The organism is Parabacteroides sp. KHUB-02 (assembly GCF_056640955.1).
The window spans coordinates 4,613,210-4,728,552 of the sequence record NZ_JBWQEV010000001.1 but is presented as its reverse complement, the minus strand read 5'-3'; the positions used below and the strand labels follow the sequence as shown (position 1 = coordinate 4,728,552).

The window sequence follows — 115,343 nt, the reverse complement described above, 5'->3', positions numbered from 1 at the left end:
CGGAAATATGTGGCGGCCAACAATTCGACATGGAATTCGAGTCTCGCATGGATGTAAGCGAGGAAGAATACATCGAGATGATCCGGCTAAAGACAGCCGTACTACTGGCCTGCGCCCTTAAAACAGGTGCCTTACTCGGAGGTGCCTCACAGAAAGACGCAGACCATTTATATGCGTTTGGTATTAATATTGGTCTAGCGTTTCAACTGCAAGATGATTTACTAGATGTATATGGTGACACCGCCACTTTCGGGAAAAACATTGGCGGCGATATCCTTTGCAACAAGAAAACATTCTTATTGATCAACGCTCTCAGACTGGCCAATAAAGAACAAGCGGAAGCTCTCCGTAGCTGGATGGATAAAAAAGAATTCGACCCGGCTCAAAAGATACAGGCATTCACCTCTATCTACAACGAATTGCAGCTAAAACAATTAACAGAAAATAAAATCCAAGCCTATTACGACGCATCCGTAGAGAACTTAAACGCTTTACAAGTCGCCCCCGAAAAATTAACGATCCTAAAAGAGGTTTGTGATCATTTAATGCATAGACAATCCTAATCCATGAGCTTAATAGACACACATTGCCATTTATATCTGGAGGATTTCGATCCGGAGCAAGACGAACTGGCTCAAAAAGCAAAAGACTCAGGTATCGACACCCTGCTTCTGCCAAACGTAGACCTGACGACGATTGACAGAATGCACGATTTATGCGATCGATACCCAGAGTTCGCTTTCCCTATGATGGGATTGCATCCGACCAGTGTGGATAGCAATTATATCGATATCCTAAAACAAACGGAATCCTATCTATCTAAACGTACTTATTGCGGTATCGGTGAAATCGGGATCGATCTATATTGGGATAAGACTTATTTGAAGGAGCAACAAATCGTTTTCGAGGAACAACTGCGTTGGAGCATCGATCTAAACCTGCCCGTAGCCATCCATACCCGTGACGCATATCCGGAAGTTCTGGAATGCATAGATAAAGTCGGAGCGGAAAGACTTAAGGGCGTATTTCATAGTTTTACCGGCACAACAGAAGAGCTGGAAGAAATAAAGAAACTGCCCACCTTCAAGATCGGGATAAACGGGGTTGTCACCTTTAAAAATTCAAAACTGTCCGAAGTCATCCGGCAAACAGATCTTGAAAAGATACTCTTGGAAACAGATGCCCCCTATCTTTCACCAGTCCCCTACAGAGGTAGACGGAATGAGCCTACTTACATATGGAAGACGGCCGAGAAAGTGGCGGAAACATTCGGCCTCACGCTAGAGGAAACCGTAAACGCTACTCGAAAAAACACATTAGAATTGTTTAAAAGCCTAAATAAACCCATATAGACACTTTTTTTCGAATGAAGTCAAAATTTATTTCGCGGATATTGTGTATATGTCAAGCAAAAACTATAGATTTGTGCACTGAAAAGATTGCATATGGGAATTTTTTCGTATTTTGCGGTCGTTTTAGAAGAAGCTAGGCGAATAATTGGAGAGATGCTCGAGTGGTTGAAGAGGCACGCCTGGAAAGCGTGTAAACCCCTAAAGGGTTTCGCGGGTTCGAATCCCGCTCTCTCCGCAGTGGAGAATACCATGAATTAATTAACAATAAAATAAAAACAAATAAGAGAATTATTAATCTTAAAAATTAAACACACAATGAAAAAGTTATTTGCAAAAGCATTCTTGGGTTTATGTGCCCTTGGAACTTCTACCGTAGCATTCGCACAGGATGCGGCTCCAGCAATTGAAGGAGGTATGTATCAAGCATTAAAGACAAAGTTTATCGAAGGTGGTGCCGACTTCATGAGTTTGGTCGCTATCGCTTTGATTTTCGGTTTGGCATTCTGCTTAGAGAGAATTATCTACTTAAACTTGGCTGAGACAAACTCCAGCAAACTGTTGAAAGGTATTGAGGATGCTTTAGACAAAGGTGATGTTGAAGGCGCTAAAGCTATCGCTCGCGACACAAGAGGCCCTATCGCTTCTATCGCTTACCAAGGATTGATGAGAATTGACCAAGGTATTGACGTTGTAGAGAAATCTATCGTTTCTTACGGTGGTGTTCAAGGCGGTCTTTTGGAAAAGAATATGTCTTGGATCACATTGTTTATCGCAATGGCTCCGTCTTTGGGATTCTTGGGTACTGTAGTAGGTATGATCATGGCGTTCGATAAAATCGAGCAAGTTGGTGATATCAGCCCGACGGTTGTAGCAGGTGGTATGAAAGTGGCCTTGATTACTACTGTAGGTGGTTTGATCGTAGCCTTGATTCTTCAGGTATTCTATAACTATTTGTTAAGCAAATTGGAGGCTATTTTGAACCAGATGGAAGATGCTTCTATCTCTTTGCTTGACTTGGTTATCAAATACAACGTCAAATTCAAAAAATAATAACGAATTATGGCAGTTACTAAAATAAGAAAAATATCCAGTTGGACTTTACTGATAAGTTCTATTATCAGTATCATTGTGCTGGGTATGTTTTATGCGGGTGGAGTCGTTGACCCTGCCGCAGAAATGAAAGAACCCATCTATACAGGGTTATTGATTAACTGGACTTCTGTATTGTTCTTCGTGACAATCATCAGTACAGTATTGTTTGCGGTTTGGCAATTCTTGACTTTGCTGAAGACTAACGCTAAATCAGCTATCATGTCTTTGGTAGTATTAGTTTGTTTCGTAGCCGTATTGTTCATCACCTATACAATGGGTGACGCGACTCCTTTAGCAGGCTTGAACGCAGACTCTCAAGTTTACAATACTCCGGGTTGGTTAAAGATCACAGACATGTGGATCATGTCTACAATCGTACTTTTGGTTCTGATCGTAGCATGTGTAGTTTGGGGTTCTGTAAAGAGAATCATGGGTAAATAATAGTAATAACGAACTGATAAAACAAGAAAGAAATGGGTAAGAAAAGAAAGACACCGGGTATCAATGGTTCTTCTTCGGCCGATATCGCTTTCATGTTGCTTATCTTCTTCCTTATTACTACATCAATGGATACAGATAAAGGTTTGGCAAGACGTTTGCCGCCCCCTGTACCTAAAGATCAGAAGAACGATACCGATGTTGACATCAAAAAGAGAAACTTGTTGGTTGTATTGATCAACAGTAATAACCAGATTCTCTGTGGTGATCAATTTGTCGATATCAAGCAATTGAAAGAAAGAATCAAAGAGTTCATTGATAATCCTTACAATGACGAACATAAGCCTGAACGTGTTGAGGCTGATGTTCCATTCTTCGGAAAGATGATGGTAACGAAGAACCACGTAATTTCTTTACAGAATGACCGTGGTACCGAATACCAAGCTTATATCGATGTGCAGAATGAAATCGCGGCTGCTTATAACGAATTGAGAAATAAGGTTTCTAAGGAAAAATTCGGGAAGAATTTCGCTGATTTGGACGAAGAACAACAAAAAGCTGTACAGCAGATTTATCCGCAAAAGATATCAGAAGCTGAACCTAAAAATTATGGAGGTAAAAAGTAATGGGAAAGTTTAGTAAAGCGGGCGGTCGTGAAATGCCCGAATTGAATACATCATCATTACCTGACTTGGTGTTCGCTTTCTTGTTCTTCATCATGATGGTAACATCTATGCGTGAGGTAACATTGAAAGTAGAGTTCCATGCTCCACAAGCTACAGAGCTTCAAAAATTGGAGAAGAAATCTTTGGTTACATTTATCTATGTAGGTAAGCCGACTAGAGATTTGAGAGCGAAGATGGGTTCTGAGACTCGTATCCAGTTGAATGACGCTTTTGCAGAGACTTCGGAAATTCAGGATTATATCGCACAAGAAAAGTCCAGTATGAAAGAAGAGGACCAGCCGTTTATGACAGTTTCTATTAAGGCTGATAAAGAGACCAAGATGGGAACGATCACCGATATCAAGCAGGCTCTTCGTGAGGCATACGCATTGAAGATTAGTTATTCCGCAGCACAACGTGTAGAGTAATAATTATTCAGATATAGCATTATAAAAAGGGGCGGGATTTATTTCCCGCCCCTTTTTTATTCCACTCCATAAACGTTTTGGTGAATAATGGTCTTAACTCGCTCAAAAGATTGCTCAAGATCAAGTTTCCCATGAGTCATCAAACGCATTTCTAAAAATGCCTCTCCCTTACGATAGGGAGGTTGGAAATATACATGGTGATCCAAGACAAACCCCAGACGTTCATAAAAACCGATTCTACGTTTACTCATCTCCTCTGTCGGCATCTCTACCTCTAAGACAACCGGATCTTCGTGGAGAGCTAAAAAACTTGTCATTGCTTTCGCTCCGATTCCTCCGTTACGAGCGGACTCGTCGATTGCGAAATGCTCCGCATAAACAAAGCCCTCAAATTGCCATCCCGTAATGAAACCCACATAAATACCATCCCGTAGCAAGGCATACATCTCGAAACGGCTATCTTCCTCCAAAAGCTTACGTACCAAAGAGAAATCACGACGCTCTTCCTCGGGGAAAGAACTAGTATATGTTTTCTCTACTAGATCCAATAAAGGATCGGCTATCTCCCGGACAGGCTTACTAATTATTACATGATCTTCGCTCATAAAAAAAATACTTAATAATTGAATAAAGAATGCTTACAAAATCAAAATAATCTACCATAATCTTTAGGTGATTATAAGATTATCATTATATTTGTATTAAATATGAAAGATATAATCTAACAGTAATACAAATATACTGAATATATGGCACATCATCAACTAGATGAACTGGACGAGAAGATACTTAAACTAATCATCGGCAATGCGCGTATGCCATTTTTGGAAGTAGCGAGGGAATGTAACGTATCCGGAGCGGCTATTCATCAACGCATACAAAAGCTGACTAATTTAGGGGTTATCAAAGGTTCAGAATTCATCGTGGATAACACAAAAGTTGGGTATGAAACTTGCGCATATATGGGGTTATTCCTAAAGTCTCCCGGACAATTTCCAAGCGTTACCGAAGCGCTGTTGCAGATACCGGAAGTCGTGGAATGCCATTATACAACGGGGCAATACGACCTGTTTATAAAAATATACGCAAAGAACAACCAGCATTTGCTAAGCATCATCCACAACAAGCTTCAACCATTGGGCTTGGCTCGCACCGAATCGCTTATATCCTTTAAGGAGGCATTCAAAAGGCAAATTCCTATTGATCTGGACGACGATTAAACAAAGGAAGCTATATAAGAAAAGGGTCCGTAATCCGGTTGAAACCGGTTACGAACCCTTTTTATCATGATCACTAAGCGCTATTAGAACTCAGCGTTATTCGGTGTACGCGGAAAAGGTATCACGTCACGGATATTTCCCATACCCGTAACGAACAACAAAAGACGCTCAAAGCCCAAACCGAAACCAGAGTGAGGCACCGTACCAAAACGGCGAGTATCTAAGTACCACCACATATCCTTCATCGGGATGCCCAATTCGTCAATACGACTCATTAGCTTATCATAGTCAGCCTCACGCTCGGAACCGCCGATGATCTCTCCGATCTTCGGGAATAATACGTCCATCGCACGTACCGTCTTTCCATCCTCGTTTTGCTTCATATAAAAAGCCTTGATCTCTTTCGGGTAATCCGTTAAAATTACAGGACGTTTGAAGTGATCCTCCACTAAGAAACGTTCGTGCTCGGAAGCCAAATCTACACCCCAATAAACAGGGAACTCAAATTTATGTCCTTTAGCGACAGCCTCTTCCAATATCTTGATTCCTTCAGTGTACGGCAAGCGAACGAATGAGTCTTTCAAGACCCCTTCCAGACGAGCGATCAATTCCTTATCGAACATATCGTTCAAGAACTTGATATCCTCCATACAGTTATCCAACGCCCATTGTACGCAATATTTAATGAACTCCTCGGCCAACTCCATATTGTCCGTGATATCATTAAAAGCGACTTCCGGCTCAATCATCCAGAATTCCGCCAAATGACGAGGCGTATTTGAGTTCTCCGCACGGAACGTAGGGCCAAACGTATAAATCTGTCCCAAGGCTGTAGCTGCCAACTCTCCCTCCAACTGTCCGGAAACCGTCAAGCTAGCCTGCTTGCCGAAGAAGTCGTCCTCATAAATGATAGAGCCGTTCTCATCCTTTTTCAAGTCGTACAAATTCTTGGTAGTAACTTGGAACATCTGTCCGGCACCCTCACAGTCGGAAGCCGTGATGATCGGCGTATGGAAATAGAAAAAGCCTCTATCATGGAAAAACTTATGGATAGCGTAAGCCATATTATGACGAATACGGAATACCGCTCCAAATGTATTCGTACGAGGACGCAAATGAGCGATCTCACGCAAAAACTCCATGGAGTGTCCTTTTTTCTGCAATGGATAAGTAGCAGGATCAGCCGTACCGAAGATCTCAATCTCGGTAGCCTGTATCTCTACATTTTGCCCCTTACCTTGGGATTGTGTCAAGATACCATTTACGCTGATACTAGCTCCCGTGGTAATCGGTTTCAAGAACTCATCACCCAATTTATCTACATCCACAACGATCTGAACATTATTAATTGTAGAACCGTCATTCAAGGCGATAAAATTCACCTGTTTGCTACCACGGCGGGTACGTACCCATCCTTTCACATTCACGGTAGTACCGAAAGCGTCGCTTTTCAGCACGTCTACAATTTTTGTTCGTTTAATTGTTTCCATCTGTATCGTTTTTTGTTATTCGAAAGCTCCCATCCTAAGAGCGTTCACTTCCCTTTCATTTAAGTAACGCCATTTACCGCGGCCTAAGTTCTTCTTAGTCAAACCGGCGAAATAAACACGATCCAATTTCGTCACATGATATCCCAACGATTCGAAAATACGGCGCACGATACGGTTACGGCCGGAATGGATCTCGATACCCACTTGGCTCTTATCGTCCTCGCTAGCATAGCTGATAGCGTCCGCATGGATCTCTCCATCCTCAAGCTCAAGGCCGTTGGCGATTTTCTCCATATCCTCGATAGCCACGTTCTTATCCAACCACACATGGTAGATCTTCTTCTTCTTGAAAGATGGGTGAGTCAATTTAGAAGCTAAATCACCATCGTTCGTCAATAACAAGACACCTGTCGTATTACGGTCCAAGCGGCCTACCGGATAAATACGTTCTTGGCAAGCGTTCTTCACCAAATCCATCACCGTCAAGCGCTCTTGGGGATCATCAGAAGTAGTTACGCAATTCTTCGGCTTGTTCAATACGATATACACCTTGCTCTCGATCTGAACCGGCTTCTCGTTAAATGTAACAACATCTTGACGAGTAATCTTAGTACCCAATTCCGTTACCACGACATCATTAACCTTAACAGCCCCTTTCTGGATAAACTCATCCGCCTCACGACGAGAGCAAACACCAGCGTTAGACAAGAATTTGTTCAAGCGGATCGGTTCGTTCGGGTCCGCCAAGACTTCCTTATACTTGATCTGTTTCGGACGCATGTTGTAACCCTGCTGTCTTTGGAACCCCCCTCCTCCACTGGGACGGCGATTATTATTGTAAGAAGGACGGCGATTATTTCCATATCCACCACCCCCTTGACGATTACCGCCATAAGAGTTATCGTTACCATACGAACGTCTGGGTGCGTAACCGTCCCCGCCGCTTGAACGTGAATCATTGTAATCAACCCGGGTATCACCTACTCTAGGTCTTCTTTTCTTCATACCATCCGCAGACATTCCCTCTCCGGAAGGACTAGCGGAATAAGCCTTTGCCGGTCCATCATAATTAGGACGAGACGGACGATTGTATTGCCCTCCTCCATTCCCATATGACGGGCGGTTATTTCCATAAGACGAGCGGCCGCTGTTGTAGCCACCTTCACGGTTGTTACCATAAGACGGGCGATTATTTCCATACCCACCTTCGCGATTGTTGCCATAAGATGGACGACTATTACCATAGCCCCCCTCACGGTTGTTGCCATACCCGCCTTCACGGTTATTATCGTAAGAACGCGGACGGCTCGAACGATCCCCGTATGAAGGACGGTTATTTTCTCCATAAGACCGATACGGTCTACGTTCATAGCTACCCTCAGGTTTATTATAACCCTGATTGTAAGGTCTTCTTTCACCTTCTTGGTCTGTGTTTTCCCGTCTGATACTTGGTATCACTTTTTTTGGACGCGGTTGAGATTCATCTCTTTCTTCTGTACTCATTTGTTATAAATTAAACAATGGTTAAAAACTTGGTAGCCTCACGGCTACCTGTATTATCACTAAATTCCTGTATAATTATGAGGCGTTATAGCCCTTAATTCATCTTTAATCCGGTCGCTAACATTCAAGGTTTCGATAAACTCCTTGATAGATTGCTCCGTAACAGTCTGGTTCGTACGTGTCAAAGCTTTTAATGCCTCGTAAGGCTTCGGATAACCCTCACGGCGTAAGACCGTCTGGATACCCTCGGCTACCACAGCCCAGCAATTATTCAAATCCCTACTTAGGGCGTTCTCGTTCAATAACAATTTACCCAAGCCTTTTGTTAAGCTCTTGAAGGCAATTTCTATATGTGCCAAAGGCACGCCTACGTTTCTCAACACGGTAGAATCCGTCAAGTCTCTTTGTAAACGAGATACCGGCAATTTCGTAGCCAAATGCTCTAAAATAGCGTTAGCGATCCCTAGATTACCCTCAGCGTTCTCGAAATCAATCGGGTTCACCTTATGTGGCATAGCAGACGAACCGATCTCACCCGCCTTGATCTTTTGCTTGAAATACTCCATGGAGATATATTGCCAGAAGTCACGATTCAAGTCGATCAAGATCGTATTGATACGCTTCAAGCCATCGAAGATCGCTGCCAGATTATCATAATTAGAGATCTGGGTAGTCCACTCCTCACGTTTCAAGCCTAACACCTCACTAACGAACTTATTACCGAATGCCCTCCAATCATAATCCGGATACGCTACATGATGTGCATTGAAGTTTCCTGTAGCGCCACCGAATTTAGCGGAGATAGGAACGGCCTTTAACAATGCCAACTGTTGCTCCAAACGGTAAACAAAGACCATCACCTCCTTACCCAAACGAGTCGGAGATGCCGGTTGCCCATGTGTCTTAGCCAACATCGGGATATCCATCCATTCCTCGGCGTATTTTTTCAAGGTGCCGATCACCTCTTCCAAACCCGGATAATACACCTCTTGCAAAGCATCCTTGATCGATAAAGGCACAGATGTGTTATTAATATCCTGAGAAGTCAATCCAAAATGAATAAACTCGTGGTATTTCTCCGCAAGGAAATGATTTGTTTTTTCCTTAATAAAGTACTCCACCGCTTTCACATCGTGGTTTGTCACGCTCTCGATCTCCTTCACTCGTAAAGCGTCCTCCTCCGTAAACTCCTGATAAATCTTCCGGAGCCCCTTTTTTACTTCCGCCGCATTTAACTCGCTCAATTGCGGAAGAAACTCAGATAGAGTAATAAAATACTCAATCTCAACTCGCACCCTATACTTGATAAGTGCGTATTCTGAAAAATAAGCCGCCAGATTCTCAGCCTTATTCCTGTATCGCCCATCCACGGGCGAAATAGCAGTCAGTGTCGATAATACCATATACATTATTAATATAGAGTCGCAAAGTTAAGTCTTTTCCATTGAATAATAAGGTAAGCAATCGTTATTTTTAACTAAATGCCCCGTTTTTAGGACCATCAGACACTTACGTAGCCACATCCAAACAAAATTCATATTCATCCACATTTTTTCGTCAAAAAGTTTGGTGGTAATAAAAAAAGCCGTATCTTTGCAGCGCTTTAGAGAGATAAAGCGAACGAAAAATAAGTTTAAAGGGCGTTTAGCTCAGCTGGTTCAGAGCATCTGCCTTACAAGCAGAGGGTCGGCGGTTCGAATCCGTCAACGCCCACCTTTAAATTTATTATTTCACCGAAAGGTTTTCGGGCGTTTAGCTCAGCTGGTTCAGAGCATCTGCCTTACAAGCAGAGGGTCGGCGGTTCGAATCCGTCAACGCCCACTTTTAATTTATTATTATACCGAAAGAACTTCGGGCGTTTAGCTCAGCTGGTTCAGAGCATCTGCCTTACAAGCAGAGGGTCGGCGGTTCGAATCCGTCAACGCCCACAGAAAATAAAGTCTGTTAATCATTAGATTAACAGACTTTTTTATTTATTCTCAACTGCACATTCACGCTTACTTCGGCTCACCCGATAAACCTGGGGGATTAAGCATACAGCTTTGTAAGTCTGAAAAGAAAGAATTTTATATCCGTTACTCCTCTTAAAGCAGCTCTAAACGCCTTAATTTTAGCATTAAAAGACTCTGCAAATGCATTAGTTGCCCTGTTTACAAAGAAGTTCAAGACTTCATCATAGTGCTCGTAAAGTGTGGCGGCAATAACATTGAAACTCTTAAAGCCAGAGTCGTCCACTTTGTTGTACCATCGTGCAAGCGAGAGTCTTGCTGCATCTTTGACGGTATTCTTGGAAAATATCATTCTTAGGGAATGTGTAAGCGAATAGGCTTCTTTAAGATCAGGATACGTTTCAAAGAGCACCTCAGCTCTTTGTCTCTGACTTTCCGTCCATTTGTCGGCAGATTTAAAAAGCAGATATCTGCTGCGAGCCAACAACTGCTTGTGGGTATCACCATTTGCAAGCACAATTGGAGTGTATGCTTCGCCCAGGCATTTGGCTTCTTCCCTGGCATCCGTGTCTGCTTGAATGGCATCCCATCTATGCGCGATACGCATCTCCTGCAAGGCATCACATGCAAGTTTCTGTATATGAAAGCGGTCTATGGTACGCATTGCATTCGGGAAACAGCGTCTGGCTATAAGTCGCATGGAATTCGACATATCCATTGTTATCTCCTTAACCAACAGTCTCTTGTCCTCGTCAATGCGCATAAGTGCTTCCGTGACAGCATCTGCCGCCACACCCTTTACAATAGCAATGATGGTACCTTTACCTCCACGTGAAGATCTGTTGCTTACTATAGTGTACAGCTCACCGTTGCTTGGAGCCGTTTCGTCAATGCAGATGCTTTCACCAATGTTCTCTGGAAAGACAAGCCAGTCTTCTGCATGTGAGAGTTCTGACCATTCACGATAGCCGCTGAGCACTTCCTTGTATTGCTTTTCAAACGTATCCCCGTTTATGTGATAATAGCGGTCAAGCGAACGGGAGGTCGTAGGAATCGTCTCCATACACTCCTTTTAAAAAAGCCGCAAACTCCTTGGAGTAGCGGGTTTCTTCAGCCTTCAGGTCGTAAGAGTCGGAGAAGTATCGGTTATTCTGCTTGTCATACCATTTGCGTCTTCTGACAATTAGGTCAACACCTTTATCGCGGATTGGAAAGTCACGTATAGTTACGGCTTCACAGAACCCTTTGGATTCAATCTCTGGGTTCTCTTTATATTCAGCCTTAACCGATTCATCAAGATAGATGCGGATAAGGGATGCCTCTTCTTCTACACGTACTACTTCAAAATTTGAAAGTATCTCTGATGGCAGAATCAACTGTGCCAATGCTAATAGTCCTTGATTGTTCATGGTACAAAGGTGCAAATTTTCTATAGAATTAAAGAATTTTCCCCCTGATTTATCGGGTGAGCCCTTACTTCTGCTTTCGAGACAGAGGAACAGCTATCAGACGATCTAACGAGAATTTTCCGGGTCCCGTTATATACATCAGGATAAAAACCACCAAATAAATGAATGCTAACTCTTTCAAAGAAAATGGGTCATTCCCATGGATGACGAAAAAAGCCATTCCCATGGTAAAAATCATGGGGATCATCGCAAGCCGATAAAGGGCCCCGAATATAAAACCGATGGAGCAAGCAAGCTCCCCAAATATCGCAAGGCCCAAAGATATTGAATGCCCTACACCTAACGGATCAGGAAATGAGGCCGACATACTATCGAAATTTGTCCACTTTTGCATCCCATGAGATAATAGTAATCCACCGAAAAGCAAACGAAGCGCCAACAATAGTAATGAAATAGCCGTTCCATCCGGCTTCATTGGAAAAAGAAATTTGTAAATTACTGACATACTCTTCTGTTTTTAATCTTATCATTCTGTCTTTCTGATTATAAAACAAAATCAAGTTAGGGTTAGTTCAGTAAATATCCGTTTATAATCGGGGCTAAACTAAAAAAGCCTCCTTGATTTTTCAATCAAAGAGACTTCCTTTCCTTCGTGACCCGGGTGGGACTCAAACCCACGACCTTCAGAACCGGAATCTGACGCTCTATTCACTAAGCTACCTTGTTATCAACACTTTAATTATCTCTATATAAGTTCAGAGGTCAACTATAGGTCAACATTGAACTATGATGCAAATTTACTAAATATTCCATTCATAACGAAATCAACCAATGTAAATTAGACTGTACAAGTAGAGATTAATATGTAGGATACTCTAATTCACACACTATGAAATGAGCTTATTATAAGTCCATAACGCAGCCACAGCGATGCCTAATAGTAGATGATAAACAAGAATTGGCAAGAGTAAACTTCCCCATCCCAAACCACATATCAATCCTACCACAACTATAATGATATATAGGAGTAGCATTGTAGCTGCTAACATAATACCTTGGCTTCCAGCTACGACATAATGAAACGGAGCATTAGGGGTTAGAGAATCTGTCTTGAGTGAATTGTTAGGTAATTCAGATCGTGTCATATGTAAATAGTATTAATTCGTAAGAAGTATATTCAAGTCTGGTTGTGAAATCTTGCATAGTGTATTAATCTTTGGTCTACATTACTGTAATAGTGAAGATGAGAGTATAAGAAACTGCATAAGAGTTCTCTCAAACACCATTCTTTAAAGAGGTATGAAATCCATTCATCCCATATATGAACTAATATTTAGTAATTCTGTACCTCATGCCATTTAGCCATTAACAGCCCACTTCACACCGGTTGGTTCAATTCTATGTCTTCAATCTAATCCTCTGTCAGACAGTCTGATTTAGCTTAATATCGTATGATATTTAGTTTGGTGGACTACTTTGAATTGACTAAATTTGTAGTAATTAATCAGTTAGTCAATTAGTATATCTGATTAGCTCTCAACCTAAGATGTTTGTGTGAGATTAATTAAGAAAGGCTGCAAAGAGTAATCAATGCCGCCTTTCTTAATTTTTATCTATCCTATCAACTATTTATATGTGTAGGTTAAAGTTTCAGCTTCTCCCTCACTATTTGCAATAGTTGTTCTAGTTACGTAACCATTATCATCTTGTGTATGTATGAAGTCGTAAGTTTTAGACCATCCCATTTCACAAACTTCTGTCTCTTTACAAGAACTGGGCAAATGTGTACATGGCTTACCTAATATTCCACAATAGAATGCTGCTTGATAGTCAAATAGAAGTTCAGACATTGCAAAGTCCATTATTCCAGATTTGTTCCTCACATTCCCATAAGATTGCGTGTATATGTTTCCAGATATATCACTTTCACTACCTTTAAGGATATTCCCATCTACGGAGTATGTGAATGAGTAAGCATTACTTCTCGTTTCAGAATTATATTTAATTATCTCGATCGCTTTGGTTAGATAACCATCTTTAGAGTATTCAAATGAAACCTCAACGAATTTGCCTTCACGATCTGGTATAGAGCATGATGTTGCATAGCCTTCTTTATTCAAAGTATAGGTTTGAATGCAGTCGTGTCCGTCTGCTTCTCCAGTAATGACAACCTTGTTCCTATTATATGCTATATTCTGATTGAAGTCATAATCTCCATCAGTATATTTCCAAATATAACTACTTAACTTATCATTAGAATAACCCAACGATATATCGTAATCATCTGATTTAATATGTACAATCCGTTTAGAACTTAAGACTTGTATTACGGCTTGAGCGCTAAACTGTCCATCCTCTGTTGTTGCTGTTATTGTAGCGTTTCCTTCTGAGATAGCTGTAGCTAAACCTTTATCATCGACTGTCGCTATTCTATCATCAGAAGACTCCCAAGTGATATTTTGGTTTGTTGCGTCAGTTGGAGATATGGATGCTACTAACTCATAAGTATCACCTATTTCAATTTCTCCTGTAGCAGTATTTAATGAGATGCCTGTAACCTTTATATCATCAGAGGCCAACTTGCCTGTCTCAATATTGATTTTAAAGGTATATTCCTTCTTAGTCCCATCATAGAATGTAACATCTACTTTGTACTTCCAAATATTAGTGGAGTTGTCAATTACAGTGTAATTCCTTTTTGCATCAGAAGGAACTTCAAAAGGAGGTACGATATTTGTACTCCAAATAGACTTAGCCTCCTTGTAATTGTATTTACTTATGGAATTACCACTAAATTTGAGTCCTTCCTCATAAGAAATCAATTCCGCATCAATGTATTTACCTTGTATGAGATCTGGTTCCTTTTTAGCGATATATAATGTATCGCCTTCACTAGAATAGCAACAATTGCCAATGAAGACTGACTCATCGTACCAATCAACAATATGAGTAGTCACCATGCTACCGTTTGCGCCTAATGGCGTACGTTTACATTTACCATTACTGGTAAAGATAGTTTGGGATAGACCACTTAATCCAAATGTAACAATATCTCCTGTTTTCGTCTTCTTATAATAATGTAAGGTGACAAGCTCTATCTTCATCTCTTTATATTCTCCATAACCAATATGAACTTGTTGTATGGTATCAGTCTCTTCAATGTCCAGCCATGTTGATTTTAGTTTCTTAGTAATAGTGTCAAACTCGCTGAACCAAAGATGTTTGTTCTTTATGCCAGTTAATAGCATGGAACCTTCTCCAGCTAAAGCAAACCTACACTTAATGTCAGAATAATCATCCATGTACTCTGCGAACTTCTTATCACTATCATTAAAAAGGGTCCCGTCAGATATTTGGTCTTGAGGTTCTCTATCTAAATCATCTTTACCACACGAGTATAACCCAGTACTCAATGCAACCAGTAGTAAGGTTGCTAATAATCTTAATGTCTTCATATTTAATATAGATTGATTATAATTCTACCTTAAACTGTTGCACTGCTCCATTAGAATATTTTATTTTCACGATAGTAGATGCACCTGTTATTTTACTATTGTAATCCCTGCTAAAGGTCAAACTTCCTCCAGTATAGATATAACCCTCGTTGTTATATCCTGTATGCACTGAACCATTGTTGTTAAAATGGATAGTAGTAACAGCATCATTAGAGACAGTCACAATCAACTTATAGGTGGATTTCTGTCCAGTCGTACTACTATAATGAACAGTGGCTTCATAATTTCCGTTCTCTATTTGATTGTAAGAAACAAATTGTTGTCCTCTTGTCTCTTGTGTGAAGAAACATAGAATGGCCAACATGAAAGTAATAATATAGCTTTTCATATTAATTGGTATTGCGCTCACCTATTCCCTCTGGTAAGTTATTAAATGTAAGAACATGAGGAACTACAACATTTTACTGTTGCCACGCCTGTTTAACTTTAACTAATTACTGATTCTTGAATGAATATAAATCTTCCCTCACTATTTGCAAGAAGGAGTATAGATCATTATCCCTACCTTGAATTGGTATGATAATGCTCATCGCTGCATCTGGCATCTTATCACCTTTACTTGATAAGGTTTGTAACCTATTTTCTACATCAAGGCATAATCCTGCTTTGTCTGGCTTAGGACACCTTTGCAATTTCACCATCAACTTCATAATGGCTCTACAATCACGGAGTAAGGAAATCCTGTCTACTAGTGTGAACAACCCCATAAGATTAAATTTAAAGCAGCTTACCTGTTCCCTTCAGTAAGCTATTAAACACAAAGAAGGCGTGGAAACTACTGGATATTACTATCATGGGGCACTCTTGTTTCCAAGAGTTTCTGGACTGCCTAACACAAATAATAAACAATAGCCCACGCCAGACTGTTATATAATCCACTGTGAAGTAGGTATATAGCACCGACGTGAGCGTTCTTGCCTATTATCCTTGTGTTATAGAATTGTCCAGATTCCATGATAGGATAATATATCAAACGCTCTTCGTAAATTTATGTCCTCCCTTAACGTCCTAACACTATAGGCATAAGAGATTGGGACAAAGTTACTAAATCGTTTGAATTGGCAAGAACTATTGTTCATTAAAAATCAGAGATAAGCCTAAAGTCATATATCTGGGACAGGTATGAAATCTTACTCTCCCCATATAAGAGTCAAATTCTCAACTTCCATACCCGCCTTGAATTTTCATCATCATGTCAACATATTGTTGGTGATTTACAATGGGCTATCTTCGACATAAGTTTTAAGACTTTAGATGTATATGGATTCTTGGAATTGGTGTAATTGACTATATAGTATAGGGCTGAAATGCCAAACTGTGAAGAATTGATTTTAGATGCTTCTCAACTTAATATTTTAGATGTACCATATATATAAGGTGTAGATGCTTACTTCTCCGTTTGAAATTTAGGGTAGAACAAACTTAGATTGGGGTATATAAAGCTAACCTTACTTTAAATTTGTCCTGCCTTTCAAAGTGATTTCACGACATTAACCCTACTCTGACAAGTAACCTCTTAACTTGGGTTATCTGGAATTGGCAACCCTTAGATGTTACGAAGCCTTGCTCATTCAACAAGTCAGTCATTTCAGAGAGTGACTTACCCTGCATTGACAGTGACCGTAGCAATGCGATTGCCCTCATATTATTGGGATTGTTTTCAGCTTTAGCCTTATTGGTACGGGAGCTATTGTAGATAGCTTGCTCAAACTTGTTCATCAAGTTATCAGACTTTCCTAACTTGATTCCTCTTGCTTTCTTAGCCTGTAATGATTGCTTGGTTCTCTGACTAATTAACCCCGCTTCGTATTCTGCGATGGATGATATAATATGTAGGATTAGCCTATTAGCTTGTGGAAAGTCGCAGAAGATAATCTCAACATCTGATTCCAGAAGTTTAGATGTAAATGCTACGTTCCTTGACAACCTATCCAGTTTAGCGACAATCAGAACAGAGTTAGTCTTCCTGCACATTGCCAAAGCTGCGAGAAGTTGAGGTCTGTTAGACTTCTTGCCGCTCTCCGTTTCAATGTATTCAGCAAGTATGGGTTTATTCTTTACATGGTTATGTATGATTTCTCTTTGGGCTTCCACACCTAAACCTGATAGCTGTTGCTTCATGGTGGATTGCCTTAAATATGCTATGTATGTCTTCATGATTTACATTTATTAATAGTGGGTTACAAACGCTGAATGTTCGTTCAGCTTATGTAAGTTGGACACCCAAATGAGGATGCCCAACTGAATTAGAACGGTCTATCTCCATATTGGTATGATAAGATGGAATGATAAACCCTGTCATAGAATGAAAATCCAGCACAGGCATGGAAGTAACTTTCATGTATCGCTGCATATTCACCATTTAGTCTGCTGGTTCTATCCAATAAACTGTCAAACTTATGCAGCCAGTATTTCAATGCTTGCAACCGCTTGATGTATTGGAGATTGTTCTCACAGGTGGATAGCTTTTCCTGTAATGATATAATGTGATTAATCGCATTATCAATGTCTTTGGTATTCATAAGATGTAATCTTTAAATAGTTAGTAGATATAAAGAAAGGACACCTAACTTAATAGATGCCCTTTCAATTAGTAAATTGTATGTAGTGGTACTACTTCTTGGAGTAATGGTGTCTCATTGAGAAGATGGAGACCTCTATCATATCGTCATGTACAGAGTAAATGAGACGGTGCTCTGAATTAATCCGTCTTGACCATTTACCTGCCAACTCATATTTAAGAGGTTCAGGTTTTCCAATCCCAGCATAAGGGTGTTCAGCTATATCATTCAATAAAGCTTTAATTTTATCTATGATAGCTGTATTGCCACTTCGTAAGAAGTATTGATAATCCTTACGTGCTTGGTCTGACAATATTATTCTGTACATGCTACCCGATTTAAGAAATCATCAATGCTTTCTCCTTCATTCTGGGCGATGGCATTACCATTCTTAATATCTTCCTCTCCTTTACGAATAGCGCCCATTGTGTCAGGTGACGACATGATATATTCTGTCTCCTTTAATGAATTGTATTCATCAAGGGAAATCATCACTACTCCGCTTCCCTTACCACGGTTGACGATTACAGTTTCACAATCATCAATTACAGAGTCAATATAACCTTTAAGATTTGCTCTTAAATCAGTATAATTAGCTGTTCTCATAAGTCCTCCTTTTATTTACTGCAAATATATGTACTTATTTACGTACTTGCAAGTTTAATTAGTTAATTATTAGACAAAAGGAAGGACACCTAAGTAAATAGATGCCCCTTCCTCTCTCAATCAATAAACCATCTATAAGCATCATCACCTTGCAGTGCTGATGTTATGCCTTGTGCAATATCAGTAGCGTTTAACGCTCTGTCCAAATAAGTATCAATATAGCTTGATTTGTTACTTCCTGTAAGTAAGTTGTAGAACCGCCACATCGATAATTCCCTGCCATATCCGTAGAAATTTTCATCATTCACATAAGCCCTTGCCACTTGGTTAATCTGACTATCCGTCATTAACATGGGTGGAAGTTTACGCTGGTTGATAGAAGGTAGACTTTGATATAATCGCATTTTACCCAATATCTGTGCGAATTGGTGCTGTGTAAGTGAATGATTACCAAATTCACGCATGAGTTGAAGGTGGCGACTTGGGTTGTACTGCTGGAACAACTCTAACGCTTCTTTGAATAGCTGGGTCGTATCACTAACCCTAATATCGTTCTTCAATCCGTCTGTGAACAGACAGAGGTTACAGCAAACAAGGTTCTTGAATCCAATTCCAATGCTGAACCTTTCCACTGTCTTACGTGAATATAGGTTCTCTCTGTTGAAGGCCCGCACACCTGTAACAGTAAGATTGAGCTTATTCCCTTCAACGATCTGCTGAATGGATGGAACTTCATAAGCGAATGCGCAACGCTCGTAGTAGATCGTACGATCACTATCCTGTAATTGGCTTGCTGGCTTATGAATGGCAGATGGTACTCTACCTTTAATAATATGGGACACACGAATGTCTGGTTGTTCAATCCGTTCACCGCTAAAGAAATTCTGGACTGCTTCACCTACTGTCTCAATGAATGCAGCGTGTGAAACAGTAAGCTCGTTATCCTTGCTGAAGACTGGAACAATGCAATCGTTCTTTAGGTGATTGATGGTTGCTTCCTGCGTGTTACTCTCAATGAAGTGTAGGACATTCTTGTGCTTGGACACTAGCAAAGTAGCTTCCTCCGCTGCTGATTGTAAACTCTGAAACCTTCTCTCTCTTGCCTCAAACGGCATGATCTGTAATGTACTCATAATGTAATTGAATTAAGTGATTATTGATTGATTGGCAAGTATGTGAATGAAGTCCTAAATGAAACGGATCGCTCAGTTTACAATTTAGGACTTCATTACTACTTGCTAAATGACTATAAGTGTTATATCATTAGGATATTTTACATATAGGGCTATTTAGTGTTACCTTTTACAGATTCGCTCAGTTGGAGATTGGGGAGTTGGTTGGTGAGTATAATTTTATTTGTGATTGATGGTGTACCCCCATGCCTGTCTGAATTTTGATTTTCCTTCTGGCAAGCATGGGGGGAGTAAATGAGGGGTGGGATCAACCGGGGAGAACATTAGGTATTATATGTTCCTCACAGTCCTTCCGTTTAAACAACTCCTCTTTAAACCGAACAAACTTGACCTTGGCCTCACCCTCCCGGTTACTACGCCTCGGATCGAAATATTCCTTGATGAGAGCTTCGGACAACTTGCACATTGCATCTTTCTTGCCGTCTCCATATCGGGAGTAGGTTATTCCGTAACAGTCCAACAGGTATCCAATCCTGTCAAGCACATTCTTTACGGGAATATATAAATCGTTACCTGTTTCTGACTCGAACTCTCTGATCATATCATGAAGAAACTCCGGGCTGAATCTTCGTTGTAGGGCTTCTTCCTCCTCGGTCTGTTTCAATAGTTTCTTGATCGCAGTCTTACCGTACTGTTGTTGTTCGATAACCTCCTTCCCTAACTTGAAGAAGGCGTTGATAAGCCATTCTTCCTCCACGCATTGTGCCCGGACGAACCGTATCGCCTCGGCATTGTCTTTTGTCGCTTCTAATGTGGATACAATAAGCTGGTATTTATCCTTCGCTTTAGCGGCTTTAATTCTGTAAATGTCATCTTCACCGACCGCTTCATCTTCGGGTTGGAAGTCCACATTGAAATATCCTGTATCTTCGTATGCCTGTCTAAGTGCATTGGGTGAGAGATAATATCCTTTCACCTGCTCGTCAAGTAATAGTTGCTCTATGGAGAACCTGTCAAATCCGTTCCGCTCGGAATTTAAGACCTCATTCAGCCGTAGCCGTTTTAATTCCTTATCATAATATGTGGGATCATCAGCTTTTATCCCTTCCTGCTGAATGGCTCGGTAACATTTGATTCTCGCCTCGATGTCTTTATATATTTCTTCTTCGGGTTTAACTTCAAGCTCGTTAGGAATTGAAGCTATAACCGTAAGAGAGTTATATCTCTTCCCGTTGGGGAACACATGCCTAAATCTGCCTTGACACTGGATGGCTTCGGTGAACGGATTGATTAGGGTGTGCTTCACATGATCGTAGTTCGACAGTATCAGCACATCGCAAAGTTCTTTCAGATTGATGTCTATTGACGGGAAGAACCTCGATGTAAACAGATTCACCCTTCTTAGAGGAAGTTCCAGCTTATCCGTACTATGTTCCAAGAAGCGGCTCTTTAGCTTGTCGGCACTGTCCTTTGAGCAGAAGACCTTGTAGTCGTCCTCTTTTATTATTCCGTCATGCAGCAATGATTCCACGATGCTACAGATTCCCTCTGTTGTCTTATAGAAGATGCACACATGGGGAGAACCGTTATCCAACAGCCTTTTTACTTCCTGCTTCACCCGACTGTAAAAGCTACGGGTTGTTATCAAAGTCATATCCTCCCGATAGTCATAGTCGGGCTTAATTTCTACCCACTTGAATTGGTGACGCAAGAACAGTGTTAAGGTGTACTTGCTCGGCTTTAACGGAGTGGCAGACACGACAGCCTTTCCCTCGAATTTGAAGAACTCCTTCATTGGGGCGGATATGCTTCTACGATAGCCTGTATCTTCTGTCAAGTGCTCGGATTCATCGAACAGGCAGAAGAACTCCTTATAAATATTCAAGCCCAAGTCCTTTGCCACCTTCAAGACTTTGCTCTGAAACCCTTCGGGGGTGGTTATGATCTTTTTGTACTTGATGTTGGGGTTCTTGAGGTAAGCGATCAGTTTCTTGACGGTCACTTCTTTGAACACCCCTTGAGCTTCATTAAAGGTCAGTACCTTGTTCTCCACCGAAGATTTGAACGGCTCAATCACGATAGAGTTTCTTGGACTTAACTTCGCGTTCAATTCCATGTAAGTAGCTCCCGTACCTGTCATTACCTTATTAATAATGGCATTGCTCGGCAGCATGGGGTAGCCTTGTCTTTTTAAGGCTTCTGACAGGTATTCGCCTTTGGAAATGTTCAGTTCGACAACCTCCAACCCTTTAAATCCATTCTGTTCACTCATGGCAAGACGGGATTAATGGGTAAGAAACTTGAGTAAAATCGCTTATATATGGTCGGTACGGATTTCGTACCTCTCCCGGAATTGGGGATGCAGACGCATATATTGTTATTAACTCTGCGAGCCGGATTACTCTTACCTTGCTGGTAAGTCCCGATAGGTAGCTCATGCCAATTGTCCGGGAAAACAGAAACTTCTTGTTCATTTAATCGAAGTTTGAATGTTTAACAATTGGATTGAAGACAAAAAAAGCTCCTGCGACTAAGTTATAGTTACAAATAGACACATTACATCCATGTATAAAGATGCAAGAGTAATATGTCTAACGTAAGTGCGGGAAGTATATCCCGGTAACTTAGTTGCAGAAGCCGCTACCTATGGTAGAATTATTGCTGTTAGGCTTCTTGTAGAAGGCCATCTTTCTTGGTATCGTTTTTGATACTGCACTGTCACGTAGGCCATGTGATGAACAGGAGATTATTCCTTGTTCTTAATCCTTTTCCCTTACCTCGTTTGTAAGATTGGGGCAAATGTATGAAGAATTTCGAGATAAGCAAGCTAATCCATGATAATTTAGAGCTAATTCCTCATCGCCTCGTCCATCTGTTCATTGTCGAAGCTATCCAGATAGATTTGAGTTACGCTTTCTGAACTATGCCCCATCAACTCACGAATGATTGAGGTAGGCACACCAGCCCTTTTCATTACGGTTGCTTAACTGTGGCGTGCGACATAGGTCGTAAGGCCAATTGGAATATCCAATGCCTTGCCAATCTCTTTCAAGCGTTCGTTCACCTTGGAGATTACCTTATGTACCCTGTTCGCTCTTTGCAATTCAGTCTTGTGAAAATTAGATAGAATAGGGAACAGGTAAGTATTGTCTTTGATACTGTATTTCTCGATCAGATCCACGGCCTGCGGTTGCAAGGGAGCTTTGATTAACTTACCGGTCTTATGTCTGGTGTAAATCAATCTGCCATCAACAATATTCTTCTTGCAACGAAAGCAATGTATTCTAATTTATCTTCTGTTAATTCCATTAATATAAACGTTAGGACAACAAAGATAGACAAGTTATCCCCACCTACATTACTGCAAGTGGGGATTTACCTTATCCATCAACCCAAAACATATTCTATCACTTTCAAATTAGCTTTATTTTCATTTACGAAGTCACGCTCGATGTAGATATCTGTAACCTTCATGCTTTCATCAAGATGATTCAACGCTGCATGCACAGTATATTTATCTATGCCTACCTTATTCAGGGCTATAGTAGCCCAAGAGTGACGGGCTGCATAAAATTCCAAATCTTCAACACCTAATTCCTTCCCCAATTCCTTCAACCCACAATTGATGGCTTTATTAAAAGTTGATTCATCCGCATAGTTTAAATAAAAATTGAATAGTCGTTTGCCAGTACAATCACTATATTTATTTACTATAGATCTAATAATTATAGGAATATCAACCATCATCTTAGCATCATCATCTCTACGTGCCTTTGTCTTCGTTCTATTGTAAACTATTGTATCTTCAATCCTTGTAGCAGCATTAAATAAGTCCACGGAATTCATTCCTATTAAACAAAATGAAAGCATAAAACAATCTTTCGCTAAATTATAACGGCAAATCGCCTCATTACCTTTAACCGTGTACCTATAGGGCAATTCCCATATCTTCTTTAATAAAACAGGGGTAATAGCTCTCTTACGTGTAACTTCTTGCTTTGGTACTTTAAAATTTTCAAAAGGAGAATTAGGTATGAGGATGATATTCCTGTCATAATCATTATAAAACCTCTTAGCCTCATTAAACAAATGCCTAACACTACTTATATAAAGAGAAGCTGATCTGTTAGAAGGTATTCGTTTACCAGAACAACGTAATACCTCGATTCTAGCCTCCCTCTCTTTATTTAAAAATTTAATGAATCCATTTAAGAAGGTTACAGTAATATCATTCACATTCAGATGTTCTTTATTGACATAACGAATTAGGGCATTCACAGCACTTTTGTAGTTCTTTACTCCTTTAACTTCTGTATTTGCAATCCACTCTCTAGCAAACTGAATAAAATCTACACTCCTATTCCTCTCACGTTCCTCGTCTAAACAATTAATAATTTCATCTAAAGTGTAACACTTCGATTCTATTTGAAAGTGAGCACACTTGTCCTGATAATAACGAACCAGATCATCAATCTCCCTTTTGATGGGAGTACCATCTTTAAAGGATAAGGACTTAGTAAGATCTTTAGCTGTTACGAACAGACTTGAAGACAGCCTTCTAACCTTTCTCTCATAAGTAAAACGAATCTTCACATTGTAACTTCCGTCATTTCTCTGTTTGTCCCTTTGGACTTCTGCCTTGATTGTCAACATTTTAATTCTACAATTTAGGGGTCAACAATAGGTCAACAACTAAGCTATATTAGTAGAATCTGCACAGAATTGGAGCCTTATCAAAGAGTCATAAAAAGAAAAAATCCTCAATAATCTAATGATTACCAAGGATTTGTTGTGACCCGGGTGGGACTCAAACCCACGACCTTCAGAACCGGAATCTGACGCTCTATTCAACTAAGCTACCGAGCCAAAGACTGCGCAAAAGTACATATAATATCTTATTTAAACAAGTACAGGATAGAAATATTTCACTTCTGATATTTTGCATATAAGTCTTTTGTATATTCTGCCATTTTGCAAATAAAAACGATCATATTCTTGTTATTTTGCCATTAATCATTATCTTTGCCGCACATATTTTACAAACACAAAGTACAACAAGTATATGAGCTATCTTATTAAACCCGCAGGGTATAAAGCCTTACTTAACTTATCCCAGACTGAAATGGGAATCAAGAAGATCAAGGACTTTTTCCAGCAAAACCTCTCATCCGAGCTACGCCTAAGACGCGTAACCGCACCGTTATTCGTACTTAAGGGCATGGGTATCAATGATGATCTCAACGGGACTGAGCGAGCCGTTACTTTTCCTATCAAGGATTTAAACGACTCTAAAGCAGAGATCGTACACTCACTCGCCAAATGGAAACGACTGACACTCGCCGATTATCACATTGAAGAAGGTTACGGTATTTACACCGACATGAACGCCATCCGCTCAGACGAGGAGCTAGGTAATTTACACTCTTTATACGTGGACCAATGGGACTGGGAACGTGTAATGAGCGAAAGCGAACGTAATATCGATTTCCTCAAGGAAATCGTCCGTCGCATATATGCCGCTATGGTCCGTACCGAATATTTAGTTTACGAGATGTTTCCTCAAATCCGCCCGACGCTCCCCCAACAGATTCATTTCATCCATTCCGAGGATTTGTTACAAAAATATCCTACCTTTACACCGAAAGAGCGGGAAGACGCTATCACCAAGGAATACGGGGCCGTATTCATTATCGGTATCGGATGCTCGCTAAGCAATGGAGAGAAGCATGACGGACGTGCTCCGGACTACGATGATTGGTCTACGATCGCCGAGAACGGACAAACCGGATTGAACGGGGATTTATTGGTTTGGGATGATGTACTAAACCGTTCTATGGAACTATCCTCTATGGGTATCCGCGTCAATAAGGAAGCCTTGCTACGCCAGTTGGATATTTGCAAAGCCGGGGAGAAAAAGGAACTATATTTCCACAAACGCCTCTTGAGCGGTGAACTTCCGCAAAGTATCGGCGGTGGTATCGGACAAAGCCGGTTGTGTATGTTCTATCTTCGTAAGGCCCATATCGGAGAGATACAGGCAAGTATCTGGCCGGAGGAGATGCGCAAGGAAGCACGTGCGGCTGGAATGATGCTTATTTAGTTAACAGCCAACTATTATATTATGGACGTAAAGATTGAAGAAAGCTGGAAAAAACGGTTAGCCGACGAGTTTGAAAAAGATTATTTCAAGCAATTGACCGATTTCGTTAAACAAGAATACCGCCAAGGTACTGTTTATCCTCCCGGTCCTTATATGTTCAACGCTTTTGAGCACTGCCCGTTCGATAAAGTGAAGGTCGTTATCCTCGGCCAAGATCCTTATCACGAGCCGGGACAGGCGCACGGACTTTGTTTCTCCGTGCAGGATGGGGTACCTTTCCCCCCTTCCCTCATCAATATATTCAAAGAAATACAAGATGATCTAGGGCATCCGGTTCCAACAACCGGCAATTTGATTCGTTGGGCAGATCAAGGCGTATTATTGCTAAATGCCACTCTCACAGTACGAGCGCATCAAGCCGGTTCCCATCAAAATAGAGGTTGGGAGACCTTTACCGATGCTGTTATTCATTGTCTGGCGGCTGAAAGAAGCCATATCGTTTACATATTATGGGGTTCCTACGCACAAAAGAAAGGTGCTTTCATCGATCCATCCCGTAATCTGGTTCTTAAATCAGCCCATCCGTCCCCTCTTTCCGCTTACCGGGGATTCTTCGGAAACAAGCATTTCAGCAAAGCCAATGATTATTTAATCGCAACTGGGCAAACTCCCATCGAATGGTAAGATCATTGAGAATTGAAAATTAGCTATACAATCCAATAATTTTCAATTCTCAATTTTCGGTTCTTAATACCACTGCTGTCCATCCCTATAATTACTTCTCTTATCATACTTCAAATCTTTCAATAAAGCAGAGCTTACAGCGATACTGAATGTATAGGATTTATAAGGACCGACCGGAACGAAACTAGCCGTCATTTGCCAGCAGTGCAAGTTACGAGTTACGTTACAAGTCATATAAGAGATCTTCTTAGCGTCAAAATCATAAGTAGCGTTAAAGTTAAAACGCCAGTTCTTTGTCGGCTGGATATTTCCGTTAAAGCTCAAAGAGTGAGTCAAGGCGTAATCATACTCCAGTTTAGAACGATTAAAATCACCATACCGCAAGCTCAAACCATAACTAAACGAGAGGCTCCAAGGAATCTTGGAAATTAAATAGCCATCGGCATCTGTCTCACCGGTCTCTTTCTTTTTGCCCAACAGACGGCCACCACTTTCCTTATTCTCGCCCTCTCCTTCTCCATCCGGGTTCAATCCATCCGGATCTGCATTCGGATCCGTGGAAGCCGATTGATTCCCGGATTTATCCGATGAGCTATCACCTCCTCCAAACAACTTCTTGAACGTATCATTATTAAATGTATAAGAAAAACTGGTGCTAGTCCCTCTCAAACGGCCAATACCCTTGCCTGCTTTCCAACGGGGAATATCGACACGATGCCCATTCTCATCGTACGTATAGGTATCGAACAGACCATTCAAGTTCAACGTATAACTCTTGGATAATTTCAAACGTAAACCGACACTCAAGTCACTCCACTTAAATGAATCCGCCGCCATATTATAACTCATGCCTAACGACAGCTTATCGATCAGACTAATTTTCTTGAATCCGGTAGAGTCCTTATCCGAACGCACCTTCATCTCGATATTGTTATTTACGTCAAAACTGATATTTCCTTGTTTTCCCGTTCCCGGAACGCCATACATATTATGAGCGAACGGAGAATACGTATATTCACGATCCTCACCATTCGCGTCTTGATATACATAAGTCTCATAAAAACCAAAACGAGAAGAAGCGAAGTCCGGCTGGGCGCTTACCGTAATAGACGGCTCGAAACGGTGACGGATCATCTCAACCTTATTACCCAAGAATGGCAACGGTTTATAAAAACCATACAAGGTAGTAGACGCAGAGATAGAAGCGTTAAAATCGTAAATACGATAAAAACCATACGTAGTGTCGCGGGCTACCAAAGCCTGTTTCTGCGTATCATATTCCTGTTCGATCTTGCTGGTGTACCAACGTTCCTTATAATTGAAAGAGGGAGAAATATTCAAGTACTTGAGCACGGAGAATGTAGCGCTTACCGGAATCGAGTGCTGCATAGCATTCTGCCAATCTTTGATCAAATTCGATTTGAATAATAAGTTTTCCTTTGTCGTGATACTATTACTGAACGTACCGGAATAACTCATGGAGATCTTCTCGTACCAACGCTCCTTCCCGACCGGATGTTTCCGCTTGAAAGGGAAGATACGACTCATCGTAACCGTCATGCTAGGCAAGGTCACGGCGATAGAAGAATCACGGGTCGTCTGGTTTATACTCATCGTACCGGAGATCGTGAACGGGTTATTCGGGAAACGTTTCGTTACGTTGATGGATGAACTCTTCGTATTCTGGTTCACATCGGCATATCCATTCGCATTCGGGTATAAACTGTTCTGATTATTACGGTCATACGAAGAGGTCGAGAAGTTTACGCTCGCCGAGAAAGACAGATAAGGATTCGCCTTAGGGTCTTGCGTATGCGTCCAGTTTACCTTGAAGTCCTTAGACAAATTATAGTCGGGTAATCCCTTATCTCCCAATTTCGTCACCAAATAAGAAGCATTAAAACTGCCCGAGAATTTATAACGTTTGCGGTAAGCCGACTTGGCCGACAATCCCCAAGATCCCTTGGTATAAATCTCTCCCAACAAAGCCAAGTCCATATAATCGCTCAAGGCGAAATAATATCCACCGTCACGCAAGAAGAAACCTCTGGTAGACTCGTCTCCGAAAGTCGGCATAATAATACCGGATGAATATGTACTCGAGAACGGGAAGAAACAGAAAGGTAACCCGATCGGATACAACGGCACGTCCTCCAAGACCAGATAGACCGGACCCGTTACGATATTCTTTTTCGGGCGCACCTTCGCTTTCGTCATCTGAATGTAAAAGTGAGGATGCTCATGCTCGTCGCAGGTCGTATACTTACCACCCACCATGTTCAAGATATCCCCTTCCATCTTTTTCGTTCGCCCGGCGGTAACATACCCTTCTCCCTGCTGGGTAATCACGTCCGTGATATATCCTTTCTTGGTACCGAAATTATACCGCATCGTCTTCGACTCATATTGCTGATCGCCCTCCTTAAACAACGGATAGCCAAACTCCTGCCCGATAGAATCGAGTCCAAACTTAGCGAACACGATGCTACTATCCATATTCATCTCAATCAATTCAGATTGCAGCTCGATATTCTGGTATTTGACATCGCCTTCCCCGTAAAGATATGCCCAGTTGCCAGCCGTCATCACGATAGAATCGGTCGCTTGATAACTGACCGGAGCATCTAGCCCGGTCTGCTTTTCTGGAATCGAATCTCCCGCTAACGTTGTACTATCCGTAGGAGCCACCAAGAGAGAATCAGTCTGCGCCAAGCTATCGGCAGGAGCGACAATCTCCTGCGCTTGCACGCCCAAGCCTCCCAAGAGGAAAACGAATAGAATGATTAGGACTCTATATATCAAAAACATTACTTCGTTCTTTGCAGTGTGTTACAGCGTGCAAATGTATAATAAATAAACGAGCCCTTATGCTTTTATTCCCCTAAAAAGAGTTTACACCAGTGTTCAAACTGCTCAACTGTCTCATTTCCATACTTGGATAAGCTCTGTTTTATCTTATCAGCCGGTTTCTCTTTCGTCAATTTAGTCTTGCTAAAGAATTTATCAGCGAAACAGATCAATTGTTCTTCCAATGACACAGGACGCATATCCCGATGTGGAACAGGCAGGTTCCGTTCCTCGATCATGGCAAGCGAAAGCCCCGTTCCCGTATGCCTCTCGCAAACTAAGGCGTGGCGAGGATACCCCTCTTTCCGCATTAAATCGGCTCCCAGATAGCCATGGCAGATATAATCGGCCTCCCCATGGCAATCGATATCCGGTGCGTTACACAAAAAGATCCCTATGTCATGCAACATCGCCGCTTCCTCAATAAAAGTCAGATCCAGATTCATCTCCGGATGCAAACGGGCCAATGCCAATGCCTTATCCGCCACGCTGCGGCTATGAGTCACCAAAATCCGGTAGGCATCCGAACTTTCCGGATAATATTTCTTTATTATATCAAGAGGTTTCATCCTATTTATTTTTTTGCGAGACAAAAATAAACAATCTCTCTCACATATACTACTTCTCATCACTGATACCCCTGAAACCAATTGCCCAGTTTCAAATCTTTTATATCCGCACCTGTTTCCCGTTCGCCTCTCAAATACTCAGAGAAGTAATCGACCATCCGCCAATAATAATACTCATTATAGTCATCAAAATGATGACGTTTTCCCGGTACGATCAACATATCAAAGCGTTTGCCTGCCTTGATCAACTCGTCCACGACAACAATGGTATTCGCCGGATACACATTATTATCGATATCGCCATGGATCAATAACAGATGGCCTTTCAAGTTCCTCGCCAATTCCTGATTGGTCGGGATGCGAATATCGAACGAGATATTTCCCATATCATCCGTGATCTCCTTTACCCCATGATGTTTCTCTCCCCACCACCGGTTATAAATGTTATTGTCATGATTGCCGGCACAAGATACTGCCACCTTAAAGAAATCCGGATAAAGCAGCATAGCCGCTGTAGACATGAAACCGCCACCGGAGTGTCCGTGTATGCCAACCCGGTTGATATCCATGAATTTATAACGAGCGCACAACTGCTCGATAGCTACTTTATGATCCGCCATCGGATAATCACGCAAATTTCCATATCCATAATTATGATACCACTTGGAGCGACTGGGATGCCCTCCCCTGTGTCCCATGCAAACCACGACAAATCCGGCTTGCGCCAAACGATCCGTACGAGGATTCATCGGGATGTAGCGAAAGAAAGTTCCCTCCTGTTGCGGTCCGGGGTATACATAGTTAATGACCGGATATACTTTCGTGGAATCAAAATCAAAAGGCTTATACATGACACCATACAAATCGGTCACCCCGTCGGCCGCCTTTACCGAAAAAGGCTCAGGGAATTTATAACCTGCCATGAATAATTGGGAGAAGTCACTCTCCTCCAAGGTCATCAATCGGTTACCTTGGTTATCATACAATGCCGTAGCCGGGATCGTATTGACACGGGAATAGTTATCCACGATATATCGCATGGATTTATCCATAGAGACCTAGTGGAAATAATCGCCCGGAGTAATCAGCTTTAAGCCCGAACCATCCAGACTCACCCGGTACAAATGCTCGTAATAAGGAGTCGTATCTCCCTTTTCCCGGGCATTCGCCTTGAAGTAAACGACACGATTCTTACTGTCCACGTCTACGATGGCGTCCACATACCAAGGTCCTTTGGTGATACGGTTTTTCAAATTTCCTTGCGCGTCATATAGATACAGATGCGCCCAACCATCCCGTTCGCTCCAATGGATCAATTCCTTACCATTATCGGTCATCGCTAGCGGGCGGGTTTCCATAGAGGTATTTAGACGTTCCTCAATGATCGCTTTTACCGAATCCTCCCCGATCGTATACGAACAGATATCCACCCGTTTCATATCCCGGCTGACACGGGTCAAATAGAAGGTCTGGTTATCTCCCAACCAGATCGAGTTCCGAGTGAGTCCCCTACGCTCCTTATCCGGTCTGGAGGCTAGATTGATTGTTTGATCTTTAAAACAATCCACCCGGATTTCTTTCCGCTTTCCGGCATTTTCCAAATCAAAGAGATATAAATGAACGATCGGAGAACCCGCCTCTCCCGGCATCTGATATTTATAGGTCTCAAGTGTAGGACGAGGTTTGGCGATCGAGTTAATCACCCATAAATCTTGCACCTCACGTTGATCCGACAAAGTCGCGACAAAATAACGACCATCGGGAGACCAGTCCCCCATTACATATTTCCGCTTATGGTCACATAAAGTATCGGTATTCAAGAAGGTCCGGGGCATACCAAAGCCAAAATCTTTTTCGCCATCCGTAGTCAAGGCGATCTCGGATATCGTCTTATCCTCCGGGTCCTTCACGGCCTTCTCATAATCCTCATAACTCATGACATACAGGTTCAAATCTTTCGCGAAGACAACCCGCTTTTTATCCGGCGATATATTCGCCCAACGGATTTTAGCAGGAATCTCGTCTTTCGTAATCCGAGTCAACCGGGAGGACGGATAATCATACGAGAAAAAATAGTTCCCGTTCGTACCCTTTATCGAGAAAGTAAACGTGCGATCATCTTCCTTTAAGCGTAAATCTTCGATAGGAAGTTGTTGTCCGGTAAAAGGCTCTCTCACGATCTCGCTTATCTGTGCCGCCAACTCATCCCGATCGAATAATAATCGTTTATTTCTCGAATCGGGGTCCACCAGATACCAGTTTGTCCCCTCACTCGTCTTATACTCGTACCAGAATTTGTCACTATTATTAAAATAATTGGGCGTAAGGGTATAAGAGAAAAATAGCTGTTCCGCATTCGACGGGGCGAAACGGCGTGCTTGCGTATATTCCGGTAGGACATCTTGCGCATAGGTTAAAGACGCCCATGATAAACTCAAGAAGGCTACCGCATAAAAAAGTGTTTTTACATTCATAGATTCTTAGTATTGTCTGTTATTCGCCTCAAAAGTATAAACTTTCCGCAAGATACCAAGCAGATAGCGATCATTAGTTATGTGTAAGATACTTCTTCTACAAGCTACTAGAAAGATAAATAACAACTTTATTAGTAACAACTTTATTACAAACCTAATATTGATTATCTTTGCGATAGAATAATAGTTGAAAAATCATGGAGAATAAGCCTTTTATATTCGGAGTCGCGACATCGGGCGATAATTTTACCGATCGCAAGAAAGAGACAGAGCGTCTATTGTTGAACTTTCAGCATGGTGTAAATACGGTACTGATTTCACCTCGTCGTTGGGGCAAGACTTCTTTAGTGCAGAAAGCATGTCACTTGGCGCAATCCGACAAATTGAAAGTCGTGTATCTTGACATATTCTCATGCCGTAGCGACAGGGATTTTTATGATGCGTTCGCTGCAGCCATTCTCAAACAAACTTCCTCAAAGTTAGATGAATGGCTGGAGAATACCAAGCTATTCCTCTCACGTATCAGCCCTAAAATATCCATAGGAACCGATCCCATGACAGATTTTTCCATATCACTTGAGATGAATCCTCAAAGTAATGATGTTGATGAGATATTACAACTTCCCGAAAAAATAGCGCAAAAGAAGGGATATAATATTGTCGTATGTATCGATGAATTTCAACAGATTGCCGAATTTAAGGATTCGAAGACATTCCAAAAGCGATTACGTTCCGTGTGGCAATTACAAAAGTCGGTGTCTTATTGCTTGTTCGGTAGCAAGAAGCATTTGATGAATGAACTATTTGAAAAAAAGAGTCTTCCCTTTTATAAATTCGGCGATGCTATTTATCTGCCAAAAATCGGGACTTGTGATTGGATCAATTATATATGTGGTCGTTTTGAGGCTACAGGTAAGCAGATTTCAAAAGAACTGGCTGAAAAGATATGCCAAAGGGTAGACAATCATTCATCCTATGTGCAGCAATTAGCATGGTTGGTATGGATTCATACAGATAAGGTCGCTACGGAGCAGAACTTTGAGGAGGCATATCAGGATATCATCGATCAAAACACTCCGCTATTCGAGAAACAGACCGAAAGTCTGACGACTTATCAAATGAATTTTTTACGCGCCATCCTAGATGGAGTACATAGCGAGTTTACCACGCAAGAGATTCTACAGAAATATAAACTTGGCTCATCGGCAAATGTCAGTATCGTAAAGAGGGCATTAGTTAAAAAAGAGTTGATTGAAATAGAGAAACGCAAGGTCATCATTCCAGATCCGGTGATGAAAGTGTGGCTAAAAAAGGAATTGGGAGGCGTTTAAGACAACGCCCCCTAGCCTTCTGATATGAAAAAGGCTAGGGGGGCATTTTCTATTCATCATTCATAGGTTCTATTAACTGCCAACCTGAAACAATTATCCATGATTCGTAATTCCTATCGTAATTTTAGAGAGCAATTTTTATATTTTCACTTCCGATACGTATAAAGTAAATGCCTTTATTTGGCAACTCTATCTTTTCTTCATTATTTTGAACCTCAGAACGGAATATCAAACGACCGCTTGTCTCATAAACATGAATTAAAGAGCCAACTTTAAATCCTTGTAGGATTAATTGATTCGAACCTATACTGTAAATATATCTATCTGCATTTACAGAGTCTATAGAGGTTACATCCTTTTTCTTAAACTTAACTGAGATGGAAGTATTTTCCAACAGATACGGTATTACAAATCCATTGTTGTCATTTAGCGACTCCGTAATATTTTCACCATTTAAGTAAACAGATTCGATAGAATACCCTTCCGAAGGACTGACAAAAAACTCAATACGAGAAGCCGAATCAAATGTCCCATAATAAGAAGAATTAAAATCTTGCCAATATTCATCCTTATTGACTCTGAACTTCATACTTCCCCCCTCTGAAAGAAAGATCTCCACAGGGTAAGTACTCGCTTGGCCTATAGGTTCTATAACAGAGAATTTTCCCCAGACAGGATGATTTTTATAGAAAGGTAAATAGTCCGCAGGTACAGCTAATTTCGTTAACTGATAATTCAAATCAGAGAAGCTATTGTTAAAAACTTCTGGTGTTTTGCTTACCGGGATATACAAATAATACAAAGAATTACAATCGCTAAAAGCATTTTCCGCTATATACTCTATATTTTCGCTCATATATACATAAGCCAAGGATGTGCAGCCTTCAAATATTCCTACAGGAATTTGCTTGACATTCTGAGGCAAAGTAATAGAAGTCAATTTAGAACAACCTTCAAAGCTAGGGAGTTCATTCAAATTCATATATGCCTTAAAATTGAAAGATTCATTTTGGCAACCCTTCAAAGCATTTTTCCCAATATATGATAATTGAGGATTTTCAAAGTAATAGCCATTATCATTTACCTCATGTACATTTTCAAAGGCATAATCGCCTATTCTCTCCAAACTACCATCCAAATAGAATGTTAGATTCTTACAATTTCTAAATGCAGACTCTTTTATTTCTATCACATTTTGAGAACTCATTTGTTTCAAATTTGAACAATTTTCGAATGTCCCCTTTTCTATCACCTTTATATCGTCACAATAATACATATCTGTCAAATATTTACAGTCCTTAAAAGCTTCCTCTCCTATTGATTTTAATTGCATACCAATACCAGTAGATGTAAATTCATTTAGAACAGATCCATAAAAAGCCTGAGCTCCTACCGACTCAATAGAAGCAGGAATAGCTATAGAACGAATTGTCTTATTATTATAAAAAGCTTTTTTGGGAATCTCATTTGCTGGATAATCTATATATTTATTTACAGTTGCAGTAATATCCAAATCCGATAATGATTCCATTTGATTCATAACCACAAAATCTCGCTGGTCAATATTTCCTTGCAGATGAAGATTTGTTACTAACTTTATATCTTCTTCAGACAAATAAGAAGACAAAGTCCCCGGTTCTTTCACATCTAAAGTCAGACTTCTTTCTTCTTCCAACTTTAATATGACAGTCAGTTCTTTATCCTTATCCATATCCATACTTATTATTTTCGCATAATAGATAGCATGTTCCGGATCTGCCTCATATACAGATTCTCCATCTAATAGCACCTTCAAGATTGAATAAAATTTATTTGAATAAATTGTTAATGGGAAACCTTTTCTTGCCGCTACTTGTATATTTTTTTGGACAGGCAATTCATCCCATTCAAGATATATTTTTTCTATATTTTGAATATCTGTTAATGACAATATATACTGCTTTGATTTCCACTTAAAATTTAACTTTGTATCAGATTCTATAGATTCTATTTTCAAAAATCCATTATTAATTTTGCTTGTAATATTTTTCTCATTCAAGAGAACCTCATCTATTTCAGAGTACTTACTATCCAAAATTTGAATAATAGTTGAACTTCCATCTTCCATATATGAATAATAATTAGACAGAACTATTTCATTGTCAATCTTTATCAATCCGGCTCCCCCTTCTATTTGAAAACTAAAAAATGGTATCTGCTCGAACTCTACATCTAATCTCAAATCAGATGTAGAAGAAAGAAGAGTGTAGCGATTATTCTTAATTTGTTCTGTTATATCTTGGTAAGAGACTTCCATAACTTGATAATATAATATTGCTTTCTTTAAGCGATACCCTTCGGCTGGAAGAAATATAAACTCTGTAGAAGATGCAGAAATTGGGATACCTTGACCATGTGAAGCCTCAACACCATTAACCTTTACAGTTCCAGCACGATCTTTATAAAAAATTGTAAGGAAATAGCTTGTTGGTACATCTTTCTCAAAAGCAACAGAGACCTCTAAATTTTCAGATATTGAATAAAAAAACAACTGATTTTCCTTCACTTCATTTGTTTTATCTACACTACCTACCATTATTTGCTTCAAATGATAGCCCTTATCTGGCACAACAGATAATTGGACGTCTGCAGGAACAGTAACAGTCGTGATGGTACCATTATCTACAAAGTTATTATTTACTTTTATCTTACCACCTTCATTATAAGAGACCTTTACAGTATAGTTTATAGAAGCATCTTTCTCAAATAGTATAGAAATCTCCTGATTTTTTGATATGGAAGTAATCGTTAACTGGTTATTCCTCACTTCACTCGTTTTGTCTACACCTCCAACTGTCACACTCTTCAAATGATAACCTGAATTAGGGACTATGGATAATTGAACATTCGTAGAAGCGGTCACGGTAGTACTCGTACCATTATCGACTTTGTTATTGTTTACTTTTACCGTTCCACCTTCATTATATGAAACTTTCACTATATAACTAACTGGAGCATCTTTCTCAAACAGTATAGAAATCTCCTGATTTTTTGATATGGAAGTAATCGTTAACTGGTTGTTACTCACTTCACTCGTTTTGTCTACACCTCCAACTGTCACACTCTTCAAATGATAACCTGAATTAGGGACTATGGATAATTGAACATTCGTAGAAGCGGTCACGGTAGTACTCGTACCATTATCGACTTTGTTATTGTTTACTTTTACTGTTCCTCCTTCATTATATGAAACTTTCACTGTATAACTAACTGGAGCATCTTTCTCAAACAGTATAGAAATCTCCTGATTTTTTGATATGGAAGAGATTGTCAACTGATTGCTAATCACTTCACTTGTTTTGTCTATCCGCCCAATTGTCACAGACTTTAAATGATAACCTTGATTAGGGACAATAGATAATCGAACATCCGTAGAAGCAGTTACACTCGTACTAGAGCCATCTGCAATCAAACGATTGTTCACTTTCACAACACCACCCTCATCATAAAAAACTTTTACTATATACTTAGCAATTGTTTCTTTTTCAAAAGTAACAGAAAATTTCGTATCAGACATTATAGGTGTTGATGGAAGTTTATAAACATCATTCTCTACTTTCTTTGTAATATCAACATCCCCTAACTTGACACTTTTTATTTTATATCCTTCCGATGGCATTATATAGATCAAATACTCACTATCTTCTGTCACCTCTATATATTCACCATTTTTTTGCTTATTACCGTTTTTAAAATTTACCTTTATTGCTCCTTCTCCTTCATTATAATCCCAATATAACTTATGCCATTTATTAAACCAAAATTGTATAGTCGTATTAGAACATATATTACTAATAGTTGATTCATAATTCAAATATCCAGCTGGTATTGAATGAGTTTTATCTGATTCAGAATTTTTAATTCTATATTTTTTAAACGCATATCCATCCTTAAGTGTTACGTTAAACTTTATACTACCCCCGTAATCAATAAATTGTTCTCCCTTTGGAGTTATTACACCTCCTTCGTTTTCCACACTCAAAGTCACCTTTACACTTTTTGCTACCGAAGATGGTTCAAAAAAAACTTCTATCAAATAGTTTTTATCATTCGTTACTCTATAAGAAGTAATTGCCCCTTGACTTTCTCCGTTTATCTTTACATCAGCCACGCAGTATCCCTTTTTGGGAGTAAAAGTAAACAAGCTACCACTTGTATCGCTGTCAATAATATATCCAGGTGGTAATTTTTCTCCTATTTCGCAACTAACAGTTCCTTTGGAATAATCATAAGGTAAGACTTTTGCCCAAAAGAGTATATTTTGTGTTATTTTAACTTGAAAAGTAATTGTTTCACCTTCATATTTATCATTTCCCTCCTGCCTTACCGTAATTGTTGATGTTTCCTTATAGCTCTTTTGCTCAAGTTTTTCACCATCATAAGTAACTTCAATCTGATGTTTATATATATCTCCATCTTTTGTTACTTGCACACTTTTTACAGTATAAAGAGATTCATCCTCGCTAATAAAGGTAATAGGAGCAGAAGATTTTGTTTGAATAAGATCAAAACAAATCACTGTAAATTTATGAGAATATGTACCAGTTGATTCGAATCTCATAAATCCATTATACTCTTTATAGATAGTAAAATCAACTACTGGAAAAATCTTATGCAAAGTTTTTAATTCAGGAGAAATCCCCATTACCTTGCTAGGCATACTTAAACATAGCATTAGAATGAAGAAAGCTACATTACACAATCGACTCATAGAAATTAATCTCTGTCTCCCTGTTCCCCTCCGTTCGACATCGCTTTTATAAGGTTACAATAAAAAGAAGAGGCGTGGAAACTGTTTAATGCCTTATCTGTCATAGAGGTATCGCCAAACACCCACGGAACAAATAATAAACAACAGTCCCACGCCCTTATGTATAACATCTCTCCTATACAGGAAGAATATGTATATACCAAAGACGTGAGCGCTTTCTGTTGCTATTATACTTGTTCCGCTTTGAAAATTGGCGATTTTCTATGACAAGAATAATATCTTAAAAACGCTCTTCGTTAAATATGTCCTTCCGTTCGAAGCCTCTCTTGGCCGCTAAGTCTCGCTTAGCCACTACTTGGAATTACCGCAAAGATAACTCTTAATTATTTGTGAGCAAAGTTTATGACATGTAAAAATTGCATAAACGAAAGCCCCCGCCCAACAGCTTCCCCTTGCTGCCGGACTGGGGCTTTTTACTTACCTTCCCAAACGATTAGATCTCATCCGGGCTTTCGGAATCACCTCCCCCTTCGGAGGTTGTTTTGGAATCGTTCGTACTGTCCGTTACATCGAATTCGAATTCCATCGATTTCATCATCGTACGCAACTCCGCGCTGGGAAGGAAACGTAGTTTCACGTGGTGGATAGAATCCACATTCGCCTCTTTCTCATCTAAACTGCTCTTCGCATTAAAGGAAGGGACGAAGGTACCGAAACCCGTCACTTGCACGGAATGGCCTTGCCGGATGAATGTCGTCATGGACTTCACCAATCCATAAACTACGGATTGAACCATTCCTAAATTAATACCTGAGACCGCAGCGACTTGATCGCAAAGGGCCTCGAAACCTACCACTGTAGCGGCTCACCCGATAAATCAGGGGGAAAATTCTTTAATTCTATAGAAAATTTGCACCTTTGTACCATGAACAATCAAGGACTATTAGCATTGGCACAGTTGATTCTGCCATCAGAGATACTTTCAAATTTTGAAGTAGTACGTGTAGAAGAAGAGGCATCCCTTATCCGCATCTATCTTGATGAATCGGTTAAGGCTGAATATAAAGAGAACCCAGAGATTGAATCCAAAGGGTTCTGTGAAGCCGTAACTATACGTGACTTTCCAATCCGCGATAAAGGTGTTGACCTAATTGTCAGAAGACGCAAATGGTATGACAAGCAGAATAACCGATACTTCTCCGACTCTTACGACCTGAAGGCTGAAGAAACCCGCTACTCCAAGGAGTTTGCGGCTTTTTTAAAAGGAGTGTATGGAGACGATTCCTACGACCTCCCGTTCGCTTGACCGCTATTATCACATAAACGGGGATACGTTTGAAAAGCAATACAAGGAAGTGCTCAGCGGCTATCGTGAATGGTCAGAACTCTCACATGCAGAAGACTGGCTTGTCTTTCCAGAGAACATTGGTGAAAGCATCTGCATTGACGAAACGGCTCCAAGCAACGGTGAGCTGTACACTATAGTAAGCAACAGATCTTCACGTGGAGGTAAAGGTACCATCATTGCTATTGTAAAGGGTGTGGCGGCAGATGCTGTCACGGAAGCACTTATGCGCATTGACGAGGACAAGAGACTGTTGGTTAAGGAGATAACAATGGATATGTCGAATTCCATGCGACTTATAGCCAGACGCTGTTTCCCGAATGCAATGCGTACCATAGACCGCTTTCATATACAGAAACTTGCATGTGATGCCTTGCAGGAGATGCGTATCGCGCATAGATGGGATGCCATTCAAGCAGACACGGATGCCAGGGAAGAAGCCAAATGCCTGGGCGAAGCATACACTCCAATTGTGCTTGCAAATGGTGATACCCACAAGCAGTTGTTGGCTCGCAGCAGATATCTGCTTTTTAAATCTGCCGACAAATGGACGGAAAGTCAGAGACAAAGAGCTGAGGTGCTCTTTGAAACGTATCCTGATCTTAAAGAAGCCTATTCGCTTACACATTCCCTAAGAATGATATTTTCCAAGAATACCGTCAAAGATGCAGCAAGACTCTCGCTTGCACGATGGTACAACAAAGTGGACGACTCTGGCTTTAAGAGTTTCAATGTTATTGCCGCCACACTTTACGAGCACTATGATGAAGTCTTGAACTTCTTTGTAAACAGGGCAACTAATGCATTTGCAGAGTCTTTTAATGCTAAAATTAAGGCGTTTAGAGCTGCTTTAAGAGGAGTAACGGATATAAAATTCTTTCTTTTCAGACTTACAAAGCTGTATGCTTAATCCCCCAGGTTTATCGGGTGAGCCACTGTAGCCCGATCAGGGACTATCACATACTTTTCGGTCTTCGTCTTGTCAAAGCCGAATGCCTTTTTGATTCGTCTTACTCGTAAAGCCATATTTTTTCGCTTTTTTGAGTTCAACAAAACAAGAATGAATACACACACTTGTTTACTCCCCTCATTCTTGCCAAAGAAAGAATAAACCTACCCAGCCCAAACGATATAAAGAGAAACATACCTCTCATAGGTCGCTTGCGGGCAGCGGCTAAATAAATATTGATCTTGCGGGAGAGAAAAGTTTTCATTAAGGCTAGCTTAATCATCGAATTTAAAACCACCCCGGGGAAAGGGCTGAAAAATGACACCTCTATTTATTATAACGTATCATCGACTTTAAACCTCCATCACTAAGAAAATGATGCCTCTTTATTTATAACGCATCATCAAGCGTAAGAATCGCTACTCCCATTACGACACAAAAGTACAATTATTTTTCATCTCTACAAACATTTTCCTATATTTTTTTCAATAAATAAATCATTTTATCTCTTCCACCCCTCTTTACCGAGAAATCCGGAAACTACTTAGTAAGTAGACCTCCATCTGCTTATTAAGTAGACCAGACCTCTACTTAGTAAGTAAACAGGGGGTCTGCTTACTAAGTAGTTTTCATCCTACTCATAGAGTAGATCCCGGACTATTCCGCAAGAGATTTCGGCTTATAAAGCGACAAGCCCTGTTTTGCGGATACGAAAGAAAAAGTTTATCTTTGCCCATATACAAAATAAGACGACTATGAGCAGGGATATTCGTTGGTTGCAACGTTTCGATAATTTCGCCAAAGCATGTGCCCGTTTATTGGAAATAACGGATACGATGGAATATGACGTTTTATCGGAACTAGAGAAAGAGGGGCTTATTCAACGTTTCGAATATACGTTTGAGTTGGCTTGGAAGGTATTGCAAGATTATATGCAATATCTGGGGTTCCAATTCCAGACAGGCCCGAACACGACCCTTCAGTTGGCTTTTGAGAATGGATTGATAAAGGATCATGATCGATGGCGAAAGATGGCGAAAGCCCGAATCCTAACCTCGCATACATACAACGAGGACGAGGCGGATGAGATCGCAAAAGGGATTTACGCAGACTACGCTCCCTTGTTAAGGGAACTAAGGGATTTGCTGATTATTCGTAAGAACGAGACGGAGAACAAAGATCTATTTTAATAGTTTATTATGTTTGGATTAAGCGATAACGTGGTTGAAGAGTTGCGTGAGGTATTTCGCAGGTATGGCAACATACGGCGTGTACTTATCTTTGGCTCGCGAGCCAAAGGCACAAGTCATGCAGGCTCAGACATCGACCTTGCCATGGATGGAGAAGATATCACCTTTAGCCAACAGCTCGACATAAACAACCGTATCGATGATTTGGGTTTACTTTACAAAGTCGACTTGCTTAATTATCAGAAACAAAAAGGGACTCCTATCGGGGAACATATCGACCGAGTAGGTAAAGTTTTCTATTCAAGATAGCCCCGCATTCATTTCTCACAAACACATAGGCTGACTATATGAGAATTGGGTATTTTACCTACTATTGGTTCGTTAGCAACTTGATGGTTTACCGCATCGATAGCATCCAATTCTGCTATAATTCTACCAAACAAGTTTATTGACCGCTAGACTCTAATTCTTTCTCGATTTCCTCAATCGTAGGCAAACTGCCACGGAAGTCTTTCGGCAAGGCTTGCCCCAATTCGTAGTCTGATATGCCGATTGGTTTCTGAATATCACGCAAGGCATATTCAGCCTTGATACGGTCTTTGCTCTTGCAAAGCAACAATCCAATCGTTCGGTTATCTCCCTCTCGGCAAAGAATGTCATCCACAGCAGAACAGTAGAAATTCAGTTTACCGATATATTCTGGTATGAACTCCGTGTCTTTCAATTCGATTACCAAATATCGGTGCAGAAACGCATTGTACATCAGTATGTCAATGTAGTAATCATCGCCCGACACCTCTATGTGATATTGCCTACCCATAAAGGCAAAACCGGCCCCCATTTCTACAAGAAACTTTTCTACATGCTCCACTAAACCGATCTCCACATCACGCTCATTGTATTGATCGGTGAAAGTCAGCATATCGAATATATATGGGTCTTTGAGCATGGATTTCACATCGTTTGCTTCCGGTGCAGGGAGAGTTTCAGTGAAGTTGTTCGCCAATGCTCCATGTTTGCCATAATCATCAAGCCTGATGGCTTCTTGCAGATAACGTTTTGACCAATGGGATGTGATACTCTGCACCATGTACCAGTAACGGGCACGAATATCCTTGACTTGTTGCATAATAATCAGGTTGTGCGTCCAATCCAAATGTTTGATAGGAAGAGTAAAATTGTACTTTTCCAATTGCGCAACCGGTGGTTGCGCAATTGGAGCAACAGCCCCTTTTATCATCGTAAGTTCTTGATTATATTCATTGAAGAACTGCATCATGCACTGCATGTTACGGACAGAAAAACCTTTTATCTCAGAATAATCGTTCTTCAAATCCACAGCCAACCGTCGCAAGGTCTTCTTGCCCCAACCGTCAGTGTCTTGACTTCTCTGTAACATTTCGCCAACGTCCCAATACATCCGGAGCATTTCTTCGTTGGCGACATAAATTACTCGTTGCTGGGCAATCAGTACCCGTTGTTTGATTTTGCGAAGCAATGCTGCATAACCACGAAAGTTATCCATCATGTTATCAGATACTTGTATATCTGCATCCTTAGCCATATTTCTCTTCAATTTATTTGCAAAGTTACTCTTTTTGTTCGGTTGTGTGTCAATTTCTTACGATTATTGCTGATTACATCCACCCAATTGTTATCTCCGTAGATTTCGGCTTATAAAGCGACAAGCCCTGTTTTGCGGATACGGAAGAAAAAGTTTATCTTTGTCCATACACAAAATAAGACGACTTCTCACAAACATTTCGTACTTTCGCGATCAGTACACAGTGATATATTATATAATGTAATGAAACAGATCTTTATATTTCTAGTCATACTTTTTAGCCTGACGCCAACGGTTTATTCACAAAACGCCCCGTTAAAGCTAGGTGCCGAGCGGATGGATGTCGTCACTCGTTTACTGAAGGGCAAGCGGGTAGGATTAGTGGTCAACCAGACTTCCATCTTGGAAAAGCGGCAGATTCATTTATTAGATGCGCTAGTAGCGGAAGGCGTAGACGTTAAGAAGGTGTTCGCTCCGGAACATGGATTCCGGGGAACCGGTGATGCCGGAGAGGAGATAAAAGACAGCCGAGACTTGAAAACAGGCATCCCCATCATCTCTATTTATGGGAAAAACAAGAAACCGTCCGCCGAGCAACTGGGCGACCTCGACGTGATTGTTTTCGATATACAAGATGTAGGTGCCCGTTTCTATACCTATATCAGCACGATGCATTACGTGATGGAAGCCTGCGCCGAAAACAACAAAGAGTTTATCGTGTTGGACCGCCCGAACCCGAATGACTTCGTAGACGGGCCGATCCGCCAGAAAGGATTCGAGTCTTTCGTCGGTGTCGATCCGCTCCCGATCTTGCACGGTTTGACCGTAGGGGAATTGGCATGGATGATCAATAAGGAAGGCTGGCTGAAAAGTGCGCCCGATACCTGCCGGTTAAAGATCGTAAAGATGGAGAATTGGAAACACGGAGATCCCTATTGGTTGCCGGTCAAGCCCTCTCCGAACCTCCCGAATGACCAGTCTATCCGCCTGTATCCGTCGCTTTGCTTTTTTGAGGCTACGAACGTTAGCGTGGGAAGAGGAACCTATTATCCGTTTCAAGTACTAGGTTTCCCGGACCCTAAATACGGGGATTTCACTTTTACCCCGACCTCCTTGCCCGGATTCGATACCAATCCCTTGCAAAAGGATAAAGTATGTTACGGCATCGATCTGCGGGAATATCCGTTCGAAGGAGGATTAACCTTGCGATTCTTCCTCGACTTCTACAATAAAGCGGGAAAGGATCAAGCCTTTTTCTTCTCCCGTCCGAACTGGTTCGATTTATTGGCAGGCACGAAGCAGCTCCGCTACCAGATCGTAAGGGGCTTATCCGAGAAAGAGATCCGGGAAAGTTGGAAACCCGAGCTGGATCAATACAAGGCCATGCGTAAAAAGTATTTACTTTATCCGGACTATCCTACTCAAAATAAAAAATAAGAACGAATGAATTATTGGGAATCGCATACCCAAGTCGCCGTACGTTTCCGCCGATTCGACCGGAAACGTTACGCCGCGTTCCGGAGTATGCACAAAGTCATTAACATTGGAGTCGTAACAGCAAGCACGTTACTATTCGCCCTGCCCGACACGGCGCAAGCCCAAAAGGTAATCGAGCCTAACCGGACCGGCGAGGAAGCTTCCGTAGAGCTGGAAGAGGTAGAAGTTACTGCCTCCCGTGCGCCTATCGCACGGAACCAAGCGACCAAGATCGTGACAGTCATTCCCGCCCGTGAGATCGCGGCGGCGCCTGTCACCAGTATCCAAGATCTTTTAGAATATGCCGCGGGAATAGACGTCCGGCAACGAGGAGAAGGAGGCACCCAAGCCGATATCTCCATCCGGGGAGGGACGTTCGACCAAATAGCGGTTCTCTTAAACGGGGTCAACCTCTCCAACCCACAAACCGGCCATTATAGTTTTGACCTCCCGGTGAATCTCTCGGACATAGAGCGCATCGAGGTGGTATCCGGCCCTTCTTCCCGTATATTCGGGGCCAGCGCTTTCGCTGGAGCGATCAATATCATCACGAAAACAGGAAAAGAGAACAGGATCTCGACCGACAATTACGCCGGAATGCATAAGCTCTGGAAACTGGAGGCTGCCATCAATCATGCGACCACTCATTTCGGACAGCGCCTTTCCGCAGGGTATGCCTCGTCCGGAGGGTATATAGACAATACGGACTTCAAACAATTAAATCTTTTTTGGCAATCGGAACTTAAAAGCGAGGAGGCCGATTTCCAATTCCAAGCCGGATACAACGACAAAGGTTATGGAGCGAATAGCTTCTACTCCGCTTCCTATCCCAACCAATACGACAAGACTCGCTGCTTCTTCCTCTCCGCCGGAGGAGAAACACATGGCAAAATCAAGTTCACCCCCAAGGTATACTGGACCCGACATTTCGACCGGTACGAGTTGTTCCGTAGCGATCCCGCCGATTGGTATACCGGGCATAATTACCATGAGACGGAAGTATTCGGAGCCAACCTCAACGCCACGACACAGTGGAAACTAGGAAGAACCAGTATGGGCGTGGAATTCCGAAACGAGGGAGTAAAGAGTAATGTATTAGGCAAGCCGATGAAGGAACCGCAGGATGTTCCTTTCGAGAAAGAGGGGCAATATCTAAAAAGCGATAACCGAAGTAACATCAGCTACTTTCTTGAGCATAACGTATTATTACGCCGCTTCACGTTGTCAGTCGGGGTCTTGGCAAACTATAATTCGGCCTTAAACGAAGGGATTCATTTCTATCCGGGAATAGATGCCAGTTACCGTATCGGGGACAATGTCCGTCTGTATGGGAGCTGGAACCGGGCATTGCGCATGCCGACTTTCACCGATCTTTATTATGAGGGTAAGACGAATAAAGGAAATCCAGACCTAAAACCGGAGGAAAGCGAGGCATTCGAGGTCGGACTGAAATACAACACTTACTTCCTCCGGGCTCATATAGCCGGCTTTTACCGAAAAGGTAAGAACATGATCGATTGGGTGAAAGAGAAACCGGAAGATATCTGGGAAAGCCAAAATCTGACAAAAGTCGATAACCTTGGTTTCGAGACTAACCTGAGTTTATTACCGAGGGAACTGGGCAACGAACGGTTCTTTATCCGGAAAATAGAACTGGGATATGCGTTTATCCATCAAGACAAGGATAGTGAGGGGTATATATCGAATTATGCGTTAGATTATCTGAAGCACAAGTTCACGGCTCAATTAAGCCATTCTATCTGGAAAGGTTTTTCGGCCACTTGGTATGTCCGTTGGCAAGACCGGGCAGGTAGTTATACTAAATACGAGAATCTTAAGCCGGCTTATGAGGAACCTTACGCTCCTTATTGCTTAGTAGATATGAAAGTAAATTGGGAATATCAGCGGTTAAATCTATATGCGGAGTTAAATAATCTGCTCAATTCCACTTATTATGATCTGGGAAATATCCCCCAACCGGGTATTTGGTTTAAGGCAGGATTCCGTTATAGTTTCAAATATTAATACCCAGTTGTAGAGACGGGGCGTGCCCCGTCTCTACAACTGGGTGATTTTATTTTTGCTTTTTGATCACCAACAACTTATCATTATTGGTCCCGAACAAAGCGATTTCCGTAACAGGAGCCGCCTCACCCTGTGCCTCAAAGCGCACCACCTTATTAAGCGCTTCCAGCAACTCACGTTCGCCGCTCATATCCGGGCAAGCCATTCGGGTAGTCGCTACCTGTGGGAACTTAATGATATTTCTATAAGCATCATTATATTCGATCTTCCCCATCAACCGATTGCAACCGGCATTTCCCGAAAGCCCTTGACGAGCCACGTCGAACACCAAAACCTGATGAGTCTCCTCGGGATTCAACGTCTTACCGTTCATCTCCACGACACCCCATTCACCATCCAGATCCGAGAAAGAAGCTACCACCGCTTTCTTGGATTTACAGCCGGCGAACAAACCGACGCCTACCAAAAGCAGGCAAATATAAAAAAGACCTTTTCGCATTAATTTCTCTCCAATACTAATAATACATTACCATCTTGGTCTACCAGCAACATCTCATTCTCATCTTTTCCGCCCTTCACGGAACGAACCTGATCCATCGATTGAAGCACGCTCGTCTCCAAATCCATATTCGGACACGCCATCATAGTCGTAGCGCCCGGAGCGATCGTAATAGAAGATACATCTTCCGGATCTAACGTGATCGTCGTATTGAATAAATTACAGCCTGTATTTCCATGTAATTTCTTCTCAGCCATATTGAAGTCCATCTGCGGCAGGCCTTCTTCCAAGACTTTCTCACCTTTCACTTCTACCACATTCCATTTACCTTCCAACTTCTTCACATCTGTCTTGACATCTGAACAAGAAAACATCATCCCAACGAAAGCGGGAAGCAAAAACGCATAAAACAATACCTTTTTCATCTTCATCATAATCTTTTATAAAATATCTATTGTAATTAGTAAGACGCAAATAGAAGGCGAAATGTTCCCAAGAACACCCTGTTTTAGCTTATATTAACAGGATTCTTGATTAACATCCTCTTTTTCCACTTCTGCGTTCGCCACCGCAAGCAGAGTACCGCACCCCGGGAACACTCGTCCAAAGCAAAAGCGAACCACATCCCCGCTAAGCCTAATCCGAACACGATACCGAACATATACCCGCAGAACACGGCAAAGAACCACATACAGAATAACTCGATAATTACCGGGACCACGACGTCGCCTACCGAACGCAAGCAGAATAAGAACAGCAGTACCGTGGCCCGCCCTTGCTCCAAGAGTACATCTACCAGCAAGGCTCCCATCGCAATCGTTATGATTGCTTGATTCTCAGTAAATATCCCCAATAAAGGACGTCCCAACAGATAAACCCCGGTACTAGCGACCAGCGTAATCAGCAACGACCTCCTCCAAGCATACCAACTCAATAAATAAGCGGCTTGCTTCTTCCTCGCGCCCACCAAATTGCCGGTACAAATAGAAGTAGCTTGCGCGATCGACAAAGAAAAGATATAGCCGATTATCACGATATTCATCACATAAACACGAGCTGTCAAGTACTCATTACCCAGCATATTGATAAAGTAGACAATCGTCACCTGCGAGGCATCATACGAGATTTGTTCCGCTGCCGAAGGTAAGCCGATCTTCAACACATCTTTCAACTTCTGAAACGGGAACGGACGGAAATAAGCCAAAGGGATACGAGGCACCAACCGCTTGAACAGCATGATAAACAAAAGTGTCATCGCCACTCCCCGGCAAACAGAGGTAGAGATAGCCGCTCCTTGTACACCGAGGGCAGGGAAACCGAAATGGCCAAATATCAATGCATAATTTCCAAACACATTCAATACATTGATCAGCAAGGTCACCTGCATCGCATAATTCGGCTTGTTCGCCGCACGGAGCACCGCCGATATCGTAAAACTAACCGCTTGGAAGAAGCCGAACCCTCCGACAATGTGCATATAAGTCTCAGCGTCCGGCATCAGATCCGGACGGATATCCATCAGGACCAACATCTCCCTACCGAACAAGAAAAGCATCAAGCTGATCAAGCAACCTACGCCGGCGTTAAACAACAAGGAGGTTCCTAACACCTGAATAAAACTCTTATTATCTTTCGCCCCGAAATAAAGGGCGCACATGACGGAAGTTCCGGTCGTGGTAATATTGAACAGCAGGAATACCATGTTCAGCAATTGATTAACCACACCTACCGCTGCCACCGCATTATCGGAATGATGGCTCAACATAAGCGTATCCACCACGCCTAAAGTCAACATCAGCAAGGTTTCCAGAAAGATAGGCCCTGTTAATTTAAATAATTTGCCTCTCAGCCCTCTCGGGGCACGGAATAGTCTATACATGTCCATTGATCTGCTTTCTACCTAAACACCTTTTTACGAGTCCGCGAAGGTACAAAGCTTTACGCTAAATAGGTTTCGCTATTTCTATTATTTTCCGTAAGTTTGTATCCGGTTGAATAATTTTTGATGAACAAACGAAGACAAATGGACAAGAAACTACCTATATGTATCGTATTAGTCATGTTGATGAGTTGTTTCTCCTGCAAACAGCCCCAACAGCCCACGGAAGACGCAGACATGGATACGCAGTGGGTGGATAGCTCACAGCATCTGTATCAATACGGCATCTGTATCGATTCCTTGGACGTAAAAGAGTATTTGATGAAAAACGGGGATAATCCCGCCTCCATCTTCTCCGGGCTGGGCTTCACGGCCTTGAAAGCAGACAGTATCAGCAGGGCATCCACCCATGTCCTCGATCCGACGAAACTGCGAGCCGGCATGCATTATTACACATTTTCCACGGTAGATTCCTTGGAGACGATCCGATATATCGCCTTCGCCAAGTCGCTGACCGATTATGCCGTAATCGACTTGACCGGAGATACGATCAACGCCTATGAATTTAATAAGCCGATCACCCTTAAGAAAAAATATACGGAAGGAGTATTAAACTCTTCCCTATGGAACGTGATCAAGGCCAACGGAGGTGATCCGTATCTGGCGATCAAGATATCGGACGTGTACGCTTGGCAAATCGATTTCTTCGATATCAAGGATGGAGACTCCTTCAAGGTTCTATACAATGAGGCTTACATCGACGATACCACCGCCTTGAGCATCGCCTCTATCGAAGGGGCTATCTTTACGCATCAAGGCAAGGATTTCGTGGCGATTCCTTTCACCCAAGACAGTATCTTCGAATACTTCGATGAGGAAGGGAACAGCCTTCGCAAGGCGTTCCTGAAAGCACCGCTGGACTTTTTCCGGATCACATCCCGTTTTACGAACGCCCGTTTCCACCCGATCCTCAAACGATACCGGGCGCATCATGGGGTTGATTACGCGGCACCGGCCGGTACACCGGTACGCAGCATCGGAGCTGGTACGGTTATCGCCAAGGGATATCAAAACGGCGGGGGCAATTTCCTGAAAGTGAAACATAACTCCGTATACACCACGACTTATATGCACTTAAGCCGCTTCGCCAAAGGAATCCAAGTAGGCAGCCATGTGCAACAAGGCCAAGAGATCGCTTATGTAGGCTCCACCGGACTCTCTACCGGGCCGCACCTAGACTTCCGTGTCCATAAGAACGGGCAACCTATCGATCCGCTAAAAATGGAAGCTCCCCCTTCTGAACCGGTGAAACCGGCCTATAGGGATAGTTTCGCTTTGGTCAAGCAGCAAATCTTGGCGGAAATAGATAGCTTTCATGTAGCCACAGTTAGTAAAGCATCTGTTATATATGAGAAAGATAGTATCAACCATTTAAATAACTAGCGTATGAAATTCTTGGGGAATATAATATGGTTACTCTTCGGAGGGATTATAACAAGTGTAGAATATCTGATATCCAGCCTAATACTAATGATAACGATCATTGGTATACCTTTTGGCCTCCAGACCTTAAAATTAGCGATACTGGCTTTATGGCCTTTTGGCAGCCGTGTCGTAGACGAGGGCAATTCCGGAGGATGCTTGTCACTTATCATGAACATTATCTGGATATTCGTCGGAGGCTTTTGGATTTGCCTTACGCATCTAGGATTCGGCCTTTTGCTATGTATCACGATCATCGGCATCCCTTTCGGCATGCAACATTTTAAGATGGCAGCTTTAGCCTTGGCTCCTTTTGGAAAGAGCATCCAATAAGAAAGCATCTAACTTTTCCGTAGAAGGCAGACGTCCGGCAAGAATTTAAGATAGGATAAGGTATTATACCTATTTCTTTCTATACCTATACGTTCTCGCTCCTTGTTTTATTTTCTAATTCACGTCATGGTCTGTACAGACCACAACGTGAACTATACAAACCACGCCGTGAACTCTACAGACCACGGCGTGATCTGTAGAATTATACTAGATATTCAAATGAATTCATCCGATATCTTTCAAGTATTCATAAGGAAGGAGGGAAGTATAAATAGCGTTCATATACATCTCCCTCATAGGGCCTAGGGGCGTTATAGCTCGATCTGGGAAACCGAGACCGGAGTATTCATGAAGATAGAGGCCGCCTCAGAAAACTTCTCTGCCGACTCCGTGGTAAGAAAACGGCAACTTCCTCCCTTCGTGAGTTTACGATCCATCTCCGGGTGACGCCCTAAATAATCTCGCAAACTCTCCGCTACATGCTCGCCTTGCGAGAATAGAGTGATGCCGGAAGGAAGAAAAGCACGGATCTTATCCATCAAAAGGGGATAGTGAGTACATCCCAAGATAAGCGTATCGATTTGCGGATCTACGGATAATAGATGGTCGATATGCTTTTTCACGAAATAATCCGCTCCCGGGGAATTAAACTCATTATTCTCCACCAAAGGGACCCACATGGGGCAAGCCTCGCCTGTCACTTGGATATGTGGGTACATCCTGCCAATCTCGATCGTATAAGAATTGGACGTAATCGTACCGCTCGTACCTACGATACCGATATGTTTGGTACGGCTGATCGTATCCACTAACTCAACTGTAGGACGGATGACTCCCAATACACGACGATTGGGGTCCCATGTAGGCAAGTCTTTTTGTTGGATCGTACGAAGCGCTTTCGCCGATGCCGTATTACAAGCCAAGATCACCAATTGGCAACCCGACTCAAACAAGCGCGATACCGCCTGACGGGTAAATTGATAAACGACCTCGAACGAACGGGTTCCATAAGGAGAACGTGCGTTATCGCCCAGATAAACGTAATCATAACCGGGCATCAACTGATGAATCTTATCGAAAATCGTAAGTCCGCCATAACCTGAATCAAAAAGACCGATCGGACCGGGAGTTTGTGGAAACATATCGGAAACCTTTCTTTTATAAAGTACAAAGGGTGCAATCCTTTCGGAAAACACCCCTCTTTTATGCTATAGAATAAATTTTCTCGCTAATTACAAACCGAGTTTCGTACGAACAAACGGAGTCGCGTCAACCGCGTTAGTACCCGTATAAAGCAAAGCCGCCGGATCGATGATATACGTATATCCCTTCTCCTCGCCTACCTTCTGGATAGCCTCGTGCAACTTCTGTTGGATCGGTTGCAACAATTCCTGTTGTTTCTTTTGTACGTCTTGCTGAGCTACCTGCACGAAGTTATCCATACGTTCTTGGATATCTTGAATCTCTTGCATTCTTCTCAACTTGATATTTTCTGTCAATGAATCTTGCTGCGCTACGAAGTCTGAATATTTCTTTTGGTATTCATCCTGCATTTGCTTCAATTCAACTCTATATTTCTCATTCAAGTCTGCCATTTGTTTTTCCATACCAGATACCTCCGGCATAGCCATAAACACCTCTTGAGTTTTTACAAACGCAATTTTAACTTCCTGAGCGATAGCTCCCAACGGGAGAATCATCAACAATAAAACAATAAGTTTCTTCATTTTTACTATATAATTACTTTGTTATTAATCAAGCTTTCACACTTTTCATGCATAAAGCGCACAAATGTAAGCATTTATTTTGAATATCCTAACTTAATCAGCACTTCATTACTGATATCGATCTTCGGAGAAGCGAAAATAATGCTCATAGCTGAAGCTCGATCCCAAACAATTTGATATCCCTTGTCTTCCGAGATTTCTTTCACCGCATTATACACCTCGTCTTGAATCGGTTTCATCAAACTCTCGCGTTTCTTATATAACTCACCCTCAGGACCGAAATATTTACGTTTCAGATCTTGCGCCTCTTGCTCTTTCTTCACGATCTCTTCCTCACGTTTCGTTTTCATCTCGGCGGAGAGGAATACCAGATCGCTCTGATAATTCTTATACATATTCTGAGCTTCTTGCTGAATCGCTTCCACCTCATTTTGCCATTTCTTGGAAACTTGGCTCAACTGCTCATTGGTCATTTCGTAAGCCGGAATATTCTTCAATATATATTCCATGTCGATTAAAGCGAACTTCTGTGCCATGCCGGCAAAAGAACAAAGCAACATCAGACAGCTCAATGTGATAATCTTTTTCATACTCTCTTTATTTATAGTTCTACTTTATGACTGCAAATATAACAGAGGGTTTACTTACAGCCTACCAATATTCGTTAAAAGTATTTATTTAAATGTAGAGACGGGGCGTGCCCCGTCTCCACATACGGAACACGCCCCGTCTCTACATACGAAGCTATACCCGATCTATATTTTAGAATTCCTGTCCGATGATAAAGTGCAGGTTACTACCGCTACGTTTACCATTAGATCCATAATTCGGCTCGTCGAAACCATAAGCCCAGTCGAGTCCCATCAAACCGATCATCGGCAAGAATATACGGACACCGACACCGGCGGAGCGTTTCAAGTTAAACGGATTAAAATTCTTCAAATCAGTCCAAGCGTTACCAGCCTCCACAAATACCAATCCGTAGATCGTAGAGGAAGGCTCCAGCAAGAACGGATATCTCAACTCCATAGCCAAACGAGAATAAGCGTATCCATAAGAGTTGTAACCACCATTACCGGCGATACTACCATTCTCATAACCTCTCAAACCGATCGTTTCCTGAGCATAGGTACTGGAGTAACCACTCATACCGTCACCACCCATATAGAAGGTCTCGAACGGAGACTTCTTATTTTTATTATAAGTACCTAAGAAGCCATACTCAACACGGGTCATCAATACCGGCGTACGTTTCACGGTCAACGGAGCCAACGGAGAGAAGATCTTCGCTTTGAACTTCCATTTATGATACTCGATGAATTTATATTTATCCGGGTCTGAGCTTGACATCGCTCCATAATCCTTATTATCAAACAAAGAATAAGGAGGCGTAGCCGCTACGGACAGCATAAATTGTGAACCCTTACGAGTATACAACGGGTTATCGATAGAGTTACGTTGCAACATCAACTCCAAGTTGATATTATGGCAATTTCCGTTATTAACCAAGAAATAATCCCAATCATGCATCATATACAGCTGATAGTTCAACGTCGCCATGAACTGGAAGTAGTCATCCGGCCAATTCAAGCGTTTACCATAACCAGCCGCTAAACCGAACATCATGATAGACTTATCCGGGTCGTAAGCATACTCATAACTATTATTGTAACCATAGTTGCCGTAATAGTTGCTACCATAGCCATAACCGCCCCCATAATAACCGGGATAACCATAGCCATAGCCCGGATAGCCATAACCATAACCGGAATTGGTCAAGTAATTGCTACTGATATCGGTTTGCTTTGAGAAATAAGCGCTGACAGACAATGTATTCGGTCGTTTACCGCCGAACCAAGGATCCATAAAGGAGATGCTGTAAGCCTGATAATAACGCCCGTTCGTCTGGCCGCTCAAGGTCAATGTCTGTCCCTCACCTTGCGGGATGATGCCCTTATAGGTTTTCGGGTTCAAGAAGTTCTTCATAGAGAAGTTCGTAAACTTCAAACTTAACTTACCGATCACACCCGTCTGTCCCCAACCTGCGGAGAACTCGATCTGGTCATTCGCCTTGGAAACCAAGTTATACTCGATATCCACGGTTCCATTCTCAGGATCAGGCAGCGGCACCGGATTCATGTTTTCCGGGTCGAAGTGTCCCATCTGAGCCAACTCACGAACGGAACGCATCAAGTCGTCACGGCTGAATAACATACCCGGCTTGGTACGCAACTCACGGCGAACGATGTCCTCATACAAACGGTCATTACCATTAATGATAATACGGTTGATCGTCGCCTGCGGACCCTCTTGGATACGGATCTCCAACGAGATCGAGTCATTCGCTACATCCACCTCTACCGGATCGGCGTTGAAGAACAAATAACCGTTATTAAAATAGACATTCGAAACGGCATCCTCATCCGTACTCAAACGTTCGTTCAATTTCTTTTGATTATACACCTCGCCTGGCTTCATACCCAACACGGCCATCAAATAGTCCGTAGAATATTGCGTATTACCCACGAAGCGAATATCTTTCAAATAGTATTTCTCACCTTCATCCACTTTCAAGAAGATATCTACCTTCTTCTCGTTAAAGTTCGCTACGCTATCGGACAACAATACGGCGTCGCGATAACCATGCTCGTTATATTTAGCGATTATATTTTTCTTATCGTTCTCATATTCCTCAGTCGTGAACTTCTTCGTGCTGAACATCTCCATGATACTGGTTTTCCAGTCGTTCGGCAAGCTGAACTTCTCGTTCGTCTTCTTCATCGCCTTCTTCAACTCCCGGGCAGTCAGTTTTTCGTTACCCTCAAAATAGATACGATGGATCTTGGTCTTTTCATTCTTATCGATATTGATATCCACGATCACCTCGCCTTCATTCGCGGGATCGTCCTTTTGCTCGATCTCGACATCCACGTTCTTAAAGCCTTTGCCATCGAAGAACTTCTGGATCACGATCTTGGCACGGTCCATGACGTTCGGTGTCACCTGGAAACCTTTCTTCAAGCCCAGCTTCGCCTCCAAGTCCTCACGCTCGCCTTTCTTGATACCGTGGTAATTGACTTGCGAGATACGCGGACGTTGCTTCAGCTGGATCTCCAGCCAAATCTGGTCGCCCTCGATCTTCGTCGCCAAGATCTTTACATCCGAAAACAAGCCATGTTTCCAAAAACGCTTCACTGCTGTAGTGATCTCCTCTCCCGGTACGGTAATCTCATCGCCTACCGACAAGCCCGAGAAGCCGATCAACACAAAATCATCATAATTCTTGATACCCGTAATCTTTATATCCGCGATCTTGTATTTCTTCGCGGCCAACGAGTACGAAATGACCGGCACTTCTGCCGGCGCCTCAACTTGGGTAGTGTCTATTTCTTGGGCAAACGCACCGCAAGCGAAACCCAAGCAAATAAAAAACAGCACTATTCTTTTGTACATATAACAGCTATTGTTTATAAGATTAATTGCTCACTTGTCTTACCGAAACGACGCTCACGTTGCTGGTAATACAATATAGCCTCATACAACTCTTCTTCTCTGAAATCCGGCCAAAACACATCCGTAAAGAAGAATTCAGCATATGACAACTGCCATAGCAAGAAGTTACTGATGCGTTTCTCTCCTCCGGTCCGTATCAAAAGATCGGGATCGGGGATATTTTTGGTCGTCAAGTGGTCCGAGACCATAGCCTCGGTTATATCATTGGGGTTTATTTTCTGCTCCAAGACCTCTTGGGCGAGTTGCCTAGCCGCTCTGGTGATCTCCCACCGGGAAGAATAACTAAGCGCCAGAACAAGTGTGGTTCCCGTATTCGCCGAAGTCGTATCGATACATTCTTGCAATGTATTATAAGCATCCTCACGCAAACGGGAAAGATCGCCTATGGCGGTAAGGCGAACGTTTTTCTTCATCATGTCCGGAGTCTCCCGGTGAATGGCAGAGACCAGCAAGCTCATCAGCGCTTGGACCTCTTCTTCCGGACGATTCCAGTTCTCGGTAGAGAAAGTGTACAACGTCAGATATTTCAATCCGAGTTGAGTGACCGCATCCATAATCTTACGGACCGAAACAACGCCTTCCTGATGCCCGAAGCTACGGTCTTTCCCCTTCGCCTTGGCCCAACGTCCGTTCCCGTCCATAATAATTGCCACGTGCCGTGGCAAGCGATTCTTGTCTATTTTCTCAATCAACGACATTTTTTATCTTACTAATATTCACTTATATTTTTCGCATTGTTACAAGTACGGCACCTCGGGCCGAAATCCCATGTAACAGACAACAACAAGAAAGAGTACCAATCTTTATTCTTAAGAGCGCTACCCTTAACACCATACGGATCGTCCAACATGTCCTTTCCCTCTAGGCCATCGCCAAATAACTTACGAAACGAGAACTCGCACCCTAAATTAAGGCGGTTCTTGATCTTATATTTCATGCCCACGCCTAAAGGAATATTCGGGCTGGCGAAAGTCTTCCCGCCACCCGGAGCCACCGTCAGCCCAATGCCCACCAAGACATAAGGAGAGAAACGCTTCGCCCCCGCATAGTCGAACTTATCGCTATACGGGAAAAAGTTGAACTCCGCCTGTCCCCCCAACTCCATGATACTACGGTTGAAAGAGGTTTGGGCATTATTCGGAAAAACGTTCTCCATACCTTCGGTCTTACCGGAAACCTGTCCCCACATCAAGTTGGCTTTCAAGGCCCAACGAAAGTTGATGTTATACCGGAACACGGCTCCCACCGCCGGATTCATTCCTTTAAATATCGTATTCTTGTTGGCGTCGCCCATATAAAAGGCGCCACCAGCCATACCACCGATCTCGTACTTATATTCCTGCGCCCAAAGCGTAGGGACCGTACCCGCTAATAGGATGATTATGAGAAGCCGCTGAAAAAAAGTTGAAGTCATAAGCCTTGCTGTTATATATACCACACTTCTTTTTCTAACGCTAAAAGCCTCATAAAATTATACATCTCCTATCGAACTTTTCTATTCCTTCGGGATCAAACGATTGATACGGCCTCTCCAAAGTTGGTTCAAGTCATTGGAACCAGTGCTGGTCTTTCCTCCGAAAATGTTCACGAAATTCTCTTTATCTACAATAATTGAGGAAAAGCCTCTCGCCGCATAGTCGGTCGGTAACACCACCATCGAGTCGATCAACGACCAAGAAATACCATAATCTATCGATTGATACATATCTTTCAATGCCTTATTCGAAGCGTCGATACCTCCGATCAAGAAAAACTTATCGTCATAATTCGTGATCATCGCTCCCTCACGCTTCGTGAAGTTTACGTCACCGGAAGCCATCAACGCCCAAGAGATACCATCCATGGTCGCCCAAGTCGTATTAACCACTTGGTTGTCCACGGTACGTCCGCTGGCGGTCATCAAGTACTCATGATACATTGCGGCATATTGGAGATTGCTAAATCCGGTAACAGGGAATCCGCTAGGCACCGCATCTCCGGCGATCCACTCCATGGATTCGTTCATCGCATAGAACGCTAGCTTTCCTTCCTGATCCACGATCGTAGCTAAGGCGGAAGGCTGTTTCGTGCCCTGCTTCACGCTACCCAAAACGTATTTCACGGAAGGGGCGTTCTCTACAGCGCTCCAAGTCAAGCCATCCTCGGATCTATATAAAGTGCCATTTGTAGCCGGCACATATAAAGCATTGTTATACTCAGTAATCTGGGAGATCAAAAGCCCATCGGAAGGCAGACCGGTCAAGGATAATGACTGCCAGCCCTTAGGCGCGCTTACCGGAGCGTAATATAATTGGTAAGGTTTACCGGACTCGGCGGGTTTCACATACATAAAGTAATTCTCCGATCCATTATAATCGTAGGTTACCACCTTCTGATCCTTCACGGTAATGCCAATCATAGGATTCGCGTACATACTCCAAACCATAGAGTCCGGAACCACTTGATGGATATTCACCTGCGCCATATAGACTTTTGTCGTGACTTGGTCATACGCATGAACCACGAACTTTACCGGAGCGGAGAAATCGATGGAATCCGACAAACTACTTAAATAATAAGTGGAATCGGGATAAGCCTCGGGACTAGCCTCCACGCCACCTATCACTGAAGAATTAGCGAACCCAATCTTACAAACCACTTTCTCGATCTTCGTACCAAAAGGTAAAGAGTCTATATTAAAAATCCGTCCCGTTAGCTGGTCTATCGTAAACTTCACAGTATCCAACCCCGACACAGAATCATGACTTAATGAAAAAGTATGTATCTGGCAATTCTTAATAGCTTCTACACCAACGATTTCATCTGACTTCAAACAAGAAGACAGCACTAACGCAAAACAACCTGTTATAAATAGTACTAATTTATTTTTCATCAAAAACATAAGTTTGTCGCATATAAAGGCACAAAAGTAGAAACATTTTTTGCTTTCACCCTAATACCTGCTAATATTTATAATATTTTAGTTGATTATATGAGCCTTAAAATTCATAGTTATGATTTTTCGAACTCATCGTTATGATTTAAAATTTCATAGTTATGATTTTTAATGCTCATAACAGAACGTCTAGAGATGCCGCTAACAGCCTCCTTTCCAAGCATCGGCGCATGCACCCCTTGATACAGGCAAACCGGGGCCGTTTCCACCCTCGCCTCGTCCCATACATCCGCTTCCACGAAAGAATTAATCAACTGGGCCCCACCTTCCACCAATAAGGAATCCAACTTCCGGGCAGCGAGATGATCTAGCACTTGCCGGATCACCGGACCCTCGAAATCTATCCGGATATACTCCACGTTCTCTCGGTTTTCCACTTCCTTCTCCGTAAATATTAATGTACGTGAGGAACCATTCAGCAACCGATAAGAATCGGGAATAACGAGCCGGCGATCCAATACGACCCTAACCGGAGAATTACCGGACCAATGGCGCACGTTCAATGAAGGATTGTCCAATAAAGCGGTCCGTGTACCGACCATGATAGCCGCCACCTCCGAGCGAAGTTTATGCACCAAGCGGGAAGTCTCCGGAGAAGACAAAACCGTGACCGGCTCCGACACGTCCGTACGTAAACGATCGATAAACCCATCCTCGCTCTGCGCCCATTTCAAGATAATATAAGGACGGCCTTTCGCTTGTAGCGTCATAAACGCCTTGTTCAACGCACGGGCTTCTTCCTCCATCACGCCTGTGACCACCTCGACACCGGCCTCACGCAACATCCGCACGCCTCGCCCCGACACCTCGGGAAAAGGATCCAAGCAACCGACCACCACCCGTGGAATCCCTTTCCGGATAATCAACTCGGCGCAAGGAGGCGTCTTCCCATAATGAGAGCAAGGCTCCAGACTCACATAAATCGTACTGTCTTTCAACAAAGACTCGTCTCTCACGGAAGCGATAGCATTCACCTCGGCATGCGCCTCCCCACATTTCCTGTGAAATCCCTCACCGATAATACGGCCCTTATGCACAACCACCGCGCCAACCATCGGATTCGGACTGACATTTCCCCTCCCTCCTTTAGCCAACTCGATGCAACGAGCCATGTATTTCTCTTCAACCTCTATCATAATCTTTGCATATAAACGGTTTTTACACTACTTTCGCGATAAAACAAGAGTAAGATATGACTGAGACCATCGCCTACATCCGAAATTCCCTCAAAGATATTTATCCTCCCGGCGAAGCCCAAGCGCTCGTCCGGCTCATCATGGAACGTGTTTGCGGTCTTTCTACCCATCAACTCCTGTTAGGCAAAGGTAAAGAATTATCTGATACGGAGAAATTTAAAATCAAGGAGATTGTAGAAGGACTGCGTTTATACAAGCCCATACAATACTTATTAGGCATAGCGGATTTTTACGGGATGGAGTTTAAGGTGACGCCGGACGTATTGATTCCCCGCCCGGAAACCGCCGAGTTGGTCGAGCAGATCATCACGGACTACCGAGGCCAAGCCCCTCGTATATTAGATATCGGCACGGGAAGCGGCTGTATCGCTATTTCCTTGGCGAAACATCTTCCGGAGGCAGAGGTAGCGGCGGTGGATATATCACCCGAAGCGCTCGCCGTGGCCGAGGAGAACGCCCGTATGAATCAAGTTTCCGTATCCTTCCATGAATTGGATATCCTTTCCGAAGGTTATTCCAGTTTCATGCAAGAGAAACAAAATTTTCACGTACGTGAAACTAGATTTTCATGTACGAGAAACAAAATTTTCACGTACGTGAAACTAAAATCCCATACGGAGGAAACCGAAGCGTCTCTTATAGGAAACTTAAACTGCATCGTCAGTAATCCCCCTTATATAACGTATAGAGAGAAAGCGACCATGGAAGCGAACGTTCTGGAGAACGAGCCTCATCTAGCCTTGTTCGTTCCCGACGACGATCCGCTTCTCTTTTACCGGGCCATCGCCCGCTTCGGACAAAGGCATTTGGTGGAAGGCGGGCATCTTTACTTCGAGATCAACGCCCTTTGCGGAAAAGAGACCGTAGCGATGCTACGTCAAGAGAATTACACCGAAGTCGAATTAATACAAGATTTATACGGAAAAGACCGTATCGTAAAAGCAAAAATATGAAAGAGATAACCGAACCCGAGATGTTGCACCGGGCAGCCGCCTATTGCTCCGCCGCCGAACGCTGCATACAAGACGTACAGAAAAAGATCGATGCCGCCGGACTTCCTCCCGACGCCTCCGAGCGTATCATCGCCCGCTTGCTGAAAGAGCGGTTTATCGACGAATCCCGTTACACCCGTTTCTTCGTGAACGATAAGCTACGATTCAATAAATGGGGACGGGTAAAAATAGGCTACGAGCTTTATAAGAAAAACATCCCCTCCCCGATCCGGGAAGAATCGCTCGCCGCCATTGACGAGGGAGAATACCGCTCCATCTTACTCGATTTACTAAAAAGCAAAAAGAAATCGACAAAAGGAAAAGACGAGCGGGACCTATTCAACAAGTTACTCCGTTTCGCCGCCGGACGAGGTTTCGAAAGCCGGATCACGTTGGATTGCCTAAGCCAATTATTCAAAGGAACAGACTGCGAGGATTATGCCGACGACATGGAATAATCTGCTCAACCTGTTTTTCCCAAACTTATGTAAAATATGTAAACGACCACTCGTCGAGGGAGAAGAACAAATTTGCCTGAAATGCCTATGCGACCTGCCGCACACGGGATATCATCAACAGGTGAACAACCCCGTCGAGCAACTTTTTATCGGAAAGAACCGGATCGAATACGCCACCGCTTATCTACGATACGAGAAAGGCGGAAAAGTACAAAGCCTGATACACTCGCTCAAATACCATGATAATAAAGAGCTGGGCTATCTACTCGGACGGCAGATAGCGAGAGAGCTCCAAGCGGATCACAGCCCGATATGTACCGTAGACCTCCTTATCCCCGTTCCCCTGCATCCCCGCAAAAAACGGCAAAGAGGTTACAACCAGTCCGAATGGATCGCCTCCGGCATCCGTTCCATATGGGATATCCCCATCGATACGCAAAGTCTGGCCCGCACCACCCACACAAGCACCCAAACTCGTAAGGCCATTTACGACCGCTGGTTAAATGTATGTTCTATTTTTAATGTCATTCATCCGGAAAGCTTAAAAAACAAACATATCCTGCTCATAGACGACGTGATCACAACCGGAGCCACGATTTCCGCTTGCGCAAAGGCTTTATCAGGGATTCCGGGCATACGCATCAGCATTTTAGCCCTATCTGTCGCATAAATATTAATAAAAAATTAACGTACGATATTCAAGGTAATGTCATTCAGTTTATCTATTTTTGCAAACTGATATAAATATAGGATTGTATGAAAACACTGGAAAGTTTAGTAGCAGAAAAATTATTAAAGATTAAAGCCGTAAAGTTGCAACCGGCCAATCCGTTTACTTGGGCATCCGGCTGGAAATCTCCGATCTACAATGACAACCGAAAGACTCTTTCTTATCCGGTCGTTCGTAGCTTCATTAAATTGGAGTTGGCTCGTGTGATTAGTGAAAAATTCGAGAACGTAGATGCCATTGCCGGTGTTGCTACAGGCGCGATCGCTCAAGGTGCTTTAGTAGCCGATTTATTAGGATTGCCATTCGTATACATCCGCTCTACGCCAAAGGATCATGGATTGGAAAACCTTATCGAGGGAGAATTGAAACCGGGTTCTAAAGTAGTGATCATCGAGGATTTGGTATCTACCGGAGGTAGTAGCTTGAAAGCCGTACAAGCCGTACGTAACTTTGGTTGCGATGTTGCGGGTATGGTAGCTATCTTTACCTATGGATTCCCTGTAGCGGAAGCCGCTTTCAAAGACGCTAAAGTAACATTGACTACATTGAGTAACTACGACGCTGTCTTGGAAGAAGCTGTCCGTACGCATTACATCGATGAGTCTGAGATTGCGGTTCTTCAGGAATGGCGTAAAGATCCGGCTAGCTGGGACCCAAAATAAGTAATAAACAAAAAAACACTCAATGACTGAAGAATTTGTGAGTGAGGTCAAACAGATCCCACACAATGATGAACGTATCTTCACGATGCTGTCCGATCTTTCCAACTTGGAACGTATCAAGGATCGCATCCCGCAAGATAAAATAAAAAATTTTGAGTTCGACAGCGATACCTGTAGTTTCGCTGTCGATCCCGTTGGTAAGATTACCTTCCAGATCGTAGAAAGAGAGCCGAATAAATTAATCAAGTTCACGACGACCAACTCTCCTGTTCCCCTTTTCTTGTGGATACAATTGAAACAGGTGGCCGAGGACGACACACGGTTAAAAATCACGGTTCGTGCCGATCTGAATCCGTTCTTGAAACCAATGGTATCGAAACCTTTGCAAGAGGCTGTCGATAAAATCTCGACCGTTATCGCCTCCTTGCCTTATTAATTCCTTTTTCATTATGGCTCAGAAACTTTGGGAAAAAAATGTACAGGTAGATCATGAAGTAGATATCTTCACGGTAGGTAAGGACCGTGAGATGGATCTTTACCTCGCTAAATATGACGTATTAGGCTCTATGGCGCATATCACGATGCTGGAAAGTATCGGTTTGTTGACCAAAGAGGAACTAAACGTCTTATTAGCAGAATTACGGAATATATACGCCGTAGCGGATCGTGGAGAATTCATCATCGAGGAAGGCATCGAGGATGTGCACTCGCAGGTGGAACTCATGCTTACACGCCGTTTGGGCGATATGGGCAAGAAGATCCATAGCGGGCGTTCCCGCAATGATCAGGTTCTATTGGATCTGAAACTTTTCACCCGTTCGCAAATACAAGAATTGGTTGAGTTGGTTTCCGGCTTGTTCGACGTTTTGATCTCCCAGAGTAACCGGTACAAGGATGTACTGCTTCCCGGATATACGCATCTACAGGTAGCTATGCCCTCTTCGTTCGGACTTTGGTTCGGCGCTTACGCGGAGAGCTTGGTAGATGATTTGCAACTTATGCAAGCCGCATACCGTATTTGCAACCGTAACCCGCTGGGTTCCGCCGCCGGATATGGTTCATCCTTCCCGCTAAACCGCCAGATGACTACGGATTTATTAGGTTTCGACTCGCTGGACTACAACGTGGTATACGCCCAGATGGGACGTGGCAAGATGGAACGCACCGTAGCTTTCGCTATGGCGGGTATCGCCGCTACGCTCTCCAAGTTAGCGTTCGACGCTTGTATGTTCAATAGCCAGAACTTTGGCTTCATCAAACTGCCGGATCAGTTCACGACCGGCTCCAGTATCATGCCGCATAAGAAGAATCCGGATGTATTTGAGTTGACACGTGCCAAATGCAATAAGCTTCAAGGCTTGCCTCAGCAAATCATCTTGATCAGCAATAATCTTCCTTCCGGTTACTTCCGGGATCTCCAGATCATCAAGGAAGTCTTCCTACCGGCTTTCGACGAGCTGAAGGATTGCTTACGCATGGTAACTCATATGATGCGTGAGGTGAAAGTGAACGAGCATATATTGGACGATGATAAATATTCTCTATTGTTTAGCGTGGAAGAAGTGAACCGCCGTGTCTTGGCCGGAATGCCTTTCCGTGACGCTTATAAGCAAGTAGGTTTGGATATCGAGGCCGGTAAATTCGTTCCTTCGAAGAGCGTTAACCATACACACGAAGGCAGTATCGGTAATCTATGTAACGAACCAATCGCCACCATGATGCGTAGCGTGATAGGTTCTTTCTCTTTCGAACGGATGAACGAGGCTGAAAAGAAATTGGTCCATGGATAAGATAAGACGGATATTTCCACTTTTGATCTTGTTTACGCTATTATCTTGCGCAGATACGATAGAGACTCGCATTCCCTATCGTATCGTTAGTCTAGAATTGGACCTCACTTATCAAGATAAGGCGTTAAATACAATACAAGCTTACAAGATCTACACGCAAGCAAATATAGATCAAGATCGTGAGCAAACAGGTTTTGGAGGCGTATTGGTCTATCATGGATTGTCCAGTAACGGAACTGGAGCATTCTTCGCGTTCGATGCCGCTTGTCCTCATGAGGCATCCGCTAATGTCATCGTAGATGTGGACGAATCTGCCGTATACGCCATTTGTCCGAAATGCGGTAGTAAATTTGAACTTTTAAACGGTATCGGCAATCCGGTGGAAGGACCTTGCGCTGAGGAGAAACAAGCCCTCAAACAATATGTCGTCGATACAAACGGTAATAAAATTTACATCCATAATTAAATTTTTCACCGGAAATGTTTGGTAGTATAAATATTTGTACTACCTTTGCACTCGCAAAAGAGAAACAAACAATGCGGAAGTAGCTCAGTTGGTAGAGCATAACCTTGCCAAGGTTAGGGTCGCGGGTTCGAGTCCCGTCTTCCGCTCAACTCTTAGAGAAGAGGTGGATGCTCGAATGGTGGAATCGGTAGACACGAAGGACTTAAAATCCTTTGGCCATTGCGGCTGTGCGGGTTCAAGTCCCGCTTCGAGTACGATCTAATTTAATTGCGGAAGTAGCTCAGTTGGTAGAGCATAACCTTGCCAAGGTTAGGGTCGCGGGTTCGAGTCCCGTCTTCCGCTCGCTTCCAAAAGGCCTCGCTGTTCGAAAGAATAGCGGGGCTTTTTATTTCTAAAATATAATCGTATCTTTATCTTCAATTAAAGTGAGGGTTATGGAATTACGTACTGCGAATGTTACCCGATATATCATGCCTCTGCGGGAAGGCGGATCATTGCCTGCTTTAGCGGAGGCAGACGATGAGTTTAAATATGTCGTTAAGTTCCGGGGAGCCGGACATGGGACAAAAGCCTTGATAGCCGAGTTGATCGGAGGTGAGATCGCTCGTTGCTTGGGTTTCCATGTACCGGAATTGGTCTTCCTGAATCTTGACGAGGCTTTCGGGCGGTCGGAAGGTGACGAGGAGATACAAGACTTACTACAAGCAAGTCTAGGGCTCAATCTGGGATTACATTTTTTATCCGGAGCCTTGACTTTCGATCCGGTAGTCAATCGTGTAGATCCTAAACTCGCCTCACAAGTCGTATGGCTCGATGCTCTTTTGACAAATATAGACCGCACGGTCCGGAATACGAATATGTTGATATGGAATAAAGAACTTTGGCTCATCGATCATGGAGCTTCCTTATTTTTCCATTTCTCATGGGTAAATTGGCAAAAACATGCGATCGGCCCTTTCATCCATATCAAGGATCATGTATTATTGCCACAAGCGACGCTGCTGGAGGAAGTAAACAAAGATTTCAAACGTATCTTAACTGAAGAGAAAATTCGTGAGATCGTAGGTCTAGTACCTGACGATTGGTTGCATTGGAACGATAGTCCCGGTACGCCTCAAGAGATACGTGATGTATATATCCGGTTTTTAATTGACCGAATCGCCCATTCTGACACGTTTATAAATGAAGCTCGACATGCAAGACAAACACTTATATGAATATGCCGTAATCCGTATCGTACCGAAAATCGAACGGGAGGAGTTTATCAATGTAGGCCTTATCATGTTCTGTAAACGGCCTAAATTCATCAAGGCTCGCTATCATGTAAACGAGGAGAAACTTCGTCTGTTCACATCAGATATAGATAAGGAATCTTTGTGTACGAATCTCCACGTTTTCGATAAGATATGTTCCGGCGCAAAGGATGGAGGTCCTATAGCCAGCCTAGATATTCCGGAGCGCTTTCGTTGGCTTACCGCCATAAGAAGTGCCTCTATCCAAACCTCGCGTCCACATCCCGGTTTTTCCAACGATCTAGAACAGACATTTGAGAGATTATTTCAAGAATTAGTCTTATAGATAATAAACATAAATCTCCGTATCACGATAAAAGAAAAAAGACGGATCGTCCAAACAACCCGTCTTTCCTTATAGAACTAATAGATATTATACTTATCCTCTTAAGTCCGCATCCATAGCGGCGGCAGCCTTACGACCGTCTCCCATCGCCAGAATCACGGTAGCTCCACCACGAACGATGTCACCACCGGCATACACATCGCCTAAAGCGGAGCGCATACTGTCTTCCTCCACTACGATCGTACCCTTCTTGCTCACCTCCAAGCCTCCAAAGGCACGGGGTATTAATGGATTCGGAGATACACCGACGCTAACGATCACCTCATCCACATCGATTGTTTCGATAGCTCCCTCGATAGGTACCGGACGACGGCGACCAGAGGCATCCGCCTCACCTAGCTCCATCTTCTGCAAGCGCATCTGCTTAACACGACCTCTTTCATCTCCTATATATTCAATCGGATTATGAAGCGTCAAGAACTCCACACCTTCTTCCTTCGCATGTTTCACCTCTTCCAAACGAGCGGGCATCTCCTCCTCGCTACGACGGTAGACAATCATAGCACGCTCAGCGCCCAGACGGCGAGCAGTACGGACAGAGTCCATAGCGGTATTGCCACCTCCGATCACGGCCACCTTCTTCCCTTGTAGCACCGGCGTATCACTTTCCGGATTCGCCGCATCCATTAAGTTTACACGGGTCAAATACTCGTTGGACGACATCACGCCCACAAAGTTCTCACCCGGAATGTTCATAAAGTTAGGCAGACCGGCGCCACTTGCCACGAACACGCCCTTAAAGCCATCCGCATGCAAATCATCATAACTGATCGTCTTACCCACGATACAATCTTTCTCAAACTGTACGCCCATCTTACGAAGGCCATCAATCTCCACGTCCACGATCTTATTCGGTAGGCGGAACTCCGGGATACCATATTTCAATACACCACCGATCTCATGCAATGCCTCGAACACAGTCACATCATATCCACGCTTCGCCATATCTCCGGCAAAAGACAATCCGGCAGGACCGGAACCTACCACGGCAATCTTGATACCGTTCTTCTCCGCAATCTCCGGAACCGAGATATTACCGCTCTCACGTTCGTAATCAGCGGCGAAACGTTCCAAGTAGCCAATGGCAACCGCTTCCTTACCCATTTTCAAATGGATACACTTGCTCTCACATTGTTTCTCCTGCGGACATACACGACCGCAAACAGCGGGCAGGGCACTTGTCTCCTTCAAAGTCTTAGCTGCCTCCAAGAATTCCCCACGCTCGATATTCTTGATAAAAGTAGGTATATTGATATTTACCGGACATCCCTGCATACAAGTAGGATTCGGACAATCCAAACAGCGCTCGGCCTCTTGCATGGCCTGTTCTTTTGTCAAGCCTAAGTTAACTTCCTCCAAACGGGTACGACTCCGGTATTCCGGGTCCAACTCGTTCATCTTCACACGGGGGATATCCGCACGTTCTTTATTTTTCTTGCTTTTGCGAAGTGCCTCCCGCCAAGGTTCGGCACGACGAGCAGCGATTAATTCTTCTGTTGTCATGATTCAATTACGTGGTTTCGTTATTTCTTCTCTATATCCTTATAAGCGCCGAGACGCATGATCATCTCATCAAAATCCACTTGATGAGCATCGAACTCCGGTCCGTCCACACAAACGAACTTGGTCTTCCCGCCTACCGTGATACGGCAAGCTCCGCACATACCCGTTCCGTCCACCATGATCGTATTCAAGGAAGCTACGGTAGGAATCTCGTATTTCTTTGTAAGAGCGGAAACGAATTTCATCATAATAGCCGGACCGATCGTAACGCATAAATCCACCCTCTCCCGGTTGATCACGCTCTCCACGCCATTCGTCACCAAGCCTTTCATACCATACGATCCGTCATCGGTCATGATAATTACCTCATCCGAGTTTTGGCGCATCTGCTCCTCAAGGATCACCAAGTCCTTGGTACGGGCCGCCAATACGACGATCACACGGTTTCCCGCCTTATGGAAAGCCTCCACGATCGGCAACAACGGAGCGACACCTACGCCACCACCGGCACAAACAACCGTTCCAACCTTCTCGATATGAGTAGCCTGCCCTAACGGACCCACCACATCCGTGATATAGTCACCCTCGTTCAATTCACAGATCTTACGGGATGAGCCGCCTACCGCTTGGATCACCAAGGTGATGGTACCTTTCTCGGTATCCGCCCCGGCAATGGTAAGAGGTATACGTTCGCCTTTTTCGCCAACCTTCACGATCACGAAGTGACCGGCCTTGCGGGAGCGGGCGATCAAAGGAGCCTCGACTTCCAGCTTCACCACGTTGGCTGAGAAATGTTCTTTACTTACAATCTTATTCATTATAATCGCTACTGTTGATAGTTTGTCTTGTTTTGCTGGCAAAAATAAGATAAAAAAGTGAATATAGCCCTATTTTCCTTAACAAAAGGCTTTATTCAAACAAACCTTCATCACGCACTAACATCAAAATAGCGGAATGAGGAACAATCAAGAACTTCTCGTCATTAAAATTGATTTCGTAAGCGGCATTCTGCAAATAGACTGCCAAATCACCTTCACGGGCTTGAAGCGGCAAGTATTGCACCTCCTCCCCTTTCTTTTTCTCCCAGACCTCATGCTCCTCAGATTGAGAAGGCAACGGATATCCGGGCCCCGTCTTTATGATATAACCCGCTTGTATCTTCTCCCCTTGTTGAACCGAGGGAGGCAGATACAATCCGGTCTTAGTCTGGCTCTGTGGATTCTTAGGCTTAATCAATACTTTATCGCCTATCATCAGAAATTTATCGATGTCTTTTTGATCTATGGATAGTTGCATGATTATAAGATGTTAAATTTTTATTTCGCGAACTTACGGAAAGTTTACCAAAAATAAAAGCGAGCCTTCTTGATGAAAGCCCGCTCTTATCTATAATGAACATTTATCTACATTAAATAGAACGTCCCTTGAACACATTCGACTCGCTCGAAGGATAGAGATTTCCCGTAAAGGATATACGGTTGCTATTAAAGTTAGGCGATACCGTGGCAGTACATTTATTCGTACCTTTCGCCATACGGAACGTAACCCTAGCGGATACCGCTACACCCTGCACATTCATCTCGTACATAACGTTTCCTTTTTTGTCAGTCTTCATCTGTACACCGGAAGTTGTTCCATCAACCGTTATACCTCCTATTCCGTTAGGACCGGCCGCCGGAGTATTAAACGCTAACTGAATGGTAGCCTTCTCACCCTTCACCGAAACGAAGTTCGTGTTCGGAGTAACATAAACAAAACTACCGCGCTTAAACTCTATACGATCCGCTTCCAATACGAAATCCTTATTCTTCAAAGCTTGCACCGCTTGTTCAAACAATGCGTTAGCCTCGGCTTCCTCCGCAGCTTTCTTCGCTGCCTTCTCTGCTTTCTTTGCTTCTTTCTCGGCCTGCTTCGCAGCTTTCTCTGCTGACTTGTCCTGCTGTGCCATCATCGACCCTGCACCAAATAATAAAACGGCGAGCAATAATACAATCTTCTTCATATTAACTCATTTTTAAAGGTTTGTCTATAAAAGTACTTTTATACATACAATAAAAATACAATTAACATCGACATAAGTTCATCTTTAACCCTTATTTTTCACGTTTTTAACATGATACCATAAAAAGCCCCATGCGGTTACCGCCGCGATGAAATCGGAGAAAGGTTGCGCTAGCCAAACGCCATCCAATCCCCAGATCGGAGGAAATAGCAGGATAGCCGGTATCAGGAATAAAACCTGCCGACTTAGACTCAGAAACATCGCTTTCCATGCGACACCGATACTTTGAAAAAACTGGCTGATCGTAATCTGGGAACCGACAACGAAAAAGACCAGCATCGTCAGACGTAATCCATTATCCGTAATCGACACCAATTCGGCATCCGTCGAGAATACGCTAACGATCAGTCTCGGGAATAATAAACTGACGATACATCCTACCCCTGTAATCAAGGTCGATACTATAATAGACAACCGCAAGGTAGCCAATACCCGGTCATGATGCCCAGCGCCATGATTAAACCCGACAATCGGTTGCATCCCTTGGGCGATACCGATAATCAACATAACCAGCAGCATGGCGATACTGGAAATAATACCGCTGGCTCCAATCGCCAAATCGCCTCCATTCTCTTTCAACGCATGGTTCATGATCACCACAACCACACTGCCCGCCAGCTGCATGGAAAATGGAGACATGCCGATCGTAAATATATTCCAAATAATGGAACCTTTCAACCGGAAATATTTCGTATGGAAACGTACGATACTATCCTTGCTGATAAAATGACTCATCACGAAAGCGGCACCGGCAGCCATGGAGATCACCGTAGCGATAGCGGCACCCTGTATCCCCATATCCAGCCAGAAGATAAAGATCGGGTCTAGGATCACGTTCAATACGGCACCGATCATCATCGTGAACATCGCCTTTTTCGGATATCCGGAAGCACGCATCACGGCATTAAAGCTAAAACTTAATGTAGCCAGCAAATTACCCGGGATAGCGATATATAAATAGTCTTTCGCATAAGGTATCGTCTGCTCGCTTCCTCCGAACCACGTTAACAAATCATCCAAGAAAATCATACTGGGGATAATCGTCAAGGCTCCGATAATGAATGTCAAAGTGAAAGCGTTTCCTAATACGTTATCTGCCAGATCATTCACCTTACGGCCTAGATGAATGGAGACCCTTGTAGCGGCTCCCGCGCCGATCAACATTCCAAATGCCTGCATAAAGAGTAGTATCGGGAAAGTCAAAGTCAATCCGGAGATAGCTAGCGCACCCACTCCTTGTCCGATAAATATACGATCTACGATATTATAAAGAGCATTAACCATGGTCCCGATAACGGCGGGAATCGCGTAATGTACCAACAAACGGCCTATATTCTCATTTTCCAGCCGCCATGTAATTTCATTTGTCATAACAAACTCGTTTCTTATAAGATTTGAATCCATGAGACCATCTCCGCCATACTTGTCGCAATCTTTACATCCCCATTGGGTAATTGGATACGCAGGCGATCCGGTGCCTCACAATAAACATTTATAGAATCCTTATTCACCGGGGAGGGTTTAAATCCATTCCGGATCAAGGCATTCCCCACCCAATAAGAAACCATGAAATCTCCCTCTACCCCGATCGGAACAGTAGGCGCTACCGTATTCAATTTTCCGGTATTCGGATCAAACACTATTCCTTCCTTACTGAAGAATGTCTCAAACGACCCTCCCATAATCAAGTCCTCCGGCGTTCCACATGCCATCGGACGTTTTTTCTCTTGCAGCCACAGGCAATCCCCCAGCTGGATCGCTAAATCCAGATCATGCGTTGATAAGAGAATCGCCTTTTGTTGTTCCACTGCCAACTTATGCAAGAGAACCATGGTCTCAATCCGGCTTGTCACATCCAGAAAGGCGGTCGGTTCATCCAGCAAGATTATCGGGCATTGCTGAGCCAAAGCTTTAGCGATCATGGCCTTCTGCCGTTCGCCATCGCTTAATTCCGACACATAATTGCGTGCTTTATGGGCAATCCCGGCAGCAGCCAACGACTCTTCGATAATCCTCCGGTCGTCCTGCCTCAACTGGCCGAAGAATCCCGTGTAAGGATGTCTTCCTAAAGAGACCAACTCGTAAACCGTTATTCCGCCGGCATTCGTTTTCTCCGTGAGAACAACACCTACCATCCGGGAAAAATCACCTTGCGAGTAAGAGACCAACGGCTTTCCTTTCAATTCGATCTCGCCCCCTAGAGAGGGCTGGAAACCGCACAGCGTACGCAATAAGGTAGACTTTCCCGCACCATTCAACCCGAGAAGGCAAGTCACCTCGCCCGGATATAAATTCAAGTCGAGGGCATCATGCACCAACTTTAGGTGTCCACCTTTCAAAACATATCCAATACTCAGATTTTTTGTCCTTATAACTGGAATCCTTTCCATAACCACTAATTAAAATATTGAATATTCTTCCGGTTTACGATTACATAGATAATAACCGGCGCACCCAGCATAGGTGTCACCGCATTCAAGGGTAAAATCGTGTTGCTTCCCGGTACGACCATCAATAAATTACAAAGCAAGGCGATACAGGAGCCCGTCAACATCGTTATCGGCACCAATATCTTATGATTGGAAGAACCAAGCATCAGCCGTGAGATATGCGGAACCGCTAATCCGATAAAAGAGATCGGTCCGCAGAAAGCGGTAGTCGTAGCGGTCAATATCCCCGTACATAAAAGGATGGCTATTCGTGCCCGCTTGATCCGTATACCCAGATTAGCGGCATACATCTCTCCCAGCAACAAGGCATTCAGAGGCTTTATCAGCAAGACAGCCAACAGCAACCCGATCAATGCGCAAGTCCCGAAGAAAGGCAATTGTTCCAAGGATACCCCCGAGAAATTGCCCAGTCCCCACATCACGAAAGCATGTACCCTATCTGTCGAGGAATAATAGTTCAGTATAGAGATAACCGACGAGGCCAGATAGCCGATCATTATACCGATAATCAAGAGCATGACATTGTTCTTCACCTTCGCAGAGAAATAGATAATCAATCCCAAGATCACGCAAGCCCCTACGAACGCAGCAAGAATCACCGCCATATATCCGCTGACCGGCCAATCCGTAAACTGCCCCAGCGTACCTCCAAAATACAACATGATAGCGGCCACTCCCAGATTAGCCCCATCACTGATACCTAATATAGAGGGTCCGGCCAACGGATTCCGGAATAAGGTTTGCAACAACAGCCCACTCGTAGCCAGTGAAGCCCCCGCCAACAGTGCGGTTATCGCCTGTGGTAAACGAGATTGCAACACGATATTCTGCCATGCGATCTTATCAGATCCCTTCCCCAGTAAAATATCCATCACGTGATCCAAAGGAATCGGTACGGCCCCATACGCCAGCCCTCCCACAAAGAGCACCAAAAGAACCACCCCCAACAACGGATAAAAAAGCAGCGCTTGTTTGTTCATGGCGCGAAGGTATACAAAAAAGCGGAGTTATGTTATACTTCTCCCTACCTCCCGGAGAAAAACAGAATATCGCTCACGTACGCAATTATTAGGAATACACATTCTTAAACGATCGCCTCGAGTACCACACATCGTAAGCAAACCGTAATAATAAAGTAGACTACGGAAATTATCTATATCCGTTACCCGTTCGGCAGGAAAGGATGTATGTAAGTCCACCAAGATCTCTCCCTTTGCCGCGATTTCCTCGATGATACCCATACGATTTTCCTCCTGTACGAAGTCACGATCAATACGTGCCAGCATCTTCAGCTTACTATAGTCCGTTCGGATATTCTTATCGGCCATTTCTACCGGGGAACAATGAAAATCAACTTGCCAACGTAAATAATACAAAGTCATATCACAGTTAAAAATCCGATCGTCACCCAAGCTCTCTCTTGCGAAACAGTAATTATCATACCAAGGCTTCATTTCCGTAATCATAGCCTCAGCATCCCCTTTGAGCATATCGTTTTGCTGATAATAACGGAACATCTCACGAACATCCGTTTCATCAAAACCCATCATGGCATTAAAACGAGGATCTACCGAGATATTCCAGTCTATATTATATCCACTCGACAAATCATCCAGCGTCACAGGGCTTACCCCCATCATGAATATACGGTCAAACATTCCCTTGAATTGTTTGAAATACTCCCGGTAGAAACCACTGGCATGAGTCAAATCATGAAACATTCGCTGCCCATGCTCACTCAATATCACATTGGTAAAGTTGTCGTACTCATCTATAATGAGATACAGGGGATATCCCTTTTCCTTCGCTTTTACCTCTATGTAAGCCAGCTTAGACTTGGCGCTTTCTATATGCTCGACGGTCTCCTTAAAATCAGCGTCATAATAAGCTGCGTACACATGTGCGAACTGATTAATGATTAAGCCGCAATAATCATTGAAACTTGTCATCAGGTCCGCTCCCGGCATCGAACAGCCCGCTTTAGAGAAATCGAAATAAAGTACCTGATACTTATTCCTTTCACCGGTTGGATGCGTACCAATCCAGAGATCTCCAAAATATGCATCAAAATCATCCTGACGCAATATATCATAATACGTACGCATCATGCTAAGGAATACGCTCTTGCCAAACCGTCTCGGACGGATCAAGAAAAGATAGCTAGGCATCTTCTCGATAAGCGGAAGGTACATCGTTTTATCCACGAAATAGAAATTACCATTCCTTATTCGATTGAAATCTGATATTCCGTAAGGGATTCCTTTCACTTGACTCATACTGAAAATATTTTGTTGTTTGGCAAAGTTAAGGCATTTTATGGAACAAGCATTATAATATAATGAAAGATGATACATCTTATCGCTGCAACATGATACATCTTGTTATTGTAAGATGATACATCTTATAGGGAAAAGACGCATCATCTTTCATGGGGATAAATTTGGTAGGGTCCCATACGCCAGTCCCTCTGCAAAAAGCCTCAAAAGCCCCCCTAATAATCGATAAAAAAGCAACGTCTGTTTGGGGCAGTAGAACCTCAGTGGGGATAGGCGTATGAGTTAGCTATACCCACCCTTTTGATCAAGGAGAATTTCATCCGTATCGGCACAAGCGATAAGCACTAGTGCCTAGGACCTGCACAAGTAGTCCTTACGGCCCACGCCGGTAGTCGCGCATAAAAAAGGTTGTGCCAGTGTTTTGGCACAACCTTCTGCTCTTGTCTCTTTTATTTTCCAATGGATCTTCGGATTCATAGAATCCAAATACATCAGATTATACAAAACGAGCTAGACAAAGTATAAGCATACCTCATCTAGCTCCGAAAAATCCTTATTTGAACGCAGGATAACCCGGGTTCTGAGTCAATTTATCGTTAGATTGATAAGCATCTTGAGATATAGGGAACAATTTCAAATAAGCATCTGTCTTTCTCACACAATTTGAAGCAGCCCACATACCTTTGTCATAGACCCCGAAACGGATATCATCCTGACGGTTGTGCATCTCCCAAGACAATTCGAGTCGACGCTCAAGAAGGATATCATCCAGCGTAACAGTAGCGTAATTGTGATTGGAATCACCAAACGCACGTTCACGGACTTGATTAACCAAGCTTGTGGCCTCAGACGCACTACCACCACTACGAAGCAATGCCTCTGCTTTCATTAAAAGAACATCCGCATAACGGAACACATGGAAGTCATTACCCATAGCGTCTGTCAAAGTCGTTGAGTACGGCCATTTTTGGCAACGTGCGCCATCGTGCTGATTTACCGCTCCCCAAGTTGTTCCATCATATTCCGTACCAGCCAACATAGTAACATCGATCGTATGGTTCAACAAGAAACCATGGTCTGTCTCAATAGGCTCACCGGTCGAGGCATTATACATCTGGCCGATCAAGAATGTAGCTTCCTTACGAGGATCGTCATCAGAGAACAATTTAACATATTCCGGCTGCGCACAAACACCATTCCAAGCAGAAACACCGTTAGAAAGAGCCAACTGATCTTTGTAGTGCAACGTACGGTTCATCAATTGCCAACGATTATCCTTATCCGTATCCGTCTCTGAGAACGGAGCGGCCAAGATCGCCTCACGAGAACTCTCGTTCGTCAAGGAGAAGTTTGCCTTAAAGTCCGGCTCTAATATATAACCCATCGCCATCACCTTGTCGCAACACTCTGCGGCCATCTGGTAAGCATTGTTACAACTTACACCCCAAGCTTCCGCATTCAAATATAATTTAGCCAACAACGTATAAGCTGCACCTTTCGTAAACTTAGCATAACCATTTTCACGACCCGGACAAGTTTCCGCAATCTCTGTCACTTCTTTAATCAACCAATCAAACACGGCCTGGCGAGGTTGGCAAGCCGGAAGTTCCTTATCCGCATAATCAGTAACCAATGGAATATTGCCCCAATCGTCCATCATCTTGTAAATCCAAAAAGCACGGATACCTCGGATTTCAGATGTATATAGAGACATCTGTTCGTCCGATAAGAAATCAGAAGATTCCACTACCTTCAAGTTGGCATTACAAGTACCGATAGCCTCAGAAGCCGTAGACCATGCCCCCTTGATCACAGAAGTCTGCGAAGTCCATGTGTGCATGTAGATCTCACGATACTGACCACCATCATACCAGTCACCACCCTTACGGGTAGGAGTAACAGCATCTGATCCCGACATCACATCCAGCGCAATAAAATTTCCATCCGCAGGATAATTCTTCAATGTCTTATACACGGTCCCTACCAACACACTGATCTCCGAATCAGTATAACCGAATGAATCCGCAGGGACATTATCGTATACCGTTTCATCCAAGTTCGTACACGCTGGCATAGAAAAAAGGAGAGCCGTGCCAGTCAAGAACGATATTATATTTCTTTTTTTCATAACGAATGCATTTAAAATTAGAATGATAAGTTAACACCAAATGTAAATGAACGAGCCTTCGGCATATAGTTACGCGGTTCGATACCCGGTGACAGACCAGCATCCGTATCGCTAGCCTCGCCACGGAAGAGCTCCACTTCCGGATCCAAACCGGAATAGCTTGTGATTACGAACAAGTTCTGAGCAGCTACATAAATACGGGCTTTGTCTAGCCAATCAATCTTCTTCGTATTGAATGTATAACCAATAGACATATTATCCAAACGGGCGAAAGAGGCATTCTCCAAATAATATGAGCTTACACGTGAATTCTCTCTCAGTAACATCAAGTCATCACCTTTCATAGCGTTAGCTCCGGCTACATAGGTATTATTACCATAAGCGGCACGCGGGTTGTTCAACAACTTGCCACCGATCTGCCCACGTAAGAAGAAGCTGGCATCCCAATTCTTCCAAGTGAAGGTATTGTTCCATCCAAATGTCAAATCCGGCTGGGAATCACCTACGTATGTACGGTCATCGTCCGAGATTTGTCCATCCTTATTGACATCTTCCATAATAAACTTACCGTTTTCATCAATGCCGTTACATTTCAACATAAAGAACTGACCGACCGGATAGCCTTCCTCTACCACATGAGAAGTCACGCCGGAAGCACCGCGGATCCACGGATCACCTACATAAACACGGCTTGTTGAAAACAGGTCGTTAGACAACTTCGTGATCTCATTCTTATTGTGAGACAAATTAATAGAAGTATTCCAGTTAAAGCTCTTGTTTCGGATCACGTCTAAGTTCAACATGACCTCGATACCCTTATTGCTCATATCACCAACGTTGGCAGCGATCTTTTTATACACATACGTTGGAGTCGGTACAGCATAGTCATAAAGCATATCGGAAGTCTTCTTACTATAATATTCTACCGTACCGCCCAAACGACCGTTAAATAACTGGAAGTCTACACCGATATTAAACATAGCAGTTGATTCCCACTTCAAATCCGGGTTCGGGTTCTGCGTGATACGGAAAGAGGTAGATGTACCACCACCGTTGTAATAAGTACCATACGGCTGATACAACTCCAAGCTCTTATAAGGCTTCAAACCATCTTGATTACCTGTCACACCATAACCAGCACGCAACTTTAAGTCGTTCAACCAACTGATATCCTGCATAAAGGCCTCTTGAGAAATACCCCAAGCAGCAGATACAGACGGGAACCATCCCCATTTATGATTAGCACCGAACTTAGAAGAACCATCACGACGCATCGTAGCGGTGATCATATATCGCTCATCGTAGCTATAGTGCGCACGAGCAAAGAAAGAGATCAATTTATAGTCATTCTTGCTGGAAGTCACATTACCGATCTTCAAATCGTTACCAGCTTGGATAGAGTTGGCACCCATAGATGCTACAGAGAACTGTGTTGCCAAAGATTCTTGCGACTGATAACCGTTGGTTTCCCAAGAATAACCCAGCAAAGCGTTCAGTTTATGTTTTTCCTCCGCACCGAAAGACTTGTTATAGTCGGCCGTCCATTCCATCAACTCACGATCCCATACGAAGTTGCGTCTCTTGGCATAGCCATTCGAGCTATCACCCAAAGAGTTTCCGGCACCACCACCTAACGCATTGTCGGGGCTTTCCCATTGGCTATAATCGCTAGTATAACGACTCTTATATAAGTTCGCCTTTACGTTCAGGCCCTCAATTACTTCAAACTGCACATCGCCTTGTCCATAGAAATAATTATTTTTGAATAATTTGTAGTTTTCATCTTGGGCTTTCACCATGTTACCTTGGTTATAAGCGTTGTCGTTACCCGTAAAATAAGAGCCATCCTCATTGTAAATCGGAACGACCGGAACATTATTGTAAGCAGCGATGAAATAGTCGGCAAACGTAGCTTGCATATCTGTCAAGGTAGCAGCTCCCGTCAAACCAATACGCAAACGATCATTGATAGCTCGTTGCTGGAATTGGAAGCGGAAACTGTGACGCTTCATCCAGTTATCGCGAGCGATACCCTTACGGTCTAAGTAAGTATAAGACGCACGATAGTTACTTTTGGAAGAACCTCCAGACAATGACAAGGCATGATTCTGAGAAATACCCGTACGTAATAAAGCACCGAACCAGTCAGTATCAGCGTTATATTTGTCATATTGCGAGATGTCACTACCCAATTGTTTGTTCACATCACGCCATTCGGAAGCATTCAGCATATCCGGTTTGTTAGCAACCTTATCCATTGTCACATAACCATCATAATTAATCTGAGTCTTAGCTCCCGAACCTCTCTTGGTCGTAATCAAGATAACACCACCTGCGGCACGAGAACCATAGATAGCAGCAGAAGAGGCATCCTTCAATACGGAAATAGACTCGATATCTGAAGGAGAAACCGTAGACATATCACCACCGGGAACACCATCGATAACGATCATAGGACCTTGATCGTTTTGCAAGGTAGAAGTACCACGCAAACGAATCTGAGAGCTACGAGTCACATCACCAGAGCCAGAAGTAATCTGCAAACCAGCCACTTTACCTTGTAGCAAATCTGAAGCATCACGATTAACACCCTTGTTGAAGTTTTCCTCGGAGACATTGGCTACAGATCCGGTAATCTCCTTACGAGTCTGCGTACCATAACCGATCGCAACAACCTCACCCAAATTTACTACGGATGGAGCTAATTTAACGTCCACTTTGTTACGTCCTTTAACACCTTCTTCCAAAGTGTTATAACCAATAAAAGAAAATTGAAGAACGGCTTTTTTCAAGTCGTTAAGCGTTAGAGTGTAATTACCGTCAATATCGGTAATCGTACCATTGGTAGTACCCTTTTCTACAATGTTCGCACCGATGATGGGCTCACCTTGTTCATCTAGAACTTTTCCTTTAACAGCGCCAGATTGGGCAAATGCCGCTGTCATGCAAAAAGACATTAACACTGAAAGTATCACTACCTTACAGCGTCTGAAAGAATCAAATGTTTTCTTTCGTTGCATAATTACTTAATTTTTAGGTTAACAATCATTGAATTCACAAACACAATTGAGAATTTTCGAGGCAAATATAATAACTTTTTTAAATTAAACCATGATAATGTAAAAAAACATTACATAAAACCATCCATACTTTGTTTTGATGATTGATTTATTTCACTCTATTGTGTAATACTCATATGGTACCTGATATACCTAGATGCTACCATGCTTGATTTCTTATTACGGAAAAATATTGAATATGTTTGATATTAACAGAGTATACGTAGCATGATTCTAAACCATGGTACTAGATGAACTTGGTGAACCCATCATCGGTGCGAACATCGTAGAAAAGGGAACTACCAATGGTACTATCACTGACATGGACGGTAACTACAGCCTTACCGTAAATGATTTAAAAAAGGCTGTTCTTCAAGCATCCTTTATTGGTTATAACACGATCGAAGAGAGTGTTAAAGGACGTAGCACGGTAGAGATCAAGCTATCTCCATCCGTAGTAAACTTGGGCGAGGTCGTAGCGATCGGTTATGGTACACAAACCCGTAAAGAAATTACAGGATCCGTAGCCAACATCACAGAAAAAGACTTTAACCAAGGTGTCACAAGAGAAGCATCCGATCTGTTGCAAGGAAAGGTAGCAGGTTTGAATATCGCTTCAGGTTCCGGTGATGTATCTTCAAGCCCACAAATTCGTTTGCGCGGTACTTCCACCTTGCAAAATGACCAAGGTCCGATGATCGTGATCGATGGAATTCCCGGAGGAGATATGTCAACGGTAGCTCCTTCTGATATCGAGTCTATCTCAGTATTGAAAGATGCCTCTTCCGCCGCAATCTACGGTTCTCGTTCCGCAGGAGGTGTAATCTTGATCACGACAAAAAGAGGATCTGGCTCAAAAACACAGGTAAACTACGATGGCTATGTCGCTCTTTCCTCATTGGCAAACAAGCCTGATTTATTAACAGCCGACAAGTGGCGTTCTTATGCCGCTTCCGTAGGACAGTCTGAACAAGCAAAGCAATTCGACCAATATGGAGCGAGCACAGACTGGTTCGATGAGATTTCTCGCACAGGCTTTTCTCAAAACCATTCATTGTCTTTGTCCGGTGGTTCCTCCAAAAGCAACTACCGTGCATCTGTGAACTATCTGAAAAATTCAGGTGTCATTCGCGACAACGAAATGGAACGCTTCAATTTCCGCTTCCAGTTCCAACAACGCGCAATCAACGACCGTCTTCGTATTGGCTTGACAGGTGCAGCCACTATTTTAGATTATAATCCTACTTACGGATACAATTTTGTACTTGCGTACAATATGTTACCGGTATTCCCTGTCAAGATGTCGGACGGAAGTTGGTATGAGAACGTGGGCTACGATTTAGGTAACCCAGTCCATAACATCGAGGCAAACACACGCGAGAATAAAACAAACAGCTACTACGGAGTAGGCGATTTGCAATTCACCATCATCGATGGATTGGATATCAAAGCAAGCTTATATAAGAGCCGTAGATTAAACGAGTACTCACAATACTATGACTCTACTACCGATGCAGGTCGTGATGATGGTGGATATGCCTATAAAAGAAGCCAGACATATGACAAGGACATGATGGAGTGGACTTTGAACTATGACAAAACATTCAACGATGTCCACAAAGTAAATGGTTTGCTAGGTTATTCTTGGGAAGAGAACATGTTCTCTGAATTTACAGCGGCTAACCGAAACTTCACGACGGATATGCTTGGAGCTAATAAGTTGCAGGCCGGTCAAGACTTGCGTCCGGACGATGTAACTTCACAAAAGAATGAGTATCGCCTAATCTCTATGTTCGCCCGTGCTCATTATAGTTACGCAGAACGCTATATGATTACAGCGACCGTACGCCGCGATGGATCCTCTAAGTTCGGAACCAATCACAAATGGGGCATTTTCCCGTCCGTATCCGCCGCTTGGGGTATCTCCCAAGAAGCGTTCATGCAAGATATTGATTGGATCAATGACTTGAAATTACGTGCCGGTTGGGGTGTGACAGGTAATCAAGATGGCTTGAAACCTTATAAGACTTTGGAGCTTTATGGTGCCAGTGACAAATATTATGATTCTGGTAGCTGGTTGACAGGTTATAAAATCGACCAAAACGCCAACCCCGATTTGAAATGGGAGCAGACTTCTATGCTTAACATCGGTTTGGATTTTCAATTATTCAATGGCCGTCTGGGTGGTACAGTTGAATGGTATGACAAACGGACGAAAGACATGCTTTATACTTACACAGTCCCTTCACCTCCATACCTATACCGTGAGATGATGGCAAATGTGGGTGATATGAAAAATACAGGTATCGAGGTATTATTGAACCTCGACGCTATACGTACAAAAGACTTCTCTTGGAATACGACCTTGAATATGTCTCACAACAAAAATGAAGTTACAAGTTTATCAAACGATAATTTTACCACGACTCGTATCTATGCTGGAGACGCATGGATACGCGGTAGTTCCGGAGGTACTACTCATGTTGTAGAGGAAGGCCGTCCTATCGGTCAATTCTACGGATGGAGATGCGATGGCATTGACGCTGACGGTAAATATATATTATATGATAAAACGGGGGACGGGCAAATCTCAGAGGATGACCGCGACTATATCGGCGACGCACAGCCCGACTTGATCTTCGGCTGGACGAACTCTTTCCGTTATAAGGCAATTGACTTTTCATTCTTCTTCCGTGGAAGTATCGGCAATGACGTATTGAATCACGTACGTATGGCATACGCACAACCGGGTTACTTGATCGGATCTAACGCTTTGGATGACCCATTGACTTATCAATTGAAAGAAGTTCCAAAGTATTGCTCTCTATATATCGAAAATGCTTCTTTCGTAAGATTAGACAATGTCACTTTAGGATATACGTTCAATACGAAAAAACTGAATTGGCTAGACAAGGCTCGTATTTATGTGACCGGTCAGAACTTGTTCGTGATCACAGGTTACAAGGGCTTAGATCCTGAGACAAATATGGGTAGAAACGACGGTTTGGCACCGGGTGTTGAGGATCGCGAGTTCTACCCGAAAGCCAGAACATTCACGTTTGGCGTAAACCTTACTTTCTAATATTTAAATTAAAAAAGAATGAAAAGTACAATTATATCAAAATGGTTACTAGGAGCGGCACTAGTTTGCGGCACTCCTGCCTGTACAGACTTGGATGAGACTGTATACGACACTATACCTTCCGACAAATTCGGAGAGACTCAAGCGCAAATAAACTCGATCATCGCTCCAGTTTACAGCGAACTTAAAGGTATATGGCCTGGTGATTTCTTCTGCCTAATGGAAGAATCTTCCGATATGGCGATCTCTCCAACTAGAATTGGTGGAGATTGGTGGGACGGTGGTTATCACATGGAAATGCAACGCCGTAATTGGACAGTCATGAACAATCTCATCAACAACAGCTGGAATGAATGTATGGATGGTATAGCCACTTGTAATATGGTGTATCATTTAGTTGAGTTGAACACGGCTATGAGCGATGAACTAAAACAAAAAACGTTCAGTGAAATCCGTGGTGTTCGTGCATTCTGGGTATACTTATTGATTGACCTTTTCGGAAATGCTCCTTTAGCAACCGACTTTGGAACAACAGAGACTCCTGGCATAACTTCGCGTGCAGATCTTTTCAAATTCGTTTTATCCGAATTGAGCGAGATTAAGGATAATCTTCCCGCTGAAACAACCGCTGCCACCTACGGCAAATTCACACAGGGAGCGGCTTATACACTGCTGGCAAAAATGTATTTGAACGCACAGGAATGGATTGGCCAATCCATGTGGAACGAGGCTGCCGAAGCCTGCGAGAAAGTCATGTCGCTAGGTTATATCCTTGAGCCGGACTGGAAGACAAACTTTGGAGTAAACAACCAAGTTTCCGCAGAAGCTATTTTCGCAATACCTTTTAGTAAGACTATTGGAGGTAATTACATTCATAACCGTACGTTGCATTACAAAGATCCTATTGCTTTAGGTTTCACGAAGGGAACTTGGAATGGTATGTCCGCTCAACCGGATTATGTGAAAGAATTTGATGCGAAAGATCCCCGTTATGAAGGTTCTTTCTTGATTGGCCCGATGATTGATCCTGCAACAGGAAAAGTATTAGTTACCGATCACGGAAGAGACTTGATCCATACCATTGATTTCAATATGATGAGTGTCGAGAAATACGATGGTATTTGGGGCGAAGTTCAACAAGAGGAAGGTGCTCGTTGTAACAAATGGACATTTGAGGCCGGTATGAATAATACTGATATGGAAAACGATTACCATATCTTCCGTTTAGCAGATGTATACTTGATGAAAGCCGAGGCTTTGGTACGTATGGGTAAAGACATTCCCGAAGCAACACGATTGGTCAACGCAATACGTGAGCGTGCATATGGAGACTCCAATCACAACTATGAAACTGTTGATCTTGATAAAATTTATCAAGAACGCAAGTACGAGTTGGCATGGGAAATGGTTAGCCGTCAAGACATGATCCGTTTTGGCAAATTTAGCGCACCAGGTTACTTACGTCCGGAAACCACTCCCGAATACCGTAAGTTGTTCCCGATTCCATACAAAGCCTGGCAAAGTAACGATAAATTAGTTCAGAACCCGGGATATCCCGCTTTCTAGCACGATCTTTTCCAAGGGCTAGATGAGACTCTAGGGTTTCTTCTAGCCCTATTTGTAATTTATCTTTAAATAAATGATTTCATCTCTCCATCCTCTCCTTCTCCTTTATCAACCCATTCCGATAGGCGTAAAGCAATTTCCCTAGATCCTTGATCTGGCTTTGAAGATCCGCACCCTTATCCGTATCTTTCACCATCTGGCGATGGGAGCTTAATTCTACCACGATCGTAGTGGATTTGATATCCAAGCCTTCCTCGATCGCTTTCGCCCGGGATTCGAAGGGTTCGTGTTGCACAAGCTGGAAACCACGGGAGTGATATACTAATGTATAGCCCGCGATACCGGTTTCCAAATGATACGGACGGGAGAAACCGCCATCGATTACCAACATCTTGCCATTCGCCTTAATGGGATTCTCACCTTGATTGGAACGGACAGGGACATGTCCGTTGATGATATGCCGATGCATACCGGTCACCCCAAACTCATCCAATATCTTATCACAAATTTCCTCTTGCTCTCGTAACGTATAATAAGCGCCTTTTTCCTCCTTATGAGTCTCGGCCTCTTCGATAAAGGCACGCTCGAAAGTAGCCATCTTGCTTTTATCGAATAACGGGGAGTCCTTGCCGCCCCAAAGATACCAGATATAATCATGCGCATATTCCACTTCTTCCTGTTCCCCGGTCTTGAAATAAGCCGTACGGATCAGTTGGTCTACACGGTCCAACAAAGCACGGCCCTTATAATCCTGCCCCAAGATACGTACTGACTTAAATGTACCATCCGGATTCATCGGGATAGAGGCATGAAACAGTAAATTGGAATTACAAACCTGATACATTCCCCCATGCCGGAAGAAACAACGCATATGCTTTTTCATCTTCTCGCTGCTCTCAAAAGAATGCAATATCTTTCGGATCAAATCCTCTTCCTCAATAGAAAGACGATACGGATCTTTCGGGTCTAAAGTAGGCCAGTTAGTATCTTTAAGCGTATAATCCTTTCCATCGATATGAACCACTCCCCGCTTCAGATCGATATGGTGCAACAACATCCGGTCATCCATCTCAAACTCCGGACGACGGCGGATGATCTCACCCTCCAGCTTGAACTGGATGATGGTGATCGCCTTGTGCATCTGGGCGATCAAACGGGTGGTCTTCTCATCCATTGCATTATCGGCGAACTTTGTTTTCGGCATGAATAACGCGCAAGGATCATCCCCATACGCCTCCATCGCGAAAGTGGCCAACGGCAAAAGATTGATACCATATCCATCTTCTAAGGTAGCCATATTACCAAAGCGTAAACACATACGAATCACGTTGGCGATACTTACCAAATTACCGGAAGCGGCTCCCATCCACAAGATATCATGATTACCCCATTGAACATCGAAATTATGGTAATCGCAAAGGATATCCATGATCAGATGAGCGCCCGGACCCCGATCGTAAATATCGCCGATGATATGTAACAGGTCGATTGTCAACCGTTGGATCAAGTTACACATAGCGATAATGAAATCGTCCGCACGTCCCGTGGAGATGATCGTACAAATAATCTGATCCACATAAGCGGATTTATTCGGCTCTACGGAAGACTCGTGCAATAACTCCTGAATAATATAGGAGAACTCCTTGGGTAAAGCCTTACGTACTTTCGAACGGGTGTATTTGGAGGACACGTTCCGGCAAACACGTACCAATTGATTCAAGGTAACTTGATACCAATCTTCCAGATCTTGCTCTTGGCTCTTGATCAGTTCCAGCTTATCCTCCGGATAATAAATCAAGGAACAAAGCTCCTTCTTCTCGGATTCCCGGAGCGTATTACTGAAAATCTCGTTCACCTTGCGCTTTACGGCACCGGAAGCGTTTCTCAGCACATGGCTAAAGGCTTGATCCTCGCCATGCAAATCACTCAAGAAGTGCTCCGTACCCTTCGGTAGGTTCAAGATCGCCTCCAGATTAATGATCTCCGTACTGGCATCCGCAATCGTCGGGAAACTCCGTGCCAACAATTGCAAATACCGTAAATCGTTTTGTACAGATTCGGCTATAATATCTTTTGTCATCTTATCTCTTATTTATACGCGAATATAAATAGATCCGGTCATTTAAACCGAACCTGCTCCGGTTTATTTTTCTCGGCTACTTGCTGGATCTCATAGGGGCTGACCTCTACGGCACCTTTCGTCAATTCCGGAATATTGTAGGAATACAACTGATAGTCATACTTATCCGGATCTTCTTGAGGCAATAAGAACGGTTTCGAAGGCTTACCGTCTTTCCCTATATGACAAATATAAGGTAAAGTATATAAACCGTTATCCCGGCGGCTACTAAATACGACCCAATCACTATTACTACTCCAAGAATGATAGCTATCTGTATCCGGGCTATTCAACGCAGACATATCCATCGCTGTCCGATTCTCCAAATCCATCATCCGGATCTCCGCATCCGGGTGCCAAATAGGGAACTGCCCATAAGCGGTTTCCGTGTACATCAGGAAACGTCCATCGGGAGAGATACGGGGAAATGTATAGCTCAAGCTATCCGCATGTACCAACGTATCGATCGGGAAGCTGATCTCGCCACGATCCGGATCAAACGCAACACGACAGAGATTATAACGTACCTTATCATAATTCTCCGGCATCTTCTGGGCCGGGGCCGTACAGAAATAAAGCCATTTACCATCCGGAGAGAACGCAGGGAAAGTCTCGAATGCATCTTTTGTGATCAATGAGGCTTTCGAAAGGATTTCTTTGTTTTTCACGTCATACACCACCACATCGGACTCCAAGTCGAACACTTCCATCTTTTTCTCTTTCACGGAATGGAAAAACTGTTTGATATCATTTACCGATGTGGTGATATAGCACCCGGAAGGATGCCAGAAAGGATACGTCATATTACTGATCGTCTCCTTCGTTTTCGTATTCAATTTACTGATTTTCTTGTCTTGGACAATATAAGTTCCCCCATTCGCCGCACGCATATGGAACATCATCTGCCCCGGATCTCCCATACAAAAAGAATGGCAGTTCATACAATTATAGCCAGTCATATCGTTACGGATAATCGGCTGTTCGTCAAACGACTCCAAATTCCGCTGATAAATACCCACAATATGCCATTTCTCGTATCCCGGCTCTATCAAACGGTATACTAAATGAGAGTCGATCGCTTGATCACTGATATAGACAGAGAATGGTGCCCATTTAGTCCATTCGTCTCCCTCTTTCGTCGCGATCGTTACAAAAAAGGCCTTACCCTTATTCGCACGGGTAAGCCGTTCCCAATCCTTGGACTTAAAACAGATCGTATTCGTTCCGTAATACTCAAACACCCCTTGCTCGCTACCCTCGATCTTCGCATAGCATTTTTCAGCGGGCACGTCAATACGGAAATTCAATGGGGCTATATTATAAGGTATAGTAACCCCTTGGTAATCCGGGAACATCGGCGGGGGAGACATGCGTTCGTTCTCGGCTACAACAAAGCCACCCGGATGTACCGCCCAAAAACCCAAGTATAGTACAATAACCAGAACTTGCAATAGTAAATATCCGATCACAAAGTTTCGGACGATCTTTCGTTTCCTCGTATTATCCATCATAATTATTGTCGTTTAGGAGTCGGGGTAAATTGAGCGTAATAATAATAGGTATCGCCAAACTGCGCTTTCAAGGCGGCAGGAGGCATGCCTCGAGCCACTTTCATAAATTGCAGAAAGCGGTTTTGTACCTCCGGACTGATCGGATAGCTTTTGAACGCCTCCGGGTCTTTCTGCACGGCAGCGAAAAACAGGCATATAGCCTCCTGATAGAGAACGGGAAATGACTCGCCTCGCTCTTTCATCAATTCCATATAATGCATAAATGTCATCAAGTCTTTATAAACCAACAAGTATCCCATTCCATACTCAAAAGCCGGACGATTATCGGCATGATCGTCGATCAAGAAAGCCAGCGCATTGGGAAATGTCAAGGTCAAGTCTAAGGGATTATCCGTTACCGGAAGTACCGCCCGCTTCGCCTTTATCCAATCGGTAGAGGCACAAACCACGGAGTCGAGCAACGGGCGCTGCGCTTTTGCCCAATCCCTGTAGTGGGGAGTCGATTCAAGGATCTTAATATATTTCTCGGCGGCACGGTATTCGCCGGTTACCAGATAAGTCTCCACCAAACGCTTCATCAAACGAGGCTGCACGCAACGTTGCGAACTTAATACACCCACAAAGGCGAAACGTTGCGCTGCGTTTACCTGCCCTACTTGCCAAGCTACCTCGCTCGCCTCGATCAATCCCATCCGGCTTTTCGGATCGTGCGGGATAAAGCCCTCCACCCCGATCTGAGGGAAACGCATCAAATCGTCAGAAAATCGTCCCGTATGTGATAAAGCCAGATTCAAATAAATCAGGGCATCCATATCCCGGACCGAATGCGCACGAGCATGTGAGACGATCTCTTGCCATTCTCCCTGCCGTGCATAGTAATCGTACCGATAGGCCTGCTCCATCGGGTCTTTCTTATAGAGAATCCCATAAGTCATCGCTATCAGAAGGAAAGCGTAAGAAACGATTCGCTTCCAAGATTCCTTACAGATAAAAACCCGGTTCCTTACATAATAAAGAATTAAAACGATCAAAGGATATGAAAGCCCGATATATCCTAAAGAATTAGGTATCGGATATTCGGGATGGCATAGATGTTTGCTGAAGAACGCTTCTCGCATCGGAAGAATATAAACCGTACGCATGGCGATCAACGGTAGCAAACCTCCCCAAGCGATAGCGATAATGGCTACTCCAAAACGAGCCTTATCCTCTTTAGCACAACACTCATAAACCGCAATCAATAAGGCCAACAATAAATTAGCGGGTGCCGCAAAAAAATAAGAGCCCCCCAAAAACAAGAAGCCAAAGAGATAACGAAGCCAATCAATCTTGATTGAAGTATACAAATACGCAAGAACCTGCACGAAAGCGAGCATCGTCAACAAGGCGATTGACTCTTGCGGATAGATCCAAATTAAAAAAGAGGGAAGAATAGCCGCCAACATAGAGGCACGCACCCCACAAGCTTTTAAGTAAAGGAAAAAACAACCGGAGATCAGTCCTAATAATAAAGCGATCACTACCGAAGCTCCATAAGGATGGATAAACGCAAGCGATAAGAACTCAGTCACATATTCATTCAATCCACCCGGTTCGACCAATCGGTCTTGGAAATAACTACCGGTAGTCTGAAACATCATATACTGCTCCAGAAAACGATACCAATACCGAAAATTCAACTCTATGAATAGGATACTTCCTATAATAAAAAGGAATAGTATAATAGTATTATTGTTAACAAATAGTCTATTCTTCATTCTCCAACTGTTTTTCAGATCGTAAAGATAGAAAGTATATAGAAGATGGCAAAAGAAAAGGTTTAATTATTATATTGAACACGGAATACACGAAACACACGGACTGATACTATATACCTCAGTGTATCGCTGTGTGTTCCGTGTTCAATCCTGTACTTACATCTGCTGCTCGCCGCCGCCAGAGCCGCCGCTCTTCACATCATCGTTATTGATACCGCGTTTTACTTTCTTGATAGCATCTTTCAAGGTACCGAAACGATAGGATACGCTAACTTGTAACATGCGCATCGTACGGTAATTGGTCTCACGGCGGAAGAACGTATCGTCTGAAGAAGTGTTTTCCATCTTCATTCGTTTCCAGAACGGGTTCTGGAAAGACAACTGAACCGAAAGCTTTTTCTTCAAGAAATCCTTATTTACGGAGATTCCCGTAAAATAGAATGGAGAACGTTTACCCTGCAACTGAATCCAAGGAGAGAAATATCCTCCATGCAAGTTCAAGCGAAAATCCATCGGGAAATTAAACTGCGTACCGGCGAATATACGACCGCTGAAACCACTGTTCGCCATATCATTCATATCGCTCTTCAAATCCGTATAATCCACACCTCCATTCATATAAATACGGAACAAAGGAACCGGGTTCCAATTTGCGTATACGAACAAGCCCGTAGATTGTTTCTTTCCTATATTACCATAAGTAGTCTGGAAAATACCCGGGTTCTTCGGATCGATAAAGGTATATTGCTCGATCGAATTATTCACGAACGTATAAGTAGCGCTCGCATTAATGCTGAATTTCTGGGCGAACATACTATAGTTCAAGTTAATATTATTACTTTTCTCAGAGTCCAGATTCGGGTTACCGAAGGATATATTCTGCGGATCCGCATTGTTTACATAAGGATTCAAATACCAGATACCCGGACGCTGGATACGCATATTATATCCCAAGCGAAGCTGTTGCGCCATGCTCAGTTGATAAGAGATCGTAGCGTTTGGCACCACGTCGAAATAATGGGTGTCAAAATTCATATCGGGAGCCATCTCGTATTTCACATCCAAAGAAGTTCCTTCCGCACGGACACCCGCTTTCACGCCAAACTTATCAAACTTCATCGAATAGCCCAGATAAGCGGAATAGATATGTTGGGTATGACGGAAATGGCTATCCTTGGAAGTAACATCTTCCCATATATTCAGCGAATCGTTGAAAGCGGTACGATCTGTATTACTCCGGCTCTGGCGGAATATGTATTTCGCGCCAACCTCCAAGGTCTGGTCCTTCCATGTAGGAGTCGTATAATCCACCTGTCCGGTGTGCTCATTCGTAGAAGCCTTATTGATATTATTTTGCGGATAGCCGAGCCAAGGATTGTAATTCACGACATTCTCTAATTCCGTATAATCCTTACTATCATTCGGAGAATGGCTGAAACGGTAAGAGACCGTCAGCAACTCATCTTTCTTATGGGTAGAGTGCTGGTAATCCACGTTCACGTCCGTAGAACCAAATGTCTCTGTCGTTTCCGAGTTACGGTTATAACTGTAGACCGGATTATGATTGATATCCTGCATATTCACGTTATACTCCGAGAAACTTTTCATCTCGCCACGGAATAAGTTCGCGCCAACGGTCAATAGATTCAAAGAGTCGATCTCATAACTTCCCTCCAAATAACCGAATTGGAACGGTCCACGGCTCTTTCTACGTCCATTTTGTGTCAAGAAGTGTTCCCCGTCATTTTGCAAATCTTCCCGTACGGAGTTAGCGTCATTCCATGGGTCCCGCTCCCGATTATAGTTATAGTTGGCGGTAAGTCCTAATTTTCCGGCTTTTAGAGATACATAACCACCACCGCCTACACGCCCCAACGAACTACCGTTCACACGAACCGTACCAGTATATCCTTGTAAAGCATTTTTCGTTGTAATGATATTAATAATACCACCGATACCCTCGGCATCATATTTAGCGCCCGGGTCTGTGATCACCTCTATGTTTTTCACGGAATTGGCCGGCATACTCTTTAATACCTCAGCAGGATTATTACTCAACAGGTTAGAGGGTTTACCATTCATGTAAATCTTGAAGTTCGTGGAACCTTTCAATTGGATTTGGTCATCTCCATCCACGGTTACCATCGGCACTTTGCGCAACATATCCAACGTATTGTTGGTCTGTGCCTCGGGGTCATCTTCCAAGCTATAGGTAAGTTTATCAATCTCAGCCTTCACCAAAGGTTTCTGCGCCGTAACCGTCACTTCCCCCAGCCGCTGGTTATCCTCCTGCATATATAACTTACCCAAATCCAAGTTCCTCTGTTTATCCGAGATCGTAAATATTTTCTCAGCAGGAGTTTTTCCTATAGATTGCATAGAGATGATATATTTGCCGGCGCTACTCAATGGCGCCTGAAACTTACCATCCACATCACACGCTAAAAGCTTGACCGGTTTCTCGGGGGTCTTCGCAAAAGCAATTCTCAACGTCGCATAGGGTACGGACTCGTTACTCAGCGAGTCTAACACCTGTCCCTTAATTGAATAGGAACCGGTTTTATCAGCCTGCGCATACAGAGGAAGCGCAAGGAACAGTACCCAAAATAAGGTAAATAATTTCTCTTTCATACGTTCATCTATCACTATAAAAATAATACATTTTACTGCAAATTACACTATTTACGATTTCATCGTACAAATAAAGTCATTAATAATGTTCATATTTCCTTTTTCTTCTAAAGAAGTCTGAAAAAAGAGTATTTTTTCATATATAGACGGACATCAAGTAAAACAGGTTGCACAATAATCCTAGGAATCTTTGAGAAAACGAATATATTGTTATTTTTGCATTCGTAATTCTTTAAAATACAATGTCATGAGAACTATCTTTTGTGTATTAGCCACTTTGATGTTGGGTTTGACGAGTCTGCAAGCCCAAAGTTTAAAAGCCATTAAGTTGAACGCTCCCGACAAGACCCGAGGCGCTTCGGTGATGAAAGCCTTGGCAGATCGTCATTCCGAGCGTGAGTTCGCCAACAAGAAACTCAGCCAACAAGATCTTTCCGATTTGATGTGGGCCGCCATTGGGATCAATCGCAAGGACGGGAAACGTACCGCCGCCTCTGCCTTGGACAAACAAGACGTGGATGTTTACGTATTGATGGAAGAGGGTGCTTATCTGTATGATCCGAAAGCCCATCAACTGAACCCGGTAGCGGAAGGTGACCACCGTCCACTGATCGGAGGAAAGCAAACCTCCGTGAACTCAGCTCCCGCTTGTCTATTGATGGTTTCTGATGTTTCCAAATTCGGCAATGTAGGTACACCGCAATTACGAGAGCGTTTTGGAGCGTTAGATGCCGGGCTAGTCTCTCAGAATATCGCCTTGTTCTGTTCCGGATGCGGCTTGGTAACAGTTCCCCGAGGTAGCATGGAGGCTGATGCTTTGAAAAAAGTGTTGAAGCTATCCGACTCCCAAATCCCGATGATTAATCATCCCGTGGGTTACGCTAAATAACAGGGGTACCCCCATCGCCTCACGGCAGTAGTCCCATAAACCAACACCACTACTGCCGTAGGCTTACGCCACTACTCCTTATGGGGCATGCTAGTAGTCACATTAAAAACACACGCTCCAAGCGAAGATCAAAGCCAGCAACGCAAAGATCACCACCAAAATCGTATTCCCCCAGCGAATCAGGAAAGAGGGTAAACGCTCGATAAATCCCTCTATATTAGCGATACGGGCTGCCAATAACAAGCGAGATCTATCAATCTCACCGTCATCCACGGCGATATTGCGTGCGATCGATTCTGAGAACAGATAACCGTCTTGCATCACTGCGCCACATTGGTCACGCGACCATAAAAGGCTGAAAGATCACAAATCATCTCCACCCACTCGGATATCGCCTTCTACCGGATTATAGTAACCCAATAATAACTTGATCAAGGTTGTTTTCACCGTAAAAGAAAGTCTTGTTATAAATAGACTCTTCGATTTGAGACAGCAGAAATATCCAAAAAACATTTTTAGCGGTAGAGCCTATAAATGAGTTTCCCAGCAAAGGATACAAGGTTTGTTACGCCAACACGTTAAGCGGTATTCAAGACATATATCATATCTATTGGAGATTATCAGCTGGAACTTTCCACACATCAATTATTCTATAAACAAGAGCTGTTAAAGGTATTAAGCCCCAAAGATTTCAAGTTACTCTATCAGCTATCCGAACCATTGAATCAACCAGTAAGCAGAGAAAAGCTTTTCCAAGAAATTTGGGAAGGGAAAGAAGCTCATGACAGCTTGAATAATAGTATCTCACGTTTACGTAAGTTATTGGAAAGGGATACCACGCTTTCAATAGATGCCGTAAAAGGAGTTGGCTATATATTACAAAAAAAGACCTATTCCCCTCATCGCAATTAAGGGAGGCTTATTGTAGATTTCTTTATATGCTCTTGTTCCCTATCGCATGATTCGGGAAAAACACGTACGACTTTTTTGAAAAACACGTACGACTTTTCCCGGAAACACGTACGTGTTTTGAAAGAAAGATAGCCATGTTTTAAACACACTAATTATCAACACATTATACACCAATGTCATTCGCATGCTTAATGTCTGGAATTTGTCTTGGAATACAACGCATCCTTACTTGCCCTGTATTTACATCCACGTAGAGACGCAGCACGCTACGTCACTACAATTAGAGGACATAATGCGGTGAAAATCGAGCAGAAAAAGTCTTTCGCAAATCATACCATTTGCCGCATAAAGAGTTTTCATTATCTTCGCGGAAAATTAATAGAAATGTTATCGTTCTTTATCATACTTCCAATCCTGTATCTTGCAGGGAATATTTATATTTATCTAAAGGGAAAACAGGCTTTGAAAAGCCAGTCTACCGGAGTTAAAGTATTGTTATCCATTGTTTTTTGGGGAGGAGCTTTATCATTCTTCAGTAGTTTTCTATTCAGGAACCTAGATATGCCGGCTTCTTTCGCTCAAACAGTTTCTCAAGTAGGAACAGGATGGCTCGTGTTCACTTTATACATGGTATTGGCCCTGTTGGTATTTGATATCTTACGACTTTTCCACCTACGTTTCAAATACTCATTCTATTTATCATTATTCTTAACACTCAGCTTATTAGGATATGGAAACTATAATTACCAACATCCTGATACACGAGTTATCAACATGGTTATCAACAAACCGGCCAATACCGATGGACAGCCGCTGAAGGTCGTAGCCATTAGCGACATACACTTAGGATACGCTACCAACAAGACAATGCTTGCCGGATATGTGGATATGATAAACGCCCAACGCCCGGACATCGTTCTTATCGGTGGAGACTTGATAGACAACAGTGTCGCACCTCTGCGATACGAGCATATGGAAGAGGAACTGTCCAAGATCTACGCCCCATTAGGCGTTTATATGGTACCGGGTAACCATGAGTATATCAGTGGCATAGAGGATAGCGAGAAATTCATAGCGCAGACGCCCATCGTACTTTTAAGGGATTCCGTGGCTATCTTGCCCAATCAGATCCAACTCGTAGGACGGGACGACCGGCATAACAAAGGACGGAAAACTTTAGGTCAGCTTACCGCGAACCTTGATAAAAGCAAACCTGTTATCTTACTAGACCATCAACCCTACGATTTAGAGAAAACGGAAGAGGCTGGCGTAGACTTACAGTTTAGCGGACATACACATCGAGGACAAGTATGGCCGATGAACTGGATCGTGGATCATCTGTTCGAATTAAGTTACGGGATTAAAAAAATCGGAAATAGTACGATTTATGTCTCATCCGGCTTATCTTTGTGGGGACCGCCTTTCCGTATCGGGACGGACAGCGAGATGGTGGTGTTCAATATTACATTCAAAGAGTAAAGATGAAAGTATTTATTCAATCGATCGTAGCGCAGCTATTACTAAATCCGTATATTTTCTGGAGAGGATATCAAGCGCTTCCTCCTAAGAAAAGTTGCCGGATTCCTTTTATCTTGTTTTTCGTACTCGAACTATCGCTTTATTTTTTCGGATTTATTTTTAGGAATGAACTACCTGATAACGTGATAATCACGATCCAATACATCTGTAACACTTGGTATATAGCGTCCATTTATATCACTTTATCTCTCTTGGTACTTGAGTTGATCAGGCTCTCCCAACGTATCAAGCCATGGTTCCCCAAATGGATGAAAGGGCATTGGCAGCAAACCAAGGTAACCCTGTTTTTTCTTATCGTATTCGGTGTTACCGGTTTAATGATTCACGCATACCATACGGTAATGAATCCGATTGTTAAGAACGTATATATCACGTTGCCCAAAGCCGCGGGGGATCGGGATAGCCTGACTATTGTCATGATGAGCGACTTACATATCGGAGAGGTTATCGGGAAGGACTTGGTACAAAAATATGTGGCACTCAGCAACGCACAGCATCCGGATATGGTGGTATTAGCGGGGGATATCATGGATTATGAATCCCGATTCGCAGAAAACGCCCACATCGAGGATGATTTAAAACAATTAAAAGCTCCGTTGGGAGTATATATCATTTACGGGAATCATGAATACCGGGCAAACCGGAACGCGAAATATCGTTGGTTGCAAAAGACCGGAGGTACGCTACTAATAGACTCGGTGGTCCAACCGGACTCAACTTTTTATTTGATAGGGAGGGATGATTTCATCCATAAGAAACGAAAATCGCTTCATTCGTTAATGGAAGGGGTGGATACCGGCAAACCGATTATCGTTTTGGATCATCAACCTTGGTCGTTCGCCGAGATGAATATGAATGGGGTGGATTTGGGACTGCACGGACATACGCATAACGGGCAGTTATGGCCTTATCCCCTGCTGATGAAACTTGTGTATGAATGCCCGTACGGATATTATAAGAAAGGACCTACGCAATTCTATGTATCTTCCGGCATTGGTATAGCAGGACCTCCTTATCGGGTGGGAACCGTCTCGGAATTGGTCGTATTGCATATCCGCTTCAAAGCCCCCAAACAGACTGGCGAAAGAGGGAAAAGCACGATGCCCATTCAAGGGAGCTGACAATGGGCATCGTAAGCTCGCTTGAATGGGCATTATAAGGCCCTTTGAATGGGCATCGGCAAAAACCCGCCTATTCGGTACCCTTGGTGGCCGCTTCCAACTCAACCGGCACGCTCAATGTACGCCTGTATAAATCCGGATCGCCCAATACCTCCAACGCTTTCTCCAATACAAGATCATCTTTCAAGCTTTCTTGCAACTCTCCTCGTTGGTAATAATAACGTTTTACGATCTCGGCGGCCATTACTCGTTTCACCTCATCCTTGAAACGATCGAAATCTTTTTCCAGATTCGGAGTCAGCTTAGCCTCTAATTCCTTGAACGCAGTAGAATCCTCCTCCAGATACCCCTCGAACTCAGCCACTTCTTTCAAGTTCTTCAATACTTTCTCGCTTTGGCGGTCATACGTGAAATTCTTGGACTTGGCGTATTGCTTCAAAGCTTCGAAATCCTCATTGGAAACCGTAAATTCCTCGATGGGAGCGATTGTCTTATGCTTTTGTGCCCAATCCGTAACGAAGTCGAACAAGACCGTATCCGCCGCCAAATAATACATCATGGTAGGCACTTTCGGCTCCTTCACCTCAAACTCCGGACGTACACCACCCCCATCACGAACCGGACGCTTCTTGGACGTATAGAATACGGAAGTCAAGCTATCCGGAATAGCCGCCACGCTACCATCCTCTTTCCGGTGCGAATAATCGATTTGCTGGATGCAACGGCCACTCGGGATATAGTATTTACTCATCGTGATTTTCACTTTCCCATTATAAGGCAGGTCACGAGGAGCTTGCACCAACCCCTTACCAAACGAACGTTGTCCCACCAACACGGCACGATCCATATCCTGCAAAGATCCCGATACGATCTCAGCGGCGGAAGCCGTACCTCCATTGATCAATATAGCCAACGGCATTACCGTATCCAAAGGCTCCGTAGAGGTTCGGTACGTACGATCCCATTGCTTGATCTTTCCTTTCGTTGAAAGCACCTCGCTGCCTTTCGGTACGAACATACCTACGATTTGTACGGCACCTTCCAGCACGCCACCGCCGTTACCGCGCAAATCCAGTACCAAAGACTTGATATTATGATTTTTCTTTAAGTCCAAGAACGCCTCTTTCACCTCTTGAGCACTCTTGATAGTAAATGCCTTTAAATAAATATAACCGATACTGTCATCCTTAATCCCATAGTAAGTAACTTGAGGTGTCGTGATCTGCTTACGGGTAATCTCGAACTTCCGGGGTTTCTTCTCGCCCGGACGTTGGATCGTCAAAACCATCTTCGTATTGGGAACTCCTTTCAACAACTCGCTGACCCGGGAGTTTGTCGCCTTGGAAACATCGATCGTATCGATCGCCAAGATCAGATCGCCCGGCTTCAGACCCGCTAAATCGGCCGGCATTCCCTCGGTAGGCTCGGCAATCATCACGCCTCCCTCGTTGTTACGCTGACGGATCAAGGAACCGATACCTCCGTATTCGCCGGTCGTCATCAGACTCAATTCCTCCGTTTTTTGCTCAGGATAGTATTCCGTATAAGGATCTAAACCAGCCAACATTGCCTCGATTCCCCGCTGAACGGTTTTATCCACATCCACTGAATCCACGTAGAACATCTCTACTTCTTTCAATAAAGAATTGAAAATGTCTAGGTTCTTACTCACCTCAAAGCGGTTATCTTTTTGCGCCCATCCCGGCACTACGCTACTTGCGACGAACAGCAAGCAAAATAAACCTATAATTCCTCTTCGTTGAACCAATCTGTACATACAATATTTAGTTAATTAACGGCATAAATGTAAGGAATAATACGCCGCCTAAGCCAATATCCCTTTTACTTTTAACTTTATTTGTTCCCATTTATCATACGGAATCTCCGGGCCAACCACGTCGATCACATAGCCCGCCAACATCGATCCGATGCGTGCGGATTGTACCAAAGACGCTCCTATGGATTGACCGTATAAGAATCCGGCGGCGAAGTTATCACCGGCGCCAGTCGTATCAACAGGCTTGCCCCCCTCAGCCGGGACAGAATAAAATTGACCATGACTACCGATCAAGGCACCTTCCTTTCCCAATGTGACCAATGAGACCTCCACCAACTCAGACAAGGTATGTACGGCCTCAGCAGCCTTTTGCCCGGTGAAAGCCTCAGCCTCACTCTCATTAGAGAACAAAATATCCACATATTTAGGAATGATATCCTCCAGCATTCCTTTAAAAGCATTCACGATATTGAAGTTCGACAAATCCAGCGCTACTTTCAAGCCCAACTTTTTAGCCTTCTCCATCGTAGAACGAACCAACGGCTCGTTTACGAGCAAGTAACCTTCTATATAAATACATTGATATTTACTTAGCATCTCCTCGGTGATCTCATCCGGGGTTATTGTCGGGGCCGGGCCAAGGAAAGTCCCCATCGTACGTTCCCCATCCGGAGAAATCATCACCGTACAGCTACCTGTAAGTCCATCCGTCTTGATAAAATAGGAAGTGACACCCGCTTTTTCCAACGCATCCTCATAAAATCCGCCGATCGAATCATCCCCGATCTTACCGATAAAACCGGAATTCGCCCCTAAAGAAGACATCGAACGCATCGTGTTGCAGACAGATCCTCCCGGGGTTTGCGTACGTGGCAAGCCGGCTAAAGTTGTACGGATAGCGATCATTTGTTCCCTGTTAATCATATCCATAGCTCCTTTCTGTATCCCGATTTCCGATAGGACATCATCATTTTCAAGCCTCAATAAAACGTCAACCAAAGCGTTTCCTAAACCTATTGTATTCATTTTTTCGTAATTTTTTTCGCAAAGATATTGCATATTTCGAAAATACCCCGTACTTTTGCAGTGCAATTTCAGAAAGGGGTTACGGAATAACCTTTGAAAGAGCGAAAAAATTCTTCCTTAGCTCAGTTGGTTAGAGCATCTGACTGTTAATCAGAGGGTCCTTGGTTCAAGTCCAAGAGGAAGAGCGAAAAGACATCGGGAAAGACTGAAAAACATTCTTCTTTAGCTCAGTTGGTTAGAGCATCTGACTGTTAATCAGAGGGTCCTTGGTTCAAGTCCAAGAAGAAGAGCGAAAAGAGTTTTCATATAGAGATTAAAAAGTTAAAAACTGATTCTTCCTTAGCTCAGTTGGTTAGAGCATCTGACTGTTAATCAGAGGGTCCTTGGTTCAAGTCCAAGAGGAAGAGCAAAAAGAGAGAGATACCTATTAATAGGTATCTCTTTTTTCTTTTGTTCTTTTTCCGTTATTCACAGGGTTTTCAAGGCTCACCCGATAAACCTGGGGGATTAAGCATACAGCTTTGTAAGTCTGAAAAGAAAGAATTTTATATCCGTTACTCCTCTTAAAGCAGCTCTAAACGCCTTAATTTTAGCATTAAAAGACTCTGCAAATGCATTAGTTGCCCTGTTTACAAAGAAGTTCAAGACTTCATCATAGTGCTCGTAAAGTGTGGCGGCAATAACATTGAAACTCTTAAAGCCAGAGTCGTCCACTTTGTTGTACCATCGTGCAAGCGAGAGTCTTGCTGCATCTTTGACGGTATTCTTGGAAAATATCATTCTTAGGGAATGTGTAAGCGAATAGGCTTCTTTAAGATCAGGATACGTTTCAAAGAGCACCTCAGCTCTTTGTCTCTGACTTTCCGTCCATTTGTCGGCAGATTTAAAAAGCAGATATCTGCTGCGAGCCAACAACTGCTTGTGGGTATCACCATTTGCAAGCACAATTGGAGTGTATGCTTCGCCCAGGCATTTGGCTTCTTCCCTGGCATCCGTGTCTGCTTGAATGGCATCCCATCTATGCGCGATGCGCATCTCCTGCAAGGCATCACATGCAAGTTTCTGTATATGAAAGCGGTCTATGGTACGCATTGCATTCGGGAAACAGCGTCTGGCTATAAGTCGCATGGAATTCGACATATCCATTGTTATCTCCTTAACCAACAGTCTCTTGTCCTCGTCAATGCGCATAAGTGCTTCCGTGACAGCATCTGCCGCCACACCCTTTACAATAGCAATGATGGTACCTTTACCTCCACGTGAAGATCTGTTGCTTACTATAGTGTACAGCTCACCGTTGCTTGGAGCCGTTTCGTCAATGCAGATGCTTTCACCAATGTTCTCTGGAAAGACAAGCCAGTCTTCTGCATGTGAGAGTTCTGACCATTCACGATAGCCGCTGAGCACTTCCTTGTATTGCTTTTCAAACGTATCCCCGTTTATGTGATAATAGCGGTCAAGCGAACGGGAGGTCGTAGGAATCGTCTCCATACACTCCTTTTAAAAAAGCCGCAAACTCCTTGGAGTAGCGGGTTTCTTCAGCCTTCAGGTCGTAAGAGTCGGAGAAGTATCGGTTATTCTGCTTGTCATACCATTTGCGTCTTCTGACAATTAGGTCAACACCTTTATCGCGGATTGGAAAGTCACGTATAGTTACGGCTTCACAGAACCCTTTGGATTCAATCTCTGGGTTCTCTTTATATTCAGCCTTAACCGATTCATCAAGATAGATGCGGATAAGGGATGCCTCTTCTTCTACACGTACTACTTCAAAATTTGAAAGTATCTCTGATGGCAGAATCAACTGTGCCAATGCTAATAGTCCTTGATTGTTCATGGTACAAAGGTGCAAATTTTCTATAGAATTAAAGAATTTTCCCCCTGATTTATCGGGTGAGCCGTTTTCAAGGCTCACCCGATAAACCTGGGGGATTAAGCATACAGCTTTGTAAGTCTGAAAAGAAAGAATTTTATATCCGTTACTCCTCTTAAAGCAGCTCTAAACGCCTTAATTTTAGCATTAAAAGACTCTGCAAATGCATTAGTTGCCCTGTTTACAAAGAAGTTCAAGACTTCATCATAGTGCTCGTAAAGTGTGGCGGCAATAACATTGAAACTCTTAAAGCCAGAGTCGTCCACTTTGTTGTACCATCGTGCAAGCGAGAGTCTTGCTGCATCTTTGACGGTATTCTTGGAAAATATCATTCTTAGGGAATGTGTAAGCGAATAGGCTTCTTTAAGATCAGGATACGTTTCAAAGAGCACCTCAGCTCTTTGTCTCTGACTTTCCGTCCATTTGTCGGCAGATTTAAAAAGCAGATATCTGCTGCGAGCCAACAACTGCTTGTGGGTATCACCATTTGCAAGCACAATTGGAGTGTATGCTTCGCCCAGGCATTTGGCTTCTTCCCTGGCATCCGTGTCTGCTTGAATGGCATCCCATCTATGCGCGATGCGCATCTCCTGCAAGGCATCACATGCAAGTTTCTGTATATGAAAGCGGTCTATGGTACGCATTGCATTCGGGAAACAGCGTCTGGCTATAAGTCGCATGGAATTCGACATATCCATTGTTATCTCCTTAACCAACAGTCTCTTGTCCTCGTCAATGCGCATAAGTGCTTCCGTGACAGCATCTGCCGCCACACCCTTTACAATAGCAATGATGGTACCTTTACCTCCACGTGAAGATCTGTTGCTTACTATAGTGTACAGCTCACCGTTGCTTGGAGCCGTTTCGTCAATGCAGATGCTTTCACCAATGTTCTCTGGAAAGACAAGCCAGTCTTCTGCATGTGAGAGTTCTGACCATTCACGATAGCCGCTGAGCACTTCCTTGTATTGCTTTTCAAACGTATCCCCGTTTATGTGATAATAGCGGTCAAGCGAACGGGAGGTCGTAGGAATCGTCTCCATACACTCCTTTTAAAAAAGCCGCAAACTCCTTGGAGTAGCGGGTTTCTTCAGCCTTCAGGTCGTAAGAGTCGGAGAAGTATCGGTTATTCTGCTTGTCATACCATTTGCGTCTTCTGACAATTAGGTCAACACCTTTATCGCGGATTGGAAAGTCACGTATAGTTACGGCTTCACAGAACCCTTTGGATTCAATCTCTGGGTTCTCTTTATATTCAGCCTTAACCGATTCATCAAGATAGATGCGGATAAGGGATGCCTCTTCTTCTACACGTACTACTTCAAAATTTGAAAGTATCTCTGATGGCAGAATCAACTGTGCCAATGCTAATAGTCCTTGATTGTTCATGGTACAAAGGTGCAAATTTTCTATAGAATTAAAGAATTTTCCCCCTGATTTATCGGGTGAGCCGTTTTCAACAGGGTTATTAACAACCCTGTAATCCTCCTACCCTCTCCAAGCGATTAAAAATAAGTTCTTTAATTCTTCCGCAAGGACTCCACGACGCATATTGGGAAGATGAACGTTATCCCGCAAATCAGCGGGCATGTCTTTAATAAGTACATCCGACTCCTGCGAAGCCTTATAAATAAACTCCGTATCAAATAAAAAGCGATTCACCTGAGTTGAGGCCAAAAACGATTTTCCCCGCTGGTTAAAACCTTTCAAACCTCCTTGAGCATCCGTATGCGTTAATCCTAGAAGCGTAAAATTCAATATACGGGAAGCATAACTCATAATCTTTCTTCGAGTACTTAAATGGGTATAATAAGTATGATTCCGCACGGCGATAACGACATCATATCCCGATTCCAACCATTCTACCATCCGGCAGATAGAATCCGCCTCATACGGAAAATCATAATCCGTATATAAAGTAATGGATGAGGTGGAATGAGACAAGCCAGCCCTAACAGCGGCTCCTTTTCCCTTATTCGTATCATAACTTACGATCATCGTATCAGGGAGAGCCTCCAGAAGACGTCCCACCGCATCCTTCGTAAATCCTCTCTTCGAAGCGTCATTCACGACGATAAAACGAAGTGAGCGACCTTTAAGCATCTTTACCAATTCCGCATGTTTCTCGATCATCAAACGTTCCCAGCCTTCTTGTGGGTTATAACAAGGCAAGATAAGGTCGATCGCCTCCTCTTTACCCGGGAGAGTCTTCGGCCGATGAAGCGGCTCTGAAAAATCCAATGTCAATTGCTCCCATACGATCTTAAACCAGATCAACACACAAGGTAGTGCTTTCAACGCATAAGGAATAACATACGTTTTCCGGATATAACAGGGAAATATATCTGTTGGAGAAAGGGATGTAAGAATAAAACAGAAAACGAATAGTACCGTATTCAAGCCAGGAGTCGTCTTACGGGTAGGCGTACCTATATACCAAAGGCAGACGGCTATCATGGCTCCCAAATATCCGCTATTCTCTGTTCCGGAGCTAAAAAGAACTATGAACAAAAGAGTAGAGCAAAGAAAATGCATGCGGAACCGCCGGTTATCATATTGATTTATCCTAAAATAAGGAGCAATAAATAAAAGTAGCCCGGGGATAACCAACCAGAGATCACTATACGTATTGACTCCCGAAATCTTACGAACCATCCCCAACAAAGAGATATTTGTATAAGGAGTAAATAAATTCTCTACATTCTTATCGAGAAGTACCTCATACCATTTCACGTATTGACTTGCCACATATTGAGGAGACGTATATAACATCGGAAGAACATACAAGACTATGCCCCAGAAAATAAGTCCTTTCAAAAAGGCGATCCGGCGTTTTGAGAATAGCAGGAAAGCAAGACCGACAATGCCATAAATCTTAGTCATCGTACCCAAGACAATCATTAGCGCCGCCCAAAACTCCTGTTTCCGCTCAATAAAAATAAACGAGAATAAAATCATGCCGGCTATGGCTATGTTAAATTGCTGCATAAGAACACACGTAAATAACTCATTCAAGCATACCCAAATGACAAACGCCTGTTTCCAATCCGCCAATCCGAGTTTACGGATAGCCATATAAAGCAGCAAGCTATTCGCGAGACACCATAGCAACATCCCGATATAAGGAGAGAAGAGGGAGAAAGGCGCTATTATAGCCGTAAAAGGGATCCCGTATAAAAACCGGTCGTGGTATTCATTCGGATAATATATATAAAGGTCTTTCAACTCTAACGCATGGAAAAAGGAAGCCCTATAAATCATAAAGTTATTATAAGTCCTTCCCACAGGTAATTTCAATAAGCAAGCGACAAGGGCCGTCGCAAACCAAACAAATCCGACAAACCTCGGATTCTTAAATATCGGGCGTCTAAAAAATACTCTCAACATATCCTTTTTTATTCGTTACAACTCCACTTTCAAATAAAACTTCTGACAGCCTATATGTTCAAAAGACTCGCCAACGTATAAAAACCCCTATCTAAAACAGTAGAAAAAACGTAAAAAGCATTTTTTTAAGTATTATCTTCGCGACATGGGAAAGAATAAATTAGCTAAGTTTGACGATATGGCGGGCTATCCGCACGTATTCCAATACCCTTTCGCCGCCCTACAAGAAAAAGGGTTTGATATGAAAGGACAGTGGCATGAACGTTTTTTCAAGAACGATCACCCTATTGTCTTGGAATTGGGATGCGGAAAAGGGGAATATACCGTAGGTTTGGGAAAGCTTTTCCCAAATAAGAATTTTATTGGTGTCGATATCAAGGGAGCACGTATGTGGACCGGAGCGAAAGAATCGTTGGAAGCCGGGATGAATAACGTGGCTTTCCTACGTACCAGTATCGAATTGATTTCCTATTTCTTCGCTCCGGGCGAAGTAGCCGAGATCTGGATCACATTTCCTGACCCTCAAATGAAAAAGGTCAATAAGCGTCTGACCGGAACCCGTTTCATGAAAATGTATCGGGAAATCCTTTCCGGAGATGGTATTATCCATTTAAAAACGGATAGTAACTTTATGTATACCTATACGTGCGAGATGGTAAAAGCGAACCATTATCCCGTCTTGTTCAGTACAGACGACCTATATCATTCCAATCTGGCGGATGAGATCTTATCCATCAAGACCTATTACGAGCTACAATGGCTGGATCGTGGATTAAACATCAAATACATCAAGTTTGTTTGTGAAGAAAGGGAACGATTGGTGGAACCTGACGTAGAAATAGAGTTAGATCCTTATCGTAGCTTTAATCGCAGTAAACGAAGCGCTTTAGCTTCTGGTAAATAAAAGAATGACTTAAAAAAATCAACAGATATGACAATCTATCCGAATCTGATTATTGAGGCGTTGAAGAACGTTCGTTACCCGGGTACGGGAAAGGACATCGTTTCCATGGGCCTCGTAGAAGACAACATTCGTATCGATGGTATGAATGTCACCTTCTCGTTATTATTCGAGAAGCCAAATGATCCGTTTATCCGCTCCGTAGTAAAAGCCGCGGAGACAGCTATCTTAACCTATGTAAGCCCGGAGGTGAATATCAAGGGAAACATCACGGTAAAAGCCCGTCAGTTAGCTCGCCCGGAACCGGATAAATTATTACCGCAAGTAAAAAATATTATCGCCGTATCTTCCGGTAAAGGAGGAGTTGGTAAAAGTACCGTTGCCGCTAATCTAGCTGTCGCATTGGCTTTACAAGGATATAAGGTAGGATTGCTGGATGCCGATATATTCGGGCCGTCCCAACCCAAGATGTTCAACCTAGAAGAGGCTCGCCCTTATATGGAAGAGGTAGAGGGCAGGGAACTGATCAAGCCGGCCGAAAATTATGGTGTCAAGATGTTATCCATCGGCTTTTTCGTTAATAAAAACGACGCAGTCCTATGGCGTGGAGCAATGGCTAGCAACGCATTGAAGCAATTGATCGGCGACGCCAACTGGGGTGAGCTTGATTATTTCTTAATCGATTTACCTCCCGGAACGAGTGATATCCATTTGACAATGGTACAAACACTAGCGATAACCGGAGCCGTGGTGGTAAGTACGCCGCAAGAGGTTGCTTTAGCGGACGCTCGTAAGGGTATCAGCATGTTCACTGGAGATAAGGTTAATGTCCCTGTTTTAGGATTGATCGAGAATATGGCTTGGTTTACCCCTGCGGAATTACCGGAAAACAAATATTATATATTCGGAAAGGAAGGTTGTAAACGCCTAGCAGAGGAACTGAACGTGCCGTTACTGGGACAGATTCCTATCGTACAAAGTATCTGCGAAGGAGGAGATCAAGGTAAGCCGGTAGCGTTGAACCCGGACTCGATCACAGGTAAGGCATTCCAAGAATTGGCCGAGAATGTAGTCAAGCAGATAGACTATCGCAACGAGCATCTGGCTCCGACAGAGCGAGTGATTGTAACCAAGAAATAAAGATGATTTATACGTATATACGTGTGGTCTCGCACGTATATACGTATCGTCCTACACGTACGCTCGCATGGGCCTACGCCTATATACGTATCAGCCTATGCGAACGTACGTATAAATTCAGCCCACAATATACTTGGCTTTCTTACCGCAAATCTTTCTGATACCCAACACAATCAGCCAAGATACAGCGAATGCTACCACAGAAGCGGCAGGAATCTGTAAACCCAAAGGGATATTCAAGGCTCTCGCCAACAGCACACTGGGTCCCGTAAAGAAATAATGTACCATATAGATACCGAAACCGCATATGGTTAAATTCGCCAACATTCGCTTAATCGTATCCGACTTAACATTTACCTTCTTCGCCAGTAAGAAGATAGGAATCGTCATCATCACCACATTGGGAGAACAATAATAGAAGAATAACTCTAACTGTTCCTCCGTGTAAGCAGGCAAAGCGGTCGTATAGCGAAAACCGAAGAAAGTAATGGCATAGCCTACGACAAACATAGGAATGCCTATCCCAACGATCTTTCCTAACGACCAATCATGATTCCGCAGATAATGCCCCAATAGCAAGTAACCGTTAAACCCGGCGAAATAATAAAGCATACTGAATTCATTCCATGAGCATCCACCCCAAATGTAAGGAGATACGAATTCCCGATAATAAGGAATAAACAAAGTCGCTCCCCAACCTGCCAGAAACCATAATTTCGCCTTATCCGAAACTTTCTCGACCCAAGCGGAGAAGATCGGCAAATAAAGATATAAACCTATCAGTAAATAGATATACCACATATGTACATCCAACAATGAGAAATTGAACGGTATCTGGGCGATATAGCCTAAAGACACACTCAACGATTGACGAGTCACCTCTTCTCCCGAATAAGGGAAGAAATCAAGAATAAGTTCCGGCCTCAAACCAAGCAGTCCCGTAAACCAAGGAAATAAATTATAAATAACAGACCAAATCAAGAAAGGCCAGAATACACGCAATATCCTTTTCTTATAGAAAATAGAAGTCTCTTCCCGGACCGGTAGCAACAAGGCTCCCGTAATCATAACGAACAGAGGTACACAAGGACGAAGAAAAGCCCCATAGGCAGCTCCCCAAAACTTAATATTCCCAATAATCGGAGAATCTCCGGGATAGAAATTAAACGGGTCTGTACAATGACAGCAAACAACAGTAAACATGGCTATCAAGCGTACGACATCCAGCCAAACTACGTGTGTTTTCACGGTAGGATTTGTTACATTTTGCATAAAGTAGATCGATTGTGTTTAGATTGACGGCGAAAATACAAAATAATCCAGCCGAATAGGAGATTCAGCTGGATTTCTAACCTCTATTAACGATATTCATTAATATACAAAGTCTTTCCTACGAATAAACGCCACCGTACGATGTATTTCCGTGTACATGATAATATCCTCGTCGATAAATGGCACCTCTTTCCGGTAATCCTTCAAGAACTTCTCTAATACCGGGGAAGTCCTAGCCGGACGACGGAACTCGATTCCTTGTGCGGCGTTCATCAACTCGATCGCCAAGATATGATCCAAGTTGTCCATGATCTTAAACAACTTCGTCGCCGCATTCGCTCCCATACTCACATGATCCTCTTGCCCATTACTGGACACGATAGAATCGCTGCTCGCCGCATAGCAATACATCTTATTCTGGCTTACCATACTAGCAGCCGCATATTGAGGGATCATGAAACCGGAGTTCAGGCCGGGATTAGCGACCAAGAACTCAGGCAATCCCCGCAAACCCATGATCAATTGAGCGACACGACGTTCCGATATATTTCCTAACTCAGCCAAGGCAATCGCCAAGAAATCATAAGAAATCGCCAAGGGCTGACCGTGGAAATTACCGCCGGAAATAATCTTATCCTCCTCCGGGAAGATCGTCGGATTATCCGTCACGGAATTTACTTCGGTAAGCAGGACATTCGCCACATAATTGATAGCGTCTTTCGTAGCCCCATGCACTTGAGGGATACAACGGAATGAATACGGGTCCTGAACATGTTCCTTTTTCCGGGCGATTAACTCACTTCCCTCCAATAGCCGTCGAAAAGCGGCCCCGGTCTCGATTTGTCCGGGATGCGGACGCATCTGCTGGATACAATCCATGAAAGGATCGATACGCCCATCGAAAGCCTCCAAAGATAAAGCGGCGATCAGATCCGCTTTCTTGGACAGGCTAAACGCACGCATCAAGGCGAATACGCCATTGGCGCTCATAAATTGCGTACCGTTCAATAAAGCTAACCCCTCCTTGCTTTTCAGCTTCACAGGCTTCCAAGCGAACTCATCCAATACGCTGATCGCTTCCCGTTTGCGGCCCTTATAATAAACGTCACCCACGCCGATCAGAGGCAGGAACAAATTCGCCAGAGGCGCCAAATCACCGGAAGCGCCTAAAGAGCCACGATCATACACGATCGGAAGCACGTCATTATTGAAAAAGTCCAGAATACGTTGTACGGTGATCACCTGTACGCCACTATGCCCCAACGAAAGGGCATGCGCTTTCAATAACATCATCAAACGGACGATCACCGGACTTACCTCATCCCCTACGCTACAGGCATGACTTTTCACCAAGTTCTCTTGCAAGGTGCTCAATTCGTCCGGAGAGATATTCTTATTGCATAAGGACCCGAAACCGGTAGTAATCCCATACAAAGGCCCCTCCTGCTGCTCGATCTTATGATCCAAGTAATCCCGGCAACGCTGGATGCGCTCCTTCACCTCGGGTGAAAGCTCCAACTTCATATTTTGAGTAAGTATCCGTTCGATTCCCTCAAAAGAGAGAGGCTCGGAACCCACATAATAGACATTGCTCATATGCTATAATTTAGTCTTCACCCAATCCAATAACTTTTGCTCTACACGGATAGCGTTCGCCTCCAGTTCATCCGCTTTCTTCCGCATCTTTCCGACGAACACCTCGTCTTGGATGGACGTTAAGTTAATTCGGACATTCAATAAAGCCCCCAATACACAAGTACGGGCAGCCATCATCGCCACGCAAGCATCCGTGACGGCATTCTGATTACCTTTGTGAGCCACATAGATAATCGTCTCCATTACGGAACCGATCTCCTCCGCCACCCTCATCGGAACAATAGCCGCCTCCTTCGTTGCGCTCTGTATCGCATTCGTACGGATCACCTGTTCGTCAGGCGTTTCTTTCGGCAACTTAAAAGCGGAGAATACACGATCATAAGCCTCGCTGTCCTTATCGATATATTCAGTAAGACGTTCACGGATCATAGCCGCCTCGGTAGCGATCGTCTTCATTTGTCCTTCCACTTCCGCATATTTCTTTTTGCCAACAGTCAGATGGGCCACCATCTCTGTCAAAGCTGCCGCTATAGCACCATTCAAGGCAGATATACTTCCACCACCGGGAACGGGAGCACTACCCGCCGTTTCCGCCAAAAAATCTTTAATTGTCAAGTCTGCTAACATAGTATTTTGATTTAAATGATTCAACAATTCTTATCTTACATCATATAAAGTTCCCCGTCCTTAATTACGGTATCCACGAGATTCATTCCCACATGATAAGGTAGGAACTTATAAGACGGGTATTTCAGCAAGATCACGTCCGCACGTTTTCCCACGCTGATACTTCCAATCTCGGAGGCACGTCCCACAGCTGCGGCTCCATTAATGGTCAATGCCGTTACCGCTTCTTCAGGGGTCATCTTCATATAGATACAGGCCAAGGCTATCATCATCGGGATCGAGGCGGAGAAACAACTTCCCGGATTTAGATCGGAAGCTAAAGCCACCGCGCAACCGGCATCTATCATCTTCCTTGCAGGCGCATACGGCTCATTCAAGGAAAAGGCAGTCAGCGGAAGTAAGGTAGCTACGACACCCGCTCTTGCCAGACGTTTGATGCCTGTGTCCGATATATGTAACAAATGATCAGCACTTACACACTTCAAGGAGGCCGCCAGTTCCGCCCCTCCGAAAGGAACGATCTCATCCGCATGCATCTTCAATTTAAAACGATGATGACGGGCGGCACGAAGCAAGCGCTCACTCTGTTCTAACGAGAAAACGCCTTTCTCACAAAACACATCACAAAACGTAACCGTATGTTCGGCTCGTATGGCAGGAAGAACTTCCTCGATCATATAATCCACATAATCGTCCGTACGACCGGCAAATTCAGGAGGAACAGCATGAGCTCCCAAAAAGGTCGATACGACATCCATCGGATGAGACTCATTCAGGTCCGACATGACACGAAGCTGAACTAATTCTGTTTGCAAATCCAAACCATAACCACTTTTCCCTTCCACTGTGGTAACACCCATGGAGAATAACTCATCCAAACGTTCTTCCCCTCTGTCCCATAGTGTATCGAAATCACTTTCACGGGTAGCTTTCATCGTATTCACGATACCTCCACCACGCTCCATGATCGACATATAACTATCTCCCCGCAATCGCCAAGAGAACTCCTCCTCCCGGTAACCGCCAAAGATAAAATGCGTATGGCTATCTACAAATCCGGGTAACACCGCTTGGTTCTCCGCCCGAATCTCCAAATAATCCTCCGCATGGATGTTTCGAAGTACCTCCTCCGTAGGTCCTACATGCGTAATAACCCCATCAGACATCGCTACGGCTCCATCCTCGATAACGCCTAAATCAGACATCTCCGCTCCCCGTCGCGCCTTATCCCCATGGCAAGTGACGATCTGGGCAGCATTCCTGATTAATATCTTGCTATTCTCCATACGCTATTCCATAATACGGGCTTCCAATACTTGATTCATAGAAAAGTCCTCTAATCCCAAATAGTAAGAGGCCGTATCGATCAACGCCTCCATAGGAACCAAGCCGATAATCTCGCTCCCCACCACCGGAACACCATATCTGCGAGCTTCGATACGAACTAACTCGAAGGCCCGGTACAAGGCCGTACGGGTATAATCGGTCATATTAATAGAGACCTGTACGATACCACGTTCCTTCAACTCAACCCCCATCGCTTTACAATAGCGTAAACCTCCGCCGATGAAACGGATTTTCTTCGCTATATCCGTAGCGATCTGCAATTGATTCGTTCCTAAGTTCACATTATAGGCGACCAAAGGCATGCGGGCTCCTATGGCGACCGTACCGGCTGTCGGATGTCTTTCGGCCGGACCAAAATCAGGTTTCCACTCCGGTTGATGGATTTTCTCTGCCATCCCCTCAAACTCTCCTTTACGGATCGCCGCCAGATTCTCCCGGTAAGGGGCGGAAGCTGATTTCTCATATAAGAAGACAGGTACGGCATAACGAGTGCCCACTTCCTCCCCTACTTCCTTAGACAAGGCGATCGCTTCTTCCATCGTACATCCGCGAATTGGTATAAAAGGAACAACATCTACGGCCCCCATTCGAGGATGTTGACCGCTATGCTTGTTTAAATCAATCAGCTCAACGGCAACTCCAATGGCCTCCAATACGGCTTGTTTTAAAGCGACTGGCTCCCCTACCACGGTAACAACCAAGCGATTGTGATCCTCGTCATTACTATAGTCCAACAGTTTAACACCCGTCTTAGCCCGGAAAGGCGCTACGATCTTATCTATCTTCTCCAGATCCCGTCCTTCACTGAAGTTAGGGACACATTCCATAATCTTATTCCAAGTACTCATACCGTTTTATTTAATGATGTTTGTACGATTTCATGAATAAACGCTTTCTCCGGGATATACGGGAGGGTAATATGATACTGTTCGCCACGATTCTCATTGAAAGTAGCGCTCGTACGCATCGCATTCGGGTTACGGGCCCATGAGCGACGGGCGACACCCCCCATCACGTCCCATATCATAGCGGAACGAAGTATCTCGTCCACCCGCTCACTACCATCGAGAACCATACCAAAACCTCCGTTTATCGCCTTACCGATACCAACCCCTCCACCATTATGAAGAGCGACCAAGCTCATACCCCGGGCGGCATTTCCAGCAAAGCACTGCACCGCCATATCAGCCATCACATTGCTTCCGTCCCGTATATTAGAGGTCTCACGGAATGGAGAATCCGTACCGCTCACGTCATGATGGTCTCGTCCCAACATAATCGGGCCTACCTCCCCATCACGTACCATTCGGTTAAACTCAAGGGCGATCTTCAAGCGCCCCTCAGCGTCTTGATATAAGATCCGGGCTTGCGTACCCACCACCAAACGGTTCTTCTCCGCGTCACGTATCCAATTATAATTATCCATATCCTGCCCTCTTCGAGTCGGATCGATACACGCCATAGCCGCATGATCCGTGCGAATCAAATCTTCCGGCTTACCGCTTAAACATACCCAGCGGAAAGGACCGTACCCATAATCAAATAATTCCGGCCCCATGATATCTTCCACATAAGAAGGCCATATAAAACCACCTTTCTCGTCCACACCGTTACGGGAAATCTCATGTACACCGGCATCATAGATCGCTTTCATGAAAGAGTTCCCATAGTCAAAGAAATAGGTACCCCGGGCAACCAGACGCTTGATCACCTCGAAATGTCTCTTCAACGTTTTATCGACCAAAGCACAAAAGTCTTCCCGGTGATGAGCCAATAATTCCGTACGTTCCTCAAACGTCACGCCTACCGGACAATAGCCACCTTCATAGACCGCATGACACGAGGTCTGATCACTCAAAAGGTCGATGGAAAGCCCCTGTTTATCGGCATATTCCAATAAATCCACGATATTGCCATGAAAAGCGATAGAGATCGGTTCTTTCTTACGAATCGCCTCGTCGGCTAAGGAGAAAGCTTTCCCCATATCATCCGTCACATGCTGGACCCATCCTTGGCATCGGCGTGTCTCGATACGGGAAGCGTCTACCTCGGCGATTATACTGGCAGCACCGGCAATCACGGCGGCTTTAGGTTGAGCGCCACTCATTCCTCCTAAACCAGAAGATACAAACAGATAGCCTCGCAAATCCTTATCTTGTGGAATCCCTAATTTCTTACGTCCGGCATTCAACAATGTATTAAACGTACCGTGTACGATACCTTGCGGGCCAATATACATCCAACCTCCGGCCGTCATCTGTCCATAATTAGCGACTCCCATCTGGGCGGCGACATGCCAATCCTTTTGGTTATCGAACATTCCCACCATCATGGAGTTCGTGATAATCACCCGTGGGGCATCCGGCTTGGAATGAAACAATCCCAGAGGATGCCCGGATTCGATCACCAAGGTCTGCTCCTCGGTCAGCTCCTCCAAATACTTCTTAATCAAACGATATTGCATCCAATTCTGGCAGACCTGCCCAGTCTCGCCATACGTAACTAACTCATAAGGGTACAAAGCGATATCAAAGCAAAGGTTATTATCGATCATTACTTGAAAGGCCTTTCCCTCGATACATTTACCTTTATATTCAGAGATAGGCTTCGCTTTCAAGTCTCCCTGCGGACGGTAACGATAACCATAGATCCGTCCCCGGGTCAATAATTCCTCCATGAACTCAGGAGCTAGCTTCTCATGTAATTCAACAGGGATGTAACGAAGCGCGTTCATCAATGCCGTTTCTGTTTGAGCGGGCGTAAGCGAATAGCCGCGATCGGGAGCACGGCGAATACCGGAAACGAAGGAAGGATATTCCGGCAAATA

Annotated in this window: 93 protein-coding genes, 11 tRNA genes and 4 pseudogenes (2 of these 108 running past the window's edge); 45 read left to right on the top strand and 63 right to left on the bottom strand. The window is 43.4% G+C overall.

Annotation, left to right across the window (positions count from 1 at the left end):
* The 7 genes from ACYIA1_RS19935 to ACYIA1_RS19905 form a co-directional block, all read left to right on the top strand.
* On the top strand, positions 1 to 563 hold the 3' portion of the coding sequence (locus ACYIA1_RS19935; RefSeq protein ID WP_005867931.1) for a polyprenyl synthetase family protein. 412 nt of this gene lie to the left of the window's left edge; 563 of the gene's 975 nt are visible here — the last part of the coding sequence; its start codon lies beyond the left edge, outside the window; it ends in the stop codon at positions 561 to 563.
* A 3-nt stretch (positions 564 to 566) separates the two neighbouring features.
* The gene (locus tag ACYIA1_RS19930; protein ID WP_005867930.1) at positions 567 to 1,352 is read left to right on the top strand and encodes a TatD family hydrolase; all 786 of its coding nucleotides are present in this window, start codon (positions 567 to 569) and stop codon (positions 1,350 to 1,352) included.
* 147 nt (positions 1,353 to 1,499) lie between these two features.
* Positions 1,500 to 1,587 (top strand) — tRNA-Ser (locus ACYIA1_RS19925).
* Positions 1,588 to 1,667: 80 nt separating this feature from the next.
* Positions 1,668 to 2,402 (top strand): MotA/TolQ/ExbB proton channel family protein, encoded by a 735-nt coding sequence (locus tag ACYIA1_RS19920; protein ID WP_005867929.1) that lies wholly within the window; start codon positions 1,668 to 1,670, stop codon positions 2,400 to 2,402.
* A 9-nt stretch (positions 2,403 to 2,411) separates the two neighbouring features.
* Positions 2,412 to 2,885 carry a hypothetical protein gene (locus ACYIA1_RS19915; RefSeq protein WP_005867928.1) on the top strand — a complete coding sequence of 158 codons (474 nt, stop codon included), beginning with the start codon at positions 2,412 to 2,414 and terminating at the stop codon, positions 2,883 to 2,885.
* 32 nt (positions 2,886 to 2,917) lie between these two features.
* The gene (locus tag ACYIA1_RS19910; protein WP_005858924.1) at positions 2,918 to 3,508 is read left to right on the top strand and encodes an ExbD/TolR family protein; all 591 of its coding nucleotides are present in this window, start codon (positions 2,918 to 2,920) and stop codon (positions 3,506 to 3,508) included.
* Positions 3,508 to 3,975 carry an ExbD/TolR family protein gene (locus ACYIA1_RS19905; RefSeq protein ID WP_005867927.1) on the top strand — a complete coding sequence of 156 codons (468 nt, stop codon included), beginning with the start codon at positions 3,508 to 3,510 and terminating at the stop codon, positions 3,973 to 3,975. Before ACYIA1_RS19910 ends, ACYIA1_RS19905 begins: the two co-directional genes overlap by 1 nt.
* A gap of 56 nt (positions 3,976 to 4,031) precedes the next feature.
* Here the strand turns inward: ACYIA1_RS19905 and ACYIA1_RS19900 are convergent, their stop codons facing one another.
* Positions 4,032 to 4,580: a GNAT family N-acetyltransferase gene (locus tag ACYIA1_RS19900; protein WP_005867926.1), complete on the bottom strand. Its 549-nt coding sequence runs from the start codon at positions 4,578 to 4,580 to the stop codon at positions 4,032 to 4,034.
* 144 nt (positions 4,581 to 4,724) lie between these two features.
* Between ACYIA1_RS19900 and ACYIA1_RS19895 the strand changes: the two genes are divergently transcribed.
* On the top strand, positions 4,725 to 5,195 hold the full coding sequence (locus ACYIA1_RS19895; RefSeq protein ID WP_005858930.1) for an Lrp/AsnC family transcriptional regulator: 471 nt from the start codon (positions 4,725 to 4,727) through the stop codon (positions 5,193 to 5,195).
* An 83-nt stretch (positions 5,196 to 5,278) separates the two neighbouring features.
* On the opposite strand, the gene asnS is transcribed toward ACYIA1_RS19895, so the two are convergent.
* From asnS to purB, 3 genes are read right to left on the bottom strand one after another with little or no spacing between them, the layout of a single operon-like run.
* Positions 5,279 to 6,685: an asparagine--tRNA ligase gene (gene asnS / locus ACYIA1_RS19890; RefSeq protein ID WP_008772638.1), complete on the bottom strand. Its 1,407-nt coding sequence runs from the start codon at positions 6,683 to 6,685 to the stop codon at positions 5,279 to 5,281.
* 15 nt (positions 6,686 to 6,700) lie between these two features.
* Positions 6,701 to 8,188 (bottom strand): pseudouridine synthase, encoded by a 1,488-nt coding sequence (locus tag ACYIA1_RS19885; RefSeq protein WP_196008742.1) that lies wholly within the window; start codon positions 8,186 to 8,188, stop codon positions 6,701 to 6,703.
* Positions 8,189 to 8,247: 59 nt separating this feature from the next.
* Positions 8,248 to 9,591: an adenylosuccinate lyase gene (gene purB / locus ACYIA1_RS19880; RefSeq protein WP_480336292.1), complete on the bottom strand. Its 1,344-nt coding sequence runs from the start codon at positions 9,589 to 9,591 to the stop codon at positions 8,248 to 8,250.
* Positions 9,592 to 9,826: 235 nt separating this feature from the next.
* Between purB and ACYIA1_RS19875 the strand changes: the two genes are divergently transcribed.
* The 3 genes from ACYIA1_RS19875 (at position 9,827) to ACYIA1_RS19865 (ending at position 10,116) form a co-directional block, all read left to right on the top strand.
* Positions 9,827 to 9,901, top strand: a tRNA-Val gene (locus ACYIA1_RS19875).
* 33 nt (positions 9,902 to 9,934) lie between these two features.
* Positions 9,935 to 10,009, top strand: a tRNA-Val gene (locus ACYIA1_RS19870).
* A 32-nt stretch (positions 10,010 to 10,041) separates the two neighbouring features.
* A tRNA-Val gene (locus ACYIA1_RS19865) sits at positions 10,042 to 10,116 on the top strand.
* Between the two features lie 100 nt (positions 10,117 to 10,216).
* Here ACYIA1_RS19865 and ACYIA1_RS19860 read toward each other — a convergent pair.
* The 14 genes and pseudogenes from ACYIA1_RS19860 to ACYIA1_RS19795 form a co-directional block, all read right to left on the bottom strand.
* Complete coding sequence (locus ACYIA1_RS19860; RefSeq protein WP_016270043.1) at positions 10,217 to 11,200, bottom strand: ISAon1 family transposase; 984 nt, start codon at positions 11,198 to 11,200, stop codon at positions 10,217 to 10,219.
* Positions 11,166 to 11,546 carry an ISAon1 family transposase N-terminal region protein gene (locus tag ACYIA1_RS19855; RefSeq protein WP_016270338.1) on the bottom strand — a complete coding sequence of 127 codons (381 nt, stop codon included), beginning with the start codon at positions 11,544 to 11,546 and terminating at the stop codon, positions 11,166 to 11,168. The genes ACYIA1_RS19860 and ACYIA1_RS19855 overlap by 35 nt, the downstream gene beginning before the upstream one ends.
* A 64-nt stretch (positions 11,547 to 11,610) precedes the next feature.
* Positions 11,611 to 12,051: a DoxX family protein gene (locus tag ACYIA1_RS19850; RefSeq protein ID WP_005867918.1), complete on the bottom strand. Its 441-nt coding sequence runs from the start codon at positions 12,049 to 12,051 to the stop codon at positions 11,611 to 11,613.
* 1,120 nt (positions 12,052 to 13,171) lie between these two features.
* Positions 13,172 to 15,001 carry an Ig-like domain-containing protein gene (locus ACYIA1_RS19845; protein ID WP_480336291.1) on the bottom strand — a complete coding sequence of 610 codons (1,830 nt, stop codon included), beginning with the start codon at positions 14,999 to 15,001 and terminating at the stop codon, positions 13,172 to 13,174.
* A gap of 16 nt (positions 15,002 to 15,017) precedes the next feature.
* The gene (locus tag ACYIA1_RS19840) at positions 15,018 to 15,389 is read right to left on the bottom strand and encodes a hypothetical protein (RefSeq protein WP_146376130.1); all 372 of its coding nucleotides are present in this window, start codon (positions 15,387 to 15,389) and stop codon (positions 15,018 to 15,020) included.
* Positions 15,390 to 16,543: 1,154 nt separating this feature from the next.
* Positions 16,544 to 17,218 (bottom strand): recombinase family protein, encoded by a 675-nt coding sequence (locus ACYIA1_RS19835; RefSeq protein ID WP_146376129.1) that lies wholly within the window; start codon positions 17,216 to 17,218, stop codon positions 16,544 to 16,546.
* An 89-nt stretch (positions 17,219 to 17,307) separates the two neighbouring features.
* Complete coding sequence (locus tag ACYIA1_RS19830) at positions 17,308 to 17,583, bottom strand: hypothetical protein (protein ID WP_081024193.1); 276 nt, start codon at positions 17,581 to 17,583, stop codon at positions 17,308 to 17,310.
* Between the two features lie 91 nt (positions 17,584 to 17,674).
* Positions 17,675 to 17,950 carry a Txe/YoeB family addiction module toxin gene (locus ACYIA1_RS19825; RefSeq protein WP_057329359.1) on the bottom strand — a complete coding sequence of 92 codons (276 nt, stop codon included), beginning with the start codon at positions 17,948 to 17,950 and terminating at the stop codon, positions 17,675 to 17,677.
* Positions 17,938 to 18,228, bottom strand: coding sequence for a type II toxin-antitoxin system Phd/YefM family antitoxin (locus ACYIA1_RS19820; protein WP_048928142.1), 291 nt, complete (start codon positions 18,226 to 18,228; stop codon positions 17,938 to 17,940). The genes ACYIA1_RS19825 and ACYIA1_RS19820 overlap by 13 nt, the downstream gene beginning before the upstream one ends.
* A gap of 116 nt (positions 18,229 to 18,344) precedes the next feature.
* The gene (locus ACYIA1_RS19815) at positions 18,345 to 19,361 is read right to left on the bottom strand and encodes a DUF3871 family protein (RefSeq protein ID WP_196008739.1); all 1,017 of its coding nucleotides are present in this window, start codon (positions 19,359 to 19,361) and stop codon (positions 18,345 to 18,347) included.
* A 307-nt stretch (positions 19,362 to 19,668) separates the two neighbouring features.
* Complete coding sequence (locus ACYIA1_RS19810) at positions 19,669 to 21,633, bottom strand: hypothetical protein (RefSeq protein ID WP_048928140.1); 1,965 nt, start codon at positions 21,631 to 21,633, stop codon at positions 19,669 to 19,671.
* Positions 21,634 to 22,209: 576 nt separating this feature from the next.
* Positions 22,210 to 22,620: pseudogene (locus ACYIA1_RS19805) on the bottom strand (tyrosine-type recombinase/integrase); the annotation flags it as partial.
* A 128-nt stretch (positions 22,621 to 22,748) separates the two neighbouring features.
* Positions 22,749 to 24,014 (bottom strand): site-specific integrase, encoded by a 1,266-nt coding sequence (locus ACYIA1_RS19800; protein WP_224263459.1) that lies wholly within the window; start codon positions 24,012 to 24,014, stop codon positions 22,749 to 22,751.
* A 139-nt stretch (positions 24,015 to 24,153) separates the two neighbouring features.
* A tRNA-Arg gene (locus ACYIA1_RS19795) sits at positions 24,154 to 24,227 on the bottom strand.
* A gap of 196 nt (positions 24,228 to 24,423) precedes the next feature.
* On the opposite strand from ACYIA1_RS19795, the gene asnA reads away from it, so the two are divergent.
* Both asnA and ACYIA1_RS19785 read left to right on the top strand, forming a co-directional pair.
* Positions 24,424 to 25,461 carry an aspartate--ammonia ligase gene (asnA, locus tag ACYIA1_RS19790; protein ID WP_022193225.1) on the top strand — a complete coding sequence of 346 codons (1,038 nt, stop codon included), beginning with the start codon at positions 24,424 to 24,426 and terminating at the stop codon, positions 25,459 to 25,461.
* A 21-nt stretch (positions 25,462 to 25,482) separates the two neighbouring features.
* Positions 25,483 to 26,145 carry a uracil-DNA glycosylase gene (locus ACYIA1_RS19785; RefSeq protein ID WP_480336290.1) on the top strand — a complete coding sequence of 221 codons (663 nt, stop codon included), beginning with the start codon at positions 25,483 to 25,485 and terminating at the stop codon, positions 26,143 to 26,145.
* Between the two features lie 63 nt (positions 26,146 to 26,208).
* On the opposite strand, the gene ACYIA1_RS19780 is transcribed toward ACYIA1_RS19785, so the two are convergent.
* From ACYIA1_RS19780 to ACYIA1_RS19770, 3 genes and pseudogenes are all read right to left on the bottom strand, one after another.
* The gene (locus ACYIA1_RS19780; RefSeq protein ID WP_480336289.1) at positions 26,209 to 28,953 is read right to left on the bottom strand and encodes a putative LPS assembly protein LptD; all 2,745 of its coding nucleotides are present in this window, start codon (positions 28,951 to 28,953) and stop codon (positions 26,209 to 26,211) included.
* Positions 28,954 to 29,018: 65 nt separating this feature from the next.
* Complete coding sequence (locus ACYIA1_RS19775) at positions 29,019 to 29,561, bottom strand: HDIG domain-containing metalloprotein (protein WP_005867908.1); 543 nt, start codon at positions 29,559 to 29,561, stop codon at positions 29,019 to 29,021.
* 59 nt (positions 29,562 to 29,620) lie between these two features.
* Positions 29,621 to 32,035 (bottom strand): annotated as a pseudogene (locus tag ACYIA1_RS19770) (S9 family peptidase).
* 197 nt (positions 32,036 to 32,232) lie between these two features.
* On the opposite strand from ACYIA1_RS19770, the gene ACYIA1_RS19765 reads away from it, so the two are divergent.
* Positions 32,233 to 33,366 carry an AAA family ATPase gene (locus ACYIA1_RS19765; RefSeq protein WP_057319451.1) on the top strand — a complete coding sequence of 378 codons (1,134 nt, stop codon included), beginning with the start codon at positions 32,233 to 32,235 and terminating at the stop codon, positions 33,364 to 33,366.
* A 124-nt stretch (positions 33,367 to 33,490) separates the two neighbouring features.
* On the opposite strand, the gene ACYIA1_RS19760 is transcribed toward ACYIA1_RS19765, so the two are convergent.
* Both ACYIA1_RS19760 and ACYIA1_RS19755 read right to left on the bottom strand, forming a co-directional pair.
* Complete coding sequence (locus ACYIA1_RS19760) at positions 33,491 to 38,065, bottom strand: leucine-rich repeat protein (RefSeq protein WP_480336288.1); 4,575 nt, start codon at positions 38,063 to 38,065, stop codon at positions 33,491 to 33,493.
* 544 nt (positions 38,066 to 38,609) lie between these two features.
* On the bottom strand, positions 38,610 to 38,972 hold the full coding sequence (locus tag ACYIA1_RS19755; protein ID WP_480336287.1) for an HU family DNA-binding protein: 363 nt from the start codon (positions 38,970 to 38,972) through the stop codon (positions 38,610 to 38,612).
* A 69-nt stretch (positions 38,973 to 39,041) separates the two neighbouring features.
* Between ACYIA1_RS19755 and ACYIA1_RS19750 the strand changes: the two genes are divergently transcribed.
* From ACYIA1_RS19750 to ACYIA1_RS19735, 4 genes are all read left to right on the top strand, one after another.
* Complete coding sequence (locus tag ACYIA1_RS19750; protein ID WP_016270338.1) at positions 39,042 to 39,422, top strand: ISAon1 family transposase N-terminal region protein; 381 nt, start codon at positions 39,042 to 39,044, stop codon at positions 39,420 to 39,422.
* Positions 39,388 to 40,371: an ISAon1 family transposase gene (locus ACYIA1_RS19745; protein WP_016270043.1), complete on the top strand. Its 984-nt coding sequence runs from the start codon at positions 39,388 to 39,390 to the stop codon at positions 40,369 to 40,371. Before ACYIA1_RS19750 ends, ACYIA1_RS19745 begins: the two co-directional genes overlap by 35 nt.
* 794 nt (positions 40,372 to 41,165) lie before the next feature.
* On the top strand, positions 41,166 to 41,600 hold the full coding sequence (locus tag ACYIA1_RS19740; protein WP_022193233.1) for a nucleotidyltransferase substrate binding protein: 435 nt from the start codon (positions 41,166 to 41,168) through the stop codon (positions 41,598 to 41,600).
* Positions 41,601 to 41,609: 9 nt separating this feature from the next.
* The gene (locus ACYIA1_RS19735) at positions 41,610 to 41,909 is read left to right on the top strand and encodes a nucleotidyltransferase domain-containing protein (protein WP_022193234.1); all 300 of its coding nucleotides are present in this window, start codon (positions 41,610 to 41,612) and stop codon (positions 41,907 to 41,909) included.
* A 136-nt stretch (positions 41,910 to 42,045) separates the two neighbouring features.
* Here the strand turns inward: ACYIA1_RS19735 and ACYIA1_RS19730 are convergent, their stop codons facing one another.
* Complete coding sequence (locus ACYIA1_RS19730) at positions 42,046 to 43,164, bottom strand: PDDEXK nuclease domain-containing protein (RefSeq protein ID WP_480336286.1); 1,119 nt, start codon at positions 43,162 to 43,164, stop codon at positions 42,046 to 42,048.
* 243 nt (positions 43,165 to 43,407) lie between these two features.
* On the opposite strand from ACYIA1_RS19730, the gene ACYIA1_RS19725 reads away from it, so the two are divergent.
* The gene (locus ACYIA1_RS19725) at positions 43,408 to 44,601 is read left to right on the top strand and encodes an exo-beta-N-acetylmuramidase NamZ family protein (RefSeq protein WP_480336285.1); all 1,194 of its coding nucleotides are present in this window, start codon (positions 43,408 to 43,410) and stop codon (positions 44,599 to 44,601) included.
* Positions 44,602 to 44,607: 6 nt separating this feature from the next.
* Positions 44,608 to 46,665 carry a TonB-dependent receptor plug domain-containing protein gene (locus ACYIA1_RS19720; RefSeq protein ID WP_480336284.1) on the top strand — a complete coding sequence of 686 codons (2,058 nt, stop codon included), beginning with the start codon at positions 44,608 to 44,610 and terminating at the stop codon, positions 46,663 to 46,665.
* Positions 46,666 to 46,714: 49 nt separating this feature from the next.
* On the opposite strand, the gene ACYIA1_RS19715 is transcribed toward ACYIA1_RS19720, so the two are convergent.
* The 3 genes from ACYIA1_RS19715 to ACYIA1_RS19705 form a co-directional block, all read right to left on the bottom strand.
* A complete protein-coding gene (locus ACYIA1_RS19715; RefSeq protein ID WP_008772651.1) occupies positions 46,715 to 47,164 on the bottom strand; it encodes an META domain-containing protein in 450 nt (149 codons plus the stop codon).
* A complete protein-coding gene (locus ACYIA1_RS19710) occupies positions 47,164 to 47,589 on the bottom strand; it encodes an META domain-containing protein (protein ID WP_041525709.1) in 426 nt (141 codons plus the stop codon). The genes ACYIA1_RS19715 and ACYIA1_RS19710 overlap by 1 nt, the downstream gene beginning before the upstream one ends.
* 83 nt (positions 47,590 to 47,672) lie before the next feature.
* The gene (locus ACYIA1_RS19705) at positions 47,673 to 49,043 is read right to left on the bottom strand and encodes an MATE family efflux transporter (RefSeq protein ID WP_044545557.1); all 1,371 of its coding nucleotides are present in this window, start codon (positions 49,041 to 49,043) and stop codon (positions 47,673 to 47,675) included.
* A gap of 144 nt (positions 49,044 to 49,187) precedes the next feature.
* On the opposite strand from ACYIA1_RS19705, the gene ACYIA1_RS19700 reads away from it, so the two are divergent.
* Positions 49,188 to 50,486, top strand: a complete 1,299-nt coding sequence (locus ACYIA1_RS19700) for a M23 family metallopeptidase (RefSeq protein ID WP_444334537.1) — start codon at positions 49,188 to 49,190, stop codon at positions 50,484 to 50,486.
* A 3-nt stretch (positions 50,487 to 50,489) separates the two neighbouring features.
* A complete protein-coding gene (locus ACYIA1_RS19695) occupies positions 50,490 to 50,858 on the top strand; it encodes a YccF domain-containing protein (RefSeq protein WP_005867901.1) in 369 nt (122 codons plus the stop codon).
* A 311-nt stretch (positions 50,859 to 51,169) separates the two neighbouring features.
* On the opposite strand, the gene murI is transcribed toward ACYIA1_RS19695, so the two are convergent.
* From murI to ribD, 8 genes are all read right to left on the bottom strand, one after another.
* Positions 51,170 to 52,000 carry a glutamate racemase gene (gene murI / locus ACYIA1_RS19690; protein WP_005867900.1) on the bottom strand — a complete coding sequence of 277 codons (831 nt, stop codon included), beginning with the start codon at positions 51,998 to 52,000 and terminating at the stop codon, positions 51,170 to 51,172.
* Positions 52,001 to 52,090: 90 nt separating this feature from the next.
* Positions 52,091 to 52,585: an OmpH/Skp family outer membrane protein gene (locus ACYIA1_RS19685; RefSeq protein WP_005858972.1), complete on the bottom strand. Its 495-nt coding sequence runs from the start codon at positions 52,583 to 52,585 to the stop codon at positions 52,091 to 52,093.
* Between the two features lie 74 nt (positions 52,586 to 52,659).
* Positions 52,660 to 53,175 carry an OmpH/Skp family outer membrane protein gene (locus ACYIA1_RS19680; protein WP_005858974.1) on the bottom strand — a complete coding sequence of 172 codons (516 nt, stop codon included), beginning with the start codon at positions 53,173 to 53,175 and terminating at the stop codon, positions 52,660 to 52,662.
* A gap of 172 nt (positions 53,176 to 53,347) precedes the next feature.
* The gene (gene bamA / locus ACYIA1_RS19675; RefSeq protein WP_480336283.1) at positions 53,348 to 56,038 is read right to left on the bottom strand and encodes an outer membrane protein assembly factor BamA; all 2,691 of its coding nucleotides are present in this window, start codon (positions 56,036 to 56,038) and stop codon (positions 53,348 to 53,350) included.
* Between the two features lie 14 nt (positions 56,039 to 56,052).
* Positions 56,053 to 56,796, bottom strand: a complete 744-nt coding sequence (locus tag ACYIA1_RS19670; RefSeq protein ID WP_005858978.1) for an isoprenyl transferase — start codon at positions 56,794 to 56,796, stop codon at positions 56,053 to 56,055.
* An 11-nt stretch (positions 56,797 to 56,807) separates the two neighbouring features.
* Positions 56,808 to 57,512 (bottom strand): type IX secretion system protein PorG, encoded by a 705-nt coding sequence (gene porG / locus ACYIA1_RS19665; protein WP_008772658.1) that lies wholly within the window; start codon positions 57,510 to 57,512, stop codon positions 56,808 to 56,810.
* A gap of 81 nt (positions 57,513 to 57,593) precedes the next feature.
* The gene (gene bamI, locus ACYIA1_RS19660; RefSeq protein ID WP_480336282.1) at positions 57,594 to 58,970 is read right to left on the bottom strand and encodes a BamI family beta-barrel-assembly machinery protein; all 1,377 of its coding nucleotides are present in this window, start codon (positions 58,968 to 58,970) and stop codon (positions 57,594 to 57,596) included.
* 119 nt (positions 58,971 to 59,089) lie between these two features.
* Positions 59,090 to 60,169 carry a bifunctional diaminohydroxyphosphoribosylaminopyrimidine deaminase/5-amino-6-(5-phosphoribosylamino)uracil reductase RibD gene (gene ribD, locus ACYIA1_RS19655; RefSeq protein WP_480336281.1) on the bottom strand — a complete coding sequence of 360 codons (1,080 nt, stop codon included), beginning with the start codon at positions 60,167 to 60,169 and terminating at the stop codon, positions 59,090 to 59,092.
* 56 nt (positions 60,170 to 60,225) lie between these two features.
* Between ribD and ACYIA1_RS19650 the strand changes: the two genes are divergently transcribed.
* From ACYIA1_RS19650 to ACYIA1_RS19595, 12 genes are all read left to right on the top strand, one after another.
* On the top strand, positions 60,226 to 61,182 hold the full coding sequence (locus tag ACYIA1_RS19650) for a N5-glutamine methyltransferase family protein (protein WP_480336280.1): 957 nt from the start codon (positions 60,226 to 60,228) through the stop codon (positions 61,180 to 61,182).
* A complete protein-coding gene (locus ACYIA1_RS19645) occupies positions 61,179 to 61,679 on the top strand; it encodes a regulatory protein RecX (RefSeq protein WP_008772662.1) in 501 nt (166 codons plus the stop codon). Before ACYIA1_RS19650 ends, ACYIA1_RS19645 begins: the two co-directional genes overlap by 4 nt.
* Positions 61,660 to 62,349 carry a ComF family protein gene (locus tag ACYIA1_RS19640; protein ID WP_480336279.1) on the top strand — a complete coding sequence of 230 codons (690 nt, stop codon included), beginning with the start codon at positions 61,660 to 61,662 and terminating at the stop codon, positions 62,347 to 62,349. Before ACYIA1_RS19645 ends, ACYIA1_RS19640 begins: the two co-directional genes overlap by 20 nt.
* A gap of 86 nt (positions 62,350 to 62,435) precedes the next feature.
* Positions 62,436 to 63,071: an orotate phosphoribosyltransferase gene (gene pyrE / locus ACYIA1_RS19635; protein WP_008772664.1), complete on the top strand. Its 636-nt coding sequence runs from the start codon at positions 62,436 to 62,438 to the stop codon at positions 63,069 to 63,071.
* 22 nt (positions 63,072 to 63,093) lie between these two features.
* Entirely contained in the window at positions 63,094 to 63,507 is a 414-nt protein-coding gene (locus ACYIA1_RS19630) for an SRPBCC family protein (RefSeq protein ID WP_005858994.1), read from the top strand.
* Positions 63,508 to 63,520: 13 nt separating this feature from the next.
* On the top strand, positions 63,521 to 64,861 hold the full coding sequence (gene argH / locus ACYIA1_RS19625; RefSeq protein WP_044545207.1) for an argininosuccinate lyase: 1,341 nt from the start codon (positions 63,521 to 63,523) through the stop codon (positions 64,859 to 64,861).
* Positions 64,854 to 65,327: a Rieske (2Fe-2S) protein gene (locus ACYIA1_RS19620; protein WP_480336278.1), complete on the top strand. Its 474-nt coding sequence runs from the start codon at positions 64,854 to 64,856 to the stop codon at positions 65,325 to 65,327. The genes argH and ACYIA1_RS19620 overlap by 8 nt, the downstream gene beginning before the upstream one ends.
* Before the next feature lie 73 nt (positions 65,328 to 65,400).
* Positions 65,401 to 65,473 (top strand) — tRNA-Gly (locus ACYIA1_RS19615).
* 23 nt (positions 65,474 to 65,496) lie between these two features.
* A tRNA-Leu gene (locus ACYIA1_RS19610) sits at positions 65,497 to 65,581 on the top strand.
* 15 nt (positions 65,582 to 65,596) lie between these two features.
* Positions 65,597 to 65,669, top strand: a tRNA-Gly gene (locus tag ACYIA1_RS19605).
* Positions 65,670 to 65,761: 92 nt separating this feature from the next.
* Positions 65,762 to 66,544, top strand: a complete 783-nt coding sequence (locus ACYIA1_RS19600; protein ID WP_413639709.1) for a HipA family kinase — start codon at positions 65,762 to 65,764, stop codon at positions 66,542 to 66,544.
* Positions 66,522 to 66,905, top strand: coding sequence for a DUF3037 domain-containing protein (locus tag ACYIA1_RS19595; protein ID WP_005867882.1), 384 nt, complete (start codon positions 66,522 to 66,524; stop codon positions 66,903 to 66,905). The genes ACYIA1_RS19600 and ACYIA1_RS19595 overlap by 23 nt, the downstream gene beginning before the upstream one ends.
* Positions 66,906 to 66,998: 93 nt before the next feature.
* Here the strand turns inward: ACYIA1_RS19595 and gltA are convergent, their stop codons facing one another.
* From gltA to ACYIA1_RS19545, 10 genes and pseudogenes are all read right to left on the bottom strand, one after another.
* Complete coding sequence (gene gltA / locus ACYIA1_RS19590) at positions 66,999 to 68,468, bottom strand: NADPH-dependent glutamate synthase (RefSeq protein WP_005867881.1); 1,470 nt, start codon at positions 68,466 to 68,468, stop codon at positions 66,999 to 67,001.
* A 20-nt stretch (positions 68,469 to 68,488) separates the two neighbouring features.
* Positions 68,489 to 69,286 (bottom strand): sulfide/dihydroorotate dehydrogenase-like FAD/NAD-binding protein, encoded by a 798-nt coding sequence (locus ACYIA1_RS19585; RefSeq protein WP_005867880.1) that lies wholly within the window; start codon positions 69,284 to 69,286, stop codon positions 68,489 to 68,491.
* A gap of 91 nt (positions 69,287 to 69,377) precedes the next feature.
* Positions 69,378 to 69,764 (bottom strand): co-chaperone GroES, encoded by a 387-nt coding sequence (locus tag ACYIA1_RS19580; RefSeq protein WP_005859009.1) that lies wholly within the window; start codon positions 69,762 to 69,764, stop codon positions 69,378 to 69,380.
* Between the two features lie 112 nt (positions 69,765 to 69,876).
* Complete coding sequence (locus ACYIA1_RS19575) at positions 69,877 to 70,470, bottom strand: DUF4251 domain-containing protein (RefSeq protein ID WP_005859017.1); 594 nt, start codon at positions 70,468 to 70,470, stop codon at positions 69,877 to 69,879.
* Between the two features lie 84 nt (positions 70,471 to 70,554).
* Positions 70,555 to 71,901, bottom strand: coding sequence for an MATE family efflux transporter (locus ACYIA1_RS19570; RefSeq protein WP_480336277.1), 1,347 nt, complete (start codon positions 71,899 to 71,901; stop codon positions 70,555 to 70,557).
* A 14-nt stretch (positions 71,902 to 71,915) separates the two neighbouring features.
* Complete coding sequence (locus ACYIA1_RS19565; RefSeq protein ID WP_480336276.1) at positions 71,916 to 72,920, bottom strand: ABC transporter ATP-binding protein; 1,005 nt, start codon at positions 72,918 to 72,920, stop codon at positions 71,916 to 71,918.
* A 5-nt stretch (positions 72,921 to 72,925) separates the two neighbouring features.
* Positions 72,926 to 73,960: an iron ABC transporter permease gene (locus ACYIA1_RS19560; protein WP_048928125.1), complete on the bottom strand. Its 1,035-nt coding sequence runs from the start codon at positions 73,958 to 73,960 to the stop codon at positions 72,926 to 72,928.
* 48 nt (positions 73,961 to 74,008) lie between these two features.
* Positions 74,009 to 75,256 (bottom strand): annotated as a pseudogene (locus ACYIA1_RS19555) (ATP-binding protein); the annotation flags it as partial.
* A 553-nt stretch (positions 75,257 to 75,809) separates the two neighbouring features.
* Positions 75,810 to 77,384 carry a RagB/SusD family nutrient uptake outer membrane protein gene (locus ACYIA1_RS19550; RefSeq protein ID WP_048928124.1) on the bottom strand — a complete coding sequence of 525 codons (1,575 nt, stop codon included), beginning with the start codon at positions 77,382 to 77,384 and terminating at the stop codon, positions 75,810 to 75,812.
* A gap of 17 nt (positions 77,385 to 77,401) precedes the next feature.
* On the bottom strand, positions 77,402 to 80,404 hold the full coding sequence (locus ACYIA1_RS19545) for a SusC/RagA family TonB-linked outer membrane protein (protein ID WP_008777904.1): 3,003 nt from the start codon (positions 80,402 to 80,404) through the stop codon (positions 77,402 to 77,404).
* A 280-nt stretch (positions 80,405 to 80,684) separates the two neighbouring features.
* Between ACYIA1_RS19545 and ACYIA1_RS19540 the strand changes: the two genes are divergently transcribed.
* Both ACYIA1_RS19540 and ACYIA1_RS19535 read left to right on the top strand, forming a co-directional pair.
* Complete coding sequence (locus tag ACYIA1_RS19540) at positions 80,685 to 83,525, top strand: SusC/RagA family TonB-linked outer membrane protein (RefSeq protein WP_259010952.1); 2,841 nt, start codon at positions 80,685 to 80,687, stop codon at positions 83,523 to 83,525.
* 18 nt (positions 83,526 to 83,543) lie between these two features.
* Positions 83,544 to 85,091: a RagB/SusD family nutrient uptake outer membrane protein gene (locus ACYIA1_RS19535; RefSeq protein WP_259010950.1), complete on the top strand. Its 1,548-nt coding sequence runs from the start codon at positions 83,544 to 83,546 to the stop codon at positions 85,089 to 85,091.
* A gap of 79 nt (positions 85,092 to 85,170) precedes the next feature.
* On the opposite strand, the gene ACYIA1_RS19530 is transcribed toward ACYIA1_RS19535, so the two are convergent.
* The 4 genes from ACYIA1_RS19530 to ACYIA1_RS19515 all read right to left on the bottom strand — a co-directional run bounded on the left by ACYIA1_RS19530 (position 85,171) and on the right by ACYIA1_RS19515 (position 93,109).
* Positions 85,171 to 87,171 carry a fructose-1,6-bisphosphatase gene (locus ACYIA1_RS19530; RefSeq protein ID WP_259010949.1) on the bottom strand — a complete coding sequence of 667 codons (2,001 nt, stop codon included), beginning with the start codon at positions 87,169 to 87,171 and terminating at the stop codon, positions 85,171 to 85,173.
* Positions 87,172 to 87,209: 38 nt separating this feature from the next.
* Entirely contained in the window at positions 87,210 to 88,721 is a 1,512-nt protein-coding gene (locus ACYIA1_RS19525; protein ID WP_480336275.1) for a TolB family protein, read from the bottom strand.
* 2 nt (positions 88,722 to 88,723) lie between these two features.
* Positions 88,724 to 90,478 (bottom strand): DUF6057 family protein, encoded by a 1,755-nt coding sequence (locus ACYIA1_RS19520; protein ID WP_480336274.1) that lies wholly within the window; start codon positions 90,476 to 90,478, stop codon positions 88,724 to 88,726.
* A 156-nt stretch (positions 90,479 to 90,634) separates the two neighbouring features.
* A complete protein-coding gene (locus tag ACYIA1_RS19515) occupies positions 90,635 to 93,109 on the bottom strand; it encodes an outer membrane beta-barrel family protein (protein ID WP_146375988.1) in 2,475 nt (824 codons plus the stop codon).
* Positions 93,110 to 93,356: 247 nt separating this feature from the next.
* On the opposite strand from ACYIA1_RS19515, the gene ACYIA1_RS19510 reads away from it, so the two are divergent.
* Positions 93,357 to 93,998, top strand: coding sequence for a SagB/ThcOx family dehydrogenase (locus tag ACYIA1_RS19510; protein WP_480336273.1), 642 nt, complete (start codon positions 93,357 to 93,359; stop codon positions 93,996 to 93,998).
* 189 nt (positions 93,999 to 94,187) lie between these two features.
* Here ACYIA1_RS19510 and ACYIA1_RS19505 read toward each other — a convergent pair.
* Positions 94,188 to 94,448, bottom strand: a pseudogene (locus ACYIA1_RS19505) (ATP-binding cassette domain-containing protein); the annotation flags it as partial.
* 150 nt (positions 94,449 to 94,598) lie between these two features.
* Here ACYIA1_RS19505 and ACYIA1_RS19500 point away from each other — a divergent pair.
* The 3 genes from ACYIA1_RS19500 (at position 94,599) to ACYIA1_RS19490 (ending at position 97,570) form a co-directional block, all read left to right on the top strand.
* A complete protein-coding gene (locus ACYIA1_RS19500; protein ID WP_417112763.1) occupies positions 94,599 to 94,910 on the top strand; it encodes a winged helix-turn-helix domain-containing protein in 312 nt (103 codons plus the stop codon).
* Positions 94,911 to 95,294: 384 nt separating this feature from the next.
* A complete protein-coding gene (locus tag ACYIA1_RS19495) occupies positions 95,295 to 96,389 on the top strand; it encodes a metallophosphoesterase (protein ID WP_480336272.1) in 1,095 nt (364 codons plus the stop codon).
* 2 nt (positions 96,390 to 96,391) lie between these two features.
* Complete coding sequence (locus ACYIA1_RS19490; RefSeq protein WP_005867824.1) at positions 96,392 to 97,570, top strand: metallophosphoesterase; 1,179 nt, start codon at positions 96,392 to 96,394, stop codon at positions 97,568 to 97,570.
* Between the two features lie 70 nt (positions 97,571 to 97,640).
* On the opposite strand, the gene ACYIA1_RS19485 is transcribed toward ACYIA1_RS19490, so the two are convergent.
* Together ACYIA1_RS19485 and ACYIA1_RS19480 are read right to left on the bottom strand one after the other, a co-directional pair.
* Positions 97,641 to 99,347, bottom strand: coding sequence for a S41 family peptidase (locus ACYIA1_RS19485; protein WP_480336271.1), 1,707 nt, complete (start codon positions 99,345 to 99,347; stop codon positions 97,641 to 97,643).
* Positions 99,348 to 99,395: 48 nt separating this feature from the next.
* Positions 99,396 to 100,373, bottom strand: a complete 978-nt coding sequence (locus ACYIA1_RS19480) for an adenosine kinase (protein ID WP_009016953.1) — start codon at positions 100,371 to 100,373, stop codon at positions 99,396 to 99,398.
* Between the two features lie 111 nt (positions 100,374 to 100,484).
* On the opposite strand from ACYIA1_RS19480, the gene ACYIA1_RS19475 reads away from it, so the two are divergent.
* From ACYIA1_RS19475 to ACYIA1_RS19465, 3 genes are all read left to right on the top strand, one after another.
* A tRNA-Asn gene (locus ACYIA1_RS19475) sits at positions 100,485 to 100,558 on the top strand.
* 31 nt (positions 100,559 to 100,589) lie between these two features.
* Positions 100,590 to 100,663: transfer RNA gene (locus ACYIA1_RS19470), tRNA-Asn, on the top strand.
* A gap of 43 nt (positions 100,664 to 100,706) precedes the next feature.
* Positions 100,707 to 100,780, top strand: a tRNA-Asn gene (locus ACYIA1_RS19465).
* A 100-nt stretch (positions 100,781 to 100,880) separates the two neighbouring features.
* Here the strand turns inward: ACYIA1_RS19465 and ACYIA1_RS19460 are convergent.
* The 5 genes from ACYIA1_RS19460 to ACYIA1_RS19440 all read right to left on the bottom strand — a co-directional run bounded on the left by ACYIA1_RS19460 (position 100,881) and on the right by ACYIA1_RS19440 (position 105,633).
* Complete coding sequence (locus tag ACYIA1_RS19460; protein ID WP_016270043.1) at positions 100,881 to 101,864, bottom strand: ISAon1 family transposase; 984 nt, start codon at positions 101,862 to 101,864, stop codon at positions 100,881 to 100,883.
* A complete protein-coding gene (locus tag ACYIA1_RS19455) occupies positions 101,830 to 102,210 on the bottom strand; it encodes an ISAon1 family transposase N-terminal region protein (protein WP_016270338.1) in 381 nt (126 codons plus the stop codon). Before ACYIA1_RS19455 ends, ACYIA1_RS19460 begins: the two co-directional genes overlap by 35 nt.
* 95 nt (positions 102,211 to 102,305) lie before the next feature.
* Positions 102,306 to 103,289: an ISAon1 family transposase gene (locus ACYIA1_RS19450; RefSeq protein ID WP_016270043.1), complete on the bottom strand. Its 984-nt coding sequence runs from the start codon at positions 103,287 to 103,289 to the stop codon at positions 102,306 to 102,308.
* The gene (locus ACYIA1_RS19445) at positions 103,255 to 103,635 is read right to left on the bottom strand and encodes an ISAon1 family transposase N-terminal region protein (protein ID WP_016270338.1); all 381 of its coding nucleotides are present in this window, start codon (positions 103,633 to 103,635) and stop codon (positions 103,255 to 103,257) included. Before ACYIA1_RS19445 ends, ACYIA1_RS19450 begins: the two co-directional genes overlap by 35 nt.
* Before the next feature lie 99 nt (positions 103,636 to 103,734).
* Positions 103,735 to 105,633, bottom strand: a complete 1,899-nt coding sequence (locus tag ACYIA1_RS19440) for a glycosyltransferase 87 family protein (protein ID WP_286757644.1) — start codon at positions 105,631 to 105,633, stop codon at positions 103,735 to 103,737.
* A 145-nt stretch (positions 105,634 to 105,778) separates the two neighbouring features.
* Here ACYIA1_RS19440 and trmB point away from each other — a divergent pair, with 145 nt between their 5' ends.
* Together trmB and ACYIA1_RS19430 are read left to right on the top strand one after the other, a co-directional pair.
* The gene (gene trmB, locus ACYIA1_RS19435) at positions 105,779 to 106,537 is read left to right on the top strand and encodes a tRNA (guanosine(46)-N7)-methyltransferase TrmB (protein WP_480336270.1); all 759 of its coding nucleotides are present in this window, start codon (positions 105,779 to 105,781) and stop codon (positions 106,535 to 106,537) included.
* Between the two features lie 27 nt (positions 106,538 to 106,564).
* Complete coding sequence (locus tag ACYIA1_RS19430; RefSeq protein ID WP_005859141.1) at positions 106,565 to 107,674, top strand: Mrp/NBP35 family ATP-binding protein; 1,110 nt, start codon at positions 106,565 to 106,567, stop codon at positions 107,672 to 107,674.
* A 117-nt stretch (positions 107,675 to 107,791) separates the two neighbouring features.
* Here ACYIA1_RS19430 and ACYIA1_RS19425 read toward each other — a convergent pair whose 3' ends face one another.
* The 6 genes from ACYIA1_RS19425 to ACYIA1_RS19400 form a co-directional block, all read right to left on the bottom strand.
* Positions 107,792 to 108,946: an acyltransferase gene (locus tag ACYIA1_RS19425; RefSeq protein ID WP_480336269.1), complete on the bottom strand. Its 1,155-nt coding sequence runs from the start codon at positions 108,944 to 108,946 to the stop codon at positions 107,792 to 107,794.
* 99 nt (positions 108,947 to 109,045) lie between these two features.
* Positions 109,046 to 110,542: a histidine ammonia-lyase gene (gene hutH / locus ACYIA1_RS19420; RefSeq protein WP_005859147.1), complete on the bottom strand. Its 1,497-nt coding sequence runs from the start codon at positions 110,540 to 110,542 to the stop codon at positions 109,046 to 109,048.
* A gap of 3 nt (positions 110,543 to 110,545) precedes the next feature.
* Positions 110,546 to 111,169: a cyclodeaminase/cyclohydrolase family protein gene (locus ACYIA1_RS19415; protein WP_005859149.1), complete on the bottom strand. Its 624-nt coding sequence runs from the start codon at positions 111,167 to 111,169 to the stop codon at positions 110,546 to 110,548.
* A 35-nt stretch (positions 111,170 to 111,204) separates the two neighbouring features.
* Positions 111,205 to 112,455 (bottom strand): imidazolonepropionase, encoded by a 1,251-nt coding sequence (gene hutI, locus ACYIA1_RS19410; protein ID WP_005859151.1) that lies wholly within the window; start codon positions 112,453 to 112,455, stop codon positions 111,205 to 111,207.
* Between the two features lie 3 nt (positions 112,456 to 112,458).
* Positions 112,459 to 113,364, bottom strand: a complete 906-nt coding sequence (gene ftcD / locus ACYIA1_RS19405; RefSeq protein WP_154397039.1) for a glutamate formimidoyltransferase — start codon at positions 113,362 to 113,364, stop codon at positions 112,459 to 112,461.
* Positions 113,361 to 115,343 carry the 3' portion of a urocanate hydratase gene (locus ACYIA1_RS19400; RefSeq protein ID WP_480336268.1) on the bottom strand. Its footprint extends 21 nt past the window's final position, so only the last 1,983 of its 2,004 coding nucleotides appear in the window; its start codon lies beyond the right edge, outside the window — the gene reads right to left on this strand; its stop codon occupies positions 113,361 to 113,363. Before ACYIA1_RS19400 ends, ftcD begins: the two co-directional genes overlap by 4 nt.

Coding starts and splice junctions, on each gene's coding strand:
- ACYIA1_RS19535 (WP_259010950.1), top strand. CDS start 83,544: ATGAAAAGTACAATTATATCAAAATGGTTACTAGGAGCGGCACTAGTT.
- ACYIA1_RS19650 (WP_480336280.1), top strand. CDS start 60,226: ATGACTGAGACCATCGCCTACATCCGAAATTCCCTCAAAGATATTTAT.
- ACYIA1_RS19520 (WP_480336274.1), bottom strand. CDS start 90,478: ATGAAGAATAGACTATTTGTTAACAATAATACTATTATACTATTCCTT.
- trmB (WP_480336270.1), top strand. CDS start 105,779: ATGGGAAAGAATAAATTAGCTAAGTTTGACGATATGGCGGGCTATCCG.
- ACYIA1_RS19810 (WP_048928140.1), bottom strand. CDS start 21,633: ATGAGTGAACAGAATGGATTTAAAGGGTTGGAGGTTGTCGAACTGAAC.
- ACYIA1_RS19760 (WP_480336288.1), bottom strand. CDS start 38,065: ATGCCTAGCAAGGTAATGGGGATTTCTCCTGAATTAAAAACTTTGCAT.
- porG (WP_008772658.1), bottom strand. CDS start 57,512: ATGACTTCAACTTTTTTTCAGCGGCTTCTCATAATCATCCTATTAGCG.
- ACYIA1_RS19730 (WP_480336286.1), bottom strand. CDS start 43,164: ATGGCTAAGGATGCAGATATACAAGTATCTGATAACATGATGGATAAC.
- ACYIA1_RS19580 (WP_005859009.1), bottom strand. CDS start 69,764: ATGCAACTATCCATAGATCAAAAAGACATCGATAAATTTCTGATGATA.
- ACYIA1_RS19445 (WP_016270338.1), bottom strand. CDS start 103,635: ATGAACAATCAAGGACTATTAGCATTGGCACAGTTGATTCTGCCATCA.
- ACYIA1_RS19515 (WP_146375988.1), bottom strand. CDS start 93,109: ATGAAAGAGAAATTATTTACCTTATTTTGGGTACTGTTCCTTGCGCTT.
- ACYIA1_RS19740 (WP_022193233.1), top strand. CDS start 41,166: ATGAGCAGGGATATTCGTTGGTTGCAACGTTTCGATAATTTCGCCAAA.
- ACYIA1_RS19735 (WP_022193234.1), top strand. CDS start 41,610: ATGTTTGGATTAAGCGATAACGTGGTTGAAGAGTTGCGTGAGGTATTT.
- asnS (WP_008772638.1), bottom strand. CDS start 6,685: ATGGAAACAATTAAACGAACAAAAATTGTAGACGTGCTGAAAAGCGAC.
- ACYIA1_RS19595 (WP_005867882.1), top strand. CDS start 66,522: ATGCAAGACAAACACTTATATGAATATGCCGTAATCCGTATCGTACCG.
- ACYIA1_RS19720 (WP_480336284.1), top strand. CDS start 44,608: ATGAATTATTGGGAATCGCATACCCAAGTCGCCGTACGTTTCCGCCGA.
- ACYIA1_RS19570 (WP_480336277.1), bottom strand. CDS start 71,901: ATGACAAATGAAATTACATGGCGGCTGGAAAATGAGAATATAGGCCGT.
- ACYIA1_RS19745 (WP_016270043.1), top strand. CDS start 39,388: ATGGAGACGATTCCTACGACCTCCCGTTCGCTTGACCGCTATTATCAC.
- ACYIA1_RS19530 (WP_259010949.1), bottom strand. CDS start 87,171: ATGACAAAAGATATTATAGCCGAATCTGTACAAAACGATTTACGGTAT.
- bamA (WP_480336283.1), bottom strand. CDS start 56,038: ATGTACAAAAGAATAGTGCTGTTTTTTATTTGCTTGGGTTTCGCTTGC.
- bamI (WP_480336282.1), bottom strand. CDS start 58,970: ATGAAAAATAAATTAGTACTATTTATAACAGGTTGTTTTGCGTTAGTG.
- ACYIA1_RS19525 (WP_480336275.1), bottom strand. CDS start 88,721: ATGATGGATAATACGAGGAAACGAAAGATCGTCCGAAACTTTGTGATC.
- ACYIA1_RS19785 (WP_480336290.1), top strand. CDS start 25,483: ATGGACGTAAAGATTGAAGAAAGCTGGAAAAAACGGTTAGCCGACGAG.
- ribD (WP_480336281.1), bottom strand. CDS start 60,169: ATGATAGAGGTTGAAGAGAAATACATGGCTCGTTGCATCGAGTTGGCT.
- ACYIA1_RS19440 (WP_286757644.1), bottom strand. CDS start 105,633: ATGTTGAGAGTATTTTTTAGACGCCCGATATTTAAGAATCCGAGGTTT.
- gltA (WP_005867881.1), bottom strand. CDS start 68,468: ATGACAACAGAAGAATTAATCGCTGCTCGTCGTGCCGAACCTTGGCGG.
- ACYIA1_RS19725 (WP_480336285.1), top strand. CDS start 43,408: ATGAAACAGATCTTTATATTTCTAGTCATACTTTTTAGCCTGACGCCA.
- ACYIA1_RS19670 (WP_005858978.1), bottom strand. CDS start 56,796: ATGTCGTTGATTGAGAAAATAGACAAGAATCGCTTGCCACGGCACGTG.
- hutH (WP_005859147.1), bottom strand. CDS start 110,542: ATGAGCAATGTCTATTATGTGGGTTCCGAGCCTCTCTCTTTTGAGGGA.
- ACYIA1_RS19630 (WP_005858994.1), top strand. CDS start 63,094: ATGACTGAAGAATTTGTGAGTGAGGTCAAACAGATCCCACACAATGAT.
- purB (WP_480336292.1), bottom strand. CDS start 9,591: ATGGTATTATCGACACTGACTGCTATTTCGCCCGTGGATGGGCGATAC.
- ACYIA1_RS19680 (WP_005858974.1), bottom strand. CDS start 53,175: ATGAAAAAGATTATCACATTGAGCTGTCTGATGTTGCTTTGTTCTTTT.
- ACYIA1_RS19700 (WP_444334537.1), top strand. CDS start 49,188: ATGGACAAGAAACTACCTATATGTATCGTATTAGTCATGTTGATGAGT.
- ACYIA1_RS19560 (WP_048928125.1), bottom strand. CDS start 73,960: ATGAACAAACAAGCGCTGCTTTTTTATCCGTTGTTGGGGGTGGTTCTT.
- ACYIA1_RS19825 (WP_057329359.1), bottom strand. CDS start 17,950: ATGTACAGAATAATATTGTCAGACCAAGCACGTAAGGATTATCAATAC.
- ACYIA1_RS19575 (WP_005859017.1), bottom strand. CDS start 70,470: ATGAAGAAGATTGTATTATTGCTCGCCGTTTTATTATTTGGTGCAGGG.
- ACYIA1_RS19460 (WP_016270043.1), bottom strand. CDS start 101,864: ATGGAGACGATTCCTACGACCTCCCGTTCGCTTGACCGCTATTATCAC.
- ACYIA1_RS19585 (WP_005867880.1), bottom strand. CDS start 69,286: ATGAATAAGATTGTAAGTAAAGAACATTTCTCAGCCAACGTGGTGAAG.
- ACYIA1_RS19695 (WP_005867901.1), top strand. CDS start 50,490: ATGAAATTCTTGGGGAATATAATATGGTTACTCTTCGGAGGGATTATA.
- ACYIA1_RS19920 (WP_005867929.1), top strand. CDS start 1,668: ATGAAAAAGTTATTTGCAAAAGCATTCTTGGGTTTATGTGCCCTTGGA.
- ACYIA1_RS19900 (WP_005867926.1), bottom strand. CDS start 4,580: ATGAGCGAAGATCATGTAATAATTAGTAAGCCTGTCCGGGAGATAGCC.
- ACYIA1_RS19480 (WP_009016953.1), bottom strand. CDS start 100,373: ATGAATACAATAGGTTTAGGAAACGCTTTGGTTGACGTTTTATTGAGG.
- ACYIA1_RS19430 (WP_005859141.1), top strand. CDS start 106,565: ATGACAATCTATCCGAATCTGATTATTGAGGCGTTGAAGAACGTTCGT.
- ACYIA1_RS19930 (WP_005867930.1), top strand. CDS start 567: ATGAGCTTAATAGACACACATTGCCATTTATATCTGGAGGATTTCGAT.
- ACYIA1_RS19425 (WP_480336269.1), bottom strand. CDS start 108,946: ATGCAAAATGTAACAAATCCTACCGTGAAAACACACGTAGTTTGGCTG.
- ACYIA1_RS19455 (WP_016270338.1), bottom strand. CDS start 102,210: ATGAACAATCAAGGACTATTAGCATTGGCACAGTTGATTCTGCCATCA.
- ACYIA1_RS19540 (WP_259010952.1), top strand. CDS start 80,685: ATGGTACTAGATGAACTTGGTGAACCCATCATCGGTGCGAACATCGTA.
- ACYIA1_RS19830 (WP_081024193.1), bottom strand. CDS start 17,583: ATGAATACCAAAGACATTGATAATGCGATTAATCACATTATATCATTA.
- pyrE (WP_008772664.1), top strand. CDS start 62,436: ATGAAAACACTGGAAAGTTTAGTAGCAGAAAAATTATTAAAGATTAAA.
- ACYIA1_RS19510 (WP_480336273.1), top strand. CDS start 93,357: ATGAGAACTATCTTTTGTGTATTAGCCACTTTGATGTTGGGTTTGACG.
- murI (WP_005867900.1), bottom strand. CDS start 52,000: ATGTTTCCACAAACTCCCGGTCCGATCGGTCTTTTTGATTCAGGTTAT.
- ACYIA1_RS19545 (WP_008777904.1), bottom strand. CDS start 80,404: ATGCAACGAAAGAAAACATTTGATTCTTTCAGACGCTGTAAGGTAGTG.
- ACYIA1_RS19640 (WP_480336279.1), top strand. CDS start 61,660: ATGCCGACGACATGGAATAATCTGCTCAACCTGTTTTTCCCAAACTTA.
- ACYIA1_RS19550 (WP_048928124.1), bottom strand. CDS start 77,384: ATGAAAAAAAGAAATATAATATCGTTCTTGACTGGCACGGCTCTCCTT.
- ACYIA1_RS19845 (WP_480336291.1), bottom strand. CDS start 15,001: ATGAAGACATTAAGATTATTAGCAACCTTACTACTGGTTGCATTGAGT.
- ACYIA1_RS19780 (WP_480336289.1), bottom strand. CDS start 28,953: ATGTTTTTGATATATAGAGTCCTAATCATTCTATTCGTTTTCCTCTTG.
- ACYIA1_RS19710 (WP_041525709.1), bottom strand. CDS start 47,589: ATGAAAAAGGTATTGTTTTATGCGTTTTTGCTTCCCGCTTTCGTTGGG.
- ACYIA1_RS19645 (WP_008772662.1), top strand. CDS start 61,179: ATGAAAGAGATAACCGAACCCGAGATGTTGCACCGGGCAGCCGCCTAT.
- ACYIA1_RS19775 (WP_005867908.1), bottom strand. CDS start 29,561: ATGAAACCTCTTGATATAATAAAGAAATATTATCCGGAAAGTTCGGAT.
- hutI (WP_005859151.1), bottom strand. CDS start 112,455: ATGGAGAATAGCAAGATATTAATCAGGAATGCTGCCCAGATCGTCACT.
- ACYIA1_RS19815 (WP_196008739.1), bottom strand. CDS start 19,361: ATGAGTACATTACAGATCATGCCGTTTGAGGCAAGAGAGAGAAGGTTT.
- ACYIA1_RS19905 (WP_005867927.1), top strand. CDS start 3,508: ATGGGAAAGTTTAGTAAAGCGGGCGGTCGTGAAATGCCCGAATTGAAT.
- ACYIA1_RS19705 (WP_044545557.1), bottom strand. CDS start 49,043: ATGTATAGACTATTCCGTGCCCCGAGAGGGCTGAGAGGCAAATTATTT.
- ACYIA1_RS19895 (WP_005858930.1), top strand. CDS start 4,725: ATGGCACATCATCAACTAGATGAACTGGACGAGAAGATACTTAAACTA.
- ACYIA1_RS19910 (WP_005858924.1), top strand. CDS start 2,918: ATGGGTAAGAAAAGAAAGACACCGGGTATCAATGGTTCTTCTTCGGCC.
- argH (WP_044545207.1), top strand. CDS start 63,521: ATGGCTCAGAAACTTTGGGAAAAAAATGTACAGGTAGATCATGAAGTA.
- ACYIA1_RS19765 (WP_057319451.1), top strand. CDS start 32,233: ATGGAGAATAAGCCTTTTATATTCGGAGTCGCGACATCGGGCGATAAT.
- ftcD (WP_154397039.1), bottom strand. CDS start 113,364: ATGAGTACTTGGAATAAGATTATGGAATGTGTCCCTAACTTCAGTGAA.
- ACYIA1_RS19490 (WP_005867824.1), top strand. CDS start 96,392: ATGAAAGTATTTATTCAATCGATCGTAGCGCAGCTATTACTAAATCCG.
- ACYIA1_RS19715 (WP_008772651.1), bottom strand. CDS start 47,164: ATGCGAAAAGGTCTTTTTTATATTTGCCTGCTTTTGGTAGGCGTCGGT.
- ACYIA1_RS19850 (WP_005867918.1), bottom strand. CDS start 12,051: ATGTCAGTAATTTACAAATTTCTTTTTCCAATGAAGCCGGATGGAACG.
- ACYIA1_RS19685 (WP_005858972.1), bottom strand. CDS start 52,585: ATGAAGAAACTTATTGTTTTATTGTTGATGATTCTCCCGTTGGGAGCT.
- ACYIA1_RS19415 (WP_005859149.1), bottom strand. CDS start 111,169: ATGTTAGCAGACTTGACAATTAAAGATTTTTTGGCGGAAACGGCGGGT.
- ACYIA1_RS19840 (WP_146376130.1), bottom strand. CDS start 15,389: ATGAAAAGCTATATTATTACTTTCATGTTGGCCATTCTATGTTTCTTC.
- ACYIA1_RS19835 (WP_146376129.1), bottom strand. CDS start 17,218: ATGAAGACATACATAGCATATTTAAGGCAATCCACCATGAAGCAACAG.
- ACYIA1_RS19820 (WP_048928142.1), bottom strand. CDS start 18,228: ATGAGAACAGCTAATTATACTGATTTAAGAGCAAATCTTAAAGGTTAT.
- ACYIA1_RS19600 (WP_413639709.1), top strand. CDS start 65,762: ATGGAATTACGTACTGCGAATGTTACCCGATATATCATGCCTCTGCGG.
- ACYIA1_RS19800 (WP_224263459.1), bottom strand. CDS start 24,014: ATGTTGACAATCAAGGCAGAAGTCCAAAGGGACAAACAGAGAAATGAC.
- ACYIA1_RS19450 (WP_016270043.1), bottom strand. CDS start 103,289: ATGGAGACGATTCCTACGACCTCCCGTTCGCTTGACCGCTATTATCAC.
- ACYIA1_RS19750 (WP_016270338.1), top strand. CDS start 39,042: ATGAACAATCAAGGACTATTAGCATTGGCACAGTTGATTCTGCCATCA.
- ACYIA1_RS19885 (WP_196008742.1), bottom strand. CDS start 8,188: ATGAGTACAGAAGAAAGAGATGAATCTCAACCGCGTCCAAAAAAAGTG.
- asnA (WP_022193225.1), top strand. CDS start 24,424: ATGAGCTATCTTATTAAACCCGCAGGGTATAAAGCCTTACTTAACTTA.
- ACYIA1_RS19620 (WP_480336278.1), top strand. CDS start 64,854: ATGGATAAGATAAGACGGATATTTCCACTTTTGATCTTGTTTACGCTA.
- ACYIA1_RS19565 (WP_480336276.1), bottom strand. CDS start 72,920: ATGGAAAGGATTCCAGTTATAAGGACAAAAAATCTGAGTATTGGATAT.
- ACYIA1_RS19495 (WP_480336272.1), top strand. CDS start 95,295: ATGTTATCGTTCTTTATCATACTTCCAATCCTGTATCTTGCAGGGAAT.
- ACYIA1_RS19915 (WP_005867928.1), top strand. CDS start 2,412: ATGGCAGTTACTAAAATAAGAAAAATATCCAGTTGGACTTTACTGATA.
- ACYIA1_RS19485 (WP_480336271.1), bottom strand. CDS start 99,347: ATGTACAGATTGGTTCAACGAAGAGGAATTATAGGTTTATTTTGCTTG.
- ACYIA1_RS19860 (WP_016270043.1), bottom strand. CDS start 11,200: ATGGAGACGATTCCTACGACCTCCCGTTCGCTTGACCGCTATTATCAC.
- ACYIA1_RS19855 (WP_016270338.1), bottom strand. CDS start 11,546: ATGAACAATCAAGGACTATTAGCATTGGCACAGTTGATTCTGCCATCA.